Origin of the sequence: Caballeronia sp. LjRoot34 (assembly GCF_964253815.1) — a bacterium.
Lineage (GTDB): Bacteria > Pseudomonadota > Gammaproteobacteria > Burkholderiales > Burkholderiaceae > Caballeronia.
Map to the genome: position 1 here is coordinate 3,284,214 of NZ_CAXUSB020000001.1, position 115,343 is coordinate 3,399,556.

General features: G+C 58.1%; 75 protein-coding genes and 10 pseudogenes (1 of these 85 only partly in view). 23 read left to right on the forward strand and 62 right to left on the reverse strand.

Annotated elements, in window-relative coordinates:
* Positions 1-73: 73 nt before the first annotated feature.
* The 4 genes from ACSQ36_RS14785 (at position 74) to ACSQ36_RS14800 (ending at position 4,084) form a co-directional block, all read left to right on the forward strand.
* Positions 74-2,311, forward strand: coding sequence for a hypothetical protein (locus tag ACSQ36_RS14785; protein WP_436182441.1), 2,238 nt, complete (start codon positions 74-76; stop codon positions 2,309-2,311).
* Between the two features lie 431 nt (positions 2,312-2,742).
* Positions 2,743-2,925, forward strand: coding sequence for a hypothetical protein (locus ACSQ36_RS14790; RefSeq protein WP_436182442.1), 183 nt, complete (start codon positions 2,743-2,745; stop codon positions 2,923-2,925).
* 463 nt (positions 2,926-3,388) lie between these two features.
* The gene (locus ACSQ36_RS14795; protein WP_213768951.1) at positions 3,389-3,529 is read left to right on the forward strand and encodes a hypothetical protein; all 141 of its coding nucleotides are present in this window, start codon (positions 3,389-3,391) and stop codon (positions 3,527-3,529) included.
* Positions 3,530-3,631: 102 nt separating this feature from the next.
* On the forward strand, positions 3,632-4,084 hold the full coding sequence (locus ACSQ36_RS14800; protein WP_436183188.1) for a GDP-mannose mannosyl hydrolase: 453 nt from the start codon (positions 3,632-3,634) through the stop codon (positions 4,082-4,084).
* Between the two features lie 264 nt (positions 4,085-4,348).
* Here ACSQ36_RS14800 and galU (ACSQ36_RS14805) read toward each other — a convergent pair whose 3' ends face one another.
* Complete coding sequence (galU, locus tag ACSQ36_RS14805; RefSeq protein WP_436182443.1) at positions 4,349-5,281, reverse strand: UTP--glucose-1-phosphate uridylyltransferase GalU; 933 nt, start codon at positions 5,279-5,281, stop codon at positions 4,349-4,351.
* 451 nt (positions 5,282-5,732) lie between these two features.
* Here galU (ACSQ36_RS14805) and ACSQ36_RS14810 point away from each other — a divergent pair, with 451 nt between their 5' ends.
* Together ACSQ36_RS14810 and ACSQ36_RS14815 are read left to right on the forward strand one after the other, a co-directional pair.
* Positions 5,733-6,743 carry a GlxA family transcriptional regulator gene (locus ACSQ36_RS14810; RefSeq protein WP_436183189.1) on the forward strand — a complete coding sequence of 337 codons (1,011 nt, stop codon included), beginning with the start codon at positions 5,733-5,735 and terminating at the stop codon, positions 6,741-6,743.
* Between the two features lie 142 nt (positions 6,744-6,885).
* Entirely contained in the window at positions 6,886-7,476 is a 591-nt protein-coding gene (locus ACSQ36_RS14815; RefSeq protein ID WP_213768954.1) for a phosphatase PAP2 family protein, read from the forward strand.
* Between the two features lie 50 nt (positions 7,477-7,526).
* Here the strand turns inward: ACSQ36_RS14815 and galU (ACSQ36_RS14820) are convergent, their stop codons facing one another.
* Positions 7,527-8,447, reverse strand: a complete 921-nt coding sequence (gene galU / locus ACSQ36_RS14820) for a UTP--glucose-1-phosphate uridylyltransferase GalU (protein WP_213768955.1) — start codon at positions 8,445-8,447, stop codon at positions 7,527-7,529.
* Positions 8,448-8,711: 264 nt separating this feature from the next.
* Positions 8,712-8,855 carry a hypothetical protein gene (locus ACSQ36_RS14825; protein ID WP_165092361.1) on the reverse strand — a complete coding sequence of 48 codons (144 nt, stop codon included), beginning with the start codon at positions 8,853-8,855 and terminating at the stop codon, positions 8,712-8,714.
* Between the two features lie 291 nt (positions 8,856-9,146).
* On the opposite strand from ACSQ36_RS14825, the gene ACSQ36_RS14830 reads away from it, so the two are divergent.
* A complete protein-coding gene (locus ACSQ36_RS14830) occupies positions 9,147-10,325 on the forward strand; it encodes an acyltransferase family protein (protein WP_436182444.1) in 1,179 nt (392 codons plus the stop codon).
* A gap of 1,101 nt (positions 10,326-11,426) precedes the next feature.
* Here the strand turns inward: ACSQ36_RS14830 and ACSQ36_RS14835 are convergent.
* From ACSQ36_RS14835 to ACSQ36_RS14845, 3 genes are all read right to left on the reverse strand, one after another.
* Positions 11,427-13,937 carry a glycosyltransferase family 4 protein gene (locus ACSQ36_RS14835; RefSeq protein WP_436182445.1) on the reverse strand — a complete coding sequence of 837 codons (2,511 nt, stop codon included), beginning with the start codon at positions 13,935-13,937 and terminating at the stop codon, positions 11,427-11,429.
* Positions 13,938-13,952: 15 nt separating this feature from the next.
* The gene (locus tag ACSQ36_RS14840) at positions 13,953-15,446 is read right to left on the reverse strand and encodes a flippase (RefSeq protein ID WP_436182446.1); all 1,494 of its coding nucleotides are present in this window, start codon (positions 15,444-15,446) and stop codon (positions 13,953-13,955) included.
* Between the two features lie 1,099 nt (positions 15,447-16,545).
* Positions 16,546-18,792 carry a hypothetical protein gene (locus tag ACSQ36_RS14845; RefSeq protein ID WP_436182447.1) on the reverse strand — a complete coding sequence of 749 codons (2,247 nt, stop codon included), beginning with the start codon at positions 18,790-18,792 and terminating at the stop codon, positions 16,546-16,548.
* Positions 18,793-19,653: 861 nt separating this feature from the next.
* Here ACSQ36_RS14845 and ACSQ36_RS14850 point away from each other — a divergent pair.
* Complete coding sequence (locus ACSQ36_RS14850; RefSeq protein ID WP_436182448.1) at positions 19,654-20,634, forward strand: GDP-mannose 4,6-dehydratase; 981 nt, start codon at positions 19,654-19,656, stop codon at positions 20,632-20,634.
* Here ACSQ36_RS14850 and ACSQ36_RS14855 read toward each other — a convergent pair.
* The 11 genes from ACSQ36_RS14855 to ACSQ36_RS14905 form a co-directional block, all read right to left on the reverse strand.
* Positions 20,624-21,604: a LysR family transcriptional regulator gene (locus ACSQ36_RS14855; RefSeq protein ID WP_436182449.1), complete on the reverse strand. Its 981-nt coding sequence runs from the start codon at positions 21,602-21,604 to the stop codon at positions 20,624-20,626. The genes ACSQ36_RS14850 and ACSQ36_RS14855 overlap by 11 nt on opposite strands.
* Before the next feature lie 1,113 nt (positions 21,605-22,717).
* Complete coding sequence (locus tag ACSQ36_RS14860) at positions 22,718-23,878, reverse strand: glycosyltransferase family 4 protein (protein ID WP_436182450.1); 1,161 nt, start codon at positions 23,876-23,878, stop codon at positions 22,718-22,720.
* 52 nt (positions 23,879-23,930) lie between these two features.
* Positions 23,931-25,220 (reverse strand): glycosyltransferase family 4 protein, encoded by a 1,290-nt coding sequence (locus ACSQ36_RS14865; protein WP_436182451.1) that lies wholly within the window; start codon positions 25,218-25,220, stop codon positions 23,931-23,933.
* A complete protein-coding gene (locus ACSQ36_RS14870) occupies positions 25,217-26,746 on the reverse strand; it encodes a glucose-6-phosphate isomerase (RefSeq protein ID WP_436182452.1) in 1,530 nt (509 codons plus the stop codon). Before ACSQ36_RS14870 ends, ACSQ36_RS14865 begins: the two co-directional genes overlap by 4 nt.
* A 3-nt stretch (positions 26,747-26,749) precedes the next feature.
* Positions 26,750-27,910 carry a glycosyltransferase family 4 protein gene (locus ACSQ36_RS14875; RefSeq protein WP_436182453.1) on the reverse strand — a complete coding sequence of 387 codons (1,161 nt, stop codon included), beginning with the start codon at positions 27,908-27,910 and terminating at the stop codon, positions 26,750-26,752.
* Positions 27,911-27,966: 56 nt separating this feature from the next.
* On the reverse strand, positions 27,967-28,953 hold the full coding sequence (locus ACSQ36_RS14880; protein ID WP_436183190.1) for a glycosyltransferase family 2 protein: 987 nt from the start codon (positions 28,951-28,953) through the stop codon (positions 27,967-27,969).
* 48 nt (positions 28,954-29,001) lie between these two features.
* A complete protein-coding gene (locus ACSQ36_RS14885) occupies positions 29,002-31,224 on the reverse strand; it encodes a polysaccharide biosynthesis tyrosine autokinase (protein WP_436182454.1) in 2,223 nt (740 codons plus the stop codon).
* Positions 31,225-31,270: 46 nt separating this feature from the next.
* Positions 31,271-32,446, reverse strand: a complete 1,176-nt coding sequence (locus ACSQ36_RS14890; RefSeq protein ID WP_436182455.1) for a polysaccharide biosynthesis/export family protein — start codon at positions 32,444-32,446, stop codon at positions 31,271-31,273.
* Entirely contained in the window at positions 32,440-32,895 is a 456-nt protein-coding gene (locus tag ACSQ36_RS14895; protein WP_213767084.1) for a low molecular weight protein-tyrosine-phosphatase, read from the reverse strand. The genes ACSQ36_RS14890 and ACSQ36_RS14895 overlap by 7 nt, the downstream gene beginning before the upstream one ends.
* Positions 32,896-33,021: 126 nt before the next feature.
* The gene (locus ACSQ36_RS14900; protein ID WP_436182456.1) at positions 33,022-34,413 is read right to left on the reverse strand and encodes a UDP-glucose dehydrogenase family protein; all 1,392 of its coding nucleotides are present in this window, start codon (positions 34,411-34,413) and stop codon (positions 33,022-33,024) included.
* A gap of 39 nt (positions 34,414-34,452) precedes the next feature.
* Positions 34,453-35,823: an undecaprenyl-phosphate glucose phosphotransferase gene (locus ACSQ36_RS14905; RefSeq protein WP_436182457.1), complete on the reverse strand. Its 1,371-nt coding sequence runs from the start codon at positions 35,821-35,823 to the stop codon at positions 34,453-34,455.
* A gap of 570 nt (positions 35,824-36,393) precedes the next feature.
* Here ACSQ36_RS14905 and ACSQ36_RS14910 point away from each other — a divergent pair.
* Entirely contained in the window at positions 36,394-37,842 is a 1,449-nt protein-coding gene (locus ACSQ36_RS14910) for a mannose-1-phosphate guanylyltransferase/mannose-6-phosphate isomerase (protein WP_436183191.1), read from the forward strand.
* 112 nt (positions 37,843-37,954) lie between these two features.
* Here the strand turns inward: ACSQ36_RS14910 and ACSQ36_RS14915 are convergent, their stop codons facing one another.
* From ACSQ36_RS14915 to ACSQ36_RS14950, 8 genes are all read right to left on the reverse strand, one after another.
* On the reverse strand, positions 37,955-38,932 hold the full coding sequence (locus tag ACSQ36_RS14915) for a transposase (protein WP_436182458.1): 978 nt from the start codon (positions 38,930-38,932) through the stop codon (positions 37,955-37,957).
* A gap of 372 nt (positions 38,933-39,304) precedes the next feature.
* Positions 39,305-40,336, reverse strand: coding sequence for a glycosyltransferase family 9 protein (locus tag ACSQ36_RS14920; RefSeq protein WP_436182459.1), 1,032 nt, complete (start codon positions 40,334-40,336; stop codon positions 39,305-39,307).
* A gap of 533 nt (positions 40,337-40,869) precedes the next feature.
* A complete protein-coding gene (locus ACSQ36_RS14925; RefSeq protein ID WP_436182460.1) occupies positions 40,870-42,360 on the reverse strand; it encodes a N,N-dimethylformamidase beta subunit family domain-containing protein in 1,491 nt (496 codons plus the stop codon).
* 77 nt (positions 42,361-42,437) lie between these two features.
* Positions 42,438-43,508 (reverse strand): glycosyltransferase family 2 protein, encoded by a 1,071-nt coding sequence (locus ACSQ36_RS14930; RefSeq protein ID WP_436182461.1) that lies wholly within the window; start codon positions 43,506-43,508, stop codon positions 42,438-42,440.
* Positions 43,509-43,874: 366 nt separating this feature from the next.
* The gene (locus tag ACSQ36_RS14935) at positions 43,875-44,681 is read right to left on the reverse strand and encodes an FkbM family methyltransferase (protein ID WP_436182462.1); all 807 of its coding nucleotides are present in this window, start codon (positions 44,679-44,681) and stop codon (positions 43,875-43,877) included.
* 63 nt (positions 44,682-44,744) lie between these two features.
* Positions 44,745-45,725, reverse strand: coding sequence for a glycosyltransferase family 2 protein (locus tag ACSQ36_RS14940; protein ID WP_436183192.1), 981 nt, complete (start codon positions 45,723-45,725; stop codon positions 44,745-44,747).
* A gap of 241 nt (positions 45,726-45,966) precedes the next feature.
* Entirely contained in the window at positions 45,967-47,055 is a 1,089-nt protein-coding gene (locus ACSQ36_RS14945) for a glycosyltransferase family 2 protein (protein ID WP_436182463.1), read from the reverse strand.
* Between the two features lie 439 nt (positions 47,056-47,494).
* Positions 47,495-48,565 carry a glycosyltransferase family 2 protein gene (locus tag ACSQ36_RS14950; protein ID WP_436182461.1) on the reverse strand — a complete coding sequence of 357 codons (1,071 nt, stop codon included), beginning with the start codon at positions 48,563-48,565 and terminating at the stop codon, positions 47,495-47,497.
* A gap of 626 nt (positions 48,566-49,191) precedes the next feature.
* On the opposite strand from ACSQ36_RS14950, the gene ACSQ36_RS14955 reads away from it, so the two are divergent.
* The 4 genes from ACSQ36_RS14955 to ACSQ36_RS14970 all read left to right on the forward strand — a co-directional run bounded on the left by ACSQ36_RS14955 (position 49,192) and on the right by ACSQ36_RS14970 (position 55,863).
* Complete coding sequence (locus tag ACSQ36_RS14955; protein WP_436182464.1) at positions 49,192-50,514, forward strand: hypothetical protein; 1,323 nt, start codon at positions 49,192-49,194, stop codon at positions 50,512-50,514.
* Positions 50,511-51,824, forward strand: a complete 1,314-nt coding sequence (locus ACSQ36_RS14960) for a cellulase family glycosylhydrolase (protein WP_436182465.1) — start codon at positions 50,511-50,513, stop codon at positions 51,822-51,824. Before ACSQ36_RS14955 ends, ACSQ36_RS14960 begins: the two co-directional genes overlap by 4 nt.
* A gap of 115 nt (positions 51,825-51,939) precedes the next feature.
* Positions 51,940-54,198 carry a polysaccharide biosynthesis tyrosine autokinase gene (locus ACSQ36_RS14965; RefSeq protein ID WP_436182466.1) on the forward strand — a complete coding sequence of 753 codons (2,259 nt, stop codon included), beginning with the start codon at positions 51,940-51,942 and terminating at the stop codon, positions 54,196-54,198.
* A gap of 195 nt (positions 54,199-54,393) precedes the next feature.
* On the forward strand, positions 54,394-55,863 hold the full coding sequence (locus ACSQ36_RS14970) for an MOP flippase family protein (RefSeq protein WP_436182467.1): 1,470 nt from the start codon (positions 54,394-54,396) through the stop codon (positions 55,861-55,863).
* Here ACSQ36_RS14970 and ACSQ36_RS14975 read toward each other — a convergent pair.
* The 7 genes from ACSQ36_RS14975 to ACSQ36_RS15005 form a co-directional block, all read right to left on the reverse strand.
* Positions 55,804-57,000: a glycosyltransferase gene (locus ACSQ36_RS14975; protein WP_436182468.1), complete on the reverse strand. Its 1,197-nt coding sequence runs from the start codon at positions 56,998-57,000 to the stop codon at positions 55,804-55,806. The genes ACSQ36_RS14970 and ACSQ36_RS14975 overlap by 60 nt on opposite strands.
* Before the next feature lie 251 nt (positions 57,001-57,251).
* Entirely contained in the window at positions 57,252-58,331 is a 1,080-nt protein-coding gene (locus tag ACSQ36_RS14980) for a glycosyltransferase family 4 protein (RefSeq protein WP_436182469.1), read from the reverse strand.
* Between the two features lie 29 nt (positions 58,332-58,360).
* A complete protein-coding gene (locus ACSQ36_RS14985; protein ID WP_436182470.1) occupies positions 58,361-59,515 on the reverse strand; it encodes a glycosyltransferase in 1,155 nt (384 codons plus the stop codon).
* Positions 59,516-59,992: 477 nt separating this feature from the next.
* Entirely contained in the window at positions 59,993-60,187 is a 195-nt protein-coding gene (locus ACSQ36_RS14990) for a hypothetical protein (protein WP_436182471.1), read from the reverse strand.
* Positions 60,188-62,253: 2,066 nt separating this feature from the next.
* On the reverse strand, positions 62,254-63,369 hold the full coding sequence (locus tag ACSQ36_RS14995; RefSeq protein ID WP_436183193.1) for a beta-glucosidase: 1,116 nt from the start codon (positions 63,367-63,369) through the stop codon (positions 62,254-62,256).
* A 1,384-nt stretch (positions 63,370-64,753) separates the two neighbouring features.
* Positions 64,754-65,110, reverse strand: a complete 357-nt coding sequence (locus ACSQ36_RS15000; protein WP_436182472.1) for a ligand-binding protein SH3 — start codon at positions 65,108-65,110, stop codon at positions 64,754-64,756.
* Positions 65,111-65,210: 100 nt separating this feature from the next.
* Complete coding sequence (locus ACSQ36_RS15005; protein ID WP_436182473.1) at positions 65,211-66,632, reverse strand: UbiA family prenyltransferase; 1,422 nt, start codon at positions 66,630-66,632, stop codon at positions 65,211-65,213.
* Between the two features lie 261 nt (positions 66,633-66,893).
* On the opposite strand from ACSQ36_RS15005, the gene ACSQ36_RS15010 reads away from it, so the two are divergent.
* The 3 genes from ACSQ36_RS15010 (at position 66,894) to ACSQ36_RS15020 (ending at position 71,375) form a co-directional block, all read left to right on the forward strand.
* Positions 66,894-68,084 (forward strand): hypothetical protein, encoded by a 1,191-nt coding sequence (locus tag ACSQ36_RS15010; protein ID WP_436182474.1) that lies wholly within the window; start codon positions 66,894-66,896, stop codon positions 68,082-68,084.
* A 356-nt stretch (positions 68,085-68,440) separates the two neighbouring features.
* Positions 68,441-69,802 (forward strand): glycosyltransferase family 87 protein, encoded by a 1,362-nt coding sequence (locus tag ACSQ36_RS15015; RefSeq protein ID WP_436182475.1) that lies wholly within the window; start codon positions 68,441-68,443, stop codon positions 69,800-69,802.
* Positions 69,803-70,199: 397 nt separating this feature from the next.
* Positions 70,200-71,375, forward strand: a complete 1,176-nt coding sequence (locus ACSQ36_RS15020; RefSeq protein ID WP_436182476.1) for an acyltransferase family protein — start codon at positions 70,200-70,202, stop codon at positions 71,373-71,375.
* 31 nt (positions 71,376-71,406) lie between these two features.
* Here the strand turns inward: ACSQ36_RS15020 and ACSQ36_RS15025 are convergent, their stop codons facing one another.
* Positions 71,407-71,814: a hypothetical protein gene (locus ACSQ36_RS15025; RefSeq protein WP_436182477.1), complete on the reverse strand. Its 408-nt coding sequence runs from the start codon at positions 71,812-71,814 to the stop codon at positions 71,407-71,409.
* 997 nt (positions 71,815-72,811) lie between these two features.
* Between ACSQ36_RS15025 and ACSQ36_RS15030 the strand changes: the two genes are divergently transcribed.
* Together ACSQ36_RS15030 and ACSQ36_RS15035 are read left to right on the forward strand one after the other, a co-directional pair.
* The gene (locus ACSQ36_RS15030) at positions 72,812-74,308 is read left to right on the forward strand and encodes an IS5 family transposase (protein WP_436182478.1); all 1,497 of its coding nucleotides are present in this window, start codon (positions 72,812-72,814) and stop codon (positions 74,306-74,308) included.
* A gap of 3 nt (positions 74,309-74,311) precedes the next feature.
* On the forward strand, positions 74,312-75,133 hold the full coding sequence (locus ACSQ36_RS15035; RefSeq protein WP_436182479.1) for a glycosyltransferase family 2 protein: 822 nt from the start codon (positions 74,312-74,314) through the stop codon (positions 75,131-75,133).
* Positions 75,134-77,714: 2,581 nt separating this feature from the next.
* On the opposite strand, the pseudogene ACSQ36_RS15040 reads toward ACSQ36_RS15035, so the two are convergent.
* The 10 genes and pseudogenes from ACSQ36_RS15040 to ACSQ36_RS15085 form a co-directional block, all read right to left on the reverse strand.
* Positions 77,715-78,171 (reverse strand): annotated as a pseudogene (locus tag ACSQ36_RS15040) (polysaccharide biosynthesis protein); the annotation flags it as partial.
* A gap of 209 nt (positions 78,172-78,380) precedes the next feature.
* Positions 78,381-79,319, reverse strand: a pseudogene (locus ACSQ36_RS15045) (acyltransferase family protein); the annotation flags it as partial.
* 61 nt (positions 79,320-79,380) lie between these two features.
* A complete protein-coding gene (locus tag ACSQ36_RS15050; RefSeq protein ID WP_436182480.1) occupies positions 79,381-80,379 on the reverse strand; it encodes a hypothetical protein in 999 nt (332 codons plus the stop codon).
* The gene (locus ACSQ36_RS15055; RefSeq protein ID WP_436183194.1) at positions 80,273-80,950 is read right to left on the reverse strand and encodes a hypothetical protein; all 678 of its coding nucleotides are present in this window, start codon (positions 80,948-80,950) and stop codon (positions 80,273-80,275) included. Before ACSQ36_RS15055 ends, ACSQ36_RS15050 begins: the two co-directional genes overlap by 107 nt.
* Positions 80,951-81,012: 62 nt before the next feature.
* Positions 81,013-81,210, reverse strand: a pseudogene (locus ACSQ36_RS15060) (hypothetical protein); the annotation flags it as partial.
* Positions 81,211-81,225: 15 nt separating this feature from the next.
* Positions 81,226-81,378, reverse strand: a complete 153-nt coding sequence (locus ACSQ36_RS15065; protein WP_436182481.1) for a hypothetical protein — start codon at positions 81,376-81,378, stop codon at positions 81,226-81,228.
* On the reverse strand, positions 81,378-81,590 hold the full coding sequence (locus tag ACSQ36_RS15070; RefSeq protein ID WP_436182482.1) for a hypothetical protein: 213 nt from the start codon (positions 81,588-81,590) through the stop codon (positions 81,378-81,380). Before ACSQ36_RS15070 ends, ACSQ36_RS15065 begins: the two co-directional genes overlap by 1 nt.
* A 2,947-nt stretch (positions 81,591-84,537) precedes the next feature.
* The gene (locus tag ACSQ36_RS15075) at positions 84,538-84,687 is read right to left on the reverse strand and encodes a hypothetical protein (protein ID WP_436182483.1); all 150 of its coding nucleotides are present in this window, start codon (positions 84,685-84,687) and stop codon (positions 84,538-84,540) included.
* Between the two features lie 315 nt (positions 84,688-85,002).
* On the reverse strand, positions 85,003-85,311 hold the full coding sequence (locus ACSQ36_RS15080) for a hypothetical protein (RefSeq protein WP_436182484.1): 309 nt from the start codon (positions 85,309-85,311) through the stop codon (positions 85,003-85,005).
* Between the two features lie 169 nt (positions 85,312-85,480).
* Positions 85,481-85,972, reverse strand: a complete 492-nt coding sequence (locus ACSQ36_RS15085) for a hypothetical protein (protein ID WP_436182485.1) — start codon at positions 85,970-85,972, stop codon at positions 85,481-85,483.
* 903 nt (positions 85,973-86,875) lie between these two features.
* Here ACSQ36_RS15085 and ACSQ36_RS15090 point away from each other — a divergent pair.
* Both ACSQ36_RS15090 and galU (ACSQ36_RS15095) read left to right on the forward strand, forming a co-directional pair.
* Positions 86,876-87,901 carry a GlxA family transcriptional regulator gene (locus tag ACSQ36_RS15090; protein ID WP_436182486.1) on the forward strand — a complete coding sequence of 342 codons (1,026 nt, stop codon included), beginning with the start codon at positions 86,876-86,878 and terminating at the stop codon, positions 87,899-87,901.
* 347 nt (positions 87,902-88,248) lie between these two features.
* A complete protein-coding gene (gene galU, locus ACSQ36_RS15095) occupies positions 88,249-89,130 on the forward strand; it encodes a UTP--glucose-1-phosphate uridylyltransferase GalU (RefSeq protein WP_436182487.1) in 882 nt (293 codons plus the stop codon).
* Between the two features lie 87 nt (positions 89,131-89,217).
* Here the strand turns inward: galU (ACSQ36_RS15095) and ACSQ36_RS15100 are convergent, their stop codons facing one another.
* Complete coding sequence (locus ACSQ36_RS15100) at positions 89,218-89,463, reverse strand: hypothetical protein (RefSeq protein ID WP_436182488.1); 246 nt, start codon at positions 89,461-89,463, stop codon at positions 89,218-89,220.
* Between the two features lie 83 nt (positions 89,464-89,546).
* On the reverse strand, positions 89,547-89,939 hold the full coding sequence (locus tag ACSQ36_RS15105; RefSeq protein WP_436182489.1) for a hypothetical protein: 393 nt from the start codon (positions 89,937-89,939) through the stop codon (positions 89,547-89,549).
* On the opposite strand from ACSQ36_RS15105, the gene ACSQ36_RS15110 reads away from it, so the two are divergent.
* The gene (locus ACSQ36_RS15110) at positions 89,929-90,435 is read left to right on the forward strand and encodes a hypothetical protein (protein ID WP_436182490.1); all 507 of its coding nucleotides are present in this window, start codon (positions 89,929-89,931) and stop codon (positions 90,433-90,435) included. The genes ACSQ36_RS15105 and ACSQ36_RS15110 overlap by 11 nt on opposite strands.
* Before the next feature lie 1,180 nt (positions 90,436-91,615).
* Here the strand turns inward: ACSQ36_RS15110 and ACSQ36_RS15115 are convergent.
* The 8 genes and pseudogenes from ACSQ36_RS15115 to ACSQ36_RS15150 all read right to left on the reverse strand — a co-directional run bounded on the left by ACSQ36_RS15115 (position 91,616) and on the right by ACSQ36_RS15150 (position 107,717).
* Positions 91,616-92,753: pseudogene (locus ACSQ36_RS15115) on the reverse strand (IS110 family transposase).
* Between the two features lie 185 nt (positions 92,754-92,938).
* Positions 92,939-99,871 (reverse strand): AIDA repeat-containing protein, encoded by a 6,933-nt coding sequence (locus ACSQ36_RS15120; RefSeq protein ID WP_436183195.1) that lies wholly within the window; start codon positions 99,869-99,871, stop codon positions 92,939-92,941.
* A gap of 18 nt (positions 99,872-99,889) precedes the next feature.
* Positions 99,890-100,264, reverse strand: a pseudogene (locus tag ACSQ36_RS15125) (hypothetical protein); the annotation flags it as partial.
* A gap of 76 nt (positions 100,265-100,340) precedes the next feature.
* On the reverse strand, positions 100,341-101,708 hold the full coding sequence (locus tag ACSQ36_RS15130; protein WP_436183196.1) for an autotransporter strand-loop-strand O-heptosyltransferase: 1,368 nt from the start codon (positions 101,706-101,708) through the stop codon (positions 100,341-100,343).
* Positions 101,709-103,385: 1,677 nt separating this feature from the next.
* Positions 103,386-103,686: pseudogene (locus ACSQ36_RS15135) on the reverse strand (IS5/IS1182 family transposase); the annotation flags it as partial.
* 288 nt (positions 103,687-103,974) lie between these two features.
* A complete protein-coding gene (locus ACSQ36_RS15140) occupies positions 103,975-105,018 on the reverse strand; it encodes a rod shape-determining protein (protein WP_436182491.1) in 1,044 nt (347 codons plus the stop codon).
* Between the two features lie 309 nt (positions 105,019-105,327).
* Entirely contained in the window at positions 105,328-106,353 is a 1,026-nt protein-coding gene (locus ACSQ36_RS15145; RefSeq protein ID WP_436182492.1) for a hypothetical protein, read from the reverse strand.
* Positions 106,354-106,732: 379 nt separating this feature from the next.
* Positions 106,733-107,717 (reverse strand): annotated as a pseudogene (locus ACSQ36_RS15150) (IS256 family transposase).
* On the opposite strand from ACSQ36_RS15150, the gene ACSQ36_RS15155 reads away from it, so the two are divergent.
* Positions 107,646-108,107 carry a helix-turn-helix domain-containing protein gene (locus ACSQ36_RS15155; protein WP_436182493.1) on the forward strand — a complete coding sequence of 154 codons (462 nt, stop codon included), beginning with the start codon at positions 107,646-107,648 and terminating at the stop codon, positions 108,105-108,107. The pseudogene ACSQ36_RS15150 and the gene ACSQ36_RS15155 overlap by 72 nt on opposite strands.
* Complete coding sequence (locus tag ACSQ36_RS15160) at positions 108,104-108,652, forward strand: IS630 family transposase (RefSeq protein ID WP_436182494.1); 549 nt, start codon at positions 108,104-108,106, stop codon at positions 108,650-108,652. Before ACSQ36_RS15155 ends, ACSQ36_RS15160 begins: the two co-directional genes overlap by 4 nt.
* A gap of 52 nt (positions 108,653-108,704) precedes the next feature.
* Here the strand turns inward: ACSQ36_RS15160 and ACSQ36_RS15165 are convergent, their stop codons facing one another.
* The 9 genes and pseudogenes from ACSQ36_RS15165 to ACSQ36_RS15205 all read right to left on the reverse strand — a co-directional run.
* Positions 108,705-109,496: an Lnb N-terminal periplasmic domain-containing protein gene (locus ACSQ36_RS15165; RefSeq protein ID WP_436182495.1), complete on the reverse strand. Its 792-nt coding sequence runs from the start codon at positions 109,494-109,496 to the stop codon at positions 108,705-108,707.
* On the reverse strand, positions 109,493-110,062 hold the full coding sequence (locus ACSQ36_RS15170) for a hypothetical protein (RefSeq protein ID WP_436182496.1): 570 nt from the start codon (positions 110,060-110,062) through the stop codon (positions 109,493-109,495). Before ACSQ36_RS15170 ends, ACSQ36_RS15165 begins: the two co-directional genes overlap by 4 nt.
* A gap of 7 nt (positions 110,063-110,069) precedes the next feature.
* Complete coding sequence (locus tag ACSQ36_RS15175; protein WP_436182497.1) at positions 110,070-111,332, reverse strand: HdeD family acid-resistance protein; 1,263 nt, start codon at positions 111,330-111,332, stop codon at positions 110,070-110,072.
* Positions 111,329-112,120: a hypothetical protein gene (locus ACSQ36_RS15180; protein ID WP_436182498.1), complete on the reverse strand. Its 792-nt coding sequence runs from the start codon at positions 112,118-112,120 to the stop codon at positions 111,329-111,331. The genes ACSQ36_RS15175 and ACSQ36_RS15180 overlap by 4 nt, the downstream gene beginning before the upstream one ends.
* Before the next feature lie 96 nt (positions 112,121-112,216).
* Entirely contained in the window at positions 112,217-112,687 is a 471-nt protein-coding gene (locus ACSQ36_RS15185) for a BspC domain-containing protein (protein ID WP_436182499.1), read from the reverse strand.
* A gap of 32 nt (positions 112,688-112,719) precedes the next feature.
* Entirely contained in the window at positions 112,720-113,427 is a 708-nt protein-coding gene (locus ACSQ36_RS15190) for a DUF2968 domain-containing protein (RefSeq protein ID WP_436182500.1), read from the reverse strand.
* A gap of 453 nt (positions 113,428-113,880) precedes the next feature.
* Positions 113,881-114,689, reverse strand: a pseudogene (locus tag ACSQ36_RS15195) (IS5 family transposase).
* 145 nt (positions 114,690-114,834) lie between these two features.
* Positions 114,835-115,036: pseudogene (locus ACSQ36_RS15200) on the reverse strand (zinc ribbon domain-containing protein); the annotation flags it as partial.
* 59 nt (positions 115,037-115,095) lie between these two features.
* Positions 115,096-115,343: pseudogene (locus ACSQ36_RS15205) on the reverse strand (GlxA family transcriptional regulator); its annotated part runs 736 nt beyond the window's last position; the annotation flags it as partial.

Here is a 115,343-nt window from a genome sequence, read left to right on the forward strand (position 1 = left end):
AGTGCCGTTTTTCCTCGGTGGAAAACACCGTCGCCGCGGACTCGAACCACCCGGCTCTCGACCCCGGGGTGTAATGAAAAATTTATCGATCGAAAGACTCGCCGCACGTATTGCGCCGCGCCCGCCCCGCCTGCTGGTTCGATACAGCAGGTTCGCGCTGGCCTTCGTCGTCGCGGTGTCCGTCTGTGCTTGCCGGGGCGAAAACGCTGCAGCTCAGGAAGCGTCCGCCACGCCCACCGATACCGTCAAGATCGACGGCAGTTCCTGGACACCTTGCGCGGCGGAGTACGAGCGTTGCTCCTTCGACGGCGCGAGGAAGGTGCTCTACGGCACGCCTGAGAAGCACGTAGTCAAGACCTTCACGGGCGGCACGGGTTGCGACAACGGCGTGTTCGACGACCCCGCGCCGGGTGCGTCGAAGCGTTGCTGGGTCGAAGCCAGCGCGGACAGCGCCATGGCGCGCTTCGTAGCCGACTCGCCGCCGCCCTCCTCCCCACTGCCGATGCAATGCAGCCCGGCTGTCGCGCCAGTCGATGCGCCAGCTTCCGGCGACGCCATCGAAGCCGACACACCCGGCAGCGACGGCACGCGTATGTTCCCGCTTCGCAAACCGTTCGAACTCGCGCTGACCACCCGGGCCAAGTCGGCCGGCACGCTTGCATGGCGGATAGAGGATGCGTGGAACACGGTCAAGGCCAGCGGCCATTTCGCCGTGACGCCGGGTACGCATACATCGACTATCAAGTGCACGTCGCAGGCCGCCGGCTACTTTTCGATCTCCGCGCAACTTGACGCGGCCAATGCAGCGCCCGCCGCGTTGCCGTCGCGTGGCACGCGGCCAGCGGGCATCGCCACCTTTGGCGTGCTGCCCGAACTCACCGCGGTCCTGCCGGCCGTCACGTACAAGTACCCCGATCTGCATCGCTTCGGCGGTCAGGGCGCGGCATATTTACGGCCCGGCCAGACATGCTGTTCCGGCGATGGGTATCGGCCGCTCTATCCCGACCTGGGCCTCACCTGGGTCAACGACAACCGCAACTGGTACATGACTGAGCCGCAAGCGCCGAACACATTCAATCCCGCCGCCGACAACCTCGCGCCGTTCTTCAAACCCGGCGACCTGCTGCGGCTGATCCAGCTCGACGGCATTCCGGGCTGGGCGAACCGTACGGGCAAGGACACGCACAGTTACGCGCCGTCCTCGCTTGCCGACTACAGCGCCTATATGAAGCGCGTGGGCGAAGAATCGAACCGCGTGCGCTCGAGCGTTTTTCCGCAGCAATCGAATAACTACTATCAGGTGAGCTGGGAACCCGACTATGAAGGCGGCCTGCCGTGGCGCGATACGGACGCCAATCTCGTCGCCATGTACAAAGCGACTTACGAAGCGATCCACGCTACCGATCCTCATGCGGTCGTGATGGGGCTGACGTTGTCGTCGCTGGGGAAAAACACCGAGTGGCTGAACCGGCTCGCGCCGCTTGGCATTGCGAAGTATCTCGACGGCGTGAGCGCGCATGGTTACTACGACGTGGGGACGTCGCCATCGCATCCCCCAGAACGCATGGCGGGTAACAGCGATCCGCAGAAAGCCGCGCAAAGCTTGCCCATGATGATGCGCGGGCTGCGTCACGCCATGACGCAGATGCTTAAACCGGGCGCGAAACTGTTCATCACCGAGTCGGGTATCAGCTATGACATCGGCACGAAGTACGGGAGCGCGACGCCGTCCGCGAACGTACTGTATGCCCAGGGCGCATTGGTGTCACGGCTGCACCTGATCCTGCTCGGCGAGGGCGCGGACATGAGCTATATCTTCTACACGGCCGATCCGACCGAAGTGGGTTATGGCATTTTCTTCGATCTCGTCAACGCCGAAGGCGGCTACGGCCAGAAGCAGATCAGCCCGAAGCCCGCGGCCATGGGCGTGGCTGCGATGACCCGCATTATCGACGGCACCAGCACGCTTGGGCCCATCAAGAACACGCCGCCCGGCGTCTATGCGTATGCGTTCCAGCGCCTGAACGGCGGCAAGGTCGTGACCGCGCTGTGGACGCACGAGAATGCGGTATGGCCGGGTGCATCCGGATTCAGCGAGACGCATGGCGTGAAATACACGTTGCCGGTGGATGCAGCGGGAACATCCGGAACGGTTACCGTGCTCGACATGATGGGCAATCCGTCCACGCTGCCTTATGCAAACGGCCGCGTGGCGCTGACGCTGACCGAGGCGCCGGTGTATGTGGTGTCGCAGAATGCCGGCGTGATGAAGGCGAACGTCAACACGCCCGAAGGGTACGTGGCGCAGTAACCCTTGCCGTCGCTATGCACGGGTGTTGACAGGTATTGGCATGCCCCGGTCACCCGCTCTGGCCGGGCGCTCTCCGTTGACGTTTCTCAGTCAACGCTCGTTTCTCATTCAACGATCGCGCGTGGTACCGGCTATCGATGCCGCATGAAAACAGCGCTAAAGCAGCACGTTTTCACGCTCCACAGCGTTTCAGAACTCCATCGAATTTTTGCGAAAGTTCCGACAGAAGCGGATTCCCGCGTGCCTTACATTCGATCTCCATGACGACAGTCGAAGCAATCGAAGCAATCGAAGGACAAGGCATTGCATGTTCGAGAGCCGCTGGAGTCATCTGATTCGTCCACGCCGCCAAGCCTTGGCGCGTCCGTCCGTCCCATTCGTGCCATCGAGCACATCGTTTGTAGGGCAGTGGTGACCCCACTGCAATTGCCATGAAACACCATGAACCAGGGCATGCCGCCGCATCTGCGGGTGGCCTCCTTTTCGCCGCCATACTCGGCTGCCTGAGCGTGCTGAGCGCTTGCCCACCTGAAAATGTCCGCGACACCAGCGGGGAGATGAAGCCTCCTGCAGGCGCGTCGGTTGAAGCGCCCACGGACATCACGGACCTCTGATACGCCGCAAACAAGAAGCATCGAGGGAAAGACCGCCATGGTTCGGCCAGCTACGCCAAAGTGCTGAACGCTGTGTCCGTTCAACCACGCGCCCTGGCATGGTGAGTTGCAGCAAACGGCGCGATGACCAACGTCGCGGGCGTGCGCGCACCGTGTATGCCGCGAATAACCGGCTTGCCTGGTTTGCGAGGAACACAGGGATGATCCAGGTACACGTTCCATCGGAAGTCGCTGCTATCTTCCTGCCTATGACGCATTCGCCAGGGCGCTCAAGGACGATTTCTCCGATTGGCTTCCAAACGCGATCTTTCGGCGTAATAAGCCAGTTCAAAGCCGATACGGCAGCGATGACCGCGCGGTAAACTGGCTCATCTGCATAAAATGCCGACGCGGTGAACGCAGACACGCAAACATTGCGTGTCTGGCCGCAAACACAGCGATCCAAAGCACACTCGGAACCATCATGGACGGCCTGCGCTGGACGACGATCATCGTCGTCGCAATGCTCGGCGGTGGGTTGGCAGTCTGCGCGCTGATCGCCCTAGTGGTGCTTTTCATTGGCCACGTCGCCGCGCGCTTATTCAATAACGATGAACATGACTGAGGTACCACAAGCGTGACCGATCTCTCTTCGTTTTCATCAGTCGCCGCCGCCGCGCAACAGGCCGATCTACTTAAGAAAACGCCACCGTTCGAGGCGTCGCCGATCCTTGATGACGCGGACTTCCTTAACGCCATTCGACTGACACCGCTTGTGTCCATTGACCTGATCGTGACCGATGGCAACCGCCGCGTGCTGCTGGGACAGCGTCGCAACCGGCCCGCGCAAGACACCTGGTTCGTGCCGGGCGGCCGGGTCCGCAAAGGCGAAACGCTCGACGCCGCATTCACGCGCGTAGTCCGCGATGAGCTGGGCATAGCCAGCGTACAGCGCTCGTCGTCGCGTCTGTTCGGCGTGTTCGAGCACCACTACTACGATAACTTCGCAGGCGTGCCGGACATTGCCACGCAATATGTCGTGCTCGCTTATTCGATCATGCTGGGCGGCTCGGTGCCGATCGGCCGCTTCGATCAACACAGCGACTACGCATGGCTGATGCCCGCAGAAGTGCTGGCTCGCGAAGACGTGCACCCGAACGCAAAAGCATACTTTCGGTAAGGACCGCGGGTCGGCCACCGGTGGCGCTATAAGCGGCTCGATGAGCCGCTTTTTTTACGTGCTGTGCGCGAAAAAAAAGCCCGCTCGTAGCGGGCTAAAGACCATAGCGCGCGCCGGGGGGCTGGCGCTACGTACAACGCGGTTCATGCTGCAATTCGAATCCTGTTTAATTTGTTCGCCAGACGTGTCTGCAGCTAACGCCAGTGCCGCGCGTTCATCGATTCATGGTTCATGAAACTCGGCTCGCGAACGTAGCCGACTCATTCAGCCGATCAGTTCCGGCGCCTCGTCGAGCGGTTCCCCGTTCGTCACCGGTGCGGGGTTGCGGCTCGCGAGAAACGCGCGCAAGTAGGCTTTGAACGGCTCGGCCACTTCCGGATGACGTAACGCGAACTCCACGGTGGCCTTCAGATAACCGAGCTTGCTGCCGCAATCGAAGCGCTTGCCTTTGTACTGGTAAGCAAGCACCTGTTCATGCGCGAGCAATGCCTGGATCGCATCGGTCAACTGGATCTCGCCGCCCGCGCCCGGCTTCTGCATGCGCAGATGCTCGAAGATGCGCGGCATCAGCACATAGCGCCCGACGACGCCCAGGTTAGACGGCGCCAACGCCGGCTCAGGCTTCTCCACCATACCTGCTATCTTGAAGAGTCCGTCCTCCCACTGCCGGCCTTCAATCACGCCGTATGACCCGGACTCACGCGGATCGATCTCCTCCACGCCCACCACCGACGAGTGATAACGGTTGAAGACTTCGACCATCTGCGCCATCACGGGCGGCTCGCCATCGAGCAGATCGTCGGCGAGCATGACGGCGAACGGTTCGTTGTCGATCAGCTTTTGCGCGCATAGCACTGCGTGGCCGAGTCCGAGCGGCTCCGCCTGGCGCACGTAGACACAGTTGACGTGGGACGGTTTGATGCTGCGTACGAGTTCAAGCAACGCACGTTTTCCGCGCGCCTCGAGCTCCGCTTCAATTTCGTATGATTTATCGAAGTGGTCTTCGATCGCACGTTTGCCTCGGCCCGTGACGAAGATCATTTCCGTGATGCCGGCCGCGACCGCCTCTTCCACCGCATGCTGGATCAGCGGTTTATCGACGATGGGCAGCATTTCTTTCGGACTTGCCTTGGTGGCAGGAAGAAAGCGCGTACCGAGTCCTGCGACGGGAAACACCGCCTTGCGTACCTTAAGCATGTCCGACCCCCTTGTTTTGTCCGGCGCTCGACGGGCCAGGATTCCAGTCAATGCAGTCTTTCGCAATGCCTCCTGCAATGCCCCATGCTATGCGAACGAAAGACCCCGTGCCTGTTTTTTTCATCACTGATGGTCAGCTTATTACTTGAATATCGAAACCATCTGCCAACATCTCGTTCTTTTCAGACGACTGCCCTGATGCTTCTGCGGCGCCGCGTATAGTGCGACGCATACGCGACCAATCCCCGCCGCCCGGACCGACAACGGAGACAAGTTGATGGGACACGCCAATGGTATGAGCCGGCTGCAAATCGTGCGATTGCCGAGTGCCGACCCTGCGTCCGCATCTGCGCCGGTGCCCGATGCATCCCGCTCGAACTGGCACACGCCCGAGCATGCAACCGCCTCCGGAGCCGCGCACGAGTCAGGCCCAGGATCAGCACACGAAGCGATGCAAGAAGCCATGCATGAAGCGATACAGGAAGGGAAGGCCGCGCCCAAGCGGATCGGCATACTGATCTTCGAAGACTTCTCGCTGGTCGAGGTGAGTTCGATATCAGAGGTGTTTTCGTTCGCCAACGAGATTCACACGTTGTCCGATTCCGCTGCCGTCAAGTCCGGCGCGGCGCCGGATTACGCGTTGCTGTTCCTGTCGAGCGATGGCGGCAGCGTTGCCAGCAGTTGCTCCATGCGCATCTGGACCGAGAGTCTCGACACGCGCTGGATGAGCGAGTGCGACGCCCTCTTCATTGCAGGCGGCGAAGGCGCGCAGCGCGCGAAACTGGACACGCAGTTGCTCAGGCGCTTAAGCAGGGTCGCACCGAAGATATCGTTTGTGAAGGCCATTGGCGAAGGCTCGCAGATCCTCGCGGCGGCGAACCTTTCATTGCAGAACCGGGCGCCCGACTTCGAAGACCCCGCGGCAGCGTCCGCCCTGACGAGTTCGCTGTTTATCGCCGAGCAGACACTTACGCTCGATGACCCCAAGGGTCCGATCGCGGCCGCACTGTCCATCATCAAACGTGATTACGGTCCGGCGGTTGCGCGCGAAGTATCGGAGCGCTCCATTCCAGGCGCGTGGCCGAAGTTGTCCGCCGTGCTCGACGACACCGACGTGGGTGGTGTGCGACAAAAGATCGACGCAGCGGCGCGCTGGATGCGCGAAAATTACATCCGGCCGATTTCGATTGCCGATGCCGCGCGCGTGGCGGCCATGAGCGAGCGCAATTTCCTGCGCCGCTTCAAGGCGCAGATCGGATTGACGCCGTCGGAATATTTGTTGCGGGCGCGACTGGATGCCAGTTGCATGCTGCTTGCCGCGACCGATCTTCCCGTCGATAAGATCGCGCGCCGATGCGGCGCCGGCAGCGGCGATGGACTGGCCAAGATATTCCGCAAGCGCCTGTCCATTTCACCGACCGAATACCGGTTGGCCGGACGCAGGAAAGCCGCGGAGGAGTGAGGAAGTCATGTCAGGTTCCGGCGCAGTTGGAAACACGGATTAAGAGCAGGCAATAGGTACAACGGGCACAATAGGCACAGCGCAACAAGCGCAGCGGCGACGATCCTGATCGCCGATCAAGCGCGCGCTTTTCGGGGGGAGTATGACAAGTACGACGGCTTTGAGCTGGATCACCAATTTCGGCGATGCGGGTTTGACCATTCCCGTGGCAGCCGGATGTGCGTTGTGGTTGAGCACAACTGACAAACGTGAAGCGCTGGTTTGGGTGGGTACGTTGGTGGGCGCGTTGGCGTTGGTCGGCGTGAACAAGATCCTGTATGCGGGCTGCGGCATCGAGCTTCGTTCGATCGACTTTCGCGTGATCAGCGGCCACACCATGCTGACATCGGCGGTATGGGGCGTGACGTTCGGCCTGCTGGCCGGAAGCAGAGGCGTGAGGTGGTACAGGCTGGGCGCGGCGGCCGGGTTGGCACTAGGCGCGCTGATCGGCTTTTGCCGGGTCGTGCAGGACGCACATACCCCCATTGAAGTGGTGGCCGGCTGGTTTCTGGGTGGCGGTATCGCGTTGTTTTTCCTGCGACGCTTTTTCAAACAGCCGCGCAAGATGCCGGGGTCGATCTTTGCCGGGCTAGGTCTGCTTGCAGTGTCGACGATTGCCTATGGGCATCACGCACCCATTCAGCAAATGCTCGTAGCCTACTCACCGTGGTTATGCCGGTGGTTCGATTTCTGAAATCGCTCGCGCCAGATGTGATGGGGTGCTGGCGTGAACGAAAACCACCGCTAGAAAGGCTCGATCAACTCGGCTTGCTCGACCACTTCCGCGGGGAACAACGCAGGCAGATACTCACGCAAATACGCCTCGAAGTCGTCACGCACCTCAGGATGCTGCAACGCGAGCTGCACGGTCGCCTTCAAATAACCAAGCTTGCTGCCGCAATCGAAGCGGGTGCCGTAGTACCGGTATGCCAGCACCTGCTCGACCGCGAGCAACGACGCAATCGCGTCAGTCAGTTGAATCTCGCCACCACTGCCGGCCCGCGTATTGCGCAGATGCGCGAAAATCCCCGGCATGAACACATAGCGCCCCACCACTCCCAGATTCGACGGCGCCAAAGCCGGCTGCGGCTTCTCCACGATCCCCGACAGCTTGATGATGTCCTCTTCCCACTCGCGCCCTTCGATGACGCCATAGGACGCGCTGTCGATCCGGCTGATCCGCTCTACGCCAATGACAGAGCTATGGTAATGATTGAATACATCGACCAGTTGCTTCATGACCGGCTCCTTGCTGTGGAGCAGGTCGTCGGCAAGGATCACGGCGAACGGATTTTCGCCAATCAACTTTTCCGCGCATAGCACTGCGTGGCCGAGCCCGAGCGCACTCGGCTGGCGCACATAAAAGCAGTCCACGTTCGCGGGCTTGATGTTGCGCACGACCTCGAGCAGCGCCGCCTTGCCGCGCGCTTCGAGTTCCGCCTCGATCTCGTAGGATTTGTCGAAGTGGTCTTCGATCGCTCGCTTACTTCGGCCCGTCACGAATATCATTTCCGTGATTCCCGCTGCTATCGCCTCTTCGACCGCGTACTGGATCAGCGGTTTATCGACGACAGGCAGCATTTCCTTCGGACTCGCTTTTGTCGCGGGCAGGAAACGAGTGCCGAGTCCCGCGACAGGAAATACGGCTTTGGTGACTTTCAGCATCGCACGCGCTTCCCTAAAATACTTTCAATTAATGCACGAACGCCCGTTCGCGCAGTATCCCGATGCATCGAATTCGTATTCATGCAAAGCTTTCAATCGACGTTGATATTCATTAAAAGCTGCTTTTGAAAGCGTAAAATAATTTGCTGCGTCGCAAGACGATGAGCTGCGTCATCCTGACCCCGATGGCAGATGGCGCCAGCCGCGGCGCACGAAAAAATATTCAATCTTCCGCCGCACCGCAGCACGATCGTTCTGAAACACTTATTCTTGATCGTCCGAATGCGGAAAACGAATGCCTGACGCGTTCAGTTTCGACATGGGATCGTTACGTAGCGCGTCCCGATAAGCCGAGACCGCGGCGAGGATCAACAAAACAGCAATACCGGCGAATGCGTGCATGTCCATGACGTACCTCTGTTTTTGAATGGTTTGAAATGAAGTTAGCAGAAAAAAAACGACAAATAATTGCTGAATAAATTCGTTACCTTTCGAACAGACCGTAAGGAGGTTTTTGCTCATCATGTACACGATGAAGTGTTTGTCACGCATATTTTTCCATTATTTGCCGGATTAATATGACATTTGCAAGTGCGCCGCTTGAGTGGCCACTTAGTGCACCGGACAAGCACCAGATAAGGCGCCGCAAGGCCGGGAACCGTCTCCGGCCTTTATTCAACCTGGACACGAGGTCTTTAAATGAGCGATTCGTCCCTGCTCGATCCGGCCGGTTCCTCCTTGCAGTTACCGCTCGAACGCGCAGCCGCTGTCAGCATTGACGACCGCGATGTCGCCATCAACGCGTGGCGTGGTTTTGCGGCGCTACTGGTCGCTTATTTCCACTGCCGCCAGATCACCTGGATCGGCATACAGCAATTCCACAGGACGGGGGCCAGGTTCGACCTCAACACGGTCTTCAGCTATCTCACCTTTCCCATTGCCTGGGGTTCGGCCGGCGTGCCGATCTTCTTCGTGATCAGCGGGTACTGTATTCATCGTGGAACGGCGCGCAAGCTGCTAGCCAATCCCGCTGCTCCCTTCGATACCGGCAACTTCCTGATGCGCCGTTTCGCGCGTATCTATCCGGTGCTGCTTGCCGCGCTGGTGCTGACGTACGTGCTGGATACGTTCAGCCTCGGCTTCACGCCGGTCAGCCCCAAGATTGGCACGGCGGATCTGCATTTGTTCATCGTCAACCTGCTTTCGCTGCAGGGCGTGGCCGGCGGTACGTTCGGGTCGAATGGGGCGTTGTGGACGCTGTCGCTGGAAGTGCAGTTCTATCTCGTGTATCCGTTGCTGATCGCATTGCGCAAGCGGATCGGGATGAAGGCGGTGCTGGTTTGCGTCGGCATTATCAATGTGATTTCGGCGCTGGTGTTCGAGCGTCACGAGATCGTGTTGTTCGCGTCGTACTGGTTTTCTTGGACGCTGGGCGCGTGGATTGCCGAGGCGAAGGCCGCGCCCGATGCGCAGAAGATGCCGCACGGGTCCGTGAAGCTGAAGATCGCGGCGGCGGTGGTTGCGGTGATTGGTTGCGGTGCGTTCAAGTTCGGGCAATACATGGCGTTCCAGTTCTGGGCGCTGGCGTTCGCGCTGTATCTGTTCCAGGTGCTCGATAAACCCATGCGCAGCTCGTTGCCGGTAAGGGGTTTTTCGTGGCTCGGCGAGTTCAGTTTCTCACTGTATATCGTGCATATTCCGATTCTTATCCTGCTCGGATCGGTGCTGTTTCACTCGGCGCTGCAGACGACTATCTGGGCATCGTTCGCCTTCATGATCGTGCCGATTGCCGTGGCCTTCGTGTTTTATATGCTGGTCGAGCGGCCGGCGATGAACTGGTCCGCCAGTTTTAAGCGGCGTCAGGGCGGGGGCGGTTGATTTTCGCTCGCGCCGGTGGACGGGTTTGGGGGTTTGGTGGGTTTGAGCTTGGGCGGGGGCGGGGCGGAGTCGGGTTGGTGCTTTCCGCGTTAGTGGTCAGGGGTCAGTGCCGGGTTGGTAGGTTCTGGGGTTAGCGGTCGGAGTCAATGCCGGGTTGCTGCTTTCAGCGTTAGTGGTCTGCGAGAGTCGGATTTTCTCTTTATCACTATTAGCCACTGTGCGTGGCGGCACGTCATTTCTTTGTCCAAAGCGACAAAGAAACGAAGCAAAGAAAACGCTTTCAAACACGCTACCCTAAGTGTCCACAGCGTGCAGTTTCTATTCATAGGTGCCCCAAAAGCACGGTGCTCGCCAGAGCCACGGATGTGTGAACCCCTCCTTCTCCGAACACCGATACCCACACGCTTCGCCACCAGTGATTGAACCTGCCCAAGGAGCACCCCGCGCTATCCGCGGACGACCTCCCGCCAAATGTGTACGCACCTCGAACCATGTGGCCAACCCGCCAAGAAACAATGCTGCAGAATGCGTAAGGCCGTAACCGACGAAAATAGCTTTACAGAACGCGCAGCCAATTCACAAAAACTGAAGCAGTAAACACAAACACGCGTGAAGCTGTGACCTATGAATACGGTCGCACAGACCAGGTAGCTAACCCGCGAAGAACCGCAGCCGTAAATACCCGTAATGCCGTGCGGGTTCCTTAGCAATGGTGCTTGCCCGAGAGCGTACGGGGCGAAGCGTGTTCGTGTCAGGATTCGCGAGAAGGAGGGGTTCAAACATCCTTCGCTCTGGCGAGCACCGTGCTTTTGGGGCACCTATGAATAGAAACTGCACGCTGTGGACACTTAGGGTAGCGTGGTTTGAAAGCGTTTTCTTTGCTTCGTTTCTTTGTCGCTTTGGACAAAGAAATGACGTGCCGCCACGCACAGTGGCTAATAGTGATAAAGAGAAAATCCAACTCTCGCAGACCACCACGGCCGAAAGCACCAACCCGGCACTAACCCCGACCGCTAACCCCGGAACCTAGCAACCCGGCACTGACCCCGCCCCCCAAGCTCCCCCCCAACCCGTCCACCGGCGCGAGCGAAAACCAACACCCTACCCCCGTTTCAACCGCGACTTCCCCGCGACATCGGAGAGAATCTTTTGAACGCTCTCCACATACCGTTCCGTCCCGAAGCGGTTGATTGCATTCGCATAACCCCGCTCGACCAGCCGGTTGCGCAAACCAGCATCCCCCGATAACTCACCCAGCGCACCCGCCAGTGCATGAACATCGCCGGGCGTGCAGAGAATGCCGTTCTCGCGATCCTCCACAATGTCCGTCACGCCGCCCGCCCGCGCCGCCACGATCGGCCGCTTCGCCAGCATGCCTTCAATAATCACACGACCAAACGGCTCCGGGCTGATGGACGTATGCGCGACGACATCAACCGCTTTCATGCATGCCGCAATATCGTGCTGGAAGCCCAGAAAATGCACGCGGTCGGCGAGACCATGTTCAAGCACGTAGGCACGCAATTCCGCCTCGTAGGCATCCTCGCCGAAGAGCGCCGCTCCAACCAGCACGGCATGCATCTCGGGCGCTTCCAGCAGCGCCTCAAGCAGGATGTGCTGCCCTTTCCAGCGAGCGAGCCGGCTGAACGAGCCCACGAGGAACGCATCCTGAGGCAAACCAAAGCGCGAGCGCAACTCGTGCTGCGCGACAGATTCCAGCTCGGTGAACGGCTCGGCGGAAATACCGTTGAACACCACATCCAGCCGTTCCTCTTTCATACGTGTCAACGCGGTAAGCGCAACGGCGGACGCCGTCGAGTTCGCGATCACGCGTTCCAGCATGAGCTTCGTGCACCACTTGATGATGGTGAGCTGCGTCTTGCCGAAATGCTCCTGACTGACGATATCGCGAAGATGCCACACCACCGGCCGCCGCGAGATCAGTCCGGCAATAGCGCCGACCACCATCGCGCGTTGCGTGTTCACGTAGATCACATCCGAGTTGCGCGATTTTTCCAGCGTGCCGCGCACAAGGCCCATCACGCCGCCGATCATGCCCGCCTTGGGCCGCTTCATCCCGCCGTCCTTGCTCAAGCCGCCGAGTGCGGCGCCATCGAGCACGTCGACCTTGATACCGACCGCTTCTAGCGCAATACGAAATGGGCCGTCGTCGAACAACACGGTCTCGTTGGTGCCGCGCATATTCTTCATCACCTCGAGCAACGATAGTTCCGCGCCCCCCAGCACACCGCTTTGATCGACGGCGAGAACGCGCATTGCGTCAGCCTCTTCGTGATCCTGATCCTGCTGCGCAGCCGCGGCTGCAATTGCCGGGTCGGCCACCGGTACCGGTGGCATGGCAGGCGGTGCGAGCGTGAAATGAGGTGCAACGCTTTGCACGTAAGCGCGAAGACTATCGCGGAAATGCTTGATCGAAAAACGCTCGGCATTTGCGCGGCAATCCGCGGGATTGATCTTGACCGCGCCGAGTTCGAAACCTTCCACAGCATCGATGATTGCGGCGGTCGTCTGTTCATCGAAGAAAAGGCCCGTCGGGCGCGCGTGCGAACTATCCAGCACCGTTTCCAGCGCGCCGCCCTTGCCGTACGCGATCACTGGCGTACCGCACGCCTGCGCCTCGACCACCGAGATGCCGAAGTCCTCTTCGGCCGCGAACACGAACGCCTTCGCGCGCCGCATCTTGTCCTGCAGGACGGAGAACGGCTGATACCCCATGATCTCGACGTTCGGCGTAGCCTTCTCACGAATCTTGCGCATGTCGGGCCCATCGCCGATCACGACCAGCTTGCGCTGCGGCATCTTCGCAAATGCTTCCACGATCAAATCGATCTTCTTGTACGGCACCATCCGCGACGCGGTCAGATAGAACTCCTCTTTCACGTCGCAAAGCTGGAACGCTTCGACATCGACGGGAGGAAAGATCACATGCGAATCGCGGTGATAGACCTTGTTGATCCGTCGCGCGATGAACGCTGAATTCGCGATGAAATGGTCCACCGAATTCGACGTTCGGATATCCCAGTTGCGCATGTAGTGCAGCACCATGCGCGCGAGCAGCGACTTCACGCCGGCCGTGAGATTCGATTGCTGCAAGTACTGATGTTGCAGATCCCATGCATAGCGAATGGGCGAATGCACATAGCTCACGTGAATCTGGTCGGGACCCGTCAGCACGCCTTTCGCGACCGCATGGCTGCTCGAAATGACGAGGTCATAGCCGGACACATCGAGTTGTTCGATCGCGAGCGGCATGAGCGGCAGATACGACCGGTAACGCTTTTTCGCTTGCGGCAGTTTCTGGATGAACGAGGTCGTGACCTTCTTGCCGCGCATCCACGACCGCTCTTCCATGAAGTCGACAACGCTGAAAAGATCGGCATCGGGAAAACACATGACGATCTGTTCGAGCACCTTCTCCGCGCCGGCGAATGCGACGAGCCAGTCATGCACTATCGCAACCCGCGGCACCCGTTTCGCGACTCTCGCGCGGTGCCGGGGCGGCGCGTCCTGCACGGCAGGCGGAGGCAGGCCGACCGTGTCGAGCGTCACTCGCACCGGGTCGATGACCGCTTCATCGAGATCATGTCTCATGTGTCACTCCTTACCTTAAACCGTGGATTTCACGCGCCGTTTCAGGCGCACATTCAACTCATGGACGAAGCTGCGCGCCATGGAGCGCAACGCGGGCCGCGTAAGAAGGGAGCAGCAACAATTAAGGCCCGAGATCACAAACGCCGCTGCTACTGATTGCAGCGGGTACTCGATCGGATCGATGACAAACGCCACGCCCAGACCAGCAACGAGGAACGCGAGGTGCATCAGCATGTCGACGGCAATAGGCCGGGCGTGGATACGCGAGATCCAGAGCAGCAGGCCATAGTCGGCAAGCGAGCGCAGCACGACCACGCTGGCCGCGCCGATAGGACCGAAGTGCGCAATGCCGAACCACAGTGCCGTCACGAAGAACGGCAGTTGCACGATGCCGATACGCGCTGCCGTGGCGGGATCGATTTGCGACTGGATCATGATGCGCGTGACGCTGGCCTGTCCGACGAGCCACACGCCAATGATCAGGATCCGGCCCACTGGCGCGCTGGCGATGGCGATTTCCTGTCCTACCCAGAGATGCAGGAAGGGGGCGAGCACGAGCATGACGAAGAGCGCGATGGGCGTGAAGACACCGTTCAGGAATTCGAGCGACTGCTGGACCATGGCATCGGCGTGTTCGCGTTTGACGGCGGACAGGCGCGGGAACAGGGTGCGAACGAGTGAGTTCGGCAGCATGTTCAGGCGGGTGACGAGGTTCTGCGGGACGGTGTAGTACGTGACGAAGCGCGCGCCGAGATTGGCGCCGAGGAGGATGCGGTCGAGCGAGTCTGTGATCATGCTGGAGATGGTCGCGACCAGCATCCAGCCGCCGAATTTGAACAGGCCGCCTGCGACGCCCAGCTGCGGCCATTCGATGCGTTTGATGTCGAGCACCTTGAAGCTCGCTCGTGCAAGCATTATCACGGCGAGGACACGCGCGACGACGGCGGCGGCGAGTACGGTTTGCAGGTTCGGTGCGATTTTCCAGGCGGCGGCTAGCGGCAGCAACTGGAACAGGAAGGTGCCGATGGTTTGATTGGTGTTGTAGATACCGAAGCGTTCGACGCCGTTGATTGCGCCGGCGCAGACCCATGAGACGTTAGCGATGGGAATGGCCAGGGCGAGCCATGGGAGTGCGTGATAGACCTCCTGTTGCATGGCCGGGGATGAATGCGCGACGTAGGCGGTGTAGGCGAACGCACCGAAGTAGATCAGGACACCGCCGATGATGCCGGTACCCAGGTTGAGCCAGATTGCGCTCCAGAACACGCGTGAACGGGCTGCGGGGTCGTTGGCGGCGTGGGCCTTTGATATCTGGTGTTGAGCGGCCATGCCCATGCCGAGATCGAGAATGCCGAAGTAGCCGATAAGCGTCCAGACGAGGCTGATCACGCCGTAGCGTTCGACGCCGACGAGATGGATGTATGCGGGCACGGTGATCAACGAGACGAAGGTAGGCAGTACCAGTCCCGAGAAGTTAATCGCCATGTTCTTCAGCATCGATTTTTCCATCGTTCGCACTCGTCCTTCTGGGTTTTGGGTGGTTGGGGGTTGGGGGGTTAGCGGTTAGAGTCAGGGTGCTAGGTTCCAGGGTTAGCGGTTGGGGTCAGTGCCGGGTTGCTGCTTTCGGCGTTAGCGGTCTGCGTGAGTCGGATTTTCTCTTTATCACTGTTAGCCACTGTGCGTGGCGGCACGTCATTTCTTTGTCCAAAGCGACAAAGAAACGAAGCAAAGAAAGCGCTTTTAAACCGCGCTACCCTAAGTGTCCACAGCGTGCAGTTTCTATTCATAGGTGCCCCAAAAGCACGGTGCTCGCCAGAGCCACGGATGTGTGAAACCCTCCTTCTCCGAACACCGATACCCACACGCTTCGCCACCAGTGACTGAACCTGCCCAAGGACCACCCCGCGCTATCCGCGTGAACCACCCACCAAATTTTTACGCATAACGAACCATGTAGCCAACCCGCCAAGAAACAATGCTGCAGAATGCGTAAAGCCGTAACCGACGAAATAATCGTCAAGCCCACGCAATCAACCCACCAAGAAATGAAACAGCAATACGCGCAATGCCATGACCTTGACCCAAGGAAATAACCGCTTAGATTACCCAACCAACACATCAAGAAATGAGGCAAAAAATACGCGTAGCACCGTGCTGATCGTTGGGGCGCCGGTGCTTGCCCGAGAACACTGGTGGCGAAGCGTGTTCATGTCAGGATTCGCGAGAAGGAGGGGTTCAAACATCCTTCGCTCTGGCGAGCACCGTGCTTTTGGGGCACCTATGAATCAAAACTGCACGCTGTGGACACTTAGGGTAGCGTGGTTTAAAAGCGTTTTCTTTGCTTCGTTTCTTTGTCGCTTTGGACAAAGAAATGACGTGCCGCCACGCACAGTGGCTAATAGTGATAAAGAGAATATCCGACTCTCGCAGACCACTAACGCTGAAAGCAGCAACCCGGCATAGACCCCGACCACTAACCCAGAACCGACCACCCCGGCACTGCCCCCGACCGCTAACCCCGGAACCCAGCCCCCCCTCACCCCCTCACCCCGATCACCCAAAACCCAAAACCCAAAACCCAAAAGTGCGAACGAACACGCTACTCGTGCTACTCGTGCCACCGGTACATCATCACCTTCCCCCGCGCATCCTCTTCAACAAAAACCAAATACTCGCCATCCGCCTGCCGGCTCGCGCTAATGCCATTCGGCACATCCACCCACCCTGACGCACCACCCACTTCCGGCCCCGGCTTGATCACCCCAACCTCTCGCCCCGTATCCTTCTCATACACATGCACGGTCCCAACCGGTTCCACCGTGAACAGATACTTGCCCTCAACCGTCAAACCAATCGTCGTAGCCAGCGGCTTGCTCTTCGTGTCCCAAGGCAACTCAACCGAATACCGCTGCACCGGATCCTTCGACCAATGGTCGTATCGAATCAACCGCCGACCCACTTCCTTCCAGTACCCACGGTCAAACGGCTCGTCAGCCGTGTACCCAGTCAAATACATCGTGTCCGTATCCGCCTCATACACCGCTCGCTTCACCACGTTGAACGGCGCCGGCATCGCATAGTTCTGCGCGTTGTCATACGCATAAACCGGATTGCCCACACGGTCCACTCCACCATATCGAAAGCGATTGATCCCGCGCGTGTCACTCGTGTGCCAAATATCACCCTTCGTATCAACCCACCACCCCCATCCACCAGGATTAGGTAGTAGTCCGTTGTTCACGTCGAACTCGTTCGCCTCAAACCGGCCATTGCCGTTCGTGTCGCGCCAGATCCAGTCGCCATGCGGCGGATGATTCGGAATGTTCTCCGCACCACGCTCCCGTCCCGCAAAGTAGCCAGAAGGAATCGCCAGCTCTCCATCACGCTTTGCATCGAAACGGTAAATCTTCAAATGATCCGAATACATGTCCGTCAAGTACAAGAAGGTCCGGCCGCCCACCTTGCGAGCGATCGGCTGTCCCGGCCAGTCATCGACGCTAAAGCTCGGGTCCTCGGGATACTTGAACCGCCCCGACAAGAAACCCACGTATTTCCATTCCTGTCCCGCCGGCTTCGACAAATCCAGCTCAAAACGCTTGTTGCCGGTGTAGACGCTGTTCGGACGCGCTGGATCCATCCACGCGCCATCCACGAACAACAATCCCTGCACTTGCCACAACTGCCTGCCATCAGACGCATAACTCTCAAGCGTCGCACCGAGTCCCGCACCCGTCGAACCCTGCCGCACACCAATGCCGTTCGTCGATACATAAACATTCCCGGCCGCATCCGCGCCCACGCCGGTCAGCCCGTTGAACCGCTGCGGACCAGGACGCCCCGCGACACCCGAAAAAATGCCGCCACGCTCACCCAGCGCACCGGACTCGCGATACTTGCCGGCACCGCCATCGCGCGTGAAGATCACCACTTGCTGACGCGGTCCGTTGTCAGCAACCAGCAAACGTCCCTGCACATCTATCGTCAAATCAACGGCGTCGGTGCCCGCGGCCAGCGCCGGTGCATCGTCGATCACCGCACCAGCCGGCGTGTAATGCGCGAGCCGCGCGCGGCCGCCCTGCGTATTGACCAGCGCCCATAGCGTGCCGTCCTTCGCGAGCGCCAGACGCCCCGGCTGCGTCGCGTTCCATTTGCTCTTTTGCTGCATCGATTCGGCGTCGTACACCTCGATGCGGTTCATCGCGGTATTCGCCACGTACAACAATGCATCCGATGCAGCCAGCCCGCCTACGTCCTGCTTCACATCGTCCGTCTTCGCTGCGCCGCGCTTGTCTTCCGGCGCCTCGTTGATCATCAGGAAAGCGGCGGCGAGCTGCGCGTGCCCGTCTTTATCGGCGGCCAGGTTCGCCTGGAACGCCACACTGCGTTTCACGTCGCGGATGTCCCGCCGCGACACGCCAAACCACTGCTTGCCCTTGGGCGGCCACACACCCGCCTTCGACAAATTGCCCCGCTCGTTGCCCACCCCGACCGCGACAAATGCATAGCGCCGGTTAAGCGCGATCGCGTTGCCGCCGTAGTTGCCCCAGCCATGCGTGCCACCGGCCGTGCCCAGCACCTTGCCGTCCTTGTAGATGCTCACTTCCGCGCCGCTTTCGTCCCACGGCGCGTTGGTGTACACCCGGCCGTCAGGCGTGACGGCGATCGCGGTGATGTTGATCTGCGTCCACGTGCCATCGCCGAAACCAAAGGTGTTGCCAATCCAGGATGTACGCGCCTGCAACACAGTGGGCGATGCCGGATACGCAGAGCCCACTGCAGCCAGACCGAGCGCGCCCACAATCAGAAAACGTGATGCCCAAAACGAAAAACACGAAAAACGCGAAAAACGATGCAAGAGGTTTTCTCCGTCTGAGAGCGGCCGGCTCTGCTCCCATCGGCCGATGGTGCAATAGAGACGTCACGGCCGTTACTCGGGTTAGCCAAGACTACCGTTCAAATATTGCAAAAAAATCTGAAATAAATGGAGTGCGATGCTGGATCACCAGTGGTGAATGAACCACACAATGCGACCAATTACCGTTAGAAGCGACTTTTAAACGGTTCCCTCGCAGCGCACCAGGAGCCACTAAGACCCCGGAGCCATTGTCAGCGCGGCGCCGGAGCCTCGACTGACTTTCACACTGACTTATTTCTTTCAAAAAATTGTTTCGAAAAGTAATAAATGCGACGTCTTTCAGACCTCTGCGCGAGGACTTCCCGGAAATACTTTTTAACACGTGATCTCCGGCTATTTAATATTTTCCAGTCGATTCTTCATAGAATAAGGAAAGCGTAATGTTCGACTATCGGACTAAAGCCGCGCGCAGCAGGCGCATTACGCTTCGCTACACCACGGTCAGGATCGAGACAGGAATTACCGGTATCTGAAGGTCCCGTGTGGGGATTCGGCAATTAATTGGCGATACTTCATGTCCGGCGCCGGTCACATCCGGTGTTCCGACCCCTTGAAAGAAGGGCTACGTGATAAAATCCGCGATTAAATTGATGCGGAAAATGGCTGGAAAACGCCGTGGCGCTTCGCCCAGAGCGGAACTGTACGTTCTCATGCGAATCGCCGTTTCATGATGGAATCCATCGTTCGACGGTCGCATCGTCGTAAAACGGCAAGTAATTGGCGTCACCGGACGAGGCATGCAGAATCATTCCCGACATGCCGCAACCCTTTGCCAAACGGCCGCCGCCTATATCAAGCGCAATGAACGACATAAAACATCCTGACGGCGGCAAACGCCGTCGCGCTCTCATCACGGGACTTTCGGGCTTTACCGGACGTCACATGGCCGCGCGTCTGCTGGACGAAGGTTACGACGTGTGGGGCACGACTTCGCCTGCGTCCGAGCCCGACGTGCCCGGCACGACCGGCGTTCCGCTCAACCTGCTTGATCTCGACGCGGTGCGTGCGTGCGTTAGCGATGCCCAGCCCGATGTAGTCGTTCATCTTGCCGGGCTCGCACACGTCACGGGCAACGCGCCCACACAAAGTTATCTTGTCAACATCATGGGCTCGCGCAATCTGCTCGACGCGTTGTCGCAGCTCGACAAGAAACCGCGTGCAGTGTTGATGGCGAGTACATCGAATGTGTATGGCAATGCGAACGTGGAAGTCATCGACGAAAACGTGCCGCTGAATCCCGGCAACGACTATGCGGTCAGCAAGCTCGCGATGGAAAACATGGCGCGCTTGTGGCTCGACCGCCTGCCCGTCTTCTTCACGCGGCCGTTCAACTACACCGGCGTTGGCCAGGGCGAAGACTTCCTGTTGCCGAAGATCGTCAATCATCACGCGCGTCATGAAGCACGCATGTCGCTTGGCAATCTGGCTGTGAGCCGCGATTTCTCCGATGTCCGCGATGTCGTCGAAGTCTATACACGGCTGCTGGAAGTCGCGCCTGCGGGCGAAGCATTCAATACGTGTTCAGGCACCGGCCATTCGCTTGGCGAAATCCTGGGCATGATGGAGCGTATCGCCGGATACAAGATCGAGATTTTCGTCGACCCGCGCTTCATGCGGCACAATGAGATTGCGAAGCTGGTGGGTTCGAACGGCAAGCTGCGGCGTGCGATTGGCCGCGTGCCAATCACCCCTATCTACGACACGCTCGAGTGGATGTTCAAACATGCGCGCGCGCAAGCCGAGGGTGAGGCTGTGCAGAGTGCCGCAGTCGTCAAGACGTGACGTGGCTTGTGGTAGCAGGGTGATCGGCGTGTACGGTATGACCGGAGACCAGATCATCCGCGGCTATCTGCAGTGACGACTGCCGTCTATAGATCTCGGCAATCCATTCTATAAACACCTTCACTCGCCGTGGCTGATGCCGGTTCGCCGCATACAGGATCGACACCACGCGCGGATACGACGGATAGGTCCGCAGCACTTCCCTCAGCGCGCCGCTTTCCAGATACGAGGACAGCGTATAGCTCGACGCCTGGATCAGTCCGAGGCCGGCGAGGCCGCATTCCACATACGAATCCGCGTCATTGACCGCCAGCATTGCCTTGAGCGGAATGGTCTTGGTTTCGCCGTCCACCACGAACTCCCAGCTTCTGACGCGGCCGGTCTTGCTCACCAGATAATCCACGCACATGTGGTGTTCGAGATCCTCGAGTGTATTGGGCTCGCCATATTTCTCGATATACGACGGTGCTGCCGCAGTGACCTGGGAATAGCGGCCGATCTGCTTTGCCACCAGGCCGATATCGCCGACAGCGCCTACGCGAATCACGCAATCCACGCCTGCCTCGATGATGTCGACCTGCTTGTCGGTCAGGCTCAATTCCACGCGGATATCGGGGTAGGCCGCGAAGAATTCGGGGAGTGCGGAGATGATGGTGCTTTTTGCCATGAGTGCGGGCAGGCTGACGCGCACGGTGCCTTTTGGGCTCAGCTTGGAGCGTGACAGGACGGACTCCATGTCGTCCACTTCGCCGAGTACGCGTACGCATCGTTCGTAGTAGATCTCGCCGTCTTCGGTGATGCTGATGCTTCGCGTGGTGCGGTTCAGGAGGCGTGCGCCGAGGTGTGCTTCGAGTGCCTGGACGGTGCGGGAAACGCTTGCGGCAGGCAGGCGCAATGCGTCAGCGGCCTTGGAGAAGCTGCCGCTCTCGACCACGCGGACGAAGACTTTCATTGCTAGAAAACGGTCCATAACAGTCGGTTCCATTCTGGCCCGCAGATGTCAGGTATCTGGGGTTTTGCTGCTGCGCGGGCCTAAATAGACATACTACGACGGTTTTGGTGCGTTCCGCTTGCCGCGGGGTTCTGGGGGGCGTGTTGGGGGGCTGTTTGGGAGTGGTCGGGGTCTATGCTGGGGTGGTCGGTTCTGGGGTTAGTGGTCGGGGTCAGTGCCGGGTTGGTGCTTTCGGCCGTGGTGGTCTGCTTGAGTCGGATTTTCTCTTTATCACTATTAGCCACTGTGCGTGGCGGCACGTCATTTCTTTGTCCAAAGCGACAAAGAAACGAAGCAAAGAAAACGCTTTCAACCACGCTACCCTAAGTGTCCACAGCGTGCAGTTTTCATTCATGGGTGCCCCAAAAGCACGGTGCTCGCCAGAGCCACGGATGTGTGAAACCCTCCTTCTCCGAACACCGATACCCACACGCTTCGCCACCAGTGATTGAACCTGCCCAAGGACCACCCCGCGCTATCCGCGTGAACCACCCACCAAATTTGTATGCATAACGAACCATGTAGCCAACCCGCCAAGAAACGATGCTGCAGAATGCGTAAGGCCGTAACCGACGAAAATAGCTTTACAGAACGCGCCGCCAATTCACAAAAACTGAAGCAGTAAACACAAACACGCATCAAGCTGTGGCCAATGAATACGGTCGTACAGAACAGGTAGCTAACCCGTCAAAACCGCAGCCGTAAATTCCCGTGAGGCCGTGCGGGTTCCTTAGCAACTCGTGCTTGCCCGAGAGCGTACGGGGCGAAGCGTGTTCGTGTCAGGATTCGCGAGAAGGAGGGTTTCACACATCCTCCGCTCTGGCGAGCACCGTGCTTTTGGGGCGCCTATGAATGAAAACTGCACGCTGTGGACACTTAGGGTAGCGTGGTTGAAAGCGTTTTCTTTGCTTCGTTTCTTTGTCGCTAAGGACCAGGAAATGACGTGCCGCCACGCACAGTGGCTAATAGTGATAAAGAGAAAATCCGACTCTCGCAGACCACCACGGCCGAAAGCACCAACCCGCATAGACTCCGACCACTAACCCCAGAACCTAGCCCCCCGACCACCCCCATCCCAAGTGCGAACGAAAATCAACACCCTACATCGATCGCTTCGCTATAAACCGCCGCCACGCGCCTGGCAATCACCGGCGTATCGAAATTCTCGCGCGCATAACTCCGGCATTCCTGCTCCGTCGGCAATTCCAGCGACCCATCCAACGCACCAATCAAGCCATCGGCAATAGCATCCACCCCCGTCGACGACAAAACAAGACCCGCCGATAAAGGTGCAACCGCCTCCGGCAGCCCCCCGACCGGCGTCACCAGCACCGGTGTCCCGGAAGCCAGCGACTCCACCGTAATCAGCCCAAAACCCTCCAGCGCGACCGTCGGCACAATACTCACATCCGCCGAACGATAAAGCGCCGCCAAATGCCGGTCAGGCACAAACCCAAGCAGCCGGACATTGTCGTCAAGACCCGCATCGGTAATGCGCGCCTGCAACTCCTCAGCAAGACGCCCCTTCCCCGCGATCAACAGCAACACATCCGGTTGCCTAGCCTTCACGCGCTTCATCGCTTCAATCAAATCCTCCAACCCCATTCGCCTGACCAACCGCCGCACCGCAAGCACAATCGGCCGGTCTTGCGGCAACTGAAGCCGGCGACGCGCATCGGAACGGCTCAGCGGCAGATTGAACTGCGAGACATCGACACACCCCGGCACCACGCGAATCCGCTCCGCAGGAATGCCATAACGCGACTGCAATATCTCCCCAAACGCCTCCGACAATACGATCAATCGCGACGAACGCGCATACACCCGCTGCTCAAGCATCCGCTTGGTCCGCTGACCAATGGAATCGGCGCCCTCAACATGGCTCTCATCCGCCCACGGTCCCTGGAAATGCGAAACCTGCGGAATGCCACGCGTCACATCAAGACCCGGAAAGGTATAAAGCGCGAAATGCGACGACACCACATCCGGCCGCTCACGGCTCAACGACGCCCGCAACGCACGGCGCGCAGCCATCAAGCGGCGCGGCAAGGACTGCGCCGCCGGACCGAAGCCGCGAATGGCGCCCTCCGTATCCGCCGCCACCCGCGCCGATCCCGCGACCACGCCGCGTACCGTCACGCCGGCGCCCGGCAATGCTCCGACCAACGTGTGATACATCCGGTCCAAACCGCCCGCGCGCTCCGGAAACCAGTGCATTCCAATTTGCAGCGACTTGATGGCTTGCGTGCTCATGTCCACGACCCTGATCGAAATTGTTGATGGATAACGACAGCCGTCAAATTGCTCATACCGGCGATACGTGTGATTCGTTCGACATACCCGGCGGCATGGACTGGACCGCGCTCGCCGTTGCGCCAGCCGTTGCACTCTTCATCAGTGCCGCCGCTTTAGGCGCCCCACCCTCCGCCTGCACTTCACCGGACGCCGTCGCGCCGGCCTGATTCGCAAAACCGCGATACAGATCCAGATACCGCCGTGCCATACGCGCCCAGCCAAATTGGTCCGCCAGGCGCCGCGCAGCTTCACCCATTTCACGACGCAGTTCCGGTGCATCAGCAAGCCTGGTGATCGCGCCCGCGAGCGCGGTGGCGTCGTCGGGATCGTCGAGCACAATGCCGCAATCCGTGCCGATTATCTCGGCCCCGCCCGCCGTCTTCGCGGTAATGATCGGCAGACCCGCCGCGAGCGCTTCCAGCAGCGAGAGGCTCATCGCTTCGTAACGCGATGGGAAAACGAACGCGTCGACGGAATGCATCAGCGTGGGCATGTTCTTCACCAGCCCGAGGAAATGCACGCGATCCGCAATGCCCAGCGCCTTCGCTTCATCGGGATAAGGACTGCCCGGGATATAACCCGCCACCGCCAACTGAACATGGGCGGGAAGTTGCACCAGCGCCTTTAACACCGTGTCCAGGTTCTTGCGCGGCGTGCGCAGGTCGCCGACGAACAGCAACAGGCATGCATCGTCCTGCAGTCCGAACGATTTTCTGTCGGCACCGTTCACCCGGGCCGCACTGAACGCGCTCGTATCCACGCCGTTATAGACCACCTCGATACGCTCACCAGCCACACCGTTCGCGCGAATCTCGATAGCCACTTTCTCGGACACCGCGGCAATGATCTTCGAGCGCTGATACGCCCAGTGTTCAAGCCGCGCATTCACGCGGCTATACAACACCTGATACGCGGACCACAAGCCACCCGTGAGCTTGAACGGATAATACGGACTGCGCAGCCAGCCGCCATGCACGAAGTGGGCGGTGTTCACGTCGGCTTTGGCCCACGATATAAAACCGTTTACGTGCAGGACGTCGTATTCCTTCTTGTGCGCCCTGAGCCACAACGCCGTCTTCAACGCGAAGATCTGCTGCTTGAAAAGTTTGGTCGGCCAGAAACGCCCGACCTTGATCGCGACCCATCGCAAGCGCGCTTCGCTAGCAAGCTCCGGTGCAACGTGCGACGCCAGCAGCGTGACGTGATGGCCTTCCGCCAATGCAGCGCGCGCGATCTCGTAGTTCACGCGGCCTTGCCCGTCGTTGTGACGCACGACATGAGTGACGATGGCGATTCTCATCGGAGTGCCTTTTCAGGGAGGGAGTGTTCAAAGAGCGCTTGCGCTCGGCGACGCTCGAGCCGCTGGTGGTGGCGCGCCGCGAGGACCGAGCAAAGGCCCATGTAAAGGATCATCCCGCCAATAGACGTGAACGTGTTCGTGAACACCAGCATGCCGACAATCGCAAATGCAACACTTAAGGAAGCCTGAGCGTATTTGTCGTCGCGCAACGAAAACGAAGCACGGAACGCGCGTGCGAGCAGCAAGCCAAGCCCCGCAAGATACATCAGCGAACCCGGCCAGCCGAGCACGAACGGCACGTTCATCACGCCACTGTCAAAGCTGCCGTATTTGCCGAGATCGCCATTGGAGGTGGAGAGTTTCGTCGATGAACCGGTGGCGCCGAAACCTTCGCCGGAGACGTCGGTGAAGGCGGTTTTCGCGAACGACGCGTAGAACTCGTTGCGCGCGGCGTAGCTGTTGTCATCGCTGAGATTGGTGATGGACTGCAAGCGCGTCGCCATCTTGTCGGCAATTGGACCGAAGGTGAGCAGCGGTACGGAAAGTCCCGCCAGCACCACGGCGCCCACAAGGATCCGCACCCGCACCTTGTTGCTCGCCTTGAGCAGTTGCAGCACCATCGCGATGACCCAGCCGCCCCATGTAGAGCGGACCATGCACAGGCCAAACGAGATGAATCCCAGACCGCCCGCGACCCAGCGCACGCTTTGCGTTCCAGCCATGGTGAAGGTGAGCGCGGCCATCATGGCGAGCGCGAAGGGACCGGACGAATTCATGGTGCTGAACACTCGCACGCCGAGCCGGACCGGATCGCCTTGCGACGCCATTTGCGAACCGATCATCCACATGGAATCCCAGCCCGGCATGAGGAAGAACTGCACAAGACCGTAACCGCCCATGAACAGCATGCCCCAGATGAATGTGTCGAGGATCGCCTGGCGGTATTTCGGATACTCGCGGGCATGGACCATGATATGAAAACCGATCAACACCGGATACAGCCACGCCGCAAGATCATAGGTGGCCGCCATCGGACCGTTGGACATCACGCCAATCAGGTACGCGTAAGCCAAGCCCATGAAGATCAGGAGGAAAGGCAGGCCGCGCCGCTCAGCCAGCACACGATAATGCCGGACCACGGTCAGCGCGCAGATCATGGTTACGACCACGGGCGCGATCTGGATCAGGCTGGTGGGCGTAAAACCGCCCTTCGCGAAGTCCGCGAGCCGACGCACTTCGGGGCTGAGAAACCACTGCCACCATACAAAGCCGATGTAACGCGCGGGACTCTTGAAGTACAGCCATACGCCGACGGCCGTCGCCATGGCCGGGAATCCGTATGTCAGCGCCGTTCCCTGATGCGCGAGGATAAGCAGCAGCGTGAACGTCCAGAACCCGCTTTGCGGCACCCAATGTTTGGGGTCATCGCGGAACAGGCCGAGAAAACCCGCGCGCAGCGGCTTGCCACCGTTCTCGATCAGATCGGCCAGATACTTCGGCGTGCGGGGAGCGGCCTGTGTGCTCATGGATCAGTTCACGCGGCGTTGAGGAGCAACATTGCCAAGCTCGGCATGCAACGCGGTTTCCGAGGGACGCGCGAGCATATCCATGTACCGCGTCCTCATGAACTCTTGCGTAAGACGGACATGCTGAAGCGCAAACTGACGTGTCGTGTAATCGCGTGCAGCGAAGTGCCGGCTTGCCGCCTGCGCGCGTTGCAACGCGAGTTCGGGATTGGCGACTATCGTGTCGAGCGTGCGCTGCAACGCGGGAACATCGTGGGCCGGCACATAAAACACGTGCTCCGGGCCGAAGTAATCGCGCAAGGACCCGACATCGGAGACGATCACGGGCTTGCCTAGCGCCACCGCTTCGAGCACGACCGTTATTCCCGACACATGTGAGTTCGGGCGCAGCGGCACCACGATCACGTCGGCCCAGTCATACAGTTCACGTGCCGCTTTCAGGCCTACTGCCGGCGCGATCTTGACGTTGCTTGCATGCAGGGCTTTCGATACCCGTCGACGCGTCGCGATCCGGACTTCATGCGCCGGGTTCTGCCGGAACGCCTGAGCAAGCGACTCCCAGTCGCGATCACGATCGTTGCCAATGGCGGCAATTCGCACCGGCGTATGCGGTTGCCAGGCACTCGGCTCCTGCAACGGAAAGTCGATCGGGTTGATGCCGTAGTAGACCTGTTCCACGTCATCGCGCTTGAAATATTCACGCGCCATTTGCGCGTTTTCGCTCGCATGCGTGGTCAGGACATCGGCACGGGCGAGCAGCTTTTTGTACACCCACTTCCGGAGCGCACCGAAGCCCGCCCACTTGTCGACCAGCCACACGCTTTGCGCGAGCAACATCGGATTGCCACCAGCACGGCCTTTCAAAAGCAGCAGCAATGCCGCCGATAAATGCTCGTGCTCGGTATGCGTCCACACGACATCGGCGTTGAGAATTTCCTCGCGATTGCGCCACGTATGAATGAAGTCGAAGCCAAGCGCCGCCTTCAGCCCACGCCGTGCAAGCCGCACGAATTTGTTCTCGGGTTCATCTCGCGAATAGGTCAGCGTAAGTTCAGGAGACTCTGCATGGTGATAACCGTACAGGCAGCCGATGTTCTCCCCCGCCCGGTAAAACCGCGGGTCTGCGCCGTAGAACAAATGCACGTGAACCTTGGTCGCTTGCATACGGTAAACCTCCGCGTCGCCCTGATGTTGTGAGTTCCGGACCCGCGCTACGCGGCTCATACGGCGCTCGCGCCGTCGGTGCGGCCGCGCATGGCGAGCGCATAGGCTGCGGGCACGTGCTGCGCGTCGCGGCGGGCGTCGTTGGCGCCTCGACGCATCGCGCGATAACGCGTCCAGCAGGCGGTATCGCGAGTGCGGGTGAGCGCCAGCAAGGCATGCGCGAAGCCTGGCATTGCACGGGTGCCAATGGCGGCATACCAGTACCACGCAATGTGCCGCGCCACCGGCCCCAGATGCTCGCGCAATACCAGATGCAGGTTGTATGCGGTGTCGGCAAGCGCGTCCAGCGTTTGCGCGTCGCGGCCGTTGTCATCGAAACGTTCGGCGGGGAAATGATCGACCGCCACGCGCGGATCGTAGACCATCTTCCAGCCCGTACGCCGCACGCTCAGGCTAAACGAGAGGTCGTTGGCGGATTGCGCGCCCTTGCCGCGCAGACGCGTATCGAAGCGCAATCCGCCCACCGCCGAGCGTCGATAAATCATGTTCGCGCCCTTCAGCAAGGAGACCGTTCGTGGCGCGCCCACACCCAGATGATGGTTGCCGCAGATCTTGCCAGTGCGGCGGATCACGCCGACCTCCGAACGCTCGCCATCGAGCAATGCCCCGCGTTCGAATACCCAGTCACGCCCGCCGAGCGCGCCCAGCCTTTGATCGTCGCTGAAGGCTTGATCAATCCGCGCGAGCCAGTCGACGCGCGGCGCGGCGTCGTCGTCGGTGATCGCGATGATGTCGCCGCGCGCCGCATCAAGTCCGCGGTTCAGCGCTGCGACCTGCCCGCCCAGACCCGTCTCGATCACACGCAACTCGAACGGATTGTTCGCGGCCAGCTCCGTTTCGAGCGCGCGATGCGTCGCATCGTCTTCGGGACGCGCGATGACTAGCACTTCATCCGCCGGGCGAGCCTGCGCACGCAACGCGTCGAGGCAACGCTTCAGGTCGGCGGGACGACGGTACGTCGGCACCATCACGGAGAGGGTCAGGGTCGAGGTCGATGCTGGGGTCGATGTCATGCAGCGCTCCGCTCGCGTTCAAACATTCAAGTAGTCTTCAACCGCTGCATAGTGTCCGCGGTTATAACCACGCGAACGTTGCGGCATGCCGTTCATGATCGCGCCGTGCAGCGGAATACCCGCCGAGCGCAGACGCCGAATGGCATCGGAAATTTCCATTTCGTTGTGCGCGCCCGAGCGCATCACGAGGAAGTTGGTCCCTGAAAGCTTGCCAATGATCGATGCATCCGTGACGGCGAGCACCGGCGGGGTATCGATGAAAACTACGTCGTACACGCGCCCCAGGCCGTCGAGATATTGCTGCAAGCGCGGCGACATCAGCAGCTCCGACGGATTCTCCGGACGCTTGCCCGCAGGCATGAAACTCAGGAACGGCGTGCGCGTGGTGCGGATGGCCTGCTCAAGTCCGACCGTGCCGGCAAGCAATTCCGCCAGGCCATTCGTGCGCTCGACGCCGAACGAACGTTCCAGCTTGCCGCGCCGCATGTCGCCGTCGATCAGCAACACTTTCTTGCCCGATGCCGCGAGCAGCACGGCGAGGTTCACCGCGAGAAAGCTCTTGCCGACACCCGACGCCGGACCCGTCAGCATTACCGTGTGATTGCGCGCTTCCATCAGCGTGAACTGCAGCGACGTACGCAGGCTACGCATGATTTCCACGCAGACATCGTTCGGGCGCATGGTCGCGAGTATGGGCGCAATCCGGTCACGGTCACGCTCCGTGCGCTTCGCTTCCGCATCGAGCTTCACTTGTTCCATGCTCATGGGAACGAGGCCGATCAGCGGCAAGCCTGCCAGACGCTCGACCTTGTCCGGATCCACGATGCCCTTGAACATGGCGCGGCGCAGGAACACGAGGCCAGTCCCAAGGATCAGACCGAGAATCACGGCCGCCGACATGATGAGGAATTTCTTCGGTTTGATCGGCGCACCCGGCCGCAGCGCTGCATCGACAATATGTACGTTGCCGCCCGTCCCGGCCTTCTGCACCGACAACTCCTGCACGCGATTCAGCAACAGCACGTAGATGTCTTCGGCCACTTTCGCATCGCGCTGCAACGATACGGCTTTTACTTCGGAGGCCGGAAGATTCTTGAAGCGTTCGCTGAAGCGCGCACGTTCAGCTTCCAGTTGACCAAGCTGCTGCTGCGCGACGATGAGCGCCGGGTGGCTGCTTTCGAAGCGCTGGTCCAATGTGGCGATCTGAAGCTTCAATGCGGAAATCTGCGCCTCGTACGTGATGCTGCCTTCAAGGTAAACCTTCGCTTCGTCGCTTGCGTTGATCGAACCGGACTTGCTTTGATATTCCGTCAGCGCGGCTTCAGCACGCTCGAGATCACCCTTCAGTCGCGGTTGTTCGCTCTTCAGGAACGCGAGCATTTTTTCGGCATCGGCCTGCTTGCTTTCAATGTGCTGATGCAGATACGAATCGGCCAGCGCATTCGCAATTTCAGCCGCGCGCGCGGGGTCACCGTTCTCGAGCGAGATCTGGATCACACCGGTCGACTTGCCCTGCTCGACGACCGTGATGCCCGACTGAAATGATGCGATGGCATCGAGGTCATTGGCCCGTAACACCACGAAGCGCGTACCGGGACGCGCCACCAGTTTCGTGACATCGATCGATACGCCATTGCCCTGCGCCATCTCACCCACACGGCCTTCGAGCAGCGGCACGCCTTCCGGCGTTGCCAGCGAATAGCGGTCATTACCGAGCGCAGTCATGGTCAGCTTCACGCCTTCCAGCGACGGGACCACTTCAATGGAATCGACCGTGGCCTGTTCACCGCCCCACGCATACGACGTCATGCCGAGCCACGGCTTCCCGGGTTTGCCTGGCGTGGCGAGCCGTGCAGCGATGCTGCCGAGCACCGGCACGGTCATCGGACTCACTGAAAAATTGAGCTTGCACTGCGTGACGACCGGCGCCACCACGCCGCGACTCTTGATGATCTCGATCTCGGCGTCGGTCGGCAGCGCGCCGGACGAATTACCGATCGCGGCGCCCGTCTGCGTCTGGGTGAGCGCTTGCGACGTATTGTCGGACTGCTCCACGCGAACGTGCGCGTCGGCGGAATAGACCGGCTTCGCGACGTAGCAGTACCCGGCCGCGGCGAGAATGATGAACGCCGCGGTACCGATCAGCCACCAGATGTCGTCGAGGACCACCTGCAGCAACTGCCCGAGGACAACGTCCTCTTCTTCGGTCTTGCCCTGATAGGAATGTGCTGGCGTGCTCACGATTCAACCCCGGTTGGTTTGAGGTATTCGACGATATGAAAAGCGTTCATCGCGTCAGTTCCTTCAGGTAGAAGAGTGTCTGCAAGGTCGGCAGAACCTGGTTGACCATGCGGTTGAACTGGACGGCGCCAGCCGTGCCCACGTACACCACGTCGAGCGGGTGAAGCTGGAATTGCGCGGACAGCAGCAGCGAATCCGGTTGCGTCAGATCCAGCCGGTAAATCTCCGGCGAGGTTGGCTTCTCACGTGCACCGCGCACCACGTAGATTTGCCGTGCGTTCGCGTCCGTGTCGAGGATGCCGCCGGCTTGCGTCAGCGCATCGGCGATCGTCAGGCGGCCTTTCATCATCGAAACAGGCAGCGGCGTCTTGACTTCGCCCATCACGAACACGCGGCTGTCGGTACGATCCGGCACGTTCACGATATCGCCCGACTGCAGCATCACGTTCTGCGAAATCTCGCCACGATCAAGCACGCCGTCGGCATCAAGCACATAGAGTTTGCCGTTGCGCGTGAGACGCACGCGCTGCAGGTCGGCGTCGGCGTTCGTGCCGCCCGAGCGTGTGATTGCATCGACCAGCGTGAGCGGCACATCGCTCATCGCGAGCGGTCCGGGCGTCTTCACCTCGCCGGTCACCGAAACCTTCTGGCTGCGATAAGCAAGCACGCGAACATCGACTTGCGGTTTCTTCAGGTACGGCGACAAGCCCGCCGCGAGCTGATCGCGAATCTCGCCCGCCGTCTTGCCCGAAACGTGCATCTTGCCGACGAACGGGAAGTAGATCGTACCGTCAGGCGAGACCGTCTGCCCGAACGGATCGGCCTGTCCGGGCAACGCAGTGGTGTATGGCTGCGCGAGGGCGCCAGCGATCGTTTGCGTGGTGTTGCCGCCCGCCGACAAGGTCTGCCCCTGCTGCGTGGTGAGCTCCGGGTGATCCCATATCGTGATGCCGATCACATCCTGCGGCGCCAGGCGATACACGTATTGCGCCGGATCCGCAAAACGCGCGGGCGGCAGCGCCGCTGCCGGACCCGGCCGGTTCTGCTGCATGATCACGTCCGCCGTGATCAGGTGCACTGAATAGGTCGCGCTCGGCGTGGGGTCGGAATCGTCCAGGCGCGACGTGTTCAGGTTGTAACCCGGCAAGGCGCCACAAGCCGACAAAAAAGTCGTCAGCGAAAAGACCACGGAGAAAGATAAGACTAGAGACCGGTTCACCATATTTTATTCAGCCATCCCTGGACCAGACGTTCGATTAGCCCGAAGCTCTCGCGATAGGCAACTTCGTGGCCGCCGTAAGGATCGGCCACTTCAGAGTCTTCCCACTTGCCAAGCAGATGCACCTTGCCGCGTGTGTACGGCGCCATCTGTTCAATCGCGGCAATCTGCTGTCTTTCGGGCACGAGAATCAACTCGGCTGCGCGCGCCATGGACTCGTCGAGCCGGCGCGCGGAGTGTCCCGATGGATCTACGTCGCGCTCCGCCAGCAAGCGGTACATCGTTGGATCGATGTGGCGGCCTTCCTCGGCAAAGAGGCCGGCGGAGCGGAATTCGATCGGGCGTCTTGCGTCTTTCCCCGCTAACTTGCCGGCGTAAGCGCGGAACAGCATTTCCGCGGCAGGGCTTCGGCAGACATTCGCATGGCAGACAATCAAGACGCTTCGAAACATGGGTTGTATCCGTTAAAGCGGCGCAGTCGCGGCATCGGGTCCTTCAACCGAAGCCGCGCTCGCCACGCCTGGTGTGTCGATATCGTTTTTATAGACCAGCTAATGTTGCTGGCTTGGAGAACCCGCTCAGACCGCTACGGGCGCCTTCACCGATTGCCGTACACCACGTCCTATCGCGTGATACTCCACGCCGATCTCGTTCATGGTTTCCGGCTCGTAGAGATTGCGGCCGTCGAAGATCAGCGGGGTCTTAAGACGGCGTTTCATGCCGTCGAAGTCCGGGCTCTTGAATACCTTCCACTCCGTCACGATGATCAGCGCGTCGGCGTTGTCGAGGGCCTCGGTGTGATCGTTCGCGTAGGTGAGGCGAGCGAGCAGCGCAGGCGTGTCGTGCAGATCGAGCGCGATCACCCGGCGTGCTTCGTCGGTTGCGACCGGATCGTAGGCGCTGATCGACGCGCCGCGTTCCAGCAGTGCCGCGATCAGTACGCGGCTGGGGGCATCGCGCATGTCGTCGGTATTCGGCTTGAACGCCAGGCCCCACAGCGCGAACTTCTTACCGCGCAGATCATCGCCCAGACGGGCCACGATCTTGTTGGCAAGGGTTTGTTTCTGGGCCTCGTTCACCGAGGTGACCGCCTTCAGGATTTCCATCTGCTCGTCGTACTCGCCTGCCGTCTGGATCAGCGAACGCACGTCCTTCGGAAAGCACGAACCGCCATAACCGCAACCCGCGTACAGGAAGTCGTAGCCAATGCGCGGATCGGAACCGATACCGCGACGCACCGCCTCAATATCCGCGCCCACGCGATCGGCGAAATTCGCGAGTTCGTTCATGAACGAGATACGCGTGGCGAGCATGGCGTTGGCCGCGTACTTGGTGAATTCGGCCGAGCGCACGTCCATGTAAAGCGTGCGTTCGTGATTGCGGTTGAACGGCGAATACAGGCGCTTCATGCGTTCGCGGGCGCGTTCGCCGGGTACGTCGTCGTCGCAGCCCAGCACGATCCGGTCGGGCCGCGTGAAGTCGTCGATAGCCGCGCCTTCCTTCAGGAACTCCGGGTTCGATACAACCGAGAACATGTGCTGCACACCGCGCGTGGCGAGTTCCAGATCGATTGCTGCCTTCACGCGACGCGCCGTGCCGACCGGCACCGTCGACTTGTCGACGATGACCTTGAAGTTGTTCATATAACGGCCGATGTCGCGCGCCGCAGCCAGCACGTACTTCAGGTCGGCGGAACCGTCCTCGTCGGAGGGCGTGCCCACCGCGATGAACAGCACTTCGCCGTGTTCAACCGCAGCCTGGACATCGGTGGAAAAGCTCAGGCGTCCTGCCGCACGATTGCGTGCGATCACGTCCTGCAGGCCCGGTTCGTGGATCGGCACGCCGCCGCCGTTCAGGATTGCGATCTTGCGTTCATCGAGATCGAGGCACAGCACGTCGTTACCGATATCGGCCAGACACGCGCCCGTCACGAGGCCTACATAGCCGCTACCGATGATGGTGAGTTTCATAGCACGCGCTCCAGGGTTGGCAAATTATTCAAATCGTTCTTAGTAAGCATTCGAACCGGCGAAACCCTTCCACAAGGTCATTGCAACAATCTTCATGTCTAGGCCGAAGGTCCAGTGCTGCATGTAGTACAGGTCGAGTTTCACGCGCCCCATCATCTTTTCGATACGGTCGGTCTCGCCACGAAAACCATTCACTTGCGCCCAGCCGGTGATGCCGGGTTTGATGCGATACCGGTACATGTACCCCTTGACGAGATCCTTGTAGATGTCGTCGTGCTCGAGCGCATGGGGACGCGGACCGACCACCGACATCTCGCCTCTCAGCACATTGATGAACTGCGGCAACTCGTCCAGGCTGGTTCTGCGCAGGAACGCACCCACGCGTGTCACGCGCTTGTCGCCCTTCTTCGCCTGCGTGACGTGACCGGCCGTTTCCTTATGCACTTTCATCGAACGGAACTTGTAGATCTCGAACTCGTAGCCGTCTATGCCCTTGCGTTTCTGCTTGAAGAACACCGGTCCCGGCGAGGACATCTTCACGGCCACCGCCAGCACGATCAGCAACGGCGCGAGGCACAGCAGCACGCCTGCGGCGAACAGGCGGTCGAACACGCGCTTCGGCAGCACCTTGAGGTCGGTGATCGGCGACGCAGCCAGGTTGATGGCCGGCACACCGAGCAGATCAACCACCGCATGGTTGAAGAACGACAGGGCGCGCACGTCCGGTATGAAGCGGATATTTACGAAGTCGTCGCGGAACTCCGTGACGAGCTTGTGGATGGTCCTCTCCTGCGAAATCGGCAGCGCCAGCCACAATTCGCGAATCGCGCGGCCACGCACCAGCTGCGTGAGGTCGTTCAGATCGCGGCTCACCGGTACGCCGGCCAGCATGACGTCCGGAAAGGTTTCATCGAACACATAGACCGGGCTGAAACCTGCCTCGGGACGGCTGCGCATCTGCTCGATCAAGAACTCCCCATAAGGCGCCGCACCCACGATGGCTACCGCTTTTTGGTTAAAACCTTCGCGACGGATCAACTTGAGCGTGGCATGTACAACGGCCTTCGAGATCATCAGCAAGGCCGCTGTCGCCGCGCCCCAGTACATCAGCCACATACGTGACAACAAATCCGCGCGATGCACGCTGAAGGTCAGCAGCACGCCAGCGCCCTCCACCATCAGCCACGCCAGCGTCACCCGCCACAGCAGGTCATACACGGGCTTGCCGCGCCACGACTGGTATATCCCGAACGACGGGAACGTCATGATCACCAGCACGCAATTGAACGCCAGCAGCGTGCTTTGCATATCGTCGAGCCAGACGGCATTTCCCGCGTGCAGCGATGCGGCCAGCAGCGCGCCCAGCGCTACCATCGCAATGTCGATCATTCTCGAAAGCACGCTCAACATGTAAGACACCTCGGGTGGGTAGATACGGTCTGCCTGGATCTCGCTTCAGCTTCACTCATTGGCTTAGCAAGAGAGAAAGCAAAGGCGGAGAAACGAGAGCGCTCGTCGCCTTGGTACATACCCGTATGAGGCTGGAATTAAATTCATGCTGCAACCGCAAAATAATGCGCGACTTAATTCACGTCTTTCCGCATATTTATTTTTGTCACGAAGCGGTTTGAAGGCCACGACAGCAGTCTACAGGCGATGTATTGATGAATTTTTTTTAGATTGTTACCGACCGCTAAACACCATGCTGACAAAGGCGTTTAGCCGAATTCAAGGTGATTAATTTTCGAGAAAAAATTCCTGAAAAGTAAGAAAAAAATTCAATCCATGATTCTCGTTACGTTTTAGTTACCAAGTTACCGATTTGAGTATGACAAGTGATTATTTTTCTGTTTTTTGATTTATCAGCTATTTAGTACGTGCTAAAAATTGTAATACCCGATCAAGCTCAAGGAGTTCTCCGTCATGACCGCTCTCGACACGACAATTACCAGCACTCCGCTCACTCCCGGGGCCATTGAAATGAAACTCAGAATCCAGCCAGTCATCCTGGCCGGTGGCGCGGGCACGCGCCTGTGGCCCATGTCGCGCGAGCACTTCCCCAAGCAGTTGATTGGTTTGATCGGTGACCAGTCGCTACTGCAATCCACCGCTCAGCGCCTGGATGGCCTGACCTACGGCACTGCGCGTATAGACGACGCAATCATCGTGTGCGGCGAGGATCACCGCTTTACGACCGCCGACCAATTGCGGGCCGCTGGCAGGCGCGCGCATCTCGTCCTTGAGCCGCTTGCGCGCAATACGGCGCCCGCGCTGACTGTCGCTGCCATGCACGCAATGGCAGCTGGTGAGGACGCTATCCTCGTGGTGATGCCCGCAGATCACGTTGTTACGGATACCGAAGCATTTCACAAGGCGATCGGTACAGGCGCCAAGTGCGCCCAGGACGGTGCGATCGTCACCATGTGCATCGTGCCGACGCATGCCGAAACGGGCTACGGTTACATAAAGGTCAGCCAGCAGATGCTTAGCTCGGGTGCGTGGCAACTCGAGAAGTTCGTGGAGAAACCGCATCTCGAACTCGCGCGACAGTACGTCAGCTCCGGCGAATACTGGTGGAACGCGGGGATTTTCATCGTGCGCGCTTCAGTATGGCTCAAGGCCATCGAACATTTCCAGCCTGCCATCTACAGCGCCTGCCGTGCCGCCTGCGATGCCGGCACGCACGACGGCGAGTTCTTCCGGCTCGACAAACAGGCGTTTGCGGCCTCGCCGTCGGACTCTATCGACTACGCCGTCATGGAGCAGTTGGCCAACGACCAGAGCGTCTGCTCGGGTGCCGTCGTGCCGTTGAACGCAGGTTGGTCCGACGTGGGCTCATGGGATGCAATCTGGAAGATCCTGCCGAAAGACGGCGAAGAAAACGTCGCGCGTGGCCGCGTGATGTTCCAGGGAGCTTCATCCACGTATGCGCATTCCGAAGGCCGGCTGATCGCGTGCGTGGGAACGCATAACCTGGTGATCGTGGAAACGGCGGATGCCATTCTCGTCGCAGACAAGGAGTGCGTACAGGACGTGAAGGCAATCGTCGGGCGCATCAAGGCGGAGCAAGGCAAGGAGGCCGCGGATCATCGCAAGGTGCATCGGCCGTGGGGTCATTACGATTCCATCGATAACGGCGAGCGCTTCCAGGTCAAGCGGATCGTGGTGAAACCCGGCGCGCGGCTGTCATTGCAAATGCATCATCACCGCGCCGAACACTGGGTCGTGGTGCGCGGTACGGCGCTTGTCACGCGCGGCACCGAGACGTTTATTCTTGCGGAAAACGAATCCACCTACATCCCGATCGGCGTGCAACACCGGCTCGAGAACCCGGGCAAGATGCCGCTTGAAATGATCGAGGTGCAGTCGGGAACGTATCTGGGCGAAGACGATATTGTCCGTTTCGACGACAAGTACGGCCGGCAATAAAAATACCGAGCGGCACGTGATTGACACGCGCCGCTCGGCGTTTCGAGTTCAAAACCATTTTGAGTCAAACCAGACAGACTGGAACAGGCGTGGTCCTGTGCGCTATCCGGCGTTAGCCTTGCACGTCCGCATAGCGGCGGATCTCAACGCGCTCCGGCGCTGCGGCGGGTTCATGCTTCGGCTCGCTCTGCGGCGCGTGGCTGGCCGCATTGACAACGGGCGCCGCACGATGAGGCGCGTCCGCAGCGGTTTGCGGAGGACGACTCACGCGCGTAGATTGCGCCGCGATCCATCTGCGAGACCATTCGAGTGCGTAGTCCGCCGCTTCCCGCGGGTTTTCGTAGCGCGGACCGATCAGGCCAGAACGTTCCACCCGGCGGCCGCCCTTCACTATTTCGGCCCAGCCACGGAACATGCTGCCCGCTACCGGCCGCGCGATGGCGTAGATGGCGTAGCCGCGGCCGTCATGCACAGGGGCACAATCGGGCTCGAAGGCCATTGGCAAGGGATCGACGGAATGGTGCCGTGCCCCCGCGCCCGACGGCTCGCGCTGCAGCGAACGCGAAGCCGTGCTGACCATGGCCGCCCTGCCTGCCGACAACGGCGTTGGCGCATTGGCGCGCGCAACGTCGTGCGCTTCAGCTATCCGGCGCGGGACGGTACTGAACAATGCGTCCACCGCGTTTGCGCCGTTTCCGTCAGAGCCGCCCCACGACTCCGGGTTCTGCCAGAACACGCCGCGCAGGCGATCGCATTCGTAGGTGGCCTGCGTCTGGCGCGGCGGCGCTTCGGTCGGCGTGGACGGCAGGATGGCGAAGGACCGGCCACGCGATGCCAGCCGCGTCACCATTTCGATCAGCGTGCCGTTCATTTGCCAGTCGTTGAAACGACGGCGGCAGGTGGGCACGGTCGGGTAGTGACTGGGCAGCTTCGACCAGGTTTCGCCGGTAGTGAGAATCCACAGCACGGCATTCACGATCGTGCGCGGATGCGCACGCGGACGGCCACGCCGGTGTTCACGGACTTCGCCTTCGGTCACGAGGGCGGCAACCAGTGCCCATTCTTCATTACTGAGTTCGTCGAAAAACATTGCGTTGCTCCATGCAGCCGGACTGCGCTGCGAATGTTGAACCAAGCGTAGCAGGCATTTTTTCCGCCTGTAAACGGATGAATCAAGAAATTCGAGGTATTCGCAAACGTTTGCTAAAAACAACAAGATGGTGCATGTAATCTGCATCAAATCCGCTACCTGGTGCAGAACAGGTTCCAAAGCGGCGCACAACCCAACTCTGGCATCTTGCGTATGAAGATTATTGCAGGAAGCATACCACCCTAATGGTTTGCCCGAATATGACAAAGCAGTAGATTTTCAGCGACCGTTATCACAAATAATTCTTACACTTCCGAGTAATTTATTCCGATTTACCGATTGACGTATTCAGTACGCTTTTCGGTGCACCTATTAAGCAAACCCAGAAAAATCCGTGCCTATCCTTAGCGCCCGATAAGCGCGTTCGACCCGTTCGACATCTGATGCCCGGTTGCTGGCTTGTATGCCTTCCAATTCAGGAACTGGTAAGGAAACAGCCTTGCAGTGTGGATAATCGCGCACCCGTAAATCAGGCGCGATGGTCGTGAAAAATGCCGTCGTCGGAATATCAAAGCCGGCGGCTATATGAACGGCAGCTGTATCCGGCGTCACCAGATAAGCCGCGTGCTTGATCCACGCAAGGAAATCTGCCGTGTCGGGCGCTCGCGAAGTGACGTCAGTGTAAAGCATATGATCGATAGCGCCAAAGCCTGCTATGGGAAGCCTGTAGCGCTGCCATAAGGCTTCGACGAGATCCTTGTGCATAGATGCTGGAATGCTGCGCACCGGCGTGCTTGCGGTCGGGCACAGCAACACATAGTCGCCCTTGAGCGCCTGAGGCCTTGGCAGCGCCAGCTTCTGCAGCCAATGATTGCGCTTGTCTATAGCTGGGACTTCGTCGGCCTTAATCCCCATTGCATCGAGAAAAAAATCGATCATCGGCAGCGAGGCGAACTTTGGCCAGAATAAATGATTGCCTAGGTCCACGCCCAATTCTTTGTAAGTAATTGCGTCAAGTTTCACCGGCAAATCCACAATGGAACCCAATAACGGTGCGGCTAGCTCGTAAAGACGCTTTACGTAGTCGGGCGCATGAGCCGGTCGATAAATCGTGAAGGAAATGCGCGGAAACCGGGCCTTGATGGCGGTAAGAGCAGTAAGGCCGATGACGGAATCACCCAGTGTCACACCCATGCCATTAATCACGTGTACACGCGACTGAGCTGCGTAATCCGGATTGAATTCAGCCAAAGCGGCATTGCGAATGCCGTTTGAAAGCCCGAGTGCGCGATAACCCACGGCATGGCTATCCGTTACTTCGAGATCGTAAGGCGCCACGATCTCGTCATGCTGCGAGAGCAGCGAGCCGGCATTTGTCAACGCCGAGACATCGTTCAAGAGCATGTGCAGTGTGGTCACCTTGTGAAGGCCGAGCGCAGCGGTGGGACGCTTTGCAACTTCGGCGGTATGGTCGTCTGATATTCGGGAGTCAAGCGGAACAAGTCACGCCGTACTTCGTCGTCAGCCAGCGCGCGCAACTGCATCAGCCACGGTAGCAATTTACCGTTCAATATCAGCCCGTATTCATACAATTTAACACGCCGGTCAAAACGGCCTGGGCGAGCGCGTGGCGCCCGGCCCTTCGATTGAAGACATCTTGGTATAGCGGCGCGGTCGCAGGTATTCAGGGGTTGCGATCGGACGCGGTAGCGACGTGTGTTCAGCCAGCATCGCATCGAGATGCGTGACGACGGCCCGTTCAACTGCGAGGCTAATGCCAAACACCAGCAAGAAGACACTAGCAGCCGACCCGTTCAATCCTATTGTCGGCGACTTCTAACATCGCGAGGCAGGTCGACCGTAACGAGCAAGCCGGTCTTGCTTACGGCCCACGACAAGCGGGTGCGGTAACCCTGAGTTAAATTCAGATACGCCGTTCACTCCCTTTGCCGTCGAGGCGAGCCACAGATTTCCGTTTCCGTCGCTTCATCGTCGCGCAAGTCCTCCAGCGCTTCACCCGCGTCACGGGCGCGTGTATCCATGTCGCCGAGCGCGGAATCTTGCCGCGATGGATGATGAGATCCGAGGTCCAGAAATTTGCGAATTACGTTAAGGGTGATCTGCGCGACGACGACATGACTCTTTGTGTTGGGGTCGATCAAAACCCTCGCCCAATCAGTCGTACCGCAATTGAAGACCAGCCCTTGCTTCGAACCGGCGTTCAATTCAGGCTGATACACACCCAACGCTCCTATCCCGCCCATCTCCCAACCAACGAGACGCGGAGTGCTGGCAAGCGTGTTGAACCCGTTTGAGAGCGGAGGAACGCCATCAACTTCATAGCCGACCAAATGGTCTTCGGCACCAAAGGTCTGGCCATTTTCAAGGCCGGTGCCAGCGAATACCCAATGGTTTTCCTGCTGGACGGTGAAACCGATCGGCTCACGCTTGCGTTTGACCCACCCACCCCTTAGCCGGCGCCAGACACCGAATTTTCCGCCGCCATAACCGTAACTTAACCCGATCAGATCGCTCTCGTTGAAATCCGGCCAGCTCTCCCGAAGCCGGTTCATTTCTTTAATGCCGCCATGTTGCGTTTGCGGACCAAAATCTACTGGCCTGTAGCAGGTATTGCCGCTGAAGACGGCCAAATTACCGCCGCCGGCGATAAAGCGGGCGACATGATCCCGCATCTCCTGGCTCCAATATTCATGGTGCCCAACGCTTAGCATGCATCGATAGTTCGCTAAATCGAGATCCGTCGCCCGGTGCAAGTCAAGGTCGGTGTAAAAGTCGCACGCCAGGTTTTGAACGCGTAACCAGCGAATGAACTTTGCGTCCCAATGGGTGAACTGCTGCCGGGGCGACCTTGGGTCATACGGATCAGCGGGTTCACCGAGCTGAGCGCCAAGTCCTCCGCCTGGTCGGCGAAGACTGACCTTCAAGGCCGGGGAGGTTCGGTGAATGGGGTCCCCGTAGTAACAGCCGCCGCCCGTCGAATTGTATGCATGATAGGTAGCGGTTGGAATGACATACGCGATCGACGCCGAAGGTCTGCGGGGGCGAACGATGAGCAGAGCCATGTCATTGCTGTCGGGCGGCCAGCCGAACACCGGTTGATGCGCCGAGCACCGTCGGCCGAGATCAGTCAGCGGTTCACCACTTGGGCTGACCTCGTAGGCAACAGCGACATAAGCCCCGCTCTCGAGCATCGGCGTATGCGGCTTGATCGTAATGGTGGGCCATTCCCAGTCTTTATCGAACGCAACCGGCACGTTGTCGCCGGCCGACTGGAACACATACTTTCCATTGATCAGCTTAGCCGTGACATTGCTCGTGGCCGCGACGACGACGCCGCTCAGGCTGGTCAGCGCCTCATCATTGTGCTGCTGATAGATTGCGATGGAAAACCGGCGACGTGGCTGCACAGCGAGCTCGACGCATTCGCCTGCGGTAAAACTCGGTTCAAGCGGATATATCTGCATACCTGATGCGCCTTGCGAAGTCACTCACTGGCTGCCGGCGGCGCATTGCCGCGCAATCTCGCGGGCGCGGCAGGCGGCGCCCGCAGTTCGAGGCCAAACACCCGCTTGATTACACGTTTTGCCTGGAACACACGGCGCTCGGTAAAGATCCGCAGGTGAAAGCGTAACCGCGGCAGCTCATCCGGACGCTGCTCGGCGAACGTTCGATACCGCGCCGCTGTCGCCTCGACAATCCTCATCGACTCCGGGAACGCCCCCGCGTCAACGCGCGACGTTTGAAAGCAGGCATGCGCAAAATTCTTGTGAAACATCGCCATCCAGTACCCGGCGTGGACGCCCACCTCGCAACGCGCAAGGGCCTCTTCCGCGCAGATCGCAAGGCTCATGACCGTATGCGGCGTCGCCGTCTGCGTAATGCTGCCCGCGCGGCGCCGATAATAATAAAGTTCATCCGCAAGACGGTGCAGCGTGCGCGCTCGCGTGTAGACCAGCGGAATCGCAGAACGGTCTTCATACACGCGACCCGCGGGGAACTCGATACCTTCCCACAACTCACGCCTATACACCCTGGCCACCGGGAAAACCTGGCACACGCGCGCAAACTCCATTAACGCTGCCGTGCCGCCCGCGCGCAAGCCCACCGAGCCGCGATCGATCAACTCCATCCGATCGATGATGCGTCCCCGGGAATCGATGATGCCCAGGTTAAATTCAATGATATCCGCCGCATCCGCATCCAGCAGCGGCATGATTACATCCGAGAAATTCGTCGACCATATATCGTCGGCGTCCAGAAAACCGATATAGGGCGATCTCGCCTGCGCGATCGCTGCGTTGCGCGCGGCGCTCACACCCCGATTTTCCTGATGAATGACCTTGATATTGTGGCCCTCACGCGTACCCTGGATTGCAAGAATCCGATCCAGCGTGCTGTCTGTCGAACCATCATCGACCACAATGAGCTCGATCTCATTTATCCACGTTTGCCCCAAGGCCGACTCGAGAGACTCGCCGATGTAAGCCTCCACGTTATATGCCGGAATAATCACCGACAATAACGTCCTAGGTATGTCGCTAACGACCCGTTTCATAGGCTGGTGCGAGCGGTTTGAAGTTTCGTATCGAAAACCACCATATCTAGCCGTCCACCCCAACGCTGATCGCCGTGCCGGCCATACCCCTTTGCTCGTCTCCTCCACTGATCCTATAAGTACCCGCAATACCGCAATGTACGCCGACGCACACTGAGTAATAATTTGTAATTCCGAGGTCTACGGATTTTCCATTAATGCTACGGCAGCAACATCAGAAACAGGTCTATATTCATTAGCATTCCAAACTATTAACTAATATCTGACGCGCCAAAAATCATTCATATTACCAATTCACTATTGATCCATCGCTGAGATGTCGTTGAAACTAGCGCTCCATGCACCGTTCACTCGCTCTGCGCCGGCTCAAAGTCGCGGTATCGTATTAGAAATGGAAAAGACATTTTCGCCGAAATGCACAAAGTCTCGCCCCTTTTCGACGTGCCATTTCAAGAAGTTGGAGCTATTCGATTCTCGGGGGAGCAGCCAATCGTGCAACTCAATAATAACTAGCGGAAACCGATCCAATTCGTCGGTGTGACGTGAGAACAAGTCCGACTCCGCGCCCTCAATATCAATTTTCAAAATGAATGGCGTTCCGTGCGACCTGGCCATAACCTGTTCGAGCGTCATTGCCTCAACCGGGTAAGACCGCTCCGCGGGCGTCGCCGCAGTACGAAATGCCCAAGCGCCCAAACCCGGATCGTTTAAATAAAGCGTCCCTGGCTTTGAAGCAATGGCCGCGTTCAGTGGCACAACCGCAGGAAAGGAAACCGAGTTGCGTTTAAGTACCTCATAATTCGCGATGTCGGGTTCGACGGCGAGAATGGTTGCGTTTGGATAGGTCAACGCAAACCAGACCGCAGCGGCACCGATGTTGGCGCCCGCATCGACAATGATGGGGTCGTGACACTCCTTGTAGAAGTCATTGATCTCTTGTGCTCGCCTCAAATGTTCCGTCGCATAGTCTCGCTGGAAAAAAACCTGCCTGCAAACGGTTCGGTCTGCCAATGAAGGCCGATAAAAAAAATGCTTTCCCCCAGGGAGCCGTAGTCCATGCACATCATATTTCGCGGCTCCCCAGATGTCGAAAGGACCCTTTTGCGGTCTCAGCCATCGAAGGAGCATTGGGGGCATCATGTCTTTAATCGTATATTTCAAGAGATCATGCACGTTGGGTCTCCGTGTAGTTCGGCTGCCGAAAGAGTGAATAGGCCGATAGATTGTCGCGATCATCTACCTATTACTAAAGCGTCTGGTAAAGCCGTAAAAAATTCGCGGATGAATTTTCAGCAAACACATGACGAAGGTCAGCCTGGGCCGGTCATCCGCATACATGCGGCGCAGGTGCGCCAAGCGCAGCTTATGCGCGACGCTAAGCAGGATCGGCTTGGCGGACTTATAGTCCGGCGCCCGCATTGCTGCCTGAAACGCAATCGTCCGAAATCCGTAGATATATTTCAGACGAAAGAATAGACGCCGATAGTCTTCTATCGGAAGCAACCTGGTCTTTTTTTCGACCAGATCGAGAATGACAAATAGATCTGTCACCTTCGGGTTGAAGCTCGTCGAGATTCCGTTGTCCCGTAGGACATAGAAATACAGCCGGTCTGGAATAAGCCGGACTGTCTTGGCTTGTGCAAGCGTCTGCACGGAAACACAGATATCCTCGTATATCAAGCCGCTAGGATGTTCAACCTGAATGAAGATGGAACGCCGTACCAGCTTGTTCCAGCAATATGCTTGCAGCGAGAGGCCGAGGATTTTTTCGACGGCCTGAATACCCGTTATCACGGCGTCACCCGTTTCGATGAGATAGTTGACTGAGCCGTCTGCGTTAACGTTGGTTGCCGCAAAGATGACAATATCAGCATCGTACTGTGCCGCTTCACTGGCCACGATGCGAAGCAGATTACGATCGATGTAGTCGTCGCTGTCCACGCACAACACGTAGTCGCCGCTAGCACGGTTAGCCGCAATCCTGCGTGCTTCCGCGAGCCCCATGTTGGCGCTGTTTGTGATCAGCTTCCATGGGATCGCACTCTGAGCGCCGAGAATCTTGGCCACGATTTCGCCAGACCGGTCTGGACTGCAATCGTCCACGGCGATAATCTCGAAATCACACGAGGTTTGCGCGAGGATAGACTGCAGGCAAGCAGTGACGTATTTCTCGACCTTGTAGAGCGGCAGCAAGATACTGATTTTTGGCACCGGCATGTTGACCACACTCCCTGTTCTCGCGCGAACGCGCGCTGATATCCATGCAATGGGCGATTCCACGTCGCGGCTTCCAACTATGCTGGCAACGGCCAAGTTGCGTACGGTCGTCAAATGTGACTCGCGCGTCACCGCGAAATCTTTAGCCGTAGTTGAACCAGATCAGGATGCAGGCATGGATGTGCGCGCTAAATGTGCCTTTGAGCAGACGCCAGTGCAGCAATGAATAAGCGTGAATGAGCTATGTTTTCGGTACTATCCTGGCCCGTTGATGCCGGTCAAGGCTGCGGCGCAATACCTTCTTCGCCTGCCCCTTCAATCGGTGAATCGAGCGGTCCACGCGCAGTTTCAATTCGAATCGTTCCAGAGGTTTATGCTTGATCCCAGATCGTTGCCGCAATGCGAACAGCGCCCGCCGATGATCGACGGTCATCTGATGAAGCGTAGAAAGTGCATCGTCAAATGACGCGCGGTCGACGCGTGCGCAAACGTGGCATGCGCGATAAAACATGTGATGAAATAACGTCAGCCAGTAATCATCGTGCTCGCCACCATTGCAATGCGTCAGTGCCTCTTCACCAGCCTTTTGTAAATCGTAAACGTCTCGCGCGCGTGACTGCTGCGTGATGCTGCCGAAACGCCGCCGGTAGCAAATCAAGGGCTCCGCGATCTGAAATACATTGCGCGCGCGCAGGTACACGGATGGGAGCACTGCCGCGTCTTCATAGCGTTGACCGAGTGGGAACGGGTCTTGAGGGAACAGCGCCGTTTTATATATACGCGCCCACAAGAACGTGTGGAAACGATCTGCAAAATGCATCAGCGTGCTCCTATCCACGGAATGACCACCAGCGCGCTCCTGGGGAACGAGCTCGATGTCCTTCAGCTTCCTGCTCCGGTCGTCTATGACCGTGACGTTGTACTCGAGCATGTCCCACTCGCCGCCGGCGAGCAACGGCATAACGACGCTCGAAAAGTCAGGCAAGTAGATGTCGTCACCATCAAGAAACGTGAAGTAAGGCGTCCTCACCAGCGCCAATCCGGCGTTGCGCGCTCCGCTGATACCGATGTTGGCTTGATGGACAAGGCGGATGTGACTGGCACTGTGTCGCTCGACCATCGCCTTGGCTACTGCATAGGTCGAGTCCGGCGAGCCGTCATCGATGACGACGATCTCGATGGCATCAATCCACCGCTGCGAAAGCACCGAGTTCAACGCTTCCTCGATATATCCGTCAACATTGTAGGCGGGAACGACGACGGTCAAAAGTCGGTCGCTCGGAACATTCGGTGCGGTAGTTATCATCATTTCCCTGGAATGGGCGACCATGAATATCAGGCTCCGGATCTTGATGATCGGGCCATCAATGCACCACTCTGAAAGCAGCTACCGATCTGGCACGAATGAGAATGCCTAAACCACAGTAGGGTACGCAATTAATTATTTCTGTGCGCTGTCGAACATCCGGAAAACGCCGGTTCTGTCGTATTGTTGACTGGATTTGCCAGACGCGATGTAGTAGACCTGTCGAACCTCGAGCAATGCGGATTACGCTTACGGCTCCAATGACCGAAAGCTTGCAGCCGGAGGCGCTAAAGCGTGTTGAATGCTACGATGCCACTCAGGCTGGTCAGCGCCTCATCATTGTGCTGCTGATAGATTGCGATGGAAAACCGGCGACGTGGCTGCACAGCGAGCTCGACGCATTCGCCTGCGGTAAAACTCGGTTCAAGCGGATATATCTGCATACCTGATGCGCCTTGCGAAGTCACTCACTGGCTGCCGGCGGCGCATTGCCGCGCAATCTCGCGGGCGCGGCAGGCGGCGCCCGCAGTTCGAGGCCAAACACCCGCTTGATTACACGTTTTGCCTGGAACACACGGCGCTCGGTAAAGATCCGCAGGTGAAAGCGTAACCGCGGCAGCTCATCCGGACGCTGCTCGGCGAACGTTCGATACCGCGCCGCTGTCGCCTCGACAATCCTCATCGACTCCGGGAACGCCCCCGCGTCAACGCGCGACGTTTGAAAGCAGGCATGCGCAAAATTCTTGTGAAACATCGCCATCCAGTACCCGGCGTGGACGCCCACCTCGCAACGCGCAAGGGCCTCTTCCGCGCAGATCGCAAGGCTCATGACCGTATGCGGCGTCGCCGTCTGCGTAATGCTGCCCGCGCGGCGCCGATAATAATAAAGTTCATCCGCAAGACGGTGCAGCGTGCGCGCTCGCGTGTAGACCAGCGGAATCGCAGAACGGTCTTCATACACGCGACCCGCGGGGAACTCGATACCTTCCCACAACTCACGCCTATACACCCTGGCCACCGGGAAAACCTGGCACACGCGCGCAAACTCCATTAACGCTGCCGTGCCGCCCGCGCGCAAGCCCACCGAGCCGCGATCGATCAACTCCATCCGATCGATGATGCGTCCCCGGGAATCGATGATGCCCAGGTTAAATTCAATGATATCCGCCGCATCCGCATCCAGCAGCGGCATGATTACATCCGAGAAATTCGTCGACCATATATCGTCGGCGTCCAGAAAACCGATATAGGGCGATCTCGCCTGCGCGATCGCTGCGTTGCGCGCGGCGCTCACACCCCGATTTTCCTGATGAATGACCTTGATATTGTGGCCCTCACGCGTACCCTGGATTGCAAGAATCCGATCCAGCGTGCTGTCTGTCGAACCATCATCGACCACAATGAGCTCGATCTCATTTATCCACGTTTGCCCCAAGGCCGACTCGAGAGACTCGCCGATGTAAGCCTCCACGTTATATGCCGGAATAATCACCGACAATAACGTCCTAGGTATGTCGCTAACGACCCGTTTCATAGGCTGGTGCGAGCGGTTTGAAGTTTCGTATCGAAAACCACCATATCTAGCCGTCAACCCCAACGCTGATCGCCGTGCCGGCCATACCCCTTTGCTCGTCTCCTCCACTGATCCTATAAGTACCCGCAATACCGCAATGTACGCCGACGCACACTGAGTAATAGCCTGTAATGGAGCGCGGAATTACCGGCGCGGAGCCACGTCGCTCACCGCATGGCGTTACTTTCTATTGAACCAAGTTCCGTCCCAGGTACAGCCATGTCAGATGAATGGATAAACCTCGGCGTTACGCGTCGTTGCCAAACGTGCGTCGCCGTACATTCCAAGCTTATGAGCGCGTATACGCTAAATCCACGAGAAGGATGATCTTTCATCGCCGACACAGCGAATAGCGTCCAATACGACGGGCGAGTCAAATGCGCCTTGCTTCACCTCTTACTGTAGACAATATGAATCAGTATCTCTCACCTGTCTGCACGGCTCGGTTCCGCATGAGAGGTCAAGGTACCAAGCCTGCTTGCTCGGATATCACTCAAGTAAAGAACTAAAGTCAATCGTTTTTAGAAGCGTCCAGGGTCTGGCATCTCGGGCTGTCGTGCGATGGCGAAAAAATGAACGGAGCACGAATGATAGATCGGCTTTGGGCACTGACCTTCTTGATTGCAGTTACAAGCGATGTGATGTCCGGCGTAATCCGGTATTACACATCGCTTGGTGGAGCGGCACAAGTTGCCTATCTGCCCAAAATCCTGATGCTGGTCTGGATCGTCATCGTCGTCGTGCAACGGCCTAAGGTCAGCCACGTGCTGACTGCCCTATACATGGCGGTACAGGCATGCGTGTCGCTGTTCAACGGAATCGATCAGGGAGCCGTGGGGTTTTGGATATGGACAATGTCGCCAATGATTTTTGCCATGTTGGCGCCGGCGCAAGCAATCGCAATGCTTAATCGACCCGGCGCACGGATCGCGTTCGCAGTACTCGCGGCGCTGTGCATAGCGGGCGTATGGGCAAACTATCTCGCTCCCTTGCCTTGGATCGGGACGAGCGTCATGGTAGGAGGGTTCGATGTGCACGTCGCCAAAGCCTCTTTCGTCGGTGAGGTCCCGCGGCTGCCGGGGTTCGGGCGTGACAGCGCGGCAACGGGCCTCTTGCTGGGGCTACTGACTACATGGCTATTGCCGAGGTTGCGCTCGCTCGCCCTCACATCGGTGCTGCTCGCTGCATCGGCCCTCGCCATTTGGGGAACGACCAACAAGACCACGCTCATCGCACTGGCATTTGTAGTCATGCTAAATCACTTTGGACGGCTACCTACGATCAAGAAAGCATGCATCTGGGCAGCGACATTGACGGTCGTGCTTCCACTTGCCTCGTTGGCGATCGTCTCAGCTCTGAATCATGTGGTGATCGAATCCGGTCCGCTGTCTTCGTTCGGGGACCGGATGTTCAACACATGGCCGGGCATATTGGAAGGCATGGTTAGAGAAAATCTCATCTGGTTAGGAATTGGACCTGGCGGATTTGGGTCCGCAACCAGTTACTACTGGGGCAATTTTGGTTTCAACGTCAGTTATGCGGACAACATGGCGCTCTATACGATCGCCAATTTTGGCGTCCTCGGAGCCGTTCTCCTCGCGCTGCTGCTAACAAGGTTCGTACTTTCCCGCGAGCCGGAAGACAGGCCCGCTTGGCTCATGTTGTTTTTTTTGTTAGCCAGCGGCGTCACGACGGATATTTGTGAATCGATTGGTTGTCTTTTATTTTTCGGTGTCACCATCAAGTTTATGTGGATAGGTACGCAAGGGTCGCCGCTTCCGTTGATCCGCTCGCACAGTCGCGCCCCCAAATCAACGGAAAGCGACTTATGTCGAAACGCGCCAGCAACCGATCCGGAGTTATGTGGCGCGTGGAGCTCGACCGGCGCGAAAACGGAACCTCTCGGATGAAGAGTCAAACAGATGATTTATTCCGTCGAGCAATCATGGCCTTGATGAGTTCCTTGCTGCTACATGCTCTTCCGACTTTGGCAGCGCCGACTGTAGCGCCGGACGGGGCGCGCGACTCCTCTGAGAAACCATACATTGCACTGCCTGCGTTTGCGGCATCTCGTGCCGACACGGGTGTAGCGATCCACGAGATCAATGACACGCACTTGCTGGATGCGGTTAAGGACGTGGGATTCTCGTTCGTTCGCACGGACTTCTATTGGGAGACGGTAGAGGCTGCCGATGGGTGGCACTTCTCCACATTTGACACGCTTGTTTCGAATCTCGCGGCACGCAAGTTGGGAGCGCTTTTCATTCTTGGGTACAAGCATTACCTATACAGCCCAGACCAGCCACCGACGACAACGACCCAACTTGCGGCGTTCTATACCTATGTGTATCAATCAACGCTTCATTACAGGAACGCCGCTGTCCGCTTCGAGGTGTGGAACGAGGAGGATCACAAAACCTATTGGTTGGCCGAGCCCTCGCCCTCCGCGTATCGGAATCTGCTGAAGACTGCCGTCAAGGCGGCCAAAGCAGCCAATCCACATGTCACGATTGCCACGGGAGGTGTTCAGCAAGTCGATCGCAATTTTATCCGTTCCGTCGGAGACATCAGCGCAACGCAAGCGGGGCCGGATGCGGTAAGCGTCCATCCGTACCGGCAGCAAGATCCGGAGACCGTATTTAACGATTACCGCTCTTTGGCTGGAGATCTGTCGACGTATCACAAGGTTCCGCAGATATGGGCAACTGAATGGTCGTACCCAAGTTACGGCTATGACTATGTGTCGACGATCGCGGACGGCCACTCGGCGAAAGCGCGTGCGCTTCAGGCCAACTATGCAGTGCGTCGATTCCTGGTGGACTGGATATCGCAGATCGGGCTTACGTCGTATTACGACATGCGTAACGACGGGACAAACCCAAAGGACAGGGAACACAACTTTGGACTGCTGGATGCGGACAACACGAAACTGCCCGCCTACAACGCAACGAAACATTTGTTTTCCTTCACGGCAAACGCTACCGGCGCCCGATATTTCAATGACACGAGCAACGACTATGTCATTTTGAAGCTAACCACGACAAGCGCGACCAAATATGTGATCTGGTGCTATGGCGACGGCAATACGATGAACGTGGACACGTCCTCATTGCCCAGTAGCGCGACCGTGACCGACATGTACGGCGCTGCGCGGGCGACGCCCGGCGTCCTGGTGGTGACGGAATCACTCGGGCCGGTTTTCATCAGCGTTCCTTCATAGACAAACACGTTTGACCGGCGTCGGAAATATCTCAACGGCGCGCGAATATCTGATTGCCGAAAGCTTGTGCTGCCAATGGGCTCGGCCCTTATGTTCTTTATTGCAGGGATCTGACATGGGTTCGTATATCGGGCAGTCGTCGTTCACCGCACTTCCAAAGAGAAGCGATGGGCTTCTCGATCTATGGCGGAGCGTAGTTCGACATAAACGCTTATTTATAGGGATCACCGGCGCGTTTTGTGCCGTGGGCGCACTGTACATTCTGCACGCGACACCTCAGTACCGCGCCGAGGCTCTGCTGCGGGTCCAAAGCAAACCCGGCTCTTCGATCAGCGCACTATCGGATGTGTCGGGAGCAATGCCGGCAGATATATCCGCAAGCGATGAAAGCGATGTTCTGACCTCGAGATCTATCGTCGGGGCCGCGATTGCTCAAACCGGCACCGAAATTACTGTCCAAACGGAAAGCCACTTCCCGTTGATTGGGCAGTATCTCGCGTCCCACCACGTCGGCGACAGTCAGCTAGCGCCACCGCTTATGGGTCTAAGCGGATACGCTTGGGGCGGCGAACTACTGAAGCCTGGCATCTTCACGGTACCGTCTGCAGTCCTTGGGGATAAATTTCGCGTTGTGGCAGGCGCAGCGGGGCAATGGACGTTGTACGACAAAGCCGACGTTCCGCTGGCACACGGCCGCGTTGGACAGTTGGTGGCGTTCAACGTTGCAACGCCCGAGGGGGATGCCCCCGGGGAGTTGCGCATCGACACGCTGCGCGCACGACCCGGCGTGGAGTTCACCATCCGCAGACTGTCCGAGCAGATGGTCTACGACAGCGTCGGCAGCCAACTGAGAACGTCTGTATCCAGCCGCGATTCCTCGACCAGGGATCCTTCGATAATGAGGCTGAGTTATCAAGCAGACACGCCTCTTAGCGCGCAAATGATGGTCAACGCCATCGTGAAGACATATTTGAAGCGTGACATCGAGTATCGCGCAGAGCAGGCGCAACTGAGCCTCGACTTTCTGCGTCGGCGCCTGCCAGTGCTGAAAAACGACCTGGAAACCGCGGAGGACCGTCTCAACAATTACCGCACGGAGACGCAGACCATCGACAAGGATCAGCAAAGTTACGCGCTGATAACGCGCATGAGTACCCTTGCCGAACATAAGACTCTTCTGGAACTCGCCCTTGAGGAGCAGCAGCAGAAATATCACCCCGGTACCCCCCTCTACGAGACGGCCGTATCGCAACTTGACGGGGTGAAGCGGGAAATACAGGAGACGGCCGACGCTGCCGCGAAGCTACCGAGCACTCAACGTGAATATGTCAGGCTCGCCCGCGATGTCGCCGTCGCTACGCAGTTGTACACAAGTGTCCTGACCAATGCCCAGCAGCTGGAAGTGGCGGCTGCAAGTACGGCCCCCGGCGTTAGCGTGGTGGACTGGGCGGTTGCGCCGGAAAAGCCATCCTGGCCGAGAAAGGGGATTGTGCTGCTGGGTTCGATTCTTGGTGGGCTGTTCATAAGTACGGTCACGGTCCATCTTGTATCGCTCAAACGCAAGGAACTTCGTACACCGGAAGAAATTGATCACATTTCACAGTTCCCGCGTCTTGCTGTCGTCGCGCAATCCTCCGCACAGTTTCGGCACGGCGTCGTCCCACGCCGGCTGCGGGGTACACCGGCCAAGCTCTTAGCAGTGAGTAATCCCGCCGACCCCAGCATTGAAGCGTTGCGTTCCTTGCGCAGCAGTCTGAGAGCATTGCTTGCCGGGACTGATGGGCAGATGACGAGCAAGATGATTCTGTTCACCGGCCCGACCCAGGGCGTTGGAAAGAGCTTCGTCTCATCCAACTTTGCTTACCTGCTCGCCGAAACAAACGCCTCCGTACTTCTCATCGATGCCGACATGCGCCAGGGACGCCTTAGCAGTCTGTTGAATGGTCAAAGGGGAGCGGGTCTGGCCGAGGTGCTTGCGGGAACCGTACAGCTCGAAGATGCTATTACCAGGGTTGATCAGAGCAGCCTGTCGATGTTGCACGCTGGCGCATCTTCTCCCTTGAACCCATCAGAGCTGCTCGGGCGCCCCGCATTCCGGGAAATGCTTACGACACTCCGTGCACGTTACGATTTCGTGGTGATCGATTCACCGCCCGTCCTTCCCGTCAGTGATGCCTTGTCAATCGCCGCGCAGGGTTGCGATCTGGTTCTGCTGGTTTCCCGCGCCGACTATACGGGCGCCCGCCAACTGGAAGAGACACTTCGGCGACTGGAGAACGTCGGTGCAAAGGTGGGGGGCCATATTTTCAATGGGTTCTTGCCGGGGCGATACGGAGAACGCGAAGAGTACGGCCTCAATATCGTCAAGCACTAGCTTGCGTCGAGGTTGTGGACATGGAAGATCGAACGCATCCAACGGCTGCCTCACGAGACACGCACTCTGGTATGCGCTTAGTGTCGGCAACCGGGCAGCGGGCTATTCACAATAGGAAGCCAATTTGCTATTCGTCGGCATCCTGTTGTGGGTCGGCTTGTCACGGCAAAGCCCCAACGATAGAAATGGAATTTCATGTCACTAAGAGCTAAAGCGATCTCGGGCGCGAAGTGGTCTGCAGCGTCCATGGTCGCCATGATCGCTGTCCAATTCGTCCTGGTTGCGATCCTGGCGCGACTGCTGCAGCCTCACGAATTGGGATTGGCAAGCATGGCCTCGCTGGTAGCGACTCTCGCCGATATGTTCCTGGACATGGGTTTGAGCACCGCGATCGTGCAGAGAAAAAATATTACGAGGACTGAACTATCGTCCTTGTACTGGATGAATGTCTTATGGGGAGTGACCCTGGGAGCAGTCCTGCTGGCAGGGAGCGGCGTGGCGGCATGGTTCTTTTCGGCACCAGAAGTAAAGCCCATCATCAGTCTCGCTGCCCTGCTGTTCATCATCACGCCGCACGGCCAGCAATATCACTCGCTGATGGAGCGCGAACTGATGTTCGATACGCTGTCAAAGATCGGCTTCGCCTGCAGCCCTGTGTTGTTCGTCGCAACGCTGCTAGCTGCCATGCACGGCTGTGGCGCCTACTCGCCGGTCATCGGTGCACTGGCTTCAGAGCTGACCCGTACCGTGCTGCTTAATCTCTATGGACGCCGGCTATACAAGCCCAGTTTCCACTTCAAGTTTTCGGAGACCCGGCCTTACCTTCGCTTCGGCATGTATCAGGCGATGGACTCAATTATCTATTACCTGAACGGCAATTTCGGTGGAATCGTGGCGGGCCGGGCATTGGGTGCGGTAGCCTTGGGCGGCTACAACCTCGCGACCAATTGCGCCGTGAATTTGCCTGCCCGACTCAATCCAATCTTTACCCGCGTGATTTTTCCTGTGTTCGCCATCATGCAGGACGATCAGATCAAGCTCCGTCAAAACTTCTTCAAGCTGACCGGCCTCATCGCGTTGATGAACTTTCCGCTGGTATTTGGCTTGATGGTCATTTCGCCAGATTTCGTTGCGTGCGTGTTCGGCGAAAAATGGCTCTGGATCTCGCCCGTCATAAAAGTGCTTTGCGTGGTGGGAGCATTCCGGTGTATCGGTCACCCTGTCGGGTTGCTGTTAATGGCGACGGGCAACGTCAAGACCAGTTTCTGGTTCAACCTGACCAAGACTGTCGTGATGATGCCTGCCATCATTTTTGGCGCCCACCTTGGCGGCGCGCTCGGCGTCGCCTTTGCGCTGCTTGCGGTGGAAGCGGCAGTATTCCTGCCAACCTACACGCTCAAGCTCAAACCGGTTTTGGGCCCGTGCTTCGGAGCGTATCTCCGCGCATGCCTCGTACCCTTAAGGATGACGATCCCAATGGTTGCGGTCGTCCTGGTGGCGTCGAGGGCACTGGATACCTTGGCGGCAGGACACTTCCTGGCGCTAGTGGTCGAAGTCTGCCTGGGCGCGATCGTGTTCGGTGCGACGTTCCTTCTCGACCCGTCTTTACTTTGCGGCGAGGTCCGCACCATTCTGTTGAACATGGTCCGCCGGCCTGCCGTGTGATTCGCCCGACAATAACGCACTGCGCACCTGCGCGTCGAACGCTTCACGGGAGAACCGCCGCTTGAAAGCCTCAGTCAACGTGGCAAGGGGAAACCTGCTGGAGGCAAAGACCTTTTCGATAAAAGCGTCTTCATCGTCCATACGGAAAAGCAAGGACGCTGGCAAGTAGGAGTCGAGGCCCGACACATCCGATGCCACAATCGGTCGACCCGCCAGGATCGCCTCAATCATGACGAGCGGTACGCCTTCATAGGCGGACGGCAATGCCACGACATCGCTAGCAACGATATAGGGCAAGACATCGGATTGCGGGCCGACGATCCTGACACAACTCGATAGCGTCTCGCTCGCTTGCACGAGACGCTGCAGCCTGGCAGCATCCCTGCCCTCGCCGACAATGAGCACGATGGTGTCTCGAAACGCCTGCGCGTGGCGTTCAATGCACGCGAGCAGGAAGTCCTGCCGCTTTTGCTGAAAATTGATTCGGCCGATCTGGGCAACAATAAACTTGCCAGCCTCCGGCAGTCCGAGCGCAGTGCGGGCGGCGCTTCGCGTGAGCGCCACATGGCTGAATCGATTGTCGACATAATTCTCGAGAATGGCGATTCGCGCACGGGGCGCCAATTCGTGGAGCCGTCCTCGCAGATGCTCATTCAACGTGATGTACTCTTGCGGCAACCGATATATGACGCGTTTGACGAGCCACTTGATTAGTCCGCTCATGCCGGTTCCGGTGGACGCACGCTCATCGATGAGAGGCAGGTAGCTTACGGCGGTAGTCCGTACCCACCACGCGGCCAACAGGCCCGGCAACCCCGAAGTAATCGTGCCTTGAGCGATCACGAGTTTCGATAGATGAAGAGAACGCAGTGTCCCGGCAGTGCGCCAGGTCATCCGCAGCCGGGCGAAAATGTTGTCGTGGATCGATTCGGCAGTACAGGACAAGGCGATGACCTTGACCACGCTATGCCGGTCGGCGACGGCCTTGACGTGCGCGAAGAGTGTCTGATTCGTGGACGGCACCAGTATGTGCAGAATCTCGATGTCCGGGCACTCGACGAGCGCGAGAATCAATCGCTTCAGCATTTCCTCGTGACCGCCATTTACGCCCGAGTCGCAATAAATCCCTAGCCTCACCGAAGTTCTCCCCTGGCGCACGACGTAATACGAAGTACTGCAAATCGATTCGAGATTGCCCTGCATTTATGCTTTCAGTTTTCGATACAGCGGTTCCCGAAATCCGCCACGAGCGGCGTCGGCAAGCAAAACAGAATACCCGGTGATGCACCCTCCACGCAATCCGCAGTGTCGTCGGTCGAAGGGTCATCGGCGACGATCGCTCGGCTTACGGATTTCGATAGACGAGCCAAGAGCATTAGCGTCCTCGGTCAAAGCCCCGTGATGATTTCCGTCAGCATCCTTGCACTTGTGGCCCATCGATATTTGTCAGCGTGCAAATGGCCGCGGCGTATCAGGTCCGCCCTGAGCGAGTCGGAATTCAACAGCTCGCGCAATTTGCCAGCAATGTCATCTAACGATTCGGGGTCGCAATAAAGGGCTGCGTCTGCACAGGTTTCCGGTAATGCCGCCGCCCGGCCCACGAGGGTCGGGCAACCATTTCGCATCGCTTCGAGGGGTGGAATTCCAAAACCCTCGTAGAGCGACGGATATAGGAAGCAGTTTGCATGTTGATATAACGCCTTAAGCTTTTCGTCGCTTATATACCCGACATGTTTTATGTTCGGCGCGACTTCCAACATTTCGTGCGCATTTCCAAACACGGTCGTATTCTTCATACCGACAATGACAAGATCGATCGAGGGATCGTCTATCTTTCGAAACGCAGCGACCAGCCGCGCGAAGTTCTTCGTCGGGTTCATGCTGCTGACCGCAAGCACAAAGCGGCTCGGCAACAAGGCGTGCTCCTGCAGCACACTCGTGTCCGCCACTATCGGGTCGAGGTGGTCTGCACCAAGGGGCACTACGCCAATCCGCGCGGCGGCCACACCGCAGTGATGCGCGAGACGGTCTCGAGAGAAATTGGAATTGGTCAGTACGCAACTGGAAGTCCGCGCGAGAATCCAGAACATGATTCGGTACCAGGTCCTGAAACGCCAGGAGAAATGCGCCGGCGTATCGAACACAGCCGCATCGGTCATAAAGATGACCTGGTTGCCGCGAAAAATTGATCCCGAGTTGCTGAGATTGACAATGCGGCACCGGCCCGCAAACAATGGGAGCACCAGTTGTTCCCAGATCACGCCTTTGCCAAAGCCCATTTTAACTGTCTTGGTGCCGCTCACGGGTACGATTCCTTGCTGCGGCGGAACGACGACCGTGACGTCGCCGTCGTGCGACAACTGGACGAGCGCGGCGATTAATTCCCGCGCTACTCGTTGCACCCCGGTCGTCTTTTGACTGGTGAACCGACCGTTGTAGATTAGTTGCTTATGGGGTCTTGCGAGCATATCCATATATTTACCATCCATCCTGAGGATCAGAACTCGCGAGTAACATTGCACGAGCCGACCTGATTGACATCCTTAGCTGCCCTAAGCTGCTTCTCCACGGCCAGGTCGTACAACGCAAGCCACTCCCGAAATATGGCATCCATTGAAAACCGAAGGCTTGCTGACTGTCTTGCCGCAGCGCCCATCCTTTTCCTGAGTTGCCAATCGTCGCGCAGAATGGCCACGTATTTAGCCATTTCCTCTGTACTTGATGCGACGAATCCAGTGACACCGTGAAGGACCGCGTCACGGTTGCCAACGACATCCGTCACGACCGCCGGTATGCCGGCAACCTGGGCCTCGATCACCGCCAGAGGCATGCCTTCCCAGCGGGACGTTTGCACGTAGATGTCCAACTCCGACATCAACTCCAATGCGCGCGCCCGGGTCACCCAGCCGCTACAGGAAATCGCGAGGTTTCGCCGAGGATCGGGCACCTCGGCCATGTTGCCGCCTATCCAGAGGAACGTGACCGTGGGGCTATGCATCATGTTTGCAAGGCTCGCAAACGCCTCGTGGTTTTTCTGGAAGGAGGCACGCCCACTCATTCCGATCACGACCTTCCCGTCATCGCGAGCGCGACGCACCGGAATCTCAGCCACGTTAACGCCGTTTTCAATCAACGCTATATCTCGAGCGTGGACCTTTTCCTTGATTTCTCTGAACTCGCTGTTTGAGCAGGCGACGATGGTTCCCCCCATGCGCTCCGCCATCCGTTCAAAGATCAGATAGGCAAGTTGCCTCGATGGAGATACGTCGCGACGTAAAAATGAAAGCCCGTGCGGGGAATACAAGACCTTCGCGCTCGGCGTGGCGATCCTGGCGGCAACACGACCCAGCACTCCCGCTTTCGACGAATGAAGATGAACTACCGCAGGGTTGCAGCGGCGAAGATTTTTGATCAACTCCCATAGACTGACCCAATCTTTCTTGAAATTCACTTCCCTGAACATGCTGACGTGAATCAGATTAACTGTCGGATGAAACAAATTCGCGAAATTTTTTGGCGTTTCCCCTCGCAGTGAATAAAGGACCGTCACTTCGACACCTGCTGCCGCAGACCGATTGGAGAGCTGGGTCAGCATCGAAAGAACCCCCCCTCCAAAAGCCTCGGTGATATGGACGACTCCTTTCATATGCATCTCTCGATTTCACGTATGCAAGGCGTTCGCAGCCATCCGCTATTCAGGTTGGCACCGACGATAGATCGTTCCTCAAGCGAGTGTCCTTTCGGAGTGTCCTTTCGCGCAATCGGCGGTTCAGCCCTAGGGCGCGCGCCCAGGGTGACTTCTCCTGCCTAAGCTCGTTCTCCGCAGACCAATACGGCACAAGGCGTATATGTGCATAGGATTAATAGCTCCGTCGGATTTCAGGGCGTGCGCTCATCCAAAAATTCTGGCGTTTTAGGTAGCGCTTATTTAATCAAATTCTTTAACGTTAGCAAGTCGAAACAGAAACTACGGCTTGCATATATCCGACATATTACGAAACAGCGAAAAACAATTATTACCTTTCCAGTCTAAAATATGAATAAAACACTTCGCAGTAGTTTTATTCTATGATCACGTTAATCAGACCGATGTTTCCGCAATGGGTCCAATGGACGCAAAGTAAAGAATTCACTTAATTCGGCGAGTTAGCGATTCGACACCGGCTTGACGGGAACCCCCGAATTCTGCCGTACCAGCGAGGTCAAAAAACAGCAAAAGTGTCTTTAAATCACTCACTGGAACAGCAGCTGACATCATGCGCAGGCTTTCCGCTTGATCAACTATTTTTTTTACGCGTTCGATGGCTAAATCGTTCGATCTCATACCTCGACGCCCTTTTAAAGCTTACGCTGAACTCAGGTTTCATGTTGTCTGTACGAATAGCAGCGCTCCGTGCGGTATAGCACATAACGCATCGGAAATGTGAATCGGCACCCCAAATTGAAGTAATAATATTACAAAACAAATCAACCAGAAATGTTCATTTTTAAATATATGCAGCATCGATAACTTCTGCAGAGGAAATATGAACTTATATCCTCAATTCTTCGAGTAAGGTTGCTTACTGATCACAAAGGTTGAACCCATGGACACGACGAATTGGTGGCCGTCTCCTTAACTCCTTAAGCCTGGTTCGTAGGAAATCATGGGCAGGATATCTAGAAGCAAACGTTTTCTCGGCCTTGAGCGCGATACTGTTCGCTGGATTAGAAGTTTCCGGCGTGATGCCCTTACTGAGTCGTCGTCGCGTCGACAATCAAAAATTTTGACATCTGCCGTGTCACGCCACACCGATACCACGCGGATTGCGCTTGCTTCAGATCTGCATTGCGCAGCGCCGGGCAATTTCGGTGAGCGAGCTGGCTCTCCAACTTGCGACTGCTCGGAGGGGATGGCTGACGCGTCGGCCAAATATAATTTCGGTGTACGAATAAATTAACGGTAGTTAAAGCTTTCGGACACCGCGCCGCCTCGGATATCAGACGACAAATCACCGCATGCGCGAACATCAACGCGTGGACTTACTCACGCAGCAGTTGCAGCAAAGCTGATCTGCAAATGATTCGGCTTCACTGCATCCCCCTTGTCGATAACCAGCCGCCTGCGCGTATGCTCATCCGCCACATCCAGCGTAGACCATCAATGCTCATCATCTGGCAGTCGGCACGAGGTCCTGCCGCGCTAAGCCGCGCGCTGTCATCTGCCGTTCAATCAGTTGGCTAGTCATGTCCCAACCCTGCTTCGAGCGGTCTTGCGAGATCGCCCCCTTATTCACTTGCGCCTCGCTGACTTCGTCCCGAAGCGCATGCGGCGCCGCCTCCGATCATGTGATCGCTAGATAACGCATTTCATAGGGATCTTCGACGCCCTTCACCCCTAGACGGTTTGCAAGCCTCACATCAGGGCTATGTTTCCTCAGCGCGAATTGCAATTTCTAAACTGCGTTAGTATGATGATTTAATAGTGTCTGAAATATTGTGGATCGGCAATTGTTCAGGTCGCTGTCTTTCATCGGCAACCGCCTCGCGACAAGCTACGGTGTCTCTTGCAGCGATTGTTCATACCGGTTCCCGTGCTCCTGCTGGCTAGAGCAGCAGCACGAGTGTGCGAAGACCGACGGAGCTGGCTATGTCACCAATCAAGCGCGCGTACTCTGTTGCTCTGATCCTTGGTCAATTTCTTGTATTGTCCCTTTGCATGTTTGTGTTTGAATCAGTTGACAGAATTCTGGCCCGACGCAGAAGATCAAAAAATAGCAAGGTCGCCAAGTCATCGCACAATGATACTGATAGCGGCACCACAAAGGACGGTACTACAAAGGTGGGCCGATAACTCGATGGCCGCGATCCTCGTCGTAGACGTACCGCAACGAACTATTATCGACAATGGCCTCATGTCCCAGACATGGCTTTTACCGTCAACCTTCGGAGTACAGACGAATAAATCGACCTTGTTGAAATTGGGCAGTTGAACGATATATGGCTATCAGCCGAACCGACAGCCGTGCTGGGAAGTGTGACTTTCAGGCAGCATCCTGTTGCGATCAGTAACTTCGCGCCGCGCTCAACCGCAAGGATACTCCCGCTAATCGAACAGGCAACGACCGGTCGTGCAGCAGGTCGCAGCTCCAATCTCCCGTGTTCCGAGACTGGAGGTGGCAAGGCAAAAAAGAGCCTTGCCGCCATCAGTTACCGCGCGGGATTACGTTCGGCAAACGGCATCGCATGGCGCATACCGCTGCTGTATCGGGCGGATTGCATCGCCGACTCAGCTGGGGCCGTGAACGACTCGCCCGCCACATCGAATTTATGAACCAACGGGCGACGAATTGGAGGCAACATCATCAAGCCAAAGTACGCCCCCCGCCTGTCACTCAGTCAAGAACCTGCTCAATGCGACCCCGCGATGGCCGATTTCATCGACGTGTAAATTGGTTTCTTGGCTGTGCTGCTCGTCAACAGCCCGTACGTACCGGTGGGATCGTCGTACAGTTCATACCAGTTGAAGCCAACCACGTTGTAGGTGGCTTTAGCCGCAAAGAGTTCTGGAATGGTTTGGGCGATATACGCCTGCGCCTGCGCAGTCGTGAAGTCCGGATCGACTCCAATTTCGGTGAACATGATCGGCAGGTTGTAGCTCGCCTTCAGCCGTGCGAGGACGTTGTACGTGCCAGAGACACCATACGCATTTTCAAAATCACCGCCGTCTGAATACCAGTGCCACTGAATGATGTCAGGCGTGATCTTGGGATGGCCGGTTGACCCGTCCGGCTGAGTACCGGTCATCAGGCCATCGAGAAAACCGAAATGCAGCCATCCCGACGTTGCATTCGCAATGATCTTGGTGACGTGCCCTGTATCGACCGAACGCCAGCCGTCTTCGTCACCGCGCAATGCGCCACGCCAAACCGCCCAATAAGTGTTGTCGTAATCCGAAACGTTTTCGCCATCGCTCGCAATCGGGCCATTGTGGCCATCCAGGTCGTACTCGTTGCCAAATTCGACTACCGGGACACCCTTGAGCTTGGTCGCTGCGTAGGCCGCCATAGTGTAGGCGTACGCGTAAGCGCTCGCCTCGGTCGGCGTCGCCCCATTCAACGAGGGGTCATCCCAGGGGTAGGCATCGATCATGGGTATGACTGTTATTTTTGAGCCCAGTCCAGGCATAGCCGTATCTGCGATGGCATCTATTTGCCCGGCTGTATGAATATCCTGTCGATCGCCCGTCATTCCCAGGTCGGCAAGCGTTGCAGCTTGAGTGCCGAGCGGCACGGACGTGTAAATGCCGCCGTAGTTGTAATGCTCGTTGATGCCGAAAAACGGAATCGCTGTAGCCGGTGTTGACGTCGCGGTTGTTGGTGCAGTCGCGGGCGACGAAGCAGGCGCAGGCGCACCCGTTGTAGATGTTGACGAGGCCGGAGACGTAGACGAGGCCGGGGTAGTCGGGGCGGCGGGCGTCGTCACCGGGGGCGTAACAGCGGCAGGACGCGGATCAGCCGACGCCACCCATGCGTTGTTCTGCCAGGCCCACCAGAGGCTGTCGATGTTCTCCTGATAGATCTTGCCCGCGTACCAGAGTAGCAGCGTCACATTCTCGGTAAAGCCCGCTTTCTGAGTGGCCCTATAGACCACGCCGTTCTTCACCGTCCAGACCGCGCCTGATGCGTCGCTTATTGAAATGGCCGGTGGAATCGCGGTGCCGCTGACTGAGGCCGGATGCTTGCCGATATCAACCACCGAAGCGGGATCGACAGCGTTGGCGACGGCATTCGTGGGGTCACTGCTCCCACCGCCGCAAGCCGTTAAAATTAGTAAAACGAAATAAATTGAATAACTAGACAAAGAGTGAAATTTCATTTGAACGGCCAGTAATCGTTGGGACGGACCTGAACCAAGCAAACGTTCGCCCCAAGCGCCCTGTGGGAACTCGGTAGCGACTGAATCAGGAGGAAAGACTGGCGGGACCGCCTGTGCGCAACGATAAAAACGTGGCGATTTAGAGAACGGGCGTTCTGTCCCGGTTGTCAAAATGAATGTTACACAAATGAAACGTTTTTTGACAGTAAAAAACACGTAACACCTTGTAACGTATGACTATTAGGTAGCACTATTTACCATCATCATATTAATAAATACTAAAAAATAAGCAAACGACACCCTGTTTAGGACTTTTTAGGTCTAATTTAGGGATTGATTAGACTAAAGCAATTTAGTTGATAAGAAGCATGTTCCAAAATTGAACGATTTTTGGCAAGTACACGGTGCCCGCATTTTCAGCACGGCGAAGAATCGGCAATCGGATCGATCGAACTAGATTCGATGTCGCACGGCCTCAAGCGCCAGAATAAGGATCCGTACAAAAGCTTTGTCGGCAGCGCAGCGGGCGGCCGCCGTCCCAGTGTCTGGCATACGATGTGTACGATTGTTAAGCTGCTCGCGGGATAGGTCAGGTTCGGCACGATACAACTGGCATAGGCACCCACGCGGGAGGCCCGCAGCGGGCGGGAGTCAACTTTGCGCGGCGTGGCCTGGAAAGTTTATGTCTTCAGCGGCGCGGCGGCAGATATGGCCGGACTCATCACAACGGCTAGGCTCGGTAGCGAACCGGCGAATCAGGAGCTAGAATTTGGAGTCCTTATGATTTATGCAGTAGTCGTCGACGGCGGAAATCTCATCGATGGTAGAGGACGATTCTTGGCACGCTCCGGTGATGCAGCCCGCGGTCACAACGATTAATCAAGGGGCGTGTGACCGATCCGGTGGACAAGGAGCCGGGATTGGTAACAGGAGACCAACCTCTGACGCCGGGCGGCTCAGTCCTGTGCCGCCAACAATCAGCGAAGGCTCTTGCGCTGGCGCTGTATTTTGCAGCAACATGCGGAACGCGGGGTCAGGAATAGATCAGATAGATGCCGGCCGCGAGTAGCGCCGCGCCGGCCACAGCTTTGACCGTCACTGCTTCGCCAGCGAACAGGCCATAGCCGAACAACTCGATGATCGTGATGCCGACCATCAGCGGGTACGCGACGCTCAGTTCGACTCGCCGCAACGCAATCGCGTACAGGACGAAACCTCCGCCGTACGCGCCGATCGCGCCCGCGCGCATCAGCATCGGCCCGCTGGTCAGCGTACCCAGCGACACAAGGCCTCCCGAAACCAGTGTCGTGTTCATTGTCGCCGCAACGCGCAGCAGGATACTGGCAACCGCGCTGAACGTGCCGGCCGCAAAAAGAAGAAAGATCGCCATCCGTCACTATTCGTTGTTATTCGTTGTTATTGAGCCGGCGCCCCGCGCCGTTATGCATGGAATCGATCGAGGCGCTGGAGGAGTTAGTCGCCTCAAACCACTATGCTGCCAGGACGATACTCGCAACACACGCCATTAATACGCACAGACTGACTTTGTCCTTTAACGCGAACACGATCGGATCGTCATGCATCTGTCCGCGGAACGCCGTCATCCACACGCGACTGATCCAGAACAGCATCAGCCCGAACAACGCCCAGAGACCTGCCTGATGCTGGTACATCAGCCGCACATCAGGCGAATTCAAGTACAGCGCGAGCACCAGCGCCGCCGTGTAGCCAGCCGCGGTGCCGAATGACTGCAGGATCGCCAGATCCTGTGTGATATAGCCGCGTCCGGCCGCGGCAGACTTGCCCTCCTTAAGGATCACGTTGAGCTCGGCGTAGCGCTTGACCATTGCAAGGCTCAGAAAGATCGACACCGAGAACAAAATCAGCCAGTACGACAGCGGAATCTGTCCTGCCGCGCCGCCCGCAAGGATTCGCGCGGTGTAGAGCGCCGCGAGCGAGAACACATCGACGAGCATCATCCGCTTCAGCACGAACGAATAGGCGAGCGTCAGCGCGAAGTACAAGCCCAGCACCAGCACAAACTTCGCAGGCAGAAGCGTCGCGAGCATGGCGGTGAGCGCAAGCAGCACGGCGGTCAACGCGACGCCGAACGACAGCGGTAGCTTGCCGGACGCAAACGGCCGGTTGCGCTTGCGGATATGGCGGCGGTCGGCATCGAGGTCGAGCATGTCGTTGACCAGATACACCGACGACGCGCATAGGCTGAACGCAAAGAACGCGACTGTCGCGTTGAGGACCGCGGTCGCGTCCGTGAATTGGTGCGCCGCGAGCAGCGGCAGAAACACGAGCGTGTTCTTGCACCATTGGTACACGCGCATCGCCTGCAGCACGATTCGTAGCGGTGGTCTCACTTCATCGAACAAGATGATTTGCTGGTTGACCTTGCGTGCGGCCGACGCAATCTTTTGATTGCCGACCACGATCGCGGCATGGGCGCGCTTCCAGACTGGCACGTCAGCCATGTCATTGCCGCAATAGTCGAAGCCCTGCTCGCCGAAGCGGCTCGCGAGCGCATTGGCCTTGTTGCTGCCGCGTAAGTTTAACTCGCCATTGCTGGCCATTACGCCGTTGAAAATTCCAAAGTGGGCCGCGATCTGCTCCGCGAATTGCTCGTTGGACGCGGTGCACAGATACAACTGGCGCCCGCTCTTTTGTTCGGTCCGGAGGTAGGCGACCAGCCGATCGTTGTACGGAAGTATCCCGACATCAATTGTCACGCGCTTCGCGACCTGGTCCTTCAAGTAACCCTTGCCGCGCAGCAGCCAAAGTACACACATGAAGATGTATAACGGGTTTTTCTTGAGTAACACCAGGAGCGATTCGGCCAGCAGATCGGTCCGTGCAAGCGTGCCGTCGAGATCGACGCACAGCGGAATAGCGTGAGACGACATGGCGGACATCCGTTGACAGAGGAGCGAAGGGGTTGATCAGCGAAGCACGGCATGCGGTCGTACGCAGGGCACTGTGCCGATCCTAAGGCTCGGTTGTCGAAGCATCTGTGCGACATCGCACACGGCGGTGCAACGCTCCTCGCTGGTCGCAAATCGCCTTGGAGTGCGCTATCGCACAGACACGAAGAGCCTCATCATTACGATGGCTGGAGGGGCGCCGGAGTTGTCTGAGAAATCCAGCCATAAGACCAGGACCTGCCAATGTCGAACCGAGTCGCATTGCCCCGCACCATCGCGTGGATCCTCTTGGTCTTCATCTACTACCTCGCCGCGGCGGCATCGTTCAGTGGCTTTTTCATAAAGTGGCATTTCTCCGAGACTACGCAGTACTCGCTTCCGCGGATGCTGGACGGCACCGCTACACGGCCGTTTGTTTATCGGCAATTGCTACCGATGACCGCGAACGCGCTCGACAGCGTGATCCCGCAAAGAGCAAGGGCGGCATTCCTGAACAAGCTGGTCGAGGAGACGCCGATCTCGAACCCGATCCAGCGATATTTCCCGGGCGCTGCCGACGCAGCGAATCCGCAGTACGCGCTCCGCTATTTTCTTGTCTATGCAATGTCTTTCTTGTCAATGTTCGCGGCGATGTTCGCGATTCGCGCCGCATGCATTGAGGTAACTGGCGACAGGGTCGCCGCAACACTCACGCCGCTCGCGATTGCCGCAGTATTTCCGCTGATCCTGACCGAAGGCGGCTACTACTACGACATGCCTGAACTGATGTTCATGGCGCTCGGAATCTGGCTCGCGGCAAAGCGCAGGATCATTCCGCTCGCCCTGGTTACCGCGATAGCCACGCTGAATAAGGAGTCGTACCTGTTGTTCGTGCTGACACTCGTCCCGTTCATCGCGCTGCGGCACTCGCGCAAGCAGACGGTCGTGCTGACCGGAGGGCTCCTTGCACTCGCCGCAGTGGTCAACCTGTTGATCAAACACCGGTATGCCGCAAACGGCGGCGGCGTGATGGACTACCAATTGATGTCGCACATGCAGTATTTGGCCAATCTGCGCAATTACGTCCGGATGGAGATGAACTACGGGATCCTGACGACGAAAGGTTTCAACGTGGTTAACCTGCTGCTGGTCGTGCTCCTGGTGAGGACCGGCTGGCGCGGCTTGCCCCCGGTCGCGCGTACGCACGCGTGGATCGCACTGGTGATCAACGTGCCGCTATTCATCGCGTTCTGCTACCGAGATGAATTGCGCAATCTGAGCCTCCTGACGATGACCCTCGCGTTCGTGACCTGCACGACCATTTCGGCCGCGCTGTCGCAGGCGACGGCCAGGTACGGTCAACGGGACACCGCACCGACGCCGGCCGCACAGCCCAGCGCAACGGCTGGACCGTCGTTGCGTTCTCCGCGCGGCGGTCCTGTGACCATGGAATGAATCCCGCCACCTGCTTGCGTCCCCTATTTGCACACCGTATTCCACGCAGCATTGCCGTTCGGCGGGCTGTGGCGACTCAATTCAGATCGATCGGTTTCCGAACTGTCGGCCTGGTGTGGCGGGAAGGGCAGATATAACGCTCATACGGAGGGGCCGAGGGCGTTGGGCGAGCGACGAGATGACAGGCCCCGCGAGATAACGTCTGCCTGTTTCAGGTTGATAGAAAAACGATAAAGAGGTGAGGTAACACACACTCCGGTTAAATCTGCCATTCGATACTTACCCGTTTTCCGCCGTTCTTGACCTGCCGCCAATTTGTTCCGAAAACATCGTGAGTCATTCGAGAGGGTCAAACCATGTCTTCCAACGCTGCATTGGACGTAACCAGCCCTGAAACCGGGGGCGATTCTGGAACGAGCCGATCGCGGTGGCATCTCTTTGGTCTGTGCGTGATTGTGTTCCTCGCGTCGGCGCTCGAAGATAGTGCAAATCGCCTTTTGACTCACCTGCGGATCATCACCAAGCAGCCGTCAGACCTGAGTTACGCATGGACCTGGGCGCGGTCTCTGGTGACCGCACGTGACGCGGACGACTCCTGGAACCCGATGCGCTCCGCGCTCAACTGGTTTCAGCAGCACCCCAATAGCCGTGTCTATGAGCACATATTCTTCATCGACCGGATCAAGTTCCAATATCCGTTGAGCAGCCTGCTGCCTTTGCATGCGCTGTCGCTATGGGGGATCGTTCCGACCAACGCGGCACTGAACCGGGTCAACTTCTGGTTAGTCCTTGCAAACGTCTTGATCGCGGGCGCGCTGGCGTTCACGCTGGCGCGGCGCTCGCCGGGCTATGCGCCGCGGCGCTGGCAATTCGCCACTGTCAGTGCATTTGGCGCTCTACTGTTTTATCCGTTGCTCAAGGCATTCGATCTGGGCCAGGTACAAGTCTGGATCAACACCCTGTTCGCACTGTCCGCGCTGGCGTGGCTCCTGGGACGCCGGCAGTTGGCGGGTGTTTTAATTGGCTTGATATGCCTGCTGAAGCCGCAGTTCGTCATGTTCATGGTGTGGGGCTTGCTGAGGCGGGAGTGGCGTTTCCTGGTGGGCTGGGGCCTGGTCGTGGCGGCCGGCCTTGTTGCATCGCTCGTGGTGTTCGGCGTGCAGAACCATCTCGATTACCTCGCGGTGCTGCGTACGCTGTCGCGAACCGGCGAAGCGTTCATTAAAAATCAATCGTTCAATGGTCTGCTGAACAGGCTGTACGCCACCGATGAAAATCCGGCCGTGTGGAAACCGCACGACTTTCCGCCGTTCAATCCGATCGTCTACGCCGGCACCCTCCTCATCTCAGGCGTGCTCATCGGCGTAGCATTGCTGGTTCCGCTGCGCGGCAAGAGAGCCTCCGGGTTGCTCGACTTCCTCGGTGCGGCCTTGTCGTTTACGATGGCGTCGCCTATTGCCTGGGAGCATCACTACGGCATCTTGCCGGTGATCTACATCGCGGTGATGTTCGTGCTGCTCAACCGTGATACGTCGCGCGGCAGGGCTCTGGGACTGACGATGCTATCGATATCGTATCTCCTCACAGCGCACTGGATGGGCAGCTCATGGATGCTGTGGGGCGCCCTTGCGTTGCTCGGCCTCATTTACTGGGTGAATCTGGCTCCGCGCGGTGTGGCGTGGTCTGAGTTTCCCATTCGCCCGGTAACGTCAAACTGATTCCGGCCGCTGTGTTCCTTGTCGAAGGACCTCCGTCCGGCCTGCAACACGCTCTGCGCGGCATGCATAGTTAAGTCACCCAATTTAAGTCACCCAATACCGGCCCGACATAGCGAGCGGGTCACGCCTGTCGGGTCACGCCTGTCGGATCCAGCCGGTACGATCGTCCGTTTCTGAGCGGCGCGTTCAACTGACGACGACATTGTGGAGTGGCCCCTGTCACTCAAGCTCGTCCACCACCTCTTCCTACGGTTCGCTATCGAACATACGCGGGCTTATTCGCTCGGGATATTAGCGTCTGCGCAAGATTGAGCGGGTGGCCGGAGCACGCCGTCCAGGCGGCATCGAAAGCGGCACTAGCAGATCTTACTGACCATCACAGATTGTCGAGGTCTTCATGCTCCTCCCGCGTCCAAAAATCACTCTCTCACAACGCGTGGAAGACGTTGGCGCTGCGTCGAGCGGATTCGATTACATGAGGATCGGGCTTGCCGCCAGCATCCTTTGTTGGCACACGATCTACAGCCTTTATGGGGCAGAATTCGAACAGGCTTATTGGGACAAATACCGAATGGTGGTAGGAGGAATGCTGCCGATGTTTTTCGTATTGAGCGGGTTTCTCGTGTCCGGCAGTCTCGTCAGAACCGGCAGCATCGGGAAATTCCTTTCCCTGCGCGCGATCCGCCTGTACCCCGCCCTCGCGGTGGAAGTGCTCCTGTCCGCGTTGATTCTGGGGCCGCTGCTGACAACGTTGCCGCTATCGGCTTACTTTTCCAGCGGAACATTCTGGGCCTATTTTCATAATATTATTGGATACATTACGTACCCTCTGCCGGGGCTCTTTAGCGGGAATCCGGTCCCGGACGTGACCAACGTTTCGCTGTGGACAATTCCTTTCGAGCTCGAATGCTATGCCTGTCTGACCTTGATCGCCCTTTTCGGCCTGCAGACGAGAAGGCTGCTATTACTGATGGGCCTGATTGCCCTCATCGTTTTGAAGACATACGGGCTTGCTCGTCTCGGCGACAGCGGCCAGTTCGTGGCACCGCCTGGCCGGCTGCTGGTCGCCAGTTTCCTGGCTGGAGTGGTGGCGTATTTTTACCGCGACAAAATTCCGTACAGCAGCGCCCTTTTCGCGGTCGCATTGCTGTTGCAACTGCTTCTAACCCGCAACGCCGTCACCGCTTACCTCGCGGTCATTCCGACCGCCTACGTCACCGTGTATCTCGGCCTGCTCAACCCACCCAAATATACGTTCCTCATGCGTGGAGATTACTCGTACGGGTTATATTTGTTCGCGTTCCCGATTCAACAAACCTACGCTCTGCTGTTCCCGCAGCACCGTGTATGGTGGCTCTCTATCGGTTTTAGCCTTAGCCTTGGTTTAGCCTATGCTGCGTTCTCGTGGCATTTAATCGAAAAACCCATTCTGCGCAGGAAAAACGAGATCATCAGCAGGATCACGCTCGCCGTCACAACGTCCGGCAGGATACTTTCCGCCAAATGGCGCCGCAATATGCAAAGTAACGTCCCGATCGTGCGCAGCGAGCGCTCCGATCTCGACGCAGAGTAATGCTGAAATACCCGACGATCGCGCGTCAGCCTCAGTGATCGCTCAGCAGAAGGTTTCCATGCGTGGCCGGACCGCTTGTCCGCACCCGCAGACCGTCATTCGCTGACCCGCAACAACTGACCGAAAGGCCGAACTCAGTCTGCATGGAGACGTTGCAGCATCGCAAGGACGGCCAAACACGGAACAGCAGCAACGGCGACACGATCAATCCGAAACGAGGTGTGACAGGCCAAGGTGACAGCACTGCTGCGCCGGTCATCACGATCCGTGCGCCGCTGGCAAGCGCGCTGGAAATCCGCATCGGGTCAGGCAGACTCACAAATATCCACGTGCCGCCATACAGCCCAAAGATACGGAACATCGCTGCATAGAAGCGCAACACTACATGAGCGCGGCGAGCGCGCAGTGCGGTGCAGGAAGTCGCCTGGAACCAAGTCATTGAAAGGGATCACGTAGGCCGCAGCTATGTGCCGCCGACAGCGCACGTGTCGAACGCGAATGCGCCGACCGGCACCGATTCCCCATGCTGAACTATCGAAGCGAACTCACGCTCTACGATATAGCAAACATTATATCAAAATGCCAAATGAACGCGGGGCAGCCGATGTCCATACCAAACGCCAATAAGGAGGCCTGTTTAATCTACACTACCACTCCAAATTAGTTACCGATTATTACGCGACGATCCACTCCCGATTAGCGACGAAATTTGACCCATTGCATCGCCAAAATTGGCTAATATTGATACTTCGATAGTGGGCGGCTCGAACGAATCTACGATACAACTACCCTGGTTACAGTGATTGAATAAAATAAAATTTCGAGCAGTGTTGAGATTCAAACTGCTCCAACCAACGGACACAAGCCATGCGCCCGTCAAGCACAGGAAACGTTGCTGATTAAGGAATTAATAGCAACTCCGTTGCACAGTGAGGTAAAAAATGTACCTTTCCGCGTACTTCGATACGAGCGCCGATTAATGGACAGAGTCAATTTCAGTGCAGAAGTATGCTCAATTTGTGGGACGTCGGAATCAAATGACGACAGAGCATTCCAAACTTCTACCCTCAGACGACTAGGCATACGATCCAATTTGCACTAAAGTGCGCCGGTTATTTTTTAAGTGTGAGCGCCCGCTACCGCCCTGACACTAGACAGTGCGGTTGCTGCCGTTCCATGAGCTGTAGCGACAAAGAGTTTCGTTTGCCGCAAAGGTTCGCGTCCTTCGCAGGTTTGACAATGAAGTTGATCATCCAAATCCCGTGCTTCAATGAAGCACAAAGCATTGCGATAACGCTCGCCGCGCTACCTCGTCGGCCTTGCAGAAGTTCGTGAGGCCCCGCCTGGCTTGGCGTTGCAGTTAGTTGGCGGATAAGAGAACTCCCAGAACGAATATCGATCTGATAAAGATTCTGGGAGTTTCGGAGTGGTCGCCAATGAGCACGCCTGATTTCTTTCGTAGCCGTCTGGACGCGATGATTGATCTACGTCACCCGCTTGCCGTGTTGGCAACGAAGATGTCGTGGGCTTCAATCGAAACGACGCTTGCTCCCCTGTTCGAGCGACGCTCACGCGATGGACGGGTAAGCGAAGGGGTTGACCTGTTTGGCTCGAACTCGCTGGAATTTGCCGGTGGCGTCAGTACGGCTGGACGTCCGCGCTTGCCTATGCGGCTGATGGTAGGTCTGCTGTACCTGAAGCACGCCTACAACGAGAGTGACGAAACCGTGTGCGAGCGCTGGGCGCAGGACGTGTACTTCCGGTTCTTCTGTGGCGAGGAGTATTTCCAGCCGCGTCTGCCGTGCGACCCGACCAACCTGGTGCGCTTTCGGCAGGCGCTGGGCGAAGCCGGTGTCGAGGAACTGCTCGCGGCGACGATCGCGGCTGCGGTGCAGATGAAGGCGGTGACGCCGGTCGAATTCGAGCGCGTGATTGTCGACACCACGGTTCAAGAGAAGGCGATTGCGTATCCGACCGACAGCCGTCTGCTGGAAGTGGCGCGGGCCAGACTCGTTCAGTTGGCGCAACGCGCAGGGTTGGGGCTGAAGCAAACGTACGAGCGCGAAGGCAAGCGGCTGCGTCGCCGCGCGGGCGGCTATGCCCATGCGAAGCAGTTCAAGCGCCTGCGTCGTGTACTCAAGCGTCAGCGCACAGTCTTGGGACGGTTGCTGCGCGATATCGAACGCAAGCTGTCCGGAGCTTCGGACGAACGGCAGGCACAACTGCGCGTCTGGCTTGAGCGGGCCTGGCGCATTTGCCGCCAACGTCCAAAGGACAAGAACAAGCTCTACGCACTGCATGCGCCTGAAGTTGAATGCATTGGGAAAGGAAAGGCACGCCAGCCCTACGAGTTCGGCGTCAAGGTGAGCCTCGCGATCACGGAGAAACAAGGGTTGATCGTCGGTGCCCGGGCGTTCCCCGGCAACCCCTATGACGGCCATACGCTGGCCGAGCAACTCGAACAGAGCTCCATTCTGTTGCAGGACCTGCCCGGTACACCGCAGCCGAAGACCGTATTGGTCGATCTCGGGTTTCGCGGCATGGACGTGGAGGCATCATCAGTACACCTGATTCATCGTGGAAAACACAAGACACTGACTAGCACGCAGCGACGTTGGCTTAGGCGACGGCAGGCGATCGAACCGATCATCGGCCATGTGAAGCACGACCACGGTATGCGTCGTTGCTGTCTCAAAGGGCAAACCGGCGATGCACTGCATGCCGTGCTGTGCGCCACGGGCTACAACCTGCGCTGGCTGTTGCGGGCGATTGTTCGCCTGGGTCTGGGGCCCATCTTTTTTATCCTCGCCTGGCTGCATCGGATCGTCAATGTCCCGTCGCATCCGCTGCTTGCGCACCGGAAACGCTTCCGGCGGCCTAACCTTCCCGCTCCCACAAAATGCCCGATCGGCGTCGTGCGTCAAGCAAACTGAATTTTGCAGGGCCGACTACCTCGCGAGGTCAAGGGTTTCGACAAGGTGGAGTGGCTGGTTATCGACGACGGAAGTGCCGACGACACCGCTGCCGTCGCGCGTAGAAACGGTGCAGATCATGTCGTACGCCATACCGCCAACCAGGGACTTGCCCGAGCCTTCATGACGGGTATCGAGGCTTCGGTGCGCTTAGGCGCCGACGTTGTTGTCAATACCGACGCTGATAACCAATATGACGCCCGCGATATTCCCGCGCTGGTTGAACCAATCTGTCAGGGCGTTGCAGAAATAGTAATAGGTGCCCGGCCCATTGCTGAGATAGAGCACTTCTCTGCCGCGAAAAAATTCCTCCAGAAGCTCGGTAGCTGGGTTGTCCGAACTGCAAGCCGCACTACGGTGGAAGACGCGGCCAGCGGATTCCGGGCGTTCAGTCGAGAAGCCGCGCAGCGCCTCACCGTGTTCAGCGACTATACCTATACCCTCGAGACAATCATCCAGGCTGGCCAGAAGAACATGGCGGTCATCTCCGTACCCATTCGTGTGAATCCGGATCTGCGGCCGTCGCGGCTTGTTAAAAGCGTCCCGTCATACGTATTCAGGTCAATGCTGACAATCTGCCGGATCTTCGTTATATACCGCCCTGGCCGCTTCTTCGGCACGCTTGGCACGGCCTTGCTGGCAGCGTCGTTCGTGCCTGGTGTGCGATTCATTGCGTTATATCTTAACGGCGAAGGGCAAGGTCATGTCAATATGGCAAAAGCCAGCAATAAGGGAGCGCGCGGTTTGAAAGTTAGTGCTTCCGTAAGCATGCTCGCCGCATGCTAAATTCCGTGCAAATAAATAGGCTCAGAAAGCCGCTCGGGCGCCCGACTACGCGACTACATGCCGATCTTCATTTATACAACGTGCCGCGTGAAGTAGGGAATGATCTGGCCGTGGCCGCTAGAGGAGGAACAATTCGAAGCTCGATTTACAAAAAACGATATTCTTCAATACAGTGAAGTAGTTAAATTTACGGGCACTCAATATAAAAAATGCGACTGGAATTTTTACCCTTCTACCAAGAAAATCCTCCGCGATCGATTTTCTTGGCACGCACCAACCGCCTCTACCTCCGGTCAGCGTCATCAACCGCAACGAAGGGCTGACGCTTGCCCACACCAACGAAAACACAATATCTTTACCGACCGACATCTGCACCTAAAAATAATAAACTAAATTCCAATCGATGCGACGCCTAACCAATCGGCCCAGCGCCGGATAACAACTTACAGCATATCAGTGCCGATGAGATTTTTAATTATTCTTAAAGATAACACAATTTCCTCCAAAATTCAGCCGTACCATAAAATAACAGATGATATTTATAATATTCAAAATGTAAATCGTCTAACTTCGATGGCGATTACAAGATTAGCACCGAATTCTCGATAGATGACTCATCATGTAACCGATATGATGGCCAAGTCATAACGTTGTGTAAACTGAGTGATGTCGCACACTACATTCGAGCTTCTTCCCACGATCTTGCCAAGGCTCCATCACAATGAGAACAGTTAGATCGAACTCGGTACTACTTATATTGACTGAATTTTTATCGCCTTGGCTGTTATCAACCCTAGCAAACTCAAACTACTGTCGATAGACATTAAGGATTCAATTATGAATTTTTTACATTCTTTGCTTGAAATTTCCCATTAAAATTCCATGATTTTGTCTATTTTTCTACCCTCGATGAGACTTTACGCATTTTCACTAATCGGCGAGCGCTCCAAGTCGGATCAAATGCTACCGCATTCACATATCGCCGCGAAATTCGATTAAATAATTTAAATGAATATAGCCTCACTGCGAACCGCTAATTCGTAGCTACTGCAATCCAGAATCCTCAATTTTTGATATGAATCGATTGATTCTCGTTAAATATATCAGAGATGATCCGCGGGAAACGACGCCAACAGAAGGTCACTGCTCTAGCGATTTTTCATAAGTAATATTATGCGAAACGCCTACGAAGATGCAATTGACAAATTTTGATCGCCCAAGCCGTTTCGAAATTCGCATTTTCTTAGCTTCTTAAAAATCGCTCATAGTTATTGACGCTGGAAAACATGCTGCCCGCCCCCACGAAGAAAAGTCGAACTTATTCTACTTCTATCCCATAGATGACAATTCCACGCAACGCGCAGCATTCGCGCGGCGCACGAATTTAAGAAAAACTTCAGAATTTCACGAATTCGTATTCTGTGTGGCGATCGGACAGGCGAATCCGTCGCGCCTACTCGCCTTTTCGGTCAACGCTATTGATTAAATCAGGATGAACATAGTCGATTAAGCCGGCACGAAGTTTTCTCTTTGCAATTTTTAAAAATATTCGAAGCGGATACTCATTTCAGATGTTTAATTGTACCTACGAACCTTCACCGATTTTATGCGACCTTCGTCTCATCCGACAACGTGGGCTGCAGGTGGTTGAGATGCGGCGTTGTGAGGGGTGCAAACGAGGAGAGGACAAAGTGCTACGCCGATCCAACCGCCGCTACCCGCGCACCCGCTTTACAGAGAAGAGGTAAGCTTCAACGAGATATGTCCAAAGGGTCAGCAGTTGCAGCGTGACCGCCTCAGAGAGTGTGCAATTCGGTTTTTCAAGTTCCGGTACAAGGCCCAACGCTTGTCGGTTTATCGCTTAATGCACGCTCTAGTTCCGAACGCCAGCATCCGACAAATCACTTGTGCGAGGAAAGCGATCAGTTCTGTATCTGAAGGAGGACAGCCGATCGACGGTGGACATGTTACTCGCTCGGCGCATTCTCGGGCCGGTCGCTCACGCCCTCCGCAACCGTCACCATCGAACCGGTATGGTGAAAATATGGTCACGCGCAGATGGAACAAACCAGGCGCGCTGCTCAGTCCCCTGCATTTTCAGTTCGGGCGGCTCAGTGACATGCATGAAGTAGTGCACATCTTGCTTGCAGCAACGGTATTTTCCAAGGTCTCGCTAGCGATCGTGTCTCCTCTACCGCACTTGAGAAACTTCACCTTCGCAGCCGTACTACGCTTCGCCCGATCACAGGAAAGAGCGAACCGAATTTTGAAAGTTAGAACAAAAACGTTTATCAGTTTCGCGATGGTCGCTTCGCCGAAGTAGACCCGCTCTGCCCGAATGGTCGGATGGTCGGATGGTCGGATGGTAAGCAAACACCGGCAACGGCAACCAGACAGTCCGGAAGCTTCCCCATGTTCCTCTTCTGCTGATCTGCAATGGAACTCGGTGGCGCAGCGTGTCTGTCATCGTCAAGGTAGCCGGACAGACGCATCTATCAGGAAGCTCACCTGCACCCGCCGTAAGCCCCGCGCAGGGAGCGTGGGGTCTCCCATCAAACTGCCAGAGTTTCCATCGCGCCGTCTAGCGCGCCGCGCCCGAATGCAACGTAGGGTTCCGCACGCTCGTCAGCACCGGTGGCATTGTCGTCTGATGTTCCGGCACCCAGCGGCTCGGATCACGCCGCATTTCATCATCTGCCAATACGTGATGTTGCATCAACCACGGCAGCAACTCATCGAGGAATTGATTCGGCACCTCGCGCGCCTGCTCCATCCGCGGTTTCCGATGCGGTGTGCGTGTGGCCGTTTCGTCGTTAGCAAGCAAGTCTTCACACAGATTTTCGCCCGGACGCAAGCCCGTGAAAGCGATCCGGATCTGCTCGTCCGTGAATCCGTACAACCGGCTCAGATCGCGTGTCAGGTCCGCGATCCGCACAGATCACCCAGATCCAGGAGAAGAACTCGCCGCCACGGCCCATGCTTGGCGCCTGCAAAACCAGCTGTGCGGCTTCCGGCGGACATGTTCGGAAAGTGCGCGAACCACGCGAGCGCGACTCCGACGATGTAGTCTGCGATGACCTTCGCCGCGAGCGTGCCAAGCGACAGATCCGGCAAGAGCGATTTCAGATGCAGGCCGAGCACGCACGCGCCGCCGTGCGCTCCCTCGCGACTCACGTGGGCCGGGTTCCTCACAGAATCCGGCGAAGCGCGCGAGCCTAAATCGCTGTGCAATGAAGTACAGGAGAAGCGGCAACCCGATCCCAGCGAGCGCGCCGAATATGACATGCACGATGTCGAGCGTAATTCCGGCACTCAGAGGCGCGGTCCAGACGAGGCTCGCAGCCATCACGTAAAGCACGAAGACGGGCTTCCAGCCCCGGCCGAGCCACGCAACGCCATGTGCGAAATGCTTTGGGCCAAGCCACTGCGCGGCGGCGGCCACTAGTGCAGCGCCTGCCACGTTCGCGGGCCACGCATAGACGTTCTGATAGCCGCCAAAGCGCCGGCCGATGCCGATCGCGCCAAGGAACACGACGGCCAGCGCCAAGATCACCGACACGCGCGCACGTGCGCCAATCCCGCGAGCGGCGCCGCGCGCCATGACGGCGCCCATCATGGAGAAGGCGATACCCAGGAAGGTCATCGTGGCGACTCCCCACAAAGTCATCATCGCGAGCGCCGCGCATGGAACCGCCAGCGCGCCTGGCAATGCGTCAGCGGCGAGCCGCCCCCGATTGTCAGCGACGCCGCTGTCTGGGCGAATCGCCACGAGTGCGAGGAGATGGCAGACGCACAGCGCATACAGAAACCAGAACTGGCCAGCCGGACGCCATGCGATCCGGACGAGCTCACCAAGCGGAAACGGGCGGTCCGCGAGTATTGCCAGGACCCATTGTACGAGCGTCTGGAGCACCGACCAGAGCACGAAGGGATAGACGATGGTGCGCACCGTCATGCGCAGGAAACCCAGCCGGGATTGCCTCAGGGACGCGGACGCCTCCAGGCCGAACACGAAGAACAGGACCGGAAACCCGATGGTGGAGCACGCGTACCTGAGCGCCAGCAACAGATGGCCGATCGTGTCGTCCTGCATGAAACCGGCATCCACGACCTCCCGCAGCACGTGGCCGCACACCACTGCTGCAATCGCAATGCCCAAAGCAATATTCCTAGATACCCGATTCATGGTCTTCACGTCCGCACCGGCTGTTCTGTTCGACGAAATGCCTGAAGATTGCGGGGAATCGCTAGAGCGTTACTTCGAAGATGACGCACCAGTTGTCCAACCGTGTCGATTCGTGCCCGTTATCGAATCTGATCCCGTCGCCCTGCGAATCACGAAGATTGCCACGCGGACCATAGCGGCTTCCGGCCTTTCCTGTACCGTCGAATGTGTATTCCAAGCGCGTGCCTTCGGGTACCGGGTCTTGGGCCACAATGAGCACGCTGCCCGCTCCGAGAACGAATACGGAGCGGATCGGCAAGCGCTCGCCGGAGGGCGTGCGCAGCGAAAACCAGTAGTCTCTGTTTCCCGCGACTTGCGTCACGTCCCGTTTCAACGGCGGCACTGGAACCCGGAAGCGCACGGTGACCGTTGGGCCGTTCCGCTGCCAGCCGGCGGGTTCAAGCGGCGTCCAGCTTGCCCGATCGACGAGGAAGCGCTTGAGCGTCATCGCGTCGGTGTTCTGCCGTGCGACGCTCAACAGATTCGCAACACCGTCGCCCGCCATCTGGCTCAACGCCGACTGGGCACCGGATCGGCTATCAGTCAGCAACTGCGCGGTCACCGCATTGCCACCCGCGGCCAGGATCCCGTTCAGCGCCCTCGCCACTGCAAACTGATTGCGGTTCCCCCCGACCAGGCCAAAGCCCGCGAACTGACCGGTCTGATAAAACAGCGAGGTAATGTTCAGCGTCAGGTCGACCTCGTTCGGCGCGTAGCTCAGAGAAGGCGTCAAGTACACGAAGTCGATCGATACACCAGCGAACGCACCCGACAACAAGCCAGTATAGGTCAGGATCTTGTACGTAGTCTGCGGCTTGTACCGCGCTTGCCCGCTTCCCGCTGTCACCACGACGGTCGCTCCGCCGTTCGCACTCGACGACGCCAGGCTCGGGTTCCCGATTACATCGGTGAGGCTATTCGTGCCATCCGCGTTCGCGATCACCGCATAGGTCGCCCCGACGTTCAGAGCGAGATTGCCGGTGACCTGCGGCGCACGGCCCGCGGTGTTTGCCGCCAGCATTGATCATGGCGTTCCCGGTCAGAACGCCGGTACCCTTCAGCACGCCCCCAGCGTTGATCGCGACGTTCGCCGCGGTCGCGCTGTCGACCTGCACAGTGCCTCCGTTATCGCTAATCCCGCTGCTCGCGCTCGCCAGATCGACGACCAGGCCGCCGCTCGTGATCAGCACGCCGGCGACGTCACCATCGCCCGTCAACGTACCGCCGCTTGCGACTGTCGTGCTGGTCACGACACTTCCCAATGACAATTGTTGCACGCCGCCGGCGTTGACCAAGGTGCGGCTGGCCGAGCCGCCGCCGCTGATCGTTTGCGTGCCGCCGTCGAGCACCGTGTCGTTCGCGGTGTCGCTTGCCAGCACCTGCTGTGCGCCGCCGCCGTTGATCGCCGCGCTGCTGGCCGTGCCGCCCGCGCCAACCTGCTGCAGCAGGCCGCCGCTGTTGACCACGGAGCGATTCGCGTACCCGTCGAGCGCACCATCGACATGCTGCATGCCGCCCGCGTTGATCGTGGCGTCGTTCGCCACGCCGCCAGCGAGTACATCCTGCCGTCCGCCGCTATTGACCCTGGCGATGTCCGCCGTGCCGCGGAAGTCAACGTCTGATTACCGCTTTCGTTGATCGTAGCGTCGCTGGCATTGCCACCCGATGCCACGGTTTGCACGCCGCCGATGCCGATCGTGGTCATGCTGGCATTACCACCGGCAAGCTGTTGCGCACCGCCGCTGATCACAGTGCGTAGCGCCTGCCCGCCCGACGTCACGGTCTGCGTACCGACGCTGATGGTGGAGTCAGTGGCGCTGCCGGAAACCGATTGACTGCCTCCCGCCGTCAGCGTTGTATAGCGGCACTACCGCCCACCGATACCGCCGGCATGCCGCCGCTCGAAATCATCGACCTGCTGGCAACGCCACCCTAGCGGGCACGCAACGACGAGTTGAATGTTGACGCCAATGCGGCTACCAGGCCAGCGGTCGTCAGACGACGAAGGTGGCTTTTTCATCACTCGCTCTCGAAAAACTTCACGCGACGTGCGTCATGGCTGACGCCGAGCCAGCCACCGCAAACTCGGTGCTGAAATTGCCCACCTTTGAAAGGTCCCGATTGCAGACCGAGAATGCGTTGGCAGTGAGGACACTTCACGATAACGTCGCCGTCGTCTCGATCGTACTCTGTGACATCGAGGACGACGTCAGTGCTCTTCAGTTCAGCCATGGTCAATCCCAGCTCCAGTTGCGATGCGTGCCAATGTAATCGTGTTTCGGACATTCCGGAAGACCTTAGCGTCCTTGGCATTAGCCATTAACTCTCGACTCGCGCACGCTCCTAGTCATGAAAAAGTCTGATTTCGGCAAGGTTTTGTTTTTCGATGGGAACTCGAATCTGTCAGGATAAGTGCCCGCTAGCCAAGCCGTCGACGTCAACTCTTTTCACGAAGCTGAGTCCCGATGAAACGAATCAAACTCAAATCCGTTGGAATCATCGACACACAGAGAACCATTCTAGAAACCGCCGACGGGGGTCCGGTTATTCGGGGCGATCCCAATTCGGGTGCCGCCCACATCTGCCCCGGCTGCGACACGGTCCTGATGGCTGGAATCGAAGAGGGATCGGTACGCGGCTGCTATCTCCGGTGTCCGATATGCGACCTTGTCTGCATCAGTGGTTAGGACGTCATAAGCACTATTGATGAAATGTAAGCTCTAAGAGAGGTTGATTGTCGCAGTCGAAACACCCCTTCAGTCGTTGTTTCACTGCAAGTTATCTCGTCCAGTTCCGCCGCGCAACAGACTGGAACTCGGCGACCAAGGAGTCAAGATGAATAACGCCAACGGTGTGTGTCTTGTGATCGTCGTTCTTTTAGCATTGTCGTGCCTGATAGCGTGGCTCCAATAACGACGCGCGGGTGGCGAGGCAACCTTATCGATATCCGTACGCGGTGTTGGTGAGCATCGGTCAATCTGGGTCGAACCGTGAAGCCACCGACGAGTACGTTAGCGAAGGAATGAACCGGATCCTGCCGACAGAGCTCCTGTTTGATTGGGTTATCGCCGATGTTGACGACTACAGCATAGAGCGCAGAAACGCTGAACAAGCGTGGCATCGATGCCGTGATTCAGCCGCCCTCTCACGCAGTTGTGCATGGTTATAAAAACACCGGTCTCCATGAGCGGACGGTGCAATACATCAGAGATAAGTGCAGCGTTTATGCGTCTCACAAAAATGCGGCTACGGACTGCAGGCGTTGAAGCGTAGATATCGCGCATCACGCGATGCATCGGCGCAAAACCGCTGAGGCAAAAACTCGAGTCACAAGAGCGTAAAGGCGCCGTCATCGCCAACATCATCAACCTGCGGAATTCGTTCGGCAGACTCGTTTCCATTAAAAAAATAGCTGCGTCCGCTACCCAGAGAGCCTTGCCGGTGAGAAGTCGCAATACGATAAGCTAATCGATCGATTGAGTGCATGTACCCTCTATGTTTCGTATTCCAAAATATTGTGAAACGTAGATAATGGCCTGCTTCCGGCCCGACCACTCGCCAACGAATCCCAATAACAAGGAGCCGATCAGCACGCCGAACAGGCCCGCACCGAACACCTGCGCGACGCCATTTCCGCCTTGACATGCCACGCCTGGGCGATGGCAGGCACAGCAAATGCAATCGCGATCCGATCATATCCGTCCGGCAGTACGATAGGAAAGCACCACACCAGTAGCGCGATCTCAAAACGCCCGACTTTTTGTTCCCGCACGAGTCGTGAACCGTTCAACATGAACTCACCGCAGTTGGTGGCCGTTTCGGCGCTGGATAACCCCATGGTGGGACATGCCACTAAGGTTAGCTGGCGTGCGCTGGACGGTGTGCCGCTGATTACGCTGCCGACGGGACAACTCTTTGCAAAAACTGATCGAGGCAGCGCTTGCCAAGGAAGAGGTGACCTCCGGCAGCGCATCGTGGTCGCTCATATGCAGACGGCAATCGCCACGGTCAGACGAGGCTCTGCGTCGCTGTCATGCCTTCGTTCTGCGAACACATCTGCCAACATTATCTAGTGCGCGTCGATCAGATGCGTCCCTCAGTCCAGTTCTCGTTCTATCGCATCACGCGCGCCGGTCGGGGTGAGCTCGCCGTGCTCGATCAATTCAGCGAAATGTTCGCTCAAGTCGCGCAGCGTCGCGCGGTCGGCCCCGCTTAAGAGGCCGCCCGGCTATCCGTTTGCGCCATTCTCAGCCTTGATTGACTATTCGCCAAATGGCTATCATCCACAACTTTTCGCGCCGGCGAGGTTCTGATCAAGGATCTGACGTGTCGTCTTGTCAGTGAGGATTTCGCCGTTGGGCGAAATCAACAAACTGTGGCACGCTTGCGAACTCCTCGCAACATCTGCCTACTTGGCACTCGCGTCAACGCTCGACGGCGAGGCACCGCTCAGGAACGATGGAAGAGCCGCTGAAACGACAGCTATAACGATTGCCAGCATTGCTAGTCGACGCAGCCGCAAAAGAAAGATCAATCGCCTGGGCGCCCATTTCCCAAACCTGCTCCATTTGGCCCTGTTGTATTCGATATGCGCGTAAGTACCATAAACAAAACGCATGCGAAGAGCAGATGAAAAAGAAACGACGACATAGACGGCAATGATGAGCGCCGCGATAAGTATGACCCCGGTTAGCATGACGCACCTGTATGCTGGTTAGAATTCGTTGCCACGTATCTAAACGACTTGACCGTCGTCTTATGCAGCAAATACTGAATTGTTCCATCACGCGGACGTTGTCATCCGTCAAAACATCATACGTTTGTCGCGCCCAAAATTACGTATTGTTACCGGTCAGATCCAGTGAACGACTCGTCAAGCCGAGAGTACCAACGATCCGTAGGCGCAGACCCCTGACGAGACTGCTGAGGTGCGGACGCCACCGGACAGATCCTATGTGATAAGCAGTGGGGATGAAACAACTGCAACGAGCTCGACAGCACCTATTTGCTTTGCACGCAAAGGAGTCGCTCCTCGCAAACAAATCTGTAGTCCACAACTGTTATCTCCGTCGCGCGCAAACGCGCATCGTCAGCTTCTCGAGCGCTTTGTGGAGCCGCTAGGAGGACTGCGGGTTCAGCCCCGACCGTTGCCGACGAAGTCTGGCGAATTGCCGCCTTATTACTTTCCCGCGCGAGATTGCGCGTAGGCCGCGAGCGTTTCTTCATTCGGCGGATAGGTACCACGAAACGCCCTGCCTTCATCAACACGTTGTGAGATGAAGATTTCCAGTTGCTCCCGCTCGGCCGCATCGCGCGCAACGTCTTCCACTATTTCCGCGCGGCACGATCACGACACCGCCCACATTGGCGACGACAATGTCACCCGGGTACACCCCACGCCGCCGGGTGCTATTGGCAAGCTCATATCCATGGCATTTATGTGCACCGCTTCCGTTGACTCTGTCCTCGAAAACTACACAGACTTGTTCACATTATGCGGCATCATTGAAACGCATGAATGACGACCCTGGATAATCACTTCGCCAGCCAACCGACAGGCCAGCCGCTGGCTCTGGAAGATGAGCGAGACGCCCAAGCGTCACCTACGCTCTTGCGCCCGTTTCAAGTCCTCAAACCTATACACCTAGTCGCGATAACGGCCTTGTTCGATCATGACAGACCACGCCAGACTCGTGGCAAACATGTCACGCCCGTGTGCGTCTGGCTGACAGCCGTTGGAGATGCACCAATCGGGAAAAACATCCGGGTCGATATACGCCTGCACCACGAGGATTCCCTGGCTAATCAAGCGGTCGCGCAAACGTTCAACCTGCTGCTTCCACTTCCGGTACGAACACGGCAATGTATCACCGTCGATGAACATAGCACGGCTCCTGTCGTAGTCTTCCCGCATATACCACGCAATGCCGAATACACCGACCTGCGAATCCATGGTTTCCTTTTTTAGGGAACTGGCCAGTGTGGAGGACCTTAGCGGTGGTGGCAATCGGACCATGTACCGACATCTGCTGGCAACGCTGCAAGACCCCAACAGCGAGAAACTCGCGCGGCGAACCGCCAGCCCGAAAACTGGGATGCACGAGCCGATGTCGATAACGCGCTTATCGAACTGGGGTCATCGCGTAGTACAAACTTCGTCCAAACCTCAAGTTCATCCTTGCCCGCAAGCTCAGGACGAACGAATCTCTAAGCAGCTCGACGCTTCTGCCTGCTCGCGCAGGCAGAAGACTCACCGCCTGGACGAAGTCGTCCACAGCGTCCGTATTCGCGCCCTCTTCGAGCACAACAATTCGATGTTCACACTTCGCCTCAGCTGCCTCCGGCCCCCCAGCGTTCTCCTCGCAGTGCAGCGAGTTGAAGATGCCTTGCTCGCCTCGTGGAATGAGCAACAGGTCGGCCGCGTAGATACCGCCAATGTCATCAGGACACGGGCCGCCAAACCGTGTCCGCCCGGGGAACGTCGCCGACAAATCTGCGAGCCATGGCGCTACCGCTTTGTCTCGCCTGCCCGCGATCAACAAGCGCGAGTTAGGGGTTTGCATCAGAGCAAGAATGAGCGTGGTTTGTCGTGCAACCAGAGCGGTGTCAGTCATCGGAGTTTCGTCGCTTACAACAGCCAGTGCGAAGTCGCCGTCTGACACGTTCATCGACCTCCGGGCACACCGCCTTGCCGCCATCGAGACCTTACCGAGCCGCGGATCGGCTAAGATCTTAATCTGCGTATGGCCAGCGGTCCTGACTTCGAAGCGCGCATTGAAGGTAAGCAATGTCGCACGCGAAGCCAGCGAAGGCCGGGCACTCCATTCACTATCAATCGGACACTCAGCCGGGTCTTCACCGCGTGTGTCCAATGCAAAGACAGCTGCAGCACCCAATCTACGCCTAAGCGTAAATGCACATTCGGTGAATGCATCTGCATAAGTCTCGACGCCGACGAATACATAAAAATTTCCAGGAGCGGCGGCGGAGATATCCGTTCCGATTCGCTGCATCATTGAGAGGAGATGAGCTGACGTAACAGCAATGTCAGTCAGCGCCCCCCCGTTTAGCTCCGCCTCAATAAAGTCAACGCCCACAAAGCTCTCGGACCCCAAGCTGCGCCATAGCGGTATGGCCCTGTTTAGCGGTGCAACTATCTTTATAGGAATGTTCGAAATGGAACGAATTCCATTAATCGAGTCGAAGATAATATTTACCGACGCGAAATGGGATCCAGGTATTAGGAAAACAATTGACGAGTCCAATTCGAACCATTTAAGTAGGAAGATAAAGCAGCCCGCCGGACACCGCGTCAAGCCTTTCCAGGCATATCTTTTTGGCGATTACTTATCAAAAATTCATAACGCATTTTGTATTAATTATATAGAAATTTTTTTCAATTATAGATACGTCTTCTTAACCATTTCGGACAATACATATCCCTCTTGAGACAGTCGCCAAAGCAACATTTCATTGTTGGCTAGAATGATTTGAGGACACACACTAATGAGAAAAAAATGAACTTAGAGGGTGCAAGATGCTGGGCGAACTCGCGGCAGGCGGTCTCGATCGAGCAAGGAACCCGACGGCATGGACACGCGACCAAAAAGAGGATCGCAATCCTAGTATATGAGAACTGCTCTTTCGTCGAGATCGGTTTGATTGTCGAGACCTTTGACCTCGCGAACTCGGCTGCGCTAACGCGGTCGGGCCAGACGCCCCATTACTCGGTATCCTTATTATCCAGTAAAGGAGGTCGAATTCAGTGTTCAAACTCCATCAGCATGGAGACTAGTCCGCTGGAGGGCGCCTCGCCGTCCGGATACGACGCACTGTTCATTGCTGGAGGAGAAGGCGCGGCGATTGCTGCTAGCGATGGCCGGACAAGAGAATGGCTCAGGGGCGTATTCCAGACGGTTAGGGTCGTGCAAGCGGCGGGAAACGGCACGCTCCTGCTCAAAGGTGCGAACCTGCCGAATGCCCGCGGAACGATCATTCCTATACGACCTGCGGGCAAACTGCACAGTCCGGCGCTGGGCAACGACCTAGTGATCGACGTCAATGCGGGTTCGCCGATTATCACCGCCCTGTCGCTCATTAAATCTGATTTCGACTATGAAACAGCCGAAGGCATCGCAGAGCGTCTGATGCCCTTTTCCGGCCGTTGGCTGGAGCCACTCCTCGGCGACCTGCCCAACGCCAACGTCGCGTCTACCATCAAGGAGGCGTCGCGCTGGATAGAAGAGCATTGTGCCCGACCCATCACGGTCGCCGACATGGCCCAAAGCGTGTCAATGGGCGAGCGGACATTTCTTCGGCATTTCAAGGCCGAAACCGGCATGCCGCCGTCCGAGTATTTGTTACGCACCCGCCTCGACATTGCTTGCAGGTTGTTGATAACAACAACCCTGCCTATCGACAAGGTCGCGCGGCGCTGTGGAATGCGCAGTGGCACTCGGCTTGCGAAGATATTCAAGCGCCGCCTTGGAATTTCCGCAACCGACTACCGCAATTGTGCGCGCAAGGATTTCGGTTGTAGCTAAGTTCGCAAGGGTATGGTCCGAAGGTCGCAGTCGTGTGTCTGCACTCAGTGCAGTCGCGCTCTCACTCTCTGAGCACGGTGACCATGCGGCCATGATTGGTCACGCACAGCGACGTCCTCTTGTACCGCTGCGCAAGTGTGAGCGCGATTCCCACTCTTTCCAATCTACACAGAAACCGAATTAGGCCAAGTGCCAAGGACTATATGGACTCTAACAATCCAATGTCCGATTGCCGCAGCATTTAGGCAGCACGACGATGGCACAGGAGGTTAAGGTATTTATCGAAGCCCAATTCGACCACCCGCGCTCGACAGCCTACAGACGAGGGGCAAAACTCATTCAAGGCCATGCTAAAAGTTACGAAAGCGGTTTTCCCGGTTGCGGGTCTCGGTACCCGATTCCTCCCCGCGACCAAGGCCAGCCCGAAGGAAATGCTGCCTGTTGTCGACAAACCGCTGATCCAGTACGCGGTCGAAGAGGCCATGGCGGCCGGCATCACGGAAATGATCTTCGTGACGGGCCGCAGCAAGCGTGCGATCGAGGATCACTTCGACAAGTCCTATGAGATCGAAGCCGAACTGCAAGCGCGCGGCAAGCAAAAGCTGCTCGATCTCGTGCGCAGCATCAAACCAAGCCACGTGGATTGTTTCTACGTGCGTCAGGCCGAAGCGCTCGGTCTGGGCCACGCCGTGCTGTGCGCGGAAAAGCTGGTGGGCGACAACCCGTTTGCCGTGATTCTCGCGGACGACTTGTTGTACGGCACGCCGCCGGTGATGACGCAGATGATCGAAGTGTTCGATCACTATCACAGCTCGGTGATCGGCGTGGAGGAGATCCCCGCTCAGGATTCCAAGTCGTATGGTGTGATCGACGGGAAAGAATGGGAAGACAATATCTTTAAGCTGTCGGGCATTGTGGAAAAGCCAGAACCTGAAGTTGCGCCTTCGAATCTGGGCGTGGTCGGGCGATATGTGCTCAAGCCGCGCATCTTCGATCACATCCGTGCATTGAAGCCGGGCGCCGGCGGCGAGCTGCAACTGACGGACGCAATCCAGTCATTGCTCGCTGACGAACAAGTGCTGGCATACAAGTATCACGGCACGCGTTTCGATTGCGGCAGCAAGCTGGGTTATTTGAAAGCAACGGTGGAATTCGCGCTGCGCCATCCGGAAGTAGCTAAGGATTTCAACGCCTATTTATCGGCGTTCATGTCGGCTTTGCATGTTTGATTAGTTGGCGGCTTCCACGCAGAAAATGCCTCGTCAGGCGGGTCAGCAAGTATGGATGTGCCGCTACCATGCCGCGATCGAACAGCTTCAATGCCCGCGTCTCATCGTTCTCATCAGTTCGGCGAGGAACGTGGACGCTTCGATTTCCTCTTTCTGCGCTCGCCACAGTAGCGCTCCCGCGGATGCAATGGCCTCCCAGTCGCTATCGCCGACGATGCCGTGCGTACGAGCAAGAACGCACGCCAATGAAACAACCGCTTCCGACGGACGTTGGCCGTAGGCGGGGTTTTCTGCCATCTTCTTGAACAACGTCAATATCAGCAAACTATCCATCTCTTTGCTCCAGGTCAGTTTCAGATTGGACACCGGATATCGCGACCACGACGCAGCTCAGGTCAGTTCGCTTCCGGGGCTATTTAGCTCTGGTCTACTTCATTTTTTCTCTGAATGCGTGGGCAAGGGATGTCGGTTACCCAACGGGCTCGTGGCGCATGCTGCTGCGGCAAGGAATTGCCGGGTAAGTGCAAGTACAGGACAGGCCGTGAAGCCTGGTGATTGAGACTAATTTTGGGGAAAACCATGAATCGCTTTAACACGCCGGTATTCCGTTGCTTGCAGTTTGGATCAATCGCTCTCGCTACCAGTGCGCTATTTGCTTGCGGCGGCGGCGGCAGCTCCCCCAACGGCACAATCAACGGCACCGTTGCTATTGGCGCGCCCATGCAAAACGGCGCAATAACATTCGTTTGCAAGAATGGTTCGGCCAATACCACCACTGATGCAAACGGTGCATTTTCTGTGACGTTCAAATTTGATGGTCCTTGCACGATCACCGCGAACGGTGGTGCGACGACGCTGCACTCCTTCGCCCCAGGCGCCGGAACGGTAAACATCACGTCGCTGACCGAGCTGCTGTTGAGCTATCTGGCCGGCCAGCTGGGCACGACTGTTGATAACTTGCTTGCCGTTCTTCCGACTAATTCGACCTATCAAAGCGCTCTCTCAAATAGTTCGACGATCGCCAACGCGGAAACGGCAGTTGCGAAGATTGTTAAAGACACCTATGGCATCACGTTGTCGTCGTCGGCGTTCCTGACAACGGCATTCACGGTCGGCCAAGGCCAGGATAAGGATCTTGATCAGTTGACGGCGGCTGGTGCGATCAACGTCACTGGCGAGCCAATAGCAACATTGACTGCGGCTGTGACGGCAGCGGGTACTGCTGCGGGTGGCGGGTCTTCAGGTGGCACACCGGGCGGAGGCGCCACGGGTGGTACTGGCGGCACGGGTACCACCACGCAATAAGGTCGGAATGCGGAACGTCCGGGTCTGCGCTGTATTGTGGCTGGGTACCAAACCGGTACTGTGGCGCTGACCCGATCTGCCAGGATCTGCGTTACGAAGAAACGACGTATCCGTGATACGGATCCGGGATACGTCGTTAACAAGGTTCGTCGGCGGTGTTTTGTCCCCGTCGAAGTCGCGCCCCCATTGAACAACGAGCTGATGTCTTTCAGACTATCTATTGATCTTTCCGTAGTGCGACACGTGTCGCCGTCCGCCGAGCGTGAATCGGCATGTAGTAACGGATGACAAAGCTCCTTTGTGCCTTGTCACATTCAGCATCGCAATATTGGAGGTTGAAGCTGTGACCGCGAATGACAACCTGTAATGGGCCGTATAGGGGTTCCAGATTTGCCCGGCCCGAGAAGAGTGCAGACTTGCGCGTGGTGCAGTTGTCGCAGGCCAGCATTTGAGACTCAACGAAGGGCAGCTTGTGAATGACAGGTCTGACTACGGTTCAGCGCCCTTCGCCTTAGCAATGAGGCGAACCAACGATGTGACGGCTTGCGAAGGGCTTGTGCAATCCGACAAGACTGGCGTCAGCAAGGCGCTTAATGCTGCACTCGAGCCGTGTGCGGGGAAAGCTCGCACGCACGGTTCTTCGGGCGCTGCATTTCCGAGAGGAAATGCAGCTACCCTTCTATGAGCAGGAAGTTGTCAAGGCCTTTCGGCAGACTGACTCACAAATCATCGGTCAACTCATTTGCCTCCATGTACGGAAGCGCGTAATCGGGTCAAGGGCAGGCCAAAGCGCTGGCGCCAGCGGACCCTTGACGCACGAAGGGTTCGGTATGCTGAGGAGTGCTGGTGAGCACAGGTTATTGCGCTCGCCAGTATGCAAGCCGGTTCTGGTCGCATATTTACCAACGTCAACATTTGCTGCAATCCGGTCTGTGTCCCTGGTCTGAAGCCGCGGTCATCGCGCGCGTGAGACTCCAGCATCTCACCCACCTTCTATCCGCTGGTGCATGGCCAGCCTCATCCTGTATGCGCGTTGCGCTGGAATTTTTCCAGGAAAATGCCCCATCTCTAAGATCGGTTACGTGGGTAACCCGGGTAGCCAACGGGCATGTTCACTTCAAACGGTCAATACGCAGGTTTCGGACCTTGAATGATCGCGTCGCTGCTAAACGTTGCCGGCTCAGGCCGCCTTCAGTTGAGCGCCTTCGGGTATCACCCCGTCCTTCAGATAGCGCCAGAGCGCAATCGCCAGGCGTCTTGCACCGCGACGATCGCGATGCGCCGCGCTCGGCGGTTCGGCCCCGTGCCCTGGTTGAACCACTGCGTCAGCGGGCTGCTGGGCTGGTAGCGCAGCCAAGTCCACGCCATCTCGACTAGTAACGCGCGCACGCGCCGGTTGCCCTGTTTGCTGATCCGCTGATCCACCTGACTCTCTCCGCTGTCGTACGGCTGCGGCACCAGCCCGACGCACGCACCCACTTGGCGCCGGTTGCTGAACTGCCTTCAGAACAGTTCGAGCGCGAGGCGCGACGAGCTCACTTCGCCGATCCCCTTAAGCACGCCAGGTCATCGCTTCCGCTGCGCGCGGGCACGCAAGCCTACCTCGTCTTCTCCAGCGCCGCGAGTTGCTGTGTAACGAGCGTCAGCCGTTCACATTCGCGTAGCAGCCCGCAGTTCGGGTGGCAGCGGCGCACCGTCGTGGCACTTTTCCTCGTTACGAGCGAGCCGGCCGGCAAAGGCCTCGTGGTCGACCTCATCCCAGCAACCGAGCGTGGCCAGCAGTTTGCGCATGCGGTCGCGATGCTGCAATACTTCCTTCACTTCCTTCTGCAGTTCCCCTCGATCGCGCATCAGCTGGCGCGACGCCTCGTCCTGAGGCCACAGCGCATGAACTACGTGCATGCGGTCACGCTCGGCGCGCAGCCACGCGCGCAGGTTGCAGGTTGATGGCATCGAGCCGGTCGGTCTTCGCGCGCCGCTTGTGGCGTTCGACCGGAATGCTCGCCGGATCGACGACATAACACTTGATGCCATGCCCCTGCAGCGCACGGCGGATCCAGAACGCGTTTTTGGCCAGCCTCGTAGCTCACCACGCCCCGTGTAGTCACCGGCAGCGACCACTGCAGCTTCTGTTGCTCGATCACGTCCAGCACAGCTTGCAGGCGAGCGGCAGCTTGGGCCTGCGCGACCGTGTGCACCGCCGGCTTCTCTCGCCGGCCGTCGTGTAGCGCGACCTTCCACTTCGCCGCAGCAAGCTCGAGTGACAGCGCCAGCACCGTTTCTTCACCCCCCGTCGTGAACGTCTGATCCGGGCGCATGATGCTCTCCTTTGAACAGGACTCAACACGCTGATTTTTCTACGTATCAGTTCGCCGTTCCCCTGCACATAGAATCTCTATTCACGAAATCACCCCAAAAGTATGGACGGACGTTCGACTTTTGGGGTGCAGTTCAGACCGGCGTCCCTATTGAACTGCGCGGCCACCTTGCATGCTGCATAGGATCACCATTGCCAATTCATTCCGCCTTCCGCAGTGAAGTCGTGTTCTTGTTTACCAAAGTCGACCGCAACGCCAGCCGTGAGCGATACGTGGCGAGTGAGCTGCCATTGGCCACTTGTGCCGATATGACCGACGACCCGTGAGAGAGGGGTACCGGAGACGGTATAGCTGTCTGCCGGCGCAGTCGCAAAAGCCGTGGTTACGTTTTGCGCGAGTGAGCCAATTCTGTCCCGAACGTTGACATCGACCTTCCAGACGTTTGCACGCCCGTCAGCCATCGTCTGCGTGAACAGATAACGTACGCCTGCCACCGCCGTAGTGGCAGCTTGAGAGGTGCCCTGGTAATTCAGATTGAACAGATTCGAGCCGCCCTCGCCGAATGCATCCTGCCGGTACCTGCCGACGAGCATGCCCACATACGGTTGCCACGTCATGCTGTCTCGCTGATGCAGATTCAGACCGGCTTCAGCGTACAGCGTCGCAGCGTGCGTTCCGAAGCTGCCGCTTTCATTACTAGACAGATCGCCGACACTGACCGCGCGATCGAGTGTGTTGGTCCAGCGGCCAAAACCGAGCCGCACGTTGCCAAAGACCGGCACAGACGCCGGAGCCCAAGCGCCGTACAGCATCGCTTGCCAGCCCGTGCTGCGGCCGCTCGCGTTGCGGTCTTCGAAGCCAAGATTGCTGTCCGATGTGTCGAATGCGGCACCGATACGCAAATCCGGCGTCACGCGATGATCGACGCCAATCGTCAAGGCGTTCGTGTGCGCGTCCACTGCCGAGCTGCCGAGCGATGCGTCCGCCGACACCGCGGATTCGGTATGACGGACCGAAACCCATACGTCGTCTTTTGGCTGCACCACCGACGCCGTGGAAAGGCGGTCGCTCACGGTTGCGCCCCCGGCTTCCGCCTGACGTCGGGTGATCTGGCCGAAGGCCGCCGCTTCGTCACCCGCGAGTTGGGAGAGCGAGGCACGAGCGCTGTCGACCGTTGCGGTCAGCAACTGACCCGTCACTTCGTTGCCGCCATTCGCAAACACCTTGTTCAATGCACCCGCAACCGCGAGTTGATTGGTGTTCTGGCTCACCAGCCCAAAGCCCGTGAACTTGCCGGTCTGGTAGAACATCGACGAGATGTTCAATTCCAAGTCGACCGCATTCGGGACATAGAGCAAAGTCGGAGTCAAATAGGCGTAGTCGGAGCTTACCCCCGCGAACGTGCCGTTGAGCGCGCCGGTGTACGTGAGAATAGTGTAGACGGTGGCGACCTTATAATTGCCGTGCGCCGCAGTCACCGCAACGTTCGCGCCGCCATTGGCTCCCGTCGCCGCAAGCGTCAGATCTCCGGTGACGTCAACCCTCCCGCTTGCACCGGTAGCGTCGGCGGCAACCGCATAAGTGGACCCGTCGTTAAACGCGAGTGGGCCCTTGATCTGGAATGCACTGCCCGGTGCGGGCGCCACCAGTTGTCCACCCGCATTAATCGACGCGCCGCCGGTAAGCGTGCCACTACCAGCAAGCACGGCGCCCGAGTTCACGATGACGTTGGCCGCCGTTGCCTGATCCACCTGTACGGTGCCGCCGTTCGCGACAATGCCCTGGCTCGCGCTCGCGAGGTCGAGCACGAGGCCGCCGCTTGTCACCGTGACGCCGGCCACGTTGCCGTCGCCGGTCAGGGTGCCGCCATCACCCACCAGGGTGTTTTTGACAAAGCTGCCGAGCAGTGCGTGCTGGATGCCACCGCCAGTAATCGTCGTCTCGTTGGCCACGCCGCCGGAACTAACCACCTGGCTGCCGCCCGCGAGCTGGGTTGTGTTTGCCATGCCATTTGCCAGCACCATCTGGTTGCCGCCGTGGGCGACCGTCGCATTGTTCGTCTGGCCGCCTGAAGACACATACTGGATGCCGCCTTCCAGCACCATCGCGGAGTTGGCGTTACCGCCTGAAAGGATCGTTTCGACGCCGCCGTTGCCAACCGAGCCGCCATACGCCGAGCCACCCGACGATACGTACTGGTTGCCCCCACTGCCCACCGAAACATTCGTCGCACTGCCACCCGACGACACCGCCTGGATACCACCGGCGAAGACCGTCGTGTCCTGCGCAAGGCCGCCCGACGCGACGGTCTGCAGGCCACCGCTGCTGACCGCCGTGGACAGAGCGCTGCCGCCGGATTCGACCGCTTGCTCTCCGCCGGAAAGCACGCTCGTGCCACTCGCTATGCCGCCGAAGCCAATCTCCTGAAGACCGCCGCCCGATACGACGGTGTTCCTGGAGACGCCCGCAGCGTCGATGAATTGCGTCCCGCCGGCATTGACTCGAGTGCCGAACGCCGTGCCCCCGCTACTGACTGTCTGCAAACCACCGCTGTCCACCGAGGTTCGGAACGAACTGCCGAATACAGTCTGGACGCCGAAGTTGAGGATACCGGTACCGCTGGCAACGCCGCCCGCCTCCACCGTTTCCTTGCCGCCGCTGCCGACGTGGTCGTGTACTGCGGAGCCGCCGGACAGAACCGCAAACGAGCCGCCATTTTCGAGCAATAGATTCGAGGCGATACCGCTTTGCACGGAAAACTGGCCATAGCGGTTTGTCCCATTGAGTATCGTCGCAGACGTATCGGCAATCAGCGCCGCGCCGCTATGCTGCAATATGCCGTTTGCGGTACCACCTGCTGCGACATCCAATGTGGCGCCATTCGAGAGCGCGGTGTCGATCGCCGTACCCCCATTCTGAACAATCTGTTCTCCGTGTTCTTCCACGCGAGTATCGATGGCATGACCGCCGCCCGAGACAGTCTGCATCGACGAGCCCACGACTGTTGTGCGAACCGCGAACCCGCCCGAGTCGACTGCCTGGCTGCCGTCATCCAGCAATGTCCCAAATGCGAGACCGGCAACCTTTTGTTGCCCGTTGCTATGGACGGTAGTGTCGACGGCAATGCCGCCGTGCGTAACGATCTGCTCGCCGCCGTGTTCCACGTCTGCGCCGATTGCAACACCACCGGAAGATATGCTTTGCTTGCCACCGTCAACCGATGCGTCGTAATCCGTGCCTTGCACATTTTCCGAGCCACCGCGAGAGATGTGGCTCGCGCTTGCGACACCACCTCGGGCGACTGTCTCGGTACCGCCGTCCGAAACGGTTGTCTCGAAGCTGCGTCCATCGCGGCCCACGATTTGTTGTCCGCCGTGTTCCACGTCTGCGCCGATTGCAACGCCGCCGGAAGACACGCTTTGCTTGCCACCGTCAACCGATGCGTCGTAATCCGTGCCCTGCACATTTTCCGAGCCACCGCGAGAGATGTGGCTCGCGCTTGCAATACCACCTCGGGCGACTGTCTCGGTACCGCCGTCCGAAACGGTTGTCTCGAAGCTGCGTCCATCGCGGCCCACGATTTGTTGTCCGCCGTGTTCCACGTCTGCGCCGATTGCAACGCCGCCGGAAGATACGCTTTGCTTGCCGCCGTCAACCGATGCGTTGTAATCCGTGCCCTGCACGTTTTCCGAGCCACCGCGAGAGATCTGGCTCGCACTTGCAATACCACCTCGGGCGACTGTCTCGGTACCGCCGTCCGAAACGGTTGTCTCGAAGCTGCGTCCATCGCGGCCCACGATTTGTTGTCCGCCGTGTTCCACGTCTGCGCCGATTGCAACGCCGCCGGAAGATACGCTTTGCTTGCCGCCGTCAACCGATGCGTTGTAATCCGTGCCCTGCACGTTTTCCGAGCCACCGCGAGAGATCTGGCTCGCACTTGCAATACCACCTCGGGCGACTGTCTCGGTACCGCCGTCCGAAACGGTTGTCTCGAAGCTGCGTCCATCGCGGCCCACGATTTGTTGTCCGCCGTGTTCCACGTCTGCGCCGATTGCAACGCCGCCGGAAGATACGGTCTGTTTGCCGCCATCAATCGATGCGTTGTAATCCGTGCCTTGCACGTTTTCCGAGCCACCGCGAGAGATGTGGCTCGCGCTTGCAATACCACCTCGGGCGACTGTCTCGGTACCGCCGTCCGAAACGGTTGTCTCGAAGCTGCGTCCATCGCGGCCCACGATTTGTTGTCCGCCGTGTTCCACGTCTGCGCCGATTGCAACGCCGCCGGAAGATACGCTTTGCTTGCCGCCGTCAACCGATGCGTTGTAATCCGTGCCCTGCACGTTTTCCGAGCCACCGCGAGAGATGTGGCTCGCACTTGCAATACCACCTCGGGCGACTGTCTCGGTACCGCCGTCGGAAACTGTCGTGCTGACCGCGCGACCGCCGTTGCCGATGGTTTGCTGGCCGTCATTACTCACCCGCGCGCCGCTTGCAACGCCGCCGGAAGATACGCTTTGTTTGCCACCGTCAACCGATGCGTCGTAATCCGTGCCTTGCACATTTTCCGAGCCACCGCGAGAGATCTGGCTCGCGCTTGCGACACCACCTCGGGCGACTGTCTCGGTACCGCCGTCGGAAACTGTCGTGCTGACCGCGCGACCGCCGTTGCCGATGGTTTGCTGGCCATCATTACTCACCCGCGCGCCGCTTGCAACGCCGCCGGAAGATACGGTCTGTTTGCCGCCATCAATCGATGCGTTGTAATCCGTGCCTTGCACGTTTTCCGAGCCACCGCGAGAGATGTGGCTCGCGCTTGCAATACCACCTCGGGAGACTGTCTCGGTACCGCCGTCGGAAACGGTTGTCTCGAAGCTGCGTCCATCGCGGCCCACGATTTGTTGTCCGCCGTGTTCCACGTCTGCGCCGATTGCAACGCCGCCGGAAGATACGCTTTGCTTGCCGCCGTCAACCGATGCGTTGTAATCCGTGCCCTGCACGTTTTCCGAGCCACCGCGAGAGATGTGGCTCGCACTTGCAATACCACCTCGGGCGACTGTCTCGGTACCGCCGTCGGAAACTGTCGTGCTGACCGCGCGACCGCCGTTGCCGATGGTTTGCTGGCCGTCATTACTCACCCGCGCGCCGCTTGCAACGCCGCCGGAAGATACGCTTTGTTTGCCACCGTCAACCGATGCGTCGTAATCCGTGCCTTGCACATTTTCCGAGCCACCGCGAGAGATCTGGCTCGCGCTTGCGACACCACCTCGGGCGACTGTCTCGGTACCGCCGTCGGAAACTGTCGTGCTGACCGCGCGACCGCCGTTGCCGATGGTTTGCTGGCCATCATTACTCACCCGCGCGCCGCTTGCAACGCCGCCGGAAGATACGGTCTGTTTGCCGCCATCAATCGATGCGTTGTAATCCGTGCCTTGCACGTTTTCCGAGCCACCGCGAGAGATGTGGCTCGCGCTTGCAATACCACCTCGGGAGACTGTCTCGGTACCGCCGTCGGAAACGGTTGTCTCGAAGCTGCGTCCATCGCGGCCCACGATTTGTTGTCCGCCGTGTTCCACGTCTGCGCCGATTGCAACGCCGCCGGAAGATACGCTTTGCTTGCCGCCGTCAACCGATGCGTTGTAATCCGTGCCCTGCACGTTTTCCGAGCCACCGCGAGAAATGTGGCTCGCACTTGCAATACCACCTCGGGAGACTGTCTCGGTACCGCCGTCGGAAACTGTCGTGCTGACCGCGCGACCGCCGTTGCCGATGGTTTGCTGGCCGTCATTACTCACCCGCGCGCCGCTTGCAACGCCGCCGGAAGATACGGTCTGTTTGCCGCCATCAATCGATGCGTTGTAATCCGTGCCCTGCACATTTTCCGAGCCACCGCGAGAGATCTGGCTCGCGCTTGCGACACCACCTCGGGCGACTGTCTCGGTACCGCCGTCGGAAACTGTCGTGCTGACCGCGCGACCGCCGTTGCCGATGGTTTGCTGGCCGTCATTACTCACCCGCGCGCCGCTTGCAACGCCGCCGGAAGATACGCTTTGCTTGCCACCGTCAACCGATGCGTCGTAATCCGTGCCTTGCACATTTTCCGAGCCACCGCGAGAGATCTGGCTCGCGCTTGCGACACCACCTCGGGCGACTGTCTCGGTACCGCCGTCCGAAACGGTTGTCTCGAAGCTGCGTCCATCGCGGCCCACGATTTGTTGTCCGCCGTGTTCCACGTCTGCGCCGATTGCAACGCCGCCGGAAGACACGCTTTGCTTGCCACCGTCAACCGATGCGTCGTAATCCGTGCCCTGCACATTTTCCGAGCCACCGCGAGAGATCTGGCTCGCGCTTGCAATACCACCTCGGGCGACTGTCTCGGTACCGCCGTCCGAAACGGTTGTCTCGAAGCTGCGTCCATCGCGGCCCACGATTTGTTGTCCGCCGTGTTCCACGTCTGCGCCGATTGCAACGCCGCCGGAAGACACGCTTTGCTTGCCACCGTCAACCGATGCGTCGTAATCCGTGCCCTGCACGTTTTCCGAGCCACCGCGAGAGATCTGGCTCGCGCTTGCGACACCACCTCGGGCGACTGTCTCGGTACCGCCGTCGGAAACTGTCGTGCTGACCGCGCGACCGCCGTTGCCGATGGTTTGCTGGCCATCATTACTCACCCGCGCGCCGCTTGCAACGCCGCCGGAAGATACGGTCTGTTTGCCGCCATCAATCGATGCGTTGTAATCCGTGCCTTGCACGTTTTCCGAGCCACCGCGAGAAATGTGGCTCGCACTTGCAATACCACCTCGGGAGACTGTCTCGGTACCGCCGTCGGAAACTGTCGTGCTGACCGCGCGACCGCCGTTGCCGATGGTTTGCTGGCCGTCATTACTCACCCGCGCGCCGCTTGCAACGCCGCCGGAAGATACGCTTTGTTTGCCACCGTCAACCGATGCGTCGTAATCCGTGCCTTGCACATTTTCCGAGCCACCGCGAGAAATGTGGCTCGCACTTGCGACACCACCGGAAGAAACGCTTTGTTTGCCGCCAGCGGAGACGGTCGTGGAAGTCGCCGTTGCGCCTCTCAGGACGTTCTGAGTGCCGCCTGACCTAATCGAGGCGCTCATTGCGCCGCCACCCGCCAACACGTTCTGCATACCGCCGGAATTGATCGTCGCACGACTATCATGCCCGCCGGACGAAACATTTTGCGTGCCGTAAATTGACGTATCCGTACTTGAGCCGTGGTTGACGATATTCTGTTGCGCGCCGCGATCGATTGTGTTCGAAGTGGCGGTTCCCGCTACCGTCTGGGTCCCTCTATTGACCGTTTGCCGCGACACGAATTGGCCCCGTTCAACGGTCGGCGTATAGCTACCGCCGTTGGCGCGCGCGGGACCGGCCATTCCGAGCTGTAGCCCCAGAGCACCGAATATTCCGCATAAGAGTGACGAATAGTGCCGCGTCCGTCGTCCGAAAACGTGAATGCAGAATTTCCGCCGGAAGCTGATAGGCTTCATGTTTGCCCCTAGTTAGTATGTGTTTTTTGTGCCCGCATCCCTCACGCGACTGTGTTCTGAGGGAAGATAAAAAAATCTAAATGGAAGCGGCATGCCTTCCGAAGCCTGGAATGCGGCGCAATACGCGCTGCACCTGCTCTGGCGTGATCAGTCGAGTACATTCGAATTGACGAGGCGTATCCTTCTGACGAGGACACCAAAAGAAGTCCTGGTGATCAAAGCGGTATCTCACGTCGTTCCAGCAGCTATTGCACGTGTGGTAATTAATGACGCGATAAGGTGTTTCGAACTCGTTGTTTTCGTGCGTAAAGCCGCTGATCATCGCTACCGGCGTGCGACACGCCCAAGCGAGCCACGCGAGCCCGCTCGACAGTCCGACGAAAAATTCCGCGTGACGCAGCCACCGAGCCCTCTCAAGCAATGACCGGTCGCCCGTCTGATCCTCTGCACCGTGAGGAATGTGATTCCAAACCAACCCACTGCCGTGTGTCGCCCTTTGATCAATGCAGATAACGCGATAGCCGTGGTTCCTCAAAAACTTCACGGTCTCGCGCCAACCGGTTGGATGGTTCCAGTACTTGCACTGCGTGGAACTCTGCACCGCGATGCAGACATACGGCTCGTCAATCGGCCGGCTTTCGTCTTCCAGTACAATGTTGGGCGCAATCTCATTTGAATTGACGCCCAGAATGTACCCAGCCGTTCGATGCAAACCGACATGCCGGAAGTCGCACGGCTGGTGTACGTGGTCTACGTCGTCAAAGAACAGCCCGATGTTGTAGGTCGCGTAATAACGCTCAGGCATTATCTGTTCGTGCGTTACAAACTCAATCCCCGGATATGCGTCCCGAAAAAGCGGAATGATTAGCGGGGACATCGCGCACGTGAGCTTGCAGCCATGTGCGCCCTGGAATTTCACTGCATACGGAAACCACCCCATCAGGTCGCCAAGCGTGCCTACAGGAAACTGAATCAGCACTTCCCGGCCACCCGCGTCGTAGTTGTGTGTGAATACACTGTCGCGTGCATCAGTGCGATCGCACTGATGCACTTCGACCTGGAATGGGACGAAATACTTTTTACTGCTCACTACCGTCCCGGCACCAATGTCAGTCTCGAACAGCGTGTTGCCAGTCTCGATGTCGCGCAGCGTGACGCGCCATTGTCCATCGGGCAATACAATGCGGCAGCCGTCATTGAAATCAAAGCGAACGCCGTAGTCGGCCACCTGAGTCGGGACCGGAGAAGGCGGCGGAAACGCTAGTTTTAACGAACCGTTGTTTGAGATCGGCCCTGCGATCGGCGCAGCGGCCACTTGGGCCGCGGGCATGGCAAGAGTCTCGCCCGAAATCTCCCCACTCATATCATTCTCCCCAATACGCTCGCCGGCGTTTATTTGGTCGCCGGTCTGCCATGCGGCACCATGCTGTGGCATCTGCGCCATCACTCACCACGTTTGCGAACGCGAGCCACGGGCACACAGATTCGGCAGCGTGCTCACGCTTCGGAACAAATTTGAATGAAAAGCTCACGAGCTTCTTCTCCATCGACCGGAAGCGTTGGTCCGCATATCAACCCTCGCGAAATCGATCTGTCCAATTGAGAATTCCCCAACGCAACGGAGGATAGATGTCTTAGGCAGCGGTGAGAAGTCGCAACCTTTGTCCGAGCGCAAGATTCGTTTGCTGGAAGGAAATATTTTTTCTTAGCCTTATCTGAATTTGTCCGAACTCGCTCTCGAGCTGTTTCCGTCGCACATCTCTTGCGGATCAGGAAGGCTCACGGGTACTCAGCTCGGAGTGAAAATCCGCGCGGCGCAATTCCGCAGAACGGGCCCTCGACTAGCTAAAGAATCCTTTCGAGAGCTTCTGCGCATCGAAGAAGGCAGCACAGTTATCGTGTAGCTCCCACTACTAGCTTCAATACTTGACCATGATTAAGCCGCGTTCGTAGGCGGCAAGCCAATCCCAAGGTTCGCCAAAATGTTTTCCTCGCGCGAATGGGTCCCCAGAGAGGGGTACCACCAGGCCTTAAGCGGGTTAACGAGTAAGAAGGCGCTGCAGAGAATTAGCGGCTCAACTACGCACCGACGGGTGAACAGATTTACATGACCTATCTGCCGAATCGAAGGTATTCGACCAGGGTCCGCGTGCTGTGGAAATTTAACGCGGAGGGGCTGAAAGGAATTAGGGAGTTGCCGCAACGGCTTCGCACGAGTGGCTCAGTGTCAAAGTCACGGGCTTGAACGCAAGCGCGCAGCCGCACGCAGAGCAAGGCGGCGTCTAAATGAGCCCCTGCCTCCAATGGCGCATGCAGTGCCCTTCCCTCCGATCACCTGCACTCGCAGCAGGCTCACCTCACTCGCAGGGAGTCCCCGCTGACACCACCGGACACAACGTCTGCAACGACTGCCGGCGATGCACTCCGTCAGTGACGCGAAGTCAATTCCGGTGAGGATAACGGGAAGAGCTGCACCAACGATAGAGTTGGCGAACTTCTACGACGAACATGTCGCTTAGCTTCGTCTTCGAGACGTATTGGAGTAGGCGTTCACCTATGCGCCGATGATACTGGCTTTGAGGACCGGTTCGAGCTCTGGCGAGGGGCGACCCCGTCCACAAACATGACGAAGAACGAAAAGGCCCGTACCCACCATCCACAGCTTCATCACCATCCTGAAAATCATCCGGTAGACGGGAAGTCAGAAGTTTTCCGTCCATGTCTTGGCGAAATTGGCGGAGACGCGGTCCAGTCCGCGATCGTCATCGGACGCGACAGGGGTATCGCATATGATTCCGTTATCCACGAACATTCGCCGAAACAGATCCTTGGCCGTTCGCGTGGCGTCATCCAGCCGGTCCAGCCCATCGACGCGGCTAGCGACTGCGTTTGTGAGGTGGGTATCTCAAAGAGCGAGCGGTCTGGAATAGCCGGCATCACAGCGATAGCCCGACAGACACGCGCAGAAACCATAGTTGGATGTGAGACGCGAATCAGCTTGTCATTTGGTGCAGTACCCGAATGACGAGAAGGACCGCGATCGCCCGCGCCCGTCCGATGGTCCTCAAGTACAGGCGGAATTTCTCGTCGTGCAGTACGCGAGAAGTAAGTTGTAACTCGATAGGGGATCGCCAGTGAGCGTGTTGAGCCGGTACATCAGGTTCTCGACGAGCGAGCGCCGGTGGTCACCAATGCACTTCTTCCATTCGAAGCGGCCGCCTTTCGCAATGCCAGCAATCGCTTCGCCAGCTTGCACTGGGTGCGTTCTCCGGCCAGGGCATCGCGCCTTCACGCGGAGGAATCGAGGGTTGAGCATCGCGCGCTGCTAACACGGCAGGGCCCTGCTTCATGTCTTACGCACCGTCGCCGCCGGCGGTTTCAACTGGCGCATCAGCGCAAATCTGGTCGAACGGGCTAGGAAGCCGGCGTTACTATCCGCCGGGTGGATTGATTCGGACGACGCCACAAAAATGACCGACGAGTTCTTCGGGGAGGAGGATGAGCGTGTCGGTGACGAACTGGTCCACCGAGGCCGGTCAAGGCTGAAAGCACCAAGCTGCCTTGACCGTACATCACGACGCCGATGTAATGAAAGCCTTCAAGACGGCCTGAAAAGGTTGGCGGACGGGCACGAATGCCGCCCTGCAAGAGTGGCACAAACGCATTCCCCAGCGTAAAGGTCCGCATCCGAACACAGCCCTTCGTATGGGCTACTCCGACGAGAAGATGCTGCCGAGCTTGTCCATGCGTTCGAGCGCCATGCCCGAACCGCGTACGACACACGTCAGCGGATCTTCAGCGACGAGCACCGGCAAGCCGGTCTCTTCAGCCAGCAACCGGTCGAGATCGCGCAGCAAAGCGCCACCGCCGGTCAGCATCATGCCGCGCTCGGCAATGTCGGCGCCCAGTTCCGGCGGCGTTTGCTCCAGCGCGATTTTCACCGACGAAACGATCTGGTTCAGCGGATCGGTCAGTGCTTCGAGAATTTCATTGCTCGAAATGGTGAAGCTGCGCGGAATGCCTTCGGAAAGATTGCGGCCCTTGACTTCCATCTCCTTGACTTCGGAGCCCGGGAAAGCCGAACCGATTTCCTTCTTGATGGCTTCAGCCGTCTGCTCGCCGATCAACATGCCGTAATTGCGACGGATGTAATTGACGATAGCTTCGTCGAACTTGTCGCCGCCCACGCGCACGGAACCCTTGTACACGATACCGCCGAGCGAAATCACGCCCACTTCGGTCGTGCCGCCGCCGATGTCGACGACCATGGAGCCCGTTGCCTCGGACACCGGCAAGCCGGCGCCGATGGCCGCAGCCATGGGTTCTTCGATCAGATACACCTGCGACGCACCCGCGCCGTGTGCGGCTTCCTTGATCGCGCGCCGTTCGACCTGAGTCGAACCGCACGGCACGCAGATGATGATGCGCGGCGAAGGCGAGAACATACGCGATTCGTGCGCAGTCTTGATGAACTGCTTGATCATCTGTTCCGTGACGGTGAAGTCGGCGATAACGCCGTCCTTCATAGGCCGGATAGCTTCAATGTTGCCCGGCACCTTGCCGAGCATCTGCTTCGCTTCGCGGCCGACGGCCTGAATGGTTTTCTTGCCATTAGGACCGCCTTCCTGGCGAATGGAAACCACCGATGGCTCGTCAAGGACGATGCCCTTGCCCCGCATGTAGATCAGCGTGTTGGCGGTGCCGAGGTCAATCGCCAAATCGTTCGAAAAGTGGCTTCCCAAAAAACCGAACATTCAAAATCCCGTTTCGATTGAGGCCAGCTGTCCCATCTCTGTGTAAAGCGACAGCCTTACCCATGCGGATGCATCTCCAGAGGAGCTCGAAGGTGCGAGGAATCCACCGAGGCCGCCCCAACTATCTCTAAACCATTTGTGAAGAATGTTCAGAGAGGCATCGATTAATGAAAATCGGATTTGACTCTTGACGACCGCGCTAAGTCCACCATCCCTGAGTGATGCGCCGCAAAAATCGAATCCATTTATCAGTGACATGTACCTCACACAGTTGGGGGTCAAGCCCCTAACGCGTCACTACCACGCCGATCACGCGATCCTGAAAAGGCGCCCCCATAAGGCACCCTTGCCTTGTTGTTGGGAGATAGTGCCCGTAGCCAAGGCATAGCGTAGGAATCCGTCCGCTACCGCGAAGCGCTCATTCGGAACGAGCTCGAGTGTGCCCCACTCACTTGACAAGCGAGGGGCTATCAGGCCAGCGCCGCCCCCTGCCAGCACGATCTTATCGAGCTTGCGCAGATGCGATCCGAACACCTCGCGGCTCTTCATGTAGATCTCCTCGGCAAGCGGTTCAACCGCGGTCGCGACCTCTGTCGAGACATCGACGACCTTCCCAAAATTCTTGATCTGCTTCGTTGCCAGTGCTTGCGTAGCCTCGGCGAGAGTCACAGAGTAGTCCTTCTGCTGCAGGATGCGCTGCAAGCTCGCGGCGACCTTGCTCATGCCCGAACAACTGCCGTAAGCGTCGTCGATAGGATCTCCCTCTATTACGAGGGCGTAGTCGGTCGTGTACTGTCCGACTTCAATGGCTCCGTACATCCCATCCGCCTCGATTTTGTCCGTTTCCTGCCCTTTCTCGTCGAACGCCAACGCGAAGTAGGGGCCAAGCGCCTGCGGCATTACCTTGATGGTTGCCTGAGGAACGAGTGCGGACAGCACATTGGCCAACTGCGCCTTGTGGGACGCATACATTGTCGAGGGCAGGCCGACGATGATTAGCGCGCTCTCCACGTCTGGCATGCCGGCGTCAGTGAGCTTCTTCAGGCCGCCGAGAAAAAGGGCACGATGGTGGTCCGTCCCGAACCAATCGTCGCGCAGCCCGCCAAGCAGGTCGTCATGGCCCTGCCGGATTGCCGTGTCGCCGAAAAAGTACTCCTTGCTGTTCACCGTTACGGTCTCGCTCATGGCACGAGCGCGCGCCCCTTCGTCGGAAAGGGATTTGGCCGGAATCACGGCCGATGGGTACAACAACATCTCGCGCTTGTCACTCGCACCGTCGTAGGCCACAACCTTGGCGGCACTTCGACCCAGATCAACGGCAATGAAGGTTTTCATCTTATTTCACTCCAGTGATTCGTGAAGACGGTCCTTGGGAGACTTACGCTAACCATGGCCCAGGTAATACAGTCGAAAATATGGTGTCGCGCTTGATCTTGAAACCGCTGTTGGCCACAATTCGCCCGCCTCGGCCTGTGTCAACCGAAGCTATTTGCCAAACGCATCGCGCAAAGGTACAGACGATCGCCTCTTTTGTGAACCGGCGAGTTTTGGTGGAGCGCAGAATTGTTTTGCTGCAAGGAAATATATTTTCGCCTACTTGATTTTTAGGCAGACTCAAGCGTCCTGAACCATGCTCGTGTCGTGAAAACTGAACATGATTGATGACATCCCTCCTCTTGAGGGCGTCCCGCATTTTGTGTAAGCGGGTTTTCGATTAAGCCGGCGACATCCGGTCTTCGAACTGGATGGCGAATCGGTTTAGTGCTGCCTTCCGGTCTCTGATCGGCATCGACCATTTCTTGCTAATGTTGTTCAGCGCCAAGTAAAACAGCTTGAATACGGCGGCGTCAGTTGGAAATGAACTGCGCGTTTTGATGACTTTTCGCAGCCTCATGTTGATCGATTCGATCGCGTTGGTCGTATATATCACTTTTCGGATTTCCGGCGGGTAGTCCAAGAACGGTATCACCCGAGCCCAGTTGCGCCGCCAGCTCTGGCCGACCAAGGGGTAGTCCTTATCCCATTTGACCTCGAAGGCGCTGAGCATCTGCTCGGCCACCTCGACGATCGTCGACGTGTAAATCGTCCTCAGATCGGCGGCCACTTCGCGCTGCAGTTTCCATGTTGCGCACCATATGCACGATACACAACCGCACACTAGCCTTGGGATAGACCGCTTCAATGGCTTCTGGAAAGCCCTTGAGCCCGTCCATGCAGGCAATGAAGATGTCCTGCACGCCGCGCGTCTTCAACTCCGTCACCACCTGTAGCCAAAACTTGGCACCCTCGGTCTGGGCGATCCACAAGCCCAGGACCTCCTTGTGGCCGTCCATATTCACGGCAATCGCCAGATACACCGCCTTGGTCCGTACGGCCCCGCTGTCACGTACTTTGACGTGGATGCAGTCCAAATAAACAATCGGGTCCAGCCCATTGGGCGCACGTCCCAGCCAGAGCTTCACGTCCTCGCTGACTGCATCTGTCACCGCCGAGATCACCGTGGGCGAAACCTCCCGTGCCAGACATTTCTTCCAAATGACCCCGGATTCATTCATGCTGTTAAGTGTTGCTGGTAAACGCGTTTGGATTTTGTTAACTTTCGGCGTCGTCATTACGCCGGGGTACCGATGAAGTGTGTCGTAGAGCTGACCGAAGCCGAGGATCAGACGTTGCAACAGCTGTGCGTGAATCACAAACATCGCGACGCTCGCACCCGGGCCGCAGGCGTGCTGTTGCTCGGACGCAGGGTCAAGCTGACCGAGATAGCCTCCAAGCTTGGCGTGAGCGGCCAATCCGTTTACAACTGGGCGCATGCGTGGCGTGAGCAAGGGGTTTGCGGCTTGCTCACGGGCCACAAAGGTGGTCGTCCCCGCGCGTTGTCCGAAGCAATGCTGGCCACTGCGACGCAGGTTGCACGCACGGAGTCCATGACGCTCGGACAAATAGCCAAGCGCATCGAAGCCTTGCATGGAGAGCCGATGCCGTGCGCGCTGGAAACCTTGTCGGTCGCCCTTGGGCGGGAAGGCTTCTCCTTTAAGCGCAACCGTTTCTCGCTCAAAAAAAGCGCAACCAGGAAGACTTTGAGATGAAATCAGCCACCCTGGAAAAACTGCAATGTGCCGCTCGCGCCAACGCAGTACGCCTGGTCTATTTCGATGAAGCGGGCTTGGCCGCCTCGCCTCCGGTGCAAAGAGCGTGGTCACCGCGCGGGCTGCCTCATCGTGTCGAACCACGCTTGCATTGCAGGCGCTCGGTGCTCGGCACCCTCGACTTCGGAGCCAACGCGTTGACTCACCGTGTCACGAGCTCATCTATCAAAGGCGGCGCTGTCATTGAGTTCCTCGAGCTCATCGCCCGGCAGGGCGATGAGCGTCCGACCGTGGTGGTACTGGACAACGCTTCGATCCATCATGCCATTGAACCTGAAGTGCATGAGCGCTGGCTACGTGAGCATCGCATGCAACTGTTCTATCTGCCGCCATACACTCCCGAACTCAATCTCATCGAGATCGTCTGGAAGCAGGCCAAATACCATTGGCGTAACTTCGTCACCTGGACGAAGGAAACCATCGACGACGAAGGTCGCATCCTGCCCGGTGCGTACGGCACCAAATTTAAAATCAATTTCACCTGAACACTGAGGCAGCCGTTCCAATAATCGCTCCCGTTTTGAAATCGGTCCTCCGCTAAGCTTGTCGCTCGCATATGCATGCGCTTCGGATCGCGGTGGAGAACGCTTCATCGATAACGGAATCGGGCGCGCGTTCGATCAGACTTGCGCGCTTAAGTGCGTCAAATGCGACGCTCCGGTCGAGCAGGCCCATTCGGTAGCTGTAGTCATCGGCGTGGCCGCTCAGAAGGACGCGCCAGTGGTAGCGCAAGTGCGGCGCAACCGCTCGCGCGTGGCGCAGAATATTCGTCGTGCAGTTGTTAAGCAGCGTGTGGTAATACTCGGGCGTTGCATTCAGCGCCTCGATGCGCAACATGTAATCCGTGAACAGGGCACGCACCGTCTCTGCCGAAACTTGGGCGCGATAAAGATACACGCGCTCGCGCCTTATGTCAGTACGCACGCCGATCAGATCCCGCTCATCAGCGACGACGTAGATTAGGCCATAGTTACGCCAGAACCCGCCGAGAGCTGAGTATCGCTGCTCGGGCTGACGTCGGGTCTCGATCGACACGGCAAGATAGCGGCCGTCAGCAAAGCCGAAGCTCACGAACACGTGTGCAACGGATTCGTTCCCCCAGCGCGATACGACGAGATCGACTGATTGCAGCGCGTCGAGATCATACGAAGCGTCGAAGTAGCGCGGCGTGAAGTCGTCGCGCGAGCGATAGACAAAATCGCGCACGTTGCGGATGTGGGCGACGCCTTCACGCCATTGAACCGATGCCGTCCGTGCATACTCGGGCGCCCACTGGCGCGGCGTGTCCGATGACGCAGCGCTTCGCTGCTGCAGGAAACCGCGCATCATGCGTCGCTCCCGTAAGAGTCGAACACAAACATCACTTGCATCGCCAGATTCAGCGCGACAAAGCTCGCATGGAATATCTGATTACGCGTGCGCATTGCGATCAAGCAGCCGATGCCCACCACCGCAGTTTTCACCCAGTACAAGTCGCCGAGATGCGCGATATGCAGCTCGCCTTTTATGAGCGAATCGCCGATGTCAATCACGCTCCCCGCGAGCAGCAGGCCGAAGAACCACGCACGCCGCGAGAGGAAATAGTCACGGAAATCCTTGTACTCGCGAAGCGAATCGGGGAACAGCATCGCGCACAGCAAATAGATGATGAACGCGTAGAAAATTAGATACAAATAGATGCCGAAGGTCCACACGGGAATTTCGCGCAGCGAGAACTCCCACCACCAGAACTGCAGGATGTAGAGCACCGTGGAGGCGACCCACGCCATATGGATCGGATAGATGTTGGACTTCGAAGGATGCTGGATGACCGATGAAAGCCCCTTGAGCATGTGTGTGAGCCCTAGACTCACGATCATGCCCATCACGATCCGTACATGCGTAAATTTCTCCATGACCGGCTCACACGCGGCGAGTATCGCGCGCACGGCGTGATTGCCGTAGCGCCAGGGCCGCGAGCGCGAGCCAGCCGACTGCTGGCGGGTCCGTCACCACGCGTAGGGCTCGAGCGTAGTCGAGCGCGAGACCTGGTGTCCAGGCCATCGTGTGCGCACGGTGGCGCAGCTGCGCAGCAACCCACATCTCGGGCATCGCCATGAGGCGTAACGCATCGGCCCAGTCGCCCCTGCGAAACTCGGTGCCTTCCAGGGCGACATCGATGGCCTCGGCCACCGTGCTCGAACAGTTGCGGTTGGTGAGGTTATAGATTTCCGTTGCTTTGTACTCAGCGACGAAGGCCTGCAGGCGCTGCGGGTTATAGCGGCGAAATGCGATTTTCATCGTGGACTCGCACCAGCTCGCGGCCTCTTCCGGATAGCTCGGCAGATAGCGCCCGCGCACATCGTTGGATGCGTCGGCGCGCAGGAGACGGGCAAACTCATCCGGCGACCGGTCGATTTCAACGGCCGGATACAAGCTCAAATACAATCCGCCCGCTTCAAGCGCGGCATGACCCGTAGAGATGACACCATGGACGTCCACCGCGGCGATATAGCGGTCGATCACCGGCCGGCGTACCGCTTCGCCTCTGGACGAGCCAACGGGCGTCCAGACGTGAACGATCATCGGCGACGTCTCGGATTCATCGGTCGGGTCCGCAGAAGTTTGCACGACCGTCGACTTGCGCAAGCGCAAGTACAGCCAGACCATGCGGCAGCCGCTTACGGCCAGCCACATGCCGATGCAGTAAGGCACGGTACCGCGATAATGCGTGGGATACGGTTGGAAAAAGACGACCGCGAGCGCGATGCTCATCACGCCGAGCACGATCGTCGAACGCCAGTTCCGGTAGCGAACCATCCACGCCGCCGCAATGAGCAGTCCGCCCTCAAGCGCGAATCCCACGCCGAACAGCATGGCCAGCAAAAAGTCTGAGTAGCTATGCCGCACGATCACGAGAATGCCAATCAACACGCCGATAGCGCCTTTCGCGTATCGGAACTTCGTCTGCAAGGACAAGCCGCTTTTCGCGAGCACGATTGCAGCGAGGCCTTCGCAAAGCAGCAGCAAGCCGAAGGTCCGCAGCGGAAACCAAAGCGCGCCGTCGAGCGCATCGATCACGACGAAGGTGCCGATGGCGAACCACGCCGCGCCGAACGCGAGCAACTTGGACAAGTGTCGAGCGGCATAGCGCGGCCCGAGCAGGAGTAGCGTGAGTTGGATCATTTGGACACACTCGCAAGAGAGGTCGCCGCTGAAGGATTGACGGCAGGTTCACCAGTTTCGTGCGAGGCCATGCTGCGACGCAGGCACAATTGCAGCGCATCGAGGGCCCGTGCATGCCGCTCCTTCGATGCGCGTCGTGCTTTCAAATTCGGGTGGCCGCCTTCAGCCAGTTCGTTTTCGAGTTCGGCACGCGCTTGCCGTTCGTCTGCGAGTAGCGCGGTAATGACCGTGTCGCCGCAGTGGCTCTCGTCGAGCAAACGCACGAACGCTTGGACGTTTTCGCGCGAGATGGAGCGCGCTTTTTCATCGATAGCAAGGACGCGGTTCCAGATAGAGACGGCAATCGCCGCGATCCAAACCACCACGTTGGCCGGCACTAACCATGCGGGCAGAGGCAGCGTTTTTTCGGCGCCGCGCAGCCACGCTTGATGCTCGAGCGCCGACATCGCCGTTTGTGCGCTCGCATTGAGTACCGCGTCTTCGAGCGCATGGTGACGGGCGACTTCGATATCAACCCCTTTCGATGCGAGCAGCAGCGCGACGACAAATAGCACGATGCCCGCCACGAAAATGTTCTGGCGATGCTCGCCTTCGTAGATGGACCCGATCGCCTCACGCAGCGAATCCAGCATCAGTACGGAAGCGACAATGGGCAGCTCCGCGCTGCCCAAAAAATTGACGATGCCGTGATTACCGCCCACCTGCGCGTGCAGCATGGTCAACACGGCCGTGACGAACACAGTCAGAACGACTCCACCGACCGCGTCCGCGAGTACCGCTTTTTTCATTGAATTGGTTTCCTACAAAAAAGGCGATGCGCCGCAAGAACGGGGGCCATGCACGCGCTTTCGCGCGGTACGGTGCTATGCCCAGGTACGGATTTCTCATTTTTCGGCATTTCCTTGAATGCGCTCGGTCCGCATCTGTTGTGGCGGCGGCGAGCGGCTCCAGCTGAACGCGTATAGCAGCGTGTCGCCGCCGCTATACCGGTAGCCGCACCGGAATATCAGCGTGTCAAGCGCAGCCGCAGCATGCCTGGGCATGGCAAGTCCAACCACGGTCACCACTTCATCGACCATGACCCGCTGATCGCGCGAATCAAACAGCCCGGTCCATGGGATGACGGACGAGTGAACGGAATCGAACGAACCGGCAGGAAATTCGACATGATCGAATTTGTGCGTCGTCCTGATCACAAACGCGGCGTGAGCGGCACAGTCCGCCACCACGGGGTAAGCATTGTCCTCGAGCACGAAGTGCCTAACGAGGTCGCTATGATGTTCGAACTCGCTGGCCAGGGCCGGCACAGCCCAGCCCTGCAGAACGAGCGCGTTGAAGGTCAGAGTCCCAATCAATCGTCGCCGCCGCTGTGCCGTCAAGTTCCAACTCATCTTATCGATGCATTCTTCTTTGGATGCAAGGCTTTCATCTGAGCCAGACCTGCCTTGATATGCGGCGACCGCTTGCCTTTCGGGTCGGCCTTAATTCCGAGGAAGCTGGCATTGACCAACCGCATCGCCGCCAAATGCCGACGTGCGTCAGTCAATTGGGCTAGCGCGCTGAACTCCTCCTCCTGCTGCAGCGTCGTGACCTCCTGCATCATGTGTGATTGAAACGCGGCCGACTGTTCGCTTTGGGCCTGCGCGACATCGAAGTCCGCCTGGGCTTGAGCCTGGCGAGCCTTTGTTTCGGCCATGATCCGCTGGATCATGGCCGTATTTGCCTCGAGTTCCGTGCGAGTCTGGTCCGCCAACGACAGTCGCAGCGTGCGCCGAAGGAAATCAGCATAGACGGCATTTGCACGTTCTGCTTCAGCCGTCGCAACGACGAGCCAGTAGGCGTCGTGCTGCAGGAGCGCAATATAATAGGTCAACCCGTCGCCGTAAAACAGCGACTGCGCCTGGTAGTTCGCCACCGATGATGACCGCAGTTCGGTGACCCTGCCTTGCCTGCTTAACGCGGTGAGCGTGGCAACATTGCCGCCAGTAGTCGCAGCGCCTACCGCGGCACTGCTCGTCGTCTCGTTAAGAGGACTCTTTACCACGCTCGCCTCGGGTGTCGCAGCGGCGCTCTGCGCGTCGCCGGGTGAACACATGCCGCTGGGGCAATCAAGACGGGTACGAGCAATCCGATCTCATGTGGTTTGTCTGTCATGTATATGCTTCGGAAAGGCAGAGGTCGTTTCCTGCATGCGAGTGTCTTGGCTGCCGGCCATGGTCAAGGTGCGCGCATCGCAACGCCCGGTCCACAACCACCGGTTCAAAAACTCGGCGTCGCAAAAACGGTAAGCGATGCGGCCATTTGGCGCGCTGCGCAATTTCCAATGTGCGGCTTTGTCGTGACCGGAATCCGGCGCACCTCGTCAATCCCGCACTGTCGCACTGTCGCTTGCCGACCACCTTGCAGCGACCCTGTAACGATAACGAATCTACACGAGATACGCGGGTCGAAGCTCACCATCCTTTTGATGGAATGCGCCAAACCTTTGAAGCAAGGAAAAATATTCGACGCGCCAGTACTTTTCGGGGTTTATCTGTAAAAGGCCAGTTCAAAAAGGCCGCTCAGTTCGGAGGAAGACGTTCCAGCAGACGAGTGAGCAGGCTAGTTTGAGAAATGCTTCGTGAATGTCAGACCGGCGTTCGAAGCGAATGCGAAGACGACGCAAACCATGGAGCCAAGAATGAGTCCGGTCGACGACCCAACGGAATTTGCCGAGGCCGCTGCCGTGTTCGGCGCGGCGCCGGGCGATGACCGGTCTGATGCCGCGTTCGCGAAGTCGGCGGCGATGCGAATCGGAGTCGTAGCCACGGTCGGCGTAGATGAGCTTGGGCTTGCGAAGCGGTCGGCCACGAGTGCCGCGAATCGGAGGGATAGCGTCGACCAGCGGCAGCAACTGCGTGACATCGTTACGGTTCGCGCCGGTCACGATCACGCTGACAGGAACGCCGTTCCCGTCTACGAGGATATGGTGTTTGGCCCTGGTCGTGCGCGATCGGTGGGGTTTGGCACAGTTTTTGGCCCGCCCCAACGGCTCGCACGGACGATGAATCAACAGCCGCATATGAGAAATCGAGCAGGCCAGACTCGCGCAGCTTGTCGAGCAGCAGCCCGTGCAGCTTGTCCGACACCCCGGCCTGCTGCCAGTCGTGCAACCGACGCCAGCAAGTCGCTCCAGAGCCGAAGCCCAACCGAGTCGGCAGATGGTTCCATCGCATCCCTGTCTTCAGCACGAGCAGATGCCATTGAGTGCTGCACGGTCCGGGACCGGCAGCCGTCCAGGGTATCGCTCGCGTCGGGCGCTGGAAGCAGCGGTTCGATCAGTGCCCACAGTTCGTCATCGATGATAGGTGCCGGCATTCCTTGGTCCGTTGTTCAGGCATCCAAGGTTAACCGTTTCGTGGAAAAGCAAACAGCCCCTCCGGGCTCTTTTTGAACTGGCCTTTAAGACTTCAACGTGGAATCTTGACTTCGTCCTCGGGCTAAACCCCGGGGGTTCCTACTTCTAGCGACATCGGAGAACGTTCCGCGCAGCGTTCGTATCGCGATCGTGTACCGACCTGAACGCGCTGCATGTCCACGCCCTTATTCTCAGACCTTTTCAGTCCTTTCGGCCCGCTACGCGAACCGCACGCAGAACAGGTTTGGGTTGAAAGCGCTTCGTTGACTTCCTCAAATGCCACGCACCGCCTGGTGGCTTTGTACCTGGGTTGTACTCCGGGTGCTCGGGTATTGCCAAAGCTGCACACGCACCGTTGCGATAATTGCTGGCGGAAATTCCCAAGCTGCGTTTGAATATCTTCGCCAGACGCACACCGCTGCACAGTCCGCAGCGCCGCGCGACTTTATCGATAGGCAAGGTCGTAGTGATCAACAGCCTGCACGCGATATCCAGGCGGGTGCGCAACAGATATTCGGACGGCGGCATGCCGGTCTCGGCCTTGAAATGCCGAAGGAAGGTGCGCTTGCTCATTGAGACGCTCTGAGCTATGTCATCGACCGTGATCGGGCGGG

Coding starts and splice junctions, on each gene's coding strand:
- ACSQ36_RS14985 (WP_436182470.1), bottom strand. CDS start 59,515: ATGCATATGAAAGGAGTCGTCCATATCACCGAGGCTTTTGGAGGGGGG.
- ACSQ36_RS14940 (WP_436183192.1), bottom strand. CDS start 45,725: ATGCCGGTGCCAAAAATCAGTATCTTGCTGCCGCTCTACAAGGTCGAG.
- galU (WP_436182487.1), top strand. CDS start 88,249: ATGCTAAAAGTTACGAAAGCGGTTTTCCCGGTTGCGGGTCTCGGTACC.
- ACSQ36_RS15090 (WP_436182486.1), top strand. CDS start 86,876: ATGAACTTAGAGGGTGCAAGATGCTGGGCGAACTCGCGGCAGGCGGTC.
- ACSQ36_RS14920 (WP_436182459.1), bottom strand. CDS start 40,336: ATGCTCTTGAACGATGTCTCGGCGTTGACAAATGCCGGCTCGCTGCTC.
- ACSQ36_RS15155 (WP_436182493.1), top strand. CDS start 107,646: ATGAAGTGTGTCGTAGAGCTGACCGAAGCCGAGGATCAGACGTTGCAA.
- ACSQ36_RS14990 (WP_436182471.1), bottom strand. CDS start 60,187: ATGAGATCGAACGATTTAGCCATCGAACGCGTAAAAAAAATAGTTGAT.
- ACSQ36_RS15030 (WP_436182478.1), top strand. CDS start 72,812: ATGAGCACGCCTGATTTCTTTCGTAGCCGTCTGGACGCGATGATTGAT.
- ACSQ36_RS15065 (WP_436182481.1), bottom strand. CDS start 81,378: ATGAAAAAGCCACCTTCGTCGTCTGACGACCGCTGGCCTGGTAGCCGC.
- ACSQ36_RS14915 (WP_436182458.1), bottom strand. CDS start 38,932: ATGTTTTTCGACGAACTCAGTAATGAAGAATGGGCACTGGTTGCCGCC.
- ACSQ36_RS15190 (WP_436182500.1), bottom strand. CDS start 113,427: ATGTGTTCACCCGGCGACGCGCAGAGCGCCGCTGCGACACCCGAGGCG.
- ACSQ36_RS14795 (WP_213768951.1), top strand. CDS start 3,389: ATGGACGGCCTGCGCTGGACGACGATCATCGTCGTCGCAATGCTCGGC.
- ACSQ36_RS14980 (WP_436182469.1), bottom strand. CDS start 58,331: ATGCTCGCAAGACCCCATAAGCAACTAATCTACAACGGTCGGTTCACC.
- ACSQ36_RS14825 (WP_165092361.1), bottom strand. CDS start 8,855: ATGGACATGCACGCATTCGCCGGTATTGCTGTTTTGTTGATCCTCGCC.
- ACSQ36_RS14865 (WP_436182451.1), bottom strand. CDS start 25,220: ATGAGAATCGCCATCGTCACTCATGTCGTGCGTCACAACGACGGGCAA.
- ACSQ36_RS15070 (WP_436182482.1), bottom strand. CDS start 81,590: ATGGCTGAACTGAAGAGCACTGACGTCGTCCTCGATGTCACAGAGTAC.
- ACSQ36_RS14855 (WP_436182449.1), bottom strand. CDS start 21,604: ATGGACCGTTTTCTAGCAATGAAAGTCTTCGTCCGCGTGGTCGAGAGC.
- ACSQ36_RS14850 (WP_436182448.1), top strand. CDS start 19,654: ATGAACGACATAAAACATCCTGACGGCGGCAAACGCCGTCGCGCTCTC.
- ACSQ36_RS15100 (WP_436182488.1), bottom strand. CDS start 89,463: ATGGATAGTTTGCTGATATTGACGTTGTTCAAGAAGATGGCAGAAAAC.
- ACSQ36_RS14785 (WP_436182441.1), top strand. CDS start 74: ATGAAAAATTTATCGATCGAAAGACTCGCCGCACGTATTGCGCCGCGC.
- ACSQ36_RS14870 (WP_436182452.1), bottom strand. CDS start 26,746: ATGAGCACACAGGCCGCTCCCCGCACGCCGAAGTATCTGGCCGATCTG.
- ACSQ36_RS14930 (WP_436182461.1), bottom strand. CDS start 43,508: ATGAAACGGGTCGTTAGCGACATACCTAGGACGTTATTGTCGGTGATT.
- ACSQ36_RS15160 (WP_436182494.1), top strand. CDS start 108,104: ATGAAATCAGCCACCCTGGAAAAACTGCAATGTGCCGCTCGCGCCAAC.
- ACSQ36_RS15025 (WP_436182477.1), bottom strand. CDS start 71,814: ATGACTTGGTTCCAGGCGACTTCCTGCACCGCACTGCGCGCTCGCCGC.
- ACSQ36_RS15020 (WP_436182476.1), top strand. CDS start 70,200: ATGCTCCTCCCGCGTCCAAAAATCACTCTCTCACAACGCGTGGAAGAC.
- ACSQ36_RS15050 (WP_436182480.1), bottom strand. CDS start 80,379: ATGCTGGCGGCAAACACCGCGGGCCGTGCGCCGCAGGTCACCGGCAAT.
- ACSQ36_RS14910 (WP_436183191.1), top strand. CDS start 36,394: ATGAAACTCAGAATCCAGCCAGTCATCCTGGCCGGTGGCGCGGGCACG.
- ACSQ36_RS15085 (WP_436182485.1), bottom strand. CDS start 85,972: ATGACTGACACCGCTCTGGTTGCACGACAAACCACGCTCATTCTTGCT.
- ACSQ36_RS14960 (WP_436182465.1), top strand. CDS start 50,511: ATGAAGAGTCAAACAGATGATTTATTCCGTCGAGCAATCATGGCCTTG.
- ACSQ36_RS14890 (WP_436182455.1), bottom strand. CDS start 32,446: ATGGTGAACCGGTCTCTAGTCTTATCTTTCTCCGTGGTCTTTTCGCTG.
- ACSQ36_RS14945 (WP_436182463.1), bottom strand. CDS start 47,055: ATGGTCGCCCATTCCAGGGAAATGATGATAACTACCGCACCGAATGTT.
- ACSQ36_RS15165 (WP_436182495.1), bottom strand. CDS start 109,496: ATGATGCGCGGTTTCCTGCAGCAGCGAAGCGCTGCGTCATCGGACACG.
- ACSQ36_RS14900 (WP_436182456.1), bottom strand. CDS start 34,413: ATGAAACTCACCATCATCGGTAGCGGCTATGTAGGCCTCGTGACGGGC.
- ACSQ36_RS15130 (WP_436183196.1), bottom strand. CDS start 101,708: ATGGCGCAGATGCCACAGCATGGTGCCGCATGGCAGACCGGCGACCAA.
- ACSQ36_RS15120 (WP_436183195.1), bottom strand. CDS start 99,871: ATGAGCGCCTCGATTAGGTCAGGCGGCACTCAGAACGTCCTGAGAGGC.
- ACSQ36_RS14835 (WP_436182445.1), bottom strand. CDS start 13,937: ATGAGACATGATCTCGATGAAGCGGTCATCGACCCGGTGCGAGTGACG.
- ACSQ36_RS14905 (WP_436182457.1), bottom strand. CDS start 35,823: ATGTTGAGCGTGCTTTCGAGAATGATCGACATTGCGATGGTAGCGCTG.
- ACSQ36_RS14860 (WP_436182450.1), bottom strand. CDS start 23,878: ATGAGCACGCAAGCCATCAAGTCGCTGCAAATTGGAATGCACTGGTTT.
- ACSQ36_RS14895 (WP_213767084.1), bottom strand. CDS start 32,895: ATGTTTCGAAGCGTCTTGATTGTCTGCCATGCGAATGTCTGCCGAAGC.
- ACSQ36_RS15080 (WP_436182484.1), bottom strand. CDS start 85,311: ATGGATTCGCAGGTCGGTGTATTCGGCATTGCGTGGTATATGCGGGAA.
- galU (WP_213768955.1), bottom strand. CDS start 8,447: ATGCTGAAAGTCACCAAAGCCGTATTTCCTGTCGCGGGACTCGGCACT.
- ACSQ36_RS15180 (WP_436182498.1), bottom strand. CDS start 112,120: ATGAAAAAAGCGGTACTCGCGGACGCGGTCGGTGGAGTCGTTCTGACT.
- ACSQ36_RS14950 (WP_436182461.1), bottom strand. CDS start 48,565: ATGAAACGGGTCGTTAGCGACATACCTAGGACGTTATTGTCGGTGATT.
- ACSQ36_RS14965 (WP_436182466.1), top strand. CDS start 51,940: ATGGGTTCGTATATCGGGCAGTCGTCGTTCACCGCACTTCCAAAGAGA.
- ACSQ36_RS14790 (WP_436182442.1), top strand. CDS start 2,743: ATGAAACACCATGAACCAGGGCATGCCGCCGCATCTGCGGGTGGCCTC.
- ACSQ36_RS15140 (WP_436182491.1), bottom strand. CDS start 105,018: ATGTTCGGTTTTTTGGGAAGCCACTTTTCGAACGATTTGGCGATTGAC.
- ACSQ36_RS15145 (WP_436182492.1), bottom strand. CDS start 106,353: ATGAAAACCTTCATTGCCGTTGATCTGGGTCGAAGTGCCGCCAAGGTT.
- ACSQ36_RS14955 (WP_436182464.1), top strand. CDS start 49,192: ATGATAGATCGGCTTTGGGCACTGACCTTCTTGATTGCAGTTACAAGC.
- ACSQ36_RS15175 (WP_436182497.1), bottom strand. CDS start 111,332: ATGATCCAACTCACGCTACTCCTGCTCGGGCCGCGCTATGCCGCTCGA.
- ACSQ36_RS14830 (WP_436182444.1), top strand. CDS start 9,147: ATGAGCGATTCGTCCCTGCTCGATCCGGCCGGTTCCTCCTTGCAGTTA.
- ACSQ36_RS15170 (WP_436182496.1), bottom strand. CDS start 110,062: ATGGAGAAATTTACGCATGTACGGATCGTGATGGGCATGATCGTGAGT.
- ACSQ36_RS15005 (WP_436182473.1), bottom strand. CDS start 66,632: ATGTCGTCTCACGCTATTCCGCTGTGCGTCGATCTCGACGGCACGCTT.
- ACSQ36_RS15000 (WP_436182472.1), bottom strand. CDS start 65,110: ATGGCGATCTTTCTTCTTTTTGCGGCCGGCACGTTCAGCGCGGTTGCC.
- ACSQ36_RS14840 (WP_436182446.1), bottom strand. CDS start 15,446: ATGGAAAAATCGATGCTGAAGAACATGGCGATTAACTTCTCGGGACTG.
- ACSQ36_RS15015 (WP_436182475.1), top strand. CDS start 68,441: ATGTCTTCCAACGCTGCATTGGACGTAACCAGCCCTGAAACCGGGGGC.
- ACSQ36_RS14970 (WP_436182467.1), top strand. CDS start 54,394: ATGTCACTAAGAGCTAAAGCGATCTCGGGCGCGAAGTGGTCTGCAGCG.
- galU (WP_436182443.1), bottom strand. CDS start 5,281: ATGCTTAAGGTACGCAAGGCGGTGTTTCCCGTCGCAGGACTCGGTACG.
- ACSQ36_RS14810 (WP_436183189.1), top strand. CDS start 5,733: ATGCAAGAAGCCATGCATGAAGCGATACAGGAAGGGAAGGCCGCGCCC.
- ACSQ36_RS14815 (WP_213768954.1), top strand. CDS start 6,886: ATGACAAGTACGACGGCTTTGAGCTGGATCACCAATTTCGGCGATGCG.
- ACSQ36_RS14875 (WP_436182453.1), bottom strand. CDS start 27,910: ATGCAAGCGACCAAGGTTCACGTGCATTTGTTCTACGGCGCAGACCCG.
- ACSQ36_RS15010 (WP_436182474.1), top strand. CDS start 66,894: ATGTCGAACCGAGTCGCATTGCCCCGCACCATCGCGTGGATCCTCTTG.